95 protein-coding genes and 4 pseudogenes (2 of these 99 running past the window's edge) are annotated in these 112,660 nt (G+C 71.3%); 54 read left to right on the top strand and 45 right to left on the bottom strand.

Annotated elements, in window-relative coordinates; translation table 11 throughout:
* Positions 1–659, bottom strand: partial view of an RNA polymerase sigma-70 factor gene (locus tag DEJ49_RS01805; RefSeq protein ID WP_150182042.1) — the 5' portion only. 232 nt of this gene lie to the left of the window's left edge; only the first 659 of its 891 coding nucleotides appear in the window; its start codon is at positions 657–659; its stop codon lies off the left edge, out of view.
* A 201-nt stretch (positions 660–860) separates the two neighbouring features.
* Here DEJ49_RS01805 and DEJ49_RS01810 point away from each other — a divergent pair, with 201 nt between their 5' ends.
* The 3 genes from DEJ49_RS01810 (at position 861) to DEJ49_RS01820 (ending at position 4,961) form a co-directional block, all read left to right on the top strand.
* The gene (locus tag DEJ49_RS01810; protein ID WP_150182043.1) at positions 861–1,694 is read left to right on the top strand and encodes an alpha/beta fold hydrolase; all 834 of its coding nucleotides are present in this window, start codon (positions 861–863) and stop codon (positions 1,692–1,694) included.
* A 134-nt stretch (positions 1,695–1,828) separates the two neighbouring features.
* Positions 1,829–3,409: an alkaline phosphatase D family protein gene (locus tag DEJ49_RS01815; protein ID WP_150182044.1), complete on the top strand. Its 1,581-nt coding sequence runs from the start codon at positions 1,829–1,831 to the stop codon at positions 3,407–3,409.
* A gap of 103 nt (positions 3,410–3,512) precedes the next feature.
* Complete coding sequence (locus DEJ49_RS01820) at positions 3,513–4,961, top strand: GNAT family N-acetyltransferase (protein ID WP_223832682.1); 1,449 nt, start codon at positions 3,513–3,515, stop codon at positions 4,959–4,961.
* Here the strand turns inward: DEJ49_RS01820 and DEJ49_RS01825 are convergent.
* The gene (locus DEJ49_RS01825; protein WP_150182046.1) at positions 4,894–6,177 is read right to left on the bottom strand and encodes a trans-sulfuration enzyme family protein; all 1,284 of its coding nucleotides are present in this window, start codon (positions 6,175–6,177) and stop codon (positions 4,894–4,896) included. The genes DEJ49_RS01820 and DEJ49_RS01825 overlap by 68 nt on opposite strands.
* A 60-nt stretch (positions 6,178–6,237) precedes the next feature.
* Between DEJ49_RS01825 and DEJ49_RS01830 the strand changes: the two genes are divergently transcribed.
* On the top strand, positions 6,238–6,753 hold the full coding sequence (locus DEJ49_RS01830) for an Lrp/AsnC family transcriptional regulator (protein WP_150182047.1): 516 nt from the start codon (positions 6,238–6,240) through the stop codon (positions 6,751–6,753).
* A 32-nt stretch (positions 6,754–6,785) separates the two neighbouring features.
* Positions 6,786–8,504, top strand: a complete 1,719-nt coding sequence (locus tag DEJ49_RS01835) for a DUF885 domain-containing protein (protein ID WP_150182048.1) — start codon at positions 6,786–6,788, stop codon at positions 8,502–8,504.
* 21 nt (positions 8,505–8,525) lie between these two features.
* On the opposite strand, the gene DEJ49_RS01840 is transcribed toward DEJ49_RS01835, so the two are convergent.
* Positions 8,526–9,041 (bottom strand): rhodanese-like domain-containing protein, encoded by a 516-nt coding sequence (locus DEJ49_RS01840; protein WP_150182049.1) that lies wholly within the window; start codon positions 9,039–9,041, stop codon positions 8,526–8,528.
* Positions 9,042–9,471: 430 nt separating this feature from the next.
* On the opposite strand from DEJ49_RS01840, the gene DEJ49_RS01845 reads away from it, so the two are divergent.
* Positions 9,472–10,209: a S1 family peptidase gene (locus tag DEJ49_RS01845; RefSeq protein ID WP_150182050.1), complete on the top strand. Its 738-nt coding sequence runs from the start codon at positions 9,472–9,474 to the stop codon at positions 10,207–10,209.
* 105 nt (positions 10,210–10,314) lie between these two features.
* A complete protein-coding gene (locus DEJ49_RS01850; protein ID WP_150164229.1) occupies positions 10,315–10,761 on the top strand; it encodes an Lrp/AsnC family transcriptional regulator in 447 nt (148 codons plus the stop codon).
* A gap of 37 nt (positions 10,762–10,798) precedes the next feature.
* On the opposite strand, the gene DEJ49_RS01855 is transcribed toward DEJ49_RS01850, so the two are convergent.
* The 3 genes from DEJ49_RS01855 to DEJ49_RS01865 all read right to left on the bottom strand — a co-directional run bounded on the left by DEJ49_RS01855 (position 10,799) and on the right by DEJ49_RS01865 (position 15,777).
* Positions 10,799–13,876: an AAA family ATPase gene (locus DEJ49_RS01855; protein ID WP_150182051.1), complete on the bottom strand. Its 3,078-nt coding sequence runs from the start codon at positions 13,874–13,876 to the stop codon at positions 10,799–10,801.
* A complete protein-coding gene (locus DEJ49_RS01860) occupies positions 13,873–15,036 on the bottom strand; it encodes an exonuclease SbcCD subunit D (RefSeq protein WP_150182052.1) in 1,164 nt (387 codons plus the stop codon). Before DEJ49_RS01860 ends, DEJ49_RS01855 begins: the two co-directional genes overlap by 4 nt.
* Before the next feature lie 114 nt (positions 15,037–15,150).
* Complete coding sequence (locus tag DEJ49_RS01865; RefSeq protein WP_150182053.1) at positions 15,151–15,777, bottom strand: YigZ family protein; 627 nt, start codon at positions 15,775–15,777, stop codon at positions 15,151–15,153.
* Positions 15,778–15,936: 159 nt separating this feature from the next.
* Between DEJ49_RS01865 and DEJ49_RS01870 the strand changes: the two genes are divergently transcribed.
* Positions 15,937–16,590: a 4'-phosphopantetheinyl transferase gene (locus DEJ49_RS01870; RefSeq protein ID WP_150187986.1), complete on the top strand. Its 654-nt coding sequence runs from the start codon at positions 15,937–15,939 to the stop codon at positions 16,588–16,590.
* Between the two features lie 65 nt (positions 16,591–16,655).
* On the opposite strand, the gene DEJ49_RS01875 is transcribed toward DEJ49_RS01870, so the two are convergent.
* From DEJ49_RS01875 to DEJ49_RS01885, 3 genes are all read right to left on the bottom strand, one after another.
* Positions 16,656–18,305 carry an amidohydrolase gene (locus DEJ49_RS01875; RefSeq protein ID WP_150182054.1) on the bottom strand — a complete coding sequence of 550 codons (1,650 nt, stop codon included), beginning with the start codon at positions 18,303–18,305 and terminating at the stop codon, positions 16,656–16,658.
* Between the two features lie 45 nt (positions 18,306–18,350).
* A complete protein-coding gene (locus DEJ49_RS01880; protein ID WP_150182055.1) occupies positions 18,351–19,823 on the bottom strand; it encodes an APC family permease in 1,473 nt (490 codons plus the stop codon).
* A 106-nt stretch (positions 19,824–19,929) separates the two neighbouring features.
* Positions 19,930–20,616 (bottom strand): transcriptional regulator, encoded by a 687-nt coding sequence (locus tag DEJ49_RS01885; RefSeq protein WP_150182056.1) that lies wholly within the window; start codon positions 20,614–20,616, stop codon positions 19,930–19,932.
* A gap of 150 nt (positions 20,617–20,766) precedes the next feature.
* On the opposite strand from DEJ49_RS01885, the gene DEJ49_RS01890 reads away from it, so the two are divergent.
* Entirely contained in the window at positions 20,767–21,222 is a 456-nt protein-coding gene (locus DEJ49_RS01890) for a tellurite resistance TerB family protein (RefSeq protein ID WP_150182057.1), read from the top strand.
* 48 nt (positions 21,223–21,270) lie between these two features.
* On the opposite strand, the gene DEJ49_RS01895 is transcribed toward DEJ49_RS01890, so the two are convergent.
* Together DEJ49_RS01895 and DEJ49_RS01900 are read right to left on the bottom strand one after the other, a co-directional pair.
* Positions 21,271–22,203, bottom strand: a complete 933-nt coding sequence (locus DEJ49_RS01895) for a M56 family metallopeptidase (protein WP_150182058.1) — start codon at positions 22,201–22,203, stop codon at positions 21,271–21,273.
* Between the two features lie 39 nt (positions 22,204–22,242).
* Positions 22,243–22,677: a BlaI/MecI/CopY family transcriptional regulator gene (locus DEJ49_RS01900; RefSeq protein WP_150182059.1), complete on the bottom strand. Its 435-nt coding sequence runs from the start codon at positions 22,675–22,677 to the stop codon at positions 22,243–22,245.
* Positions 22,678–22,773: 96 nt separating this feature from the next.
* On the opposite strand from DEJ49_RS01900, the gene DEJ49_RS01905 reads away from it, so the two are divergent.
* The gene (locus DEJ49_RS01905; RefSeq protein WP_150182060.1) at positions 22,774–23,349 is read left to right on the top strand and encodes a TerD family protein; all 576 of its coding nucleotides are present in this window, start codon (positions 22,774–22,776) and stop codon (positions 23,347–23,349) included.
* Between the two features lie 49 nt (positions 23,350–23,398).
* Positions 23,399–23,806 (top strand): CoA-binding protein, encoded by a 408-nt coding sequence (locus tag DEJ49_RS01910; RefSeq protein ID WP_150182061.1) that lies wholly within the window; start codon positions 23,399–23,401, stop codon positions 23,804–23,806.
* A gap of 24 nt (positions 23,807–23,830) precedes the next feature.
* Here the strand turns inward: DEJ49_RS01910 and DEJ49_RS01915 are convergent, their stop codons facing one another.
* Positions 23,831–24,892, bottom strand: coding sequence for a PucR family transcriptional regulator (locus DEJ49_RS01915; protein WP_150182062.1), 1,062 nt, complete (start codon positions 24,890–24,892; stop codon positions 23,831–23,833).
* A gap of 105 nt (positions 24,893–24,997) precedes the next feature.
* Between DEJ49_RS01915 and DEJ49_RS01920 the strand changes: the two genes are divergently transcribed.
* The 6 genes from DEJ49_RS01920 (at position 24,998) to DEJ49_RS01945 (ending at position 33,072) form a co-directional block, all read left to right on the top strand.
* On the top strand, positions 24,998–25,438 hold the full coding sequence (locus DEJ49_RS01920; RefSeq protein WP_150182063.1) for a nitroreductase family deazaflavin-dependent oxidoreductase: 441 nt from the start codon (positions 24,998–25,000) through the stop codon (positions 25,436–25,438).
* 146 nt (positions 25,439–25,584) lie between these two features.
* On the top strand, positions 25,585–26,454 hold the full coding sequence (locus tag DEJ49_RS01925; protein WP_150182064.1) for an AAA family ATPase: 870 nt from the start codon (positions 25,585–25,587) through the stop codon (positions 26,452–26,454).
* Positions 26,451–27,869, top strand: a complete 1,419-nt coding sequence (locus tag DEJ49_RS01930) for a VWA domain-containing protein (RefSeq protein ID WP_150182065.1) — start codon at positions 26,451–26,453, stop codon at positions 27,867–27,869. The genes DEJ49_RS01925 and DEJ49_RS01930 overlap by 4 nt, the downstream gene beginning before the upstream one ends.
* 90 nt (positions 27,870–27,959) lie before the next feature.
* On the top strand, positions 27,960–29,285 hold the full coding sequence (locus DEJ49_RS01935; RefSeq protein WP_150182066.1) for an acetyl-CoA carboxylase biotin carboxylase subunit family protein: 1,326 nt from the start codon (positions 27,960–27,962) through the stop codon (positions 29,283–29,285).
* A gap of 76 nt (positions 29,286–29,361) precedes the next feature.
* Positions 29,362–31,386 (top strand): CocE/NonD family hydrolase, encoded by a 2,025-nt coding sequence (locus DEJ49_RS01940; protein ID WP_150182067.1) that lies wholly within the window; start codon positions 29,362–29,364, stop codon positions 31,384–31,386.
* Between the two features lie 141 nt (positions 31,387–31,527).
* On the top strand, positions 31,528–33,072 hold the full coding sequence (locus DEJ49_RS01945; RefSeq protein WP_150187987.1) for an FAD-dependent oxidoreductase: 1,545 nt from the start codon (positions 31,528–31,530) through the stop codon (positions 33,070–33,072).
* Here the strand turns inward: DEJ49_RS01945 and DEJ49_RS01950 are convergent.
* The 6 genes from DEJ49_RS01950 to DEJ49_RS01975 are packed head-to-tail and all read right to left on the bottom strand — an operon-like array spanning position 33,067 to position 39,557.
* Positions 33,067–34,296, bottom strand: a complete 1,230-nt coding sequence (locus DEJ49_RS01950) for a carboxylesterase family protein (RefSeq protein ID WP_223832683.1) — start codon at positions 34,294–34,296, stop codon at positions 33,067–33,069. The genes DEJ49_RS01945 and DEJ49_RS01950 overlap by 6 nt on opposite strands.
* A gap of 35 nt (positions 34,297–34,331) precedes the next feature.
* On the bottom strand, positions 34,332–34,706 hold the full coding sequence (locus DEJ49_RS01955) for a VOC family protein (RefSeq protein WP_150182068.1): 375 nt from the start codon (positions 34,704–34,706) through the stop codon (positions 34,332–34,334).
* A 16-nt stretch (positions 34,707–34,722) separates the two neighbouring features.
* Positions 34,723–35,871 carry an XdhC family protein gene (locus tag DEJ49_RS01960; RefSeq protein WP_150182069.1) on the bottom strand — a complete coding sequence of 383 codons (1,149 nt, stop codon included), beginning with the start codon at positions 35,869–35,871 and terminating at the stop codon, positions 34,723–34,725.
* Positions 35,864–38,011, bottom strand: coding sequence for a xanthine dehydrogenase family protein molybdopterin-binding subunit (locus DEJ49_RS01965; protein ID WP_150182070.1), 2,148 nt, complete (start codon positions 38,009–38,011; stop codon positions 35,864–35,866). The genes DEJ49_RS01960 and DEJ49_RS01965 overlap by 8 nt, the downstream gene beginning before the upstream one ends.
* On the bottom strand, positions 38,008–39,000 hold the full coding sequence (locus tag DEJ49_RS01970) for an FAD binding domain-containing protein (protein WP_150182071.1): 993 nt from the start codon (positions 38,998–39,000) through the stop codon (positions 38,008–38,010). The genes DEJ49_RS01965 and DEJ49_RS01970 overlap by 4 nt, the downstream gene beginning before the upstream one ends.
* The gene (locus tag DEJ49_RS01975) at positions 38,997–39,557 is read right to left on the bottom strand and encodes a 2Fe-2S iron-sulfur cluster-binding protein (protein ID WP_150182072.1); all 561 of its coding nucleotides are present in this window, start codon (positions 39,555–39,557) and stop codon (positions 38,997–38,999) included. The genes DEJ49_RS01970 and DEJ49_RS01975 overlap by 4 nt, the downstream gene beginning before the upstream one ends.
* A gap of 231 nt (positions 39,558–39,788) precedes the next feature.
* Between DEJ49_RS01975 and DEJ49_RS01980 the strand changes: the two genes are divergently transcribed.
* From DEJ49_RS01980 to DEJ49_RS01995, 4 genes are all read left to right on the top strand, one after another.
* Positions 39,789–40,376 (top strand): TetR/AcrR family transcriptional regulator, encoded by a 588-nt coding sequence (locus DEJ49_RS01980; RefSeq protein ID WP_150182073.1) that lies wholly within the window; start codon positions 39,789–39,791, stop codon positions 40,374–40,376.
* Between the two features lie 154 nt (positions 40,377–40,530).
* Positions 40,531–41,226, top strand: a complete 696-nt coding sequence (locus DEJ49_RS01985) for a type 1 glutamine amidotransferase domain-containing protein (protein WP_150182074.1) — start codon at positions 40,531–40,533, stop codon at positions 41,224–41,226.
* A gap of 3 nt (positions 41,227–41,229) precedes the next feature.
* Complete coding sequence (locus tag DEJ49_RS01990) at positions 41,230–41,796, top strand: TetR/AcrR family transcriptional regulator (RefSeq protein WP_150182075.1); 567 nt, start codon at positions 41,230–41,232, stop codon at positions 41,794–41,796.
* 85 nt (positions 41,797–41,881) lie between these two features.
* On the top strand, positions 41,882–43,225 hold the full coding sequence (locus DEJ49_RS01995; protein ID WP_150182076.1) for an aldehyde dehydrogenase family protein: 1,344 nt from the start codon (positions 41,882–41,884) through the stop codon (positions 43,223–43,225).
* Positions 43,226–43,316: 91 nt separating this feature from the next.
* Here DEJ49_RS01995 and DEJ49_RS02000 read toward each other — a convergent pair.
* The 3 genes and pseudogenes from DEJ49_RS02000 to katG all read right to left on the bottom strand — a co-directional run bounded on the left by DEJ49_RS02000 (position 43,317) and on the right by katG (position 47,756).
* Positions 43,317–44,646, bottom strand: a pseudogene (locus tag DEJ49_RS02000) (FAD-dependent oxidoreductase).
* Between the two features lie 152 nt (positions 44,647–44,798).
* A complete protein-coding gene (locus DEJ49_RS02005; protein WP_150182077.1) occupies positions 44,799–45,416 on the bottom strand; it encodes a TOPRIM nucleotidyl transferase/hydrolase domain-containing protein in 618 nt (205 codons plus the stop codon).
* 114 nt (positions 45,417–45,530) lie between these two features.
* Complete coding sequence (gene katG, locus DEJ49_RS02010) at positions 45,531–47,756, bottom strand: catalase/peroxidase HPI (RefSeq protein WP_150182078.1); 2,226 nt, start codon at positions 47,754–47,756, stop codon at positions 45,531–45,533.
* 253 nt (positions 47,757–48,009) lie between these two features.
* Here katG and DEJ49_RS02015 point away from each other — a divergent pair, with 253 nt between their 5' ends.
* Positions 48,010–48,426 carry a Fur family transcriptional regulator gene (locus tag DEJ49_RS02015; RefSeq protein ID WP_150182079.1) on the top strand — a complete coding sequence of 139 codons (417 nt, stop codon included), beginning with the start codon at positions 48,010–48,012 and terminating at the stop codon, positions 48,424–48,426.
* Positions 48,427–48,447: 21 nt separating this feature from the next.
* Here DEJ49_RS02015 and DEJ49_RS02020 read toward each other — a convergent pair whose 3' ends face one another.
* Positions 48,448–48,870, bottom strand: a complete 423-nt coding sequence (locus DEJ49_RS02020) for a secondary thiamine-phosphate synthase enzyme YjbQ (protein WP_150182080.1) — start codon at positions 48,868–48,870, stop codon at positions 48,448–48,450.
* 102 nt (positions 48,871–48,972) lie between these two features.
* On the opposite strand from DEJ49_RS02020, the gene DEJ49_RS36930 reads away from it, so the two are divergent.
* From DEJ49_RS36930 to DEJ49_RS02045, 6 genes and pseudogenes are all read left to right on the top strand, one after another.
* Positions 48,973–49,056 (top strand): putative leader peptide, encoded by an 84-nt coding sequence (locus tag DEJ49_RS36930; RefSeq protein WP_355809829.1) that lies wholly within the window; start codon positions 48,973–48,975, stop codon positions 49,054–49,056.
* A 209-nt stretch (positions 49,057–49,265) separates the two neighbouring features.
* Positions 49,266–50,128, top strand: a pseudogene (locus DEJ49_RS02025) (ABC transporter permease).
* Positions 50,101–50,892 (top strand): ABC transporter ATP-binding protein, encoded by a 792-nt coding sequence (locus DEJ49_RS02030; RefSeq protein ID WP_150182081.1) that lies wholly within the window; start codon positions 50,101–50,103, stop codon positions 50,890–50,892. The pseudogene DEJ49_RS02025 and the gene DEJ49_RS02030 overlap by 28 nt, the downstream one beginning before the upstream one ends.
* 63 nt (positions 50,893–50,955) lie before the next feature.
* Complete coding sequence (locus DEJ49_RS02035; RefSeq protein WP_150182082.1) at positions 50,956–52,005, top strand: ABC transporter substrate-binding protein; 1,050 nt, start codon at positions 50,956–50,958, stop codon at positions 52,003–52,005.
* A gap of 2 nt (positions 52,006–52,007) precedes the next feature.
* Positions 52,008–53,216, top strand: a complete 1,209-nt coding sequence (locus DEJ49_RS02040; protein ID WP_150182083.1) for an LLM class flavin-dependent oxidoreductase — start codon at positions 52,008–52,010, stop codon at positions 53,214–53,216.
* A 52-nt stretch (positions 53,217–53,268) separates the two neighbouring features.
* Positions 53,269–54,384 (top strand): NAD(P)-binding domain-containing protein, encoded by a 1,116-nt coding sequence (locus tag DEJ49_RS02045; protein WP_150182084.1) that lies wholly within the window; start codon positions 53,269–53,271, stop codon positions 54,382–54,384.
* On the opposite strand, the gene DEJ49_RS02050 is transcribed toward DEJ49_RS02045, so the two are convergent.
* From DEJ49_RS02050 to DEJ49_RS02065, 4 genes are all read right to left on the bottom strand, one after another.
* Positions 54,381–55,616: a S8 family peptidase gene (locus tag DEJ49_RS02050; RefSeq protein ID WP_411757224.1), complete on the bottom strand. Its 1,236-nt coding sequence runs from the start codon at positions 55,614–55,616 to the stop codon at positions 54,381–54,383. The two genes, DEJ49_RS02045 and DEJ49_RS02050, sit on opposite strands and share 4 nt — an antisense overlap.
* A gap of 182 nt (positions 55,617–55,798) precedes the next feature.
* Entirely contained in the window at positions 55,799–56,500 is a 702-nt protein-coding gene (locus DEJ49_RS02055) for an antibiotic biosynthesis monooxygenase (RefSeq protein ID WP_150182086.1), read from the bottom strand.
* A gap of 133 nt (positions 56,501–56,633) precedes the next feature.
* Positions 56,634–57,446, bottom strand: coding sequence for an endolytic transglycosylase MltG (mltG, locus tag DEJ49_RS02060; RefSeq protein WP_150182087.1), 813 nt, complete (start codon positions 57,444–57,446; stop codon positions 56,634–56,636).
* A gap of 43 nt (positions 57,447–57,489) precedes the next feature.
* Positions 57,490–59,298: an ABC transporter ATP-binding protein gene (locus tag DEJ49_RS02065; protein ID WP_150182088.1), complete on the bottom strand. Its 1,809-nt coding sequence runs from the start codon at positions 59,296–59,298 to the stop codon at positions 57,490–57,492.
* A gap of 94 nt (positions 59,299–59,392) precedes the next feature.
* On the opposite strand from DEJ49_RS02065, the gene DEJ49_RS02070 reads away from it, so the two are divergent.
* The 3 genes from DEJ49_RS02070 (at position 59,393) to DEJ49_RS02080 (ending at position 64,434) form a co-directional block, all read left to right on the top strand.
* On the top strand, positions 59,393–59,836 hold the full coding sequence (locus DEJ49_RS02070) for a MarR family winged helix-turn-helix transcriptional regulator (protein WP_150182089.1): 444 nt from the start codon (positions 59,393–59,395) through the stop codon (positions 59,834–59,836).
* A gap of 60 nt (positions 59,837–59,896) precedes the next feature.
* Positions 59,897–62,821, top strand: coding sequence for an FAD-binding and (Fe-S)-binding domain-containing protein (locus tag DEJ49_RS02075; RefSeq protein WP_150182090.1), 2,925 nt, complete (start codon positions 59,897–59,899; stop codon positions 62,819–62,821).
* A gap of 161 nt (positions 62,822–62,982) precedes the next feature.
* Positions 62,983–64,434 (top strand): Gfo/Idh/MocA family protein, encoded by a 1,452-nt coding sequence (locus DEJ49_RS02080; protein WP_150182091.1) that lies wholly within the window; start codon positions 62,983–62,985, stop codon positions 64,432–64,434.
* A 67-nt stretch (positions 64,435–64,501) separates the two neighbouring features.
* Here the strand turns inward: DEJ49_RS02080 and DEJ49_RS02085 are convergent, their stop codons facing one another.
* Both DEJ49_RS02085 and DEJ49_RS02090 read right to left on the bottom strand, forming a co-directional pair.
* Entirely contained in the window at positions 64,502–66,103 is a 1,602-nt protein-coding gene (locus DEJ49_RS02085) for a peptide-N4-asparagine amidase (RefSeq protein WP_190329238.1), read from the bottom strand.
* A gap of 87 nt (positions 66,104–66,190) precedes the next feature.
* Positions 66,191–66,931, bottom strand: a complete 741-nt coding sequence (locus DEJ49_RS02090) for a L,D-transpeptidase family protein (RefSeq protein ID WP_150182092.1) — start codon at positions 66,929–66,931, stop codon at positions 66,191–66,193.
* A gap of 203 nt (positions 66,932–67,134) precedes the next feature.
* Between DEJ49_RS02090 and DEJ49_RS02095 the strand changes: the two genes are divergently transcribed.
* From DEJ49_RS02095 to DEJ49_RS02110, 4 genes are read left to right on the top strand one after another with little or no spacing between them, the layout of a single operon-like run.
* Positions 67,135–69,069, top strand: a complete 1,935-nt coding sequence (locus DEJ49_RS02095) for an ABC transporter transmembrane domain-containing protein (protein ID WP_150182093.1) — start codon at positions 67,135–67,137, stop codon at positions 69,067–69,069.
* A complete protein-coding gene (locus DEJ49_RS02100; RefSeq protein ID WP_150182094.1) occupies positions 69,066–70,847 on the top strand; it encodes an ABC transporter ATP-binding protein in 1,782 nt (593 codons plus the stop codon). Before DEJ49_RS02095 ends, DEJ49_RS02100 begins: the two co-directional genes overlap by 4 nt.
* A 57-nt stretch (positions 70,848–70,904) precedes the next feature.
* Positions 70,905–72,716, top strand: a complete 1,812-nt coding sequence (locus DEJ49_RS02105) for an ABC transporter transmembrane domain-containing protein (RefSeq protein ID WP_150182095.1) — start codon at positions 70,905–70,907, stop codon at positions 72,714–72,716.
* Positions 72,713–74,533 (top strand): ABC transporter ATP-binding protein, encoded by a 1,821-nt coding sequence (locus DEJ49_RS02110; protein WP_150182096.1) that lies wholly within the window; start codon positions 72,713–72,715, stop codon positions 74,531–74,533. The genes DEJ49_RS02105 and DEJ49_RS02110 overlap by 4 nt, the downstream gene beginning before the upstream one ends.
* 69 nt (positions 74,534–74,602) lie before the next feature.
* On the opposite strand, the gene DEJ49_RS02115 is transcribed toward DEJ49_RS02110, so the two are convergent.
* A complete protein-coding gene (locus DEJ49_RS02115; protein WP_150182097.1) occupies positions 74,603–75,397 on the bottom strand; it encodes a metal-dependent hydrolase in 795 nt (264 codons plus the stop codon).
* Positions 75,398–75,458: 61 nt separating this feature from the next.
* On the opposite strand from DEJ49_RS02115, the gene DEJ49_RS02120 reads away from it, so the two are divergent.
* From DEJ49_RS02120 to DEJ49_RS02130, 3 genes are all read left to right on the top strand, one after another.
* Entirely contained in the window at positions 75,459–78,032 is a 2,574-nt protein-coding gene (locus tag DEJ49_RS02120; RefSeq protein ID WP_190329239.1) for a DEAD/DEAH box helicase, read from the top strand.
* Between the two features lie 46 nt (positions 78,033–78,078).
* Positions 78,079–78,981 carry an acyl-CoA thioesterase gene (locus DEJ49_RS02125; RefSeq protein WP_150182098.1) on the top strand — a complete coding sequence of 301 codons (903 nt, stop codon included), beginning with the start codon at positions 78,079–78,081 and terminating at the stop codon, positions 78,979–78,981.
* Between the two features lie 143 nt (positions 78,982–79,124).
* The gene (locus tag DEJ49_RS02130; RefSeq protein ID WP_150182099.1) at positions 79,125–79,637 is read left to right on the top strand and encodes a tetratricopeptide repeat protein; all 513 of its coding nucleotides are present in this window, start codon (positions 79,125–79,127) and stop codon (positions 79,635–79,637) included.
* Between the two features lie 50 nt (positions 79,638–79,687).
* Here DEJ49_RS02130 and DEJ49_RS02135 read toward each other — a convergent pair whose 3' ends face one another.
* Together DEJ49_RS02135 and DEJ49_RS02140 are read right to left on the bottom strand one after the other, a co-directional pair.
* On the bottom strand, positions 79,688–80,617 hold the full coding sequence (locus DEJ49_RS02135; RefSeq protein ID WP_150182100.1) for a DUF6397 family protein: 930 nt from the start codon (positions 80,615–80,617) through the stop codon (positions 79,688–79,690).
* A gap of 110 nt (positions 80,618–80,727) precedes the next feature.
* On the bottom strand, positions 80,728–81,141 hold the full coding sequence (locus DEJ49_RS02140) for a roadblock/LC7 domain-containing protein (protein ID WP_150182101.1): 414 nt from the start codon (positions 81,139–81,141) through the stop codon (positions 80,728–80,730).
* A 102-nt stretch (positions 81,142–81,243) separates the two neighbouring features.
* On the opposite strand from DEJ49_RS02140, the gene DEJ49_RS02145 reads away from it, so the two are divergent.
* Positions 81,244–81,672, top strand: a complete 429-nt coding sequence (locus tag DEJ49_RS02145) for a PPOX class F420-dependent oxidoreductase (RefSeq protein WP_150182102.1) — start codon at positions 81,244–81,246, stop codon at positions 81,670–81,672.
* A 91-nt stretch (positions 81,673–81,763) separates the two neighbouring features.
* Here the strand turns inward: DEJ49_RS02145 and DEJ49_RS02150 are convergent, their stop codons facing one another.
* The 5 genes and pseudogenes from DEJ49_RS02150 to DEJ49_RS02170 form a co-directional block, all read right to left on the bottom strand.
* Entirely contained in the window at positions 81,764–82,369 is a 606-nt protein-coding gene (locus tag DEJ49_RS02150) for a GTP-binding protein (protein ID WP_150182103.1), read from the bottom strand.
* Positions 82,350–82,763: a DUF742 domain-containing protein gene (locus DEJ49_RS02155; protein ID WP_150182104.1), complete on the bottom strand. Its 414-nt coding sequence runs from the start codon at positions 82,761–82,763 to the stop codon at positions 82,350–82,352. Before DEJ49_RS02155 ends, DEJ49_RS02150 begins: the two co-directional genes overlap by 20 nt.
* A gap of 18 nt (positions 82,764–82,781) precedes the next feature.
* Entirely contained in the window at positions 82,782–83,216 is a 435-nt protein-coding gene (locus tag DEJ49_RS02160) for a roadblock/LC7 domain-containing protein (protein ID WP_150182105.1), read from the bottom strand.
* Complete coding sequence (locus DEJ49_RS02165) at positions 83,213–85,792, bottom strand: nitrate- and nitrite sensing domain-containing protein (RefSeq protein WP_150182106.1); 2,580 nt, start codon at positions 85,790–85,792, stop codon at positions 83,213–83,215. Before DEJ49_RS02165 ends, DEJ49_RS02160 begins: the two co-directional genes overlap by 4 nt.
* Positions 85,793–85,848: 56 nt before the next feature.
* Positions 85,849–86,626: pseudogene (locus tag DEJ49_RS02170) on the bottom strand (MHYT domain-containing protein).
* A 152-nt stretch (positions 86,627–86,778) separates the two neighbouring features.
* On the opposite strand from DEJ49_RS02170, the gene DEJ49_RS02175 reads away from it, so the two are divergent.
* The gene (locus DEJ49_RS02175) at positions 86,779–87,378 is read left to right on the top strand and encodes a class I SAM-dependent methyltransferase (RefSeq protein ID WP_150182107.1); all 600 of its coding nucleotides are present in this window, start codon (positions 86,779–86,781) and stop codon (positions 87,376–87,378) included.
* 36 nt (positions 87,379–87,414) lie between these two features.
* On the opposite strand, the gene DEJ49_RS02180 is transcribed toward DEJ49_RS02175, so the two are convergent.
* A complete protein-coding gene (locus DEJ49_RS02180) occupies positions 87,415–88,167 on the bottom strand; it encodes an alpha/beta fold hydrolase (RefSeq protein ID WP_150182108.1) in 753 nt (250 codons plus the stop codon).
* A 137-nt stretch (positions 88,168–88,304) separates the two neighbouring features.
* On the opposite strand from DEJ49_RS02180, the gene DEJ49_RS02185 reads away from it, so the two are divergent.
* Positions 88,305–88,838, top strand: coding sequence for a PadR family transcriptional regulator (locus DEJ49_RS02185; protein ID WP_150182109.1), 534 nt, complete (start codon positions 88,305–88,307; stop codon positions 88,836–88,838).
* On the opposite strand, the gene DEJ49_RS02190 is transcribed toward DEJ49_RS02185, so the two are convergent.
* Positions 88,815–89,720 carry an oxygenase MpaB family protein gene (locus DEJ49_RS02190; protein ID WP_150182110.1) on the bottom strand — a complete coding sequence of 302 codons (906 nt, stop codon included), beginning with the start codon at positions 89,718–89,720 and terminating at the stop codon, positions 88,815–88,817. The two genes, DEJ49_RS02185 and DEJ49_RS02190, sit on opposite strands and share 24 nt — an antisense overlap.
* 101 nt (positions 89,721–89,821) lie before the next feature.
* Between DEJ49_RS02190 and DEJ49_RS02195 the strand changes: the two genes are divergently transcribed.
* Together DEJ49_RS02195 and DEJ49_RS02200 are read left to right on the top strand one after the other, a co-directional pair.
* Entirely contained in the window at positions 89,822–90,127 is a 306-nt protein-coding gene (locus DEJ49_RS02195; RefSeq protein WP_150182111.1) for a hypothetical protein, read from the top strand.
* Between the two features lie 126 nt (positions 90,128–90,253).
* Positions 90,254–91,075, top strand: a complete 822-nt coding sequence (locus DEJ49_RS02200; RefSeq protein WP_150182112.1) for a hypothetical protein — start codon at positions 90,254–90,256, stop codon at positions 91,073–91,075.
* A gap of 81 nt (positions 91,076–91,156) precedes the next feature.
* Here the strand turns inward: DEJ49_RS02200 and DEJ49_RS02205 are convergent, their stop codons facing one another.
* Both DEJ49_RS02205 and DEJ49_RS02210 read right to left on the bottom strand, forming a co-directional pair.
* On the bottom strand, positions 91,157–91,339 hold the full coding sequence (locus DEJ49_RS02205) for a hypothetical protein (protein WP_150182113.1): 183 nt from the start codon (positions 91,337–91,339) through the stop codon (positions 91,157–91,159).
* 121 nt (positions 91,340–91,460) lie between these two features.
* Entirely contained in the window at positions 91,461–92,513 is a 1,053-nt protein-coding gene (locus tag DEJ49_RS02210) for a fatty acid desaturase family protein (RefSeq protein WP_150182114.1), read from the bottom strand.
* Between the two features lie 247 nt (positions 92,514–92,760).
* Here DEJ49_RS02210 and DEJ49_RS02215 point away from each other — a divergent pair, with 247 nt between their 5' ends.
* The 3 genes from DEJ49_RS02215 to DEJ49_RS02225 all read left to right on the top strand — a co-directional run bounded on the left by DEJ49_RS02215 (position 92,761) and on the right by DEJ49_RS02225 (position 98,449).
* Entirely contained in the window at positions 92,761–95,637 is a 2,877-nt protein-coding gene (locus tag DEJ49_RS02215; protein ID WP_150182115.1) for a DEAD/DEAH box helicase, read from the top strand.
* Positions 95,634–96,953: an SWF or SNF family helicase gene (locus DEJ49_RS02220; protein ID WP_411757129.1), complete on the top strand. Its 1,320-nt coding sequence runs from the start codon at positions 95,634–95,636 to the stop codon at positions 96,951–96,953. The genes DEJ49_RS02215 and DEJ49_RS02220 overlap by 4 nt, the downstream gene beginning before the upstream one ends.
* Positions 96,954–97,099: 146 nt before the next feature.
* The gene (locus tag DEJ49_RS02225) at positions 97,100–98,449 is read left to right on the top strand and encodes an esterase-like activity of phytase family protein (protein WP_150182116.1); all 1,350 of its coding nucleotides are present in this window, start codon (positions 97,100–97,102) and stop codon (positions 98,447–98,449) included.
* Between the two features lie 5 nt (positions 98,450–98,454).
* On the opposite strand, the gene DEJ49_RS36255 is transcribed toward DEJ49_RS02225, so the two are convergent.
* Both DEJ49_RS36255 and xylA read right to left on the bottom strand, forming a co-directional pair.
* Complete coding sequence (locus DEJ49_RS36255) at positions 98,455–99,249, bottom strand: hypothetical protein (protein WP_223832684.1); 795 nt, start codon at positions 99,247–99,249, stop codon at positions 98,455–98,457.
* Between the two features lie 73 nt (positions 99,250–99,322).
* Positions 99,323–100,489 (bottom strand): xylose isomerase, encoded by a 1,167-nt coding sequence (gene xylA, locus DEJ49_RS02235; RefSeq protein ID WP_150182117.1) that lies wholly within the window; start codon positions 100,487–100,489, stop codon positions 99,323–99,325.
* A 123-nt stretch (positions 100,490–100,612) separates the two neighbouring features.
* Between xylA and xylB the strand changes: the two genes are divergently transcribed.
* The 6 genes and pseudogenes from xylB to DEJ49_RS02265 all read left to right on the top strand — a co-directional run bounded on the left by xylB (position 100,613) and on the right by DEJ49_RS02265 (position 107,758).
* Positions 100,613–102,067 (top strand): xylulokinase, encoded by a 1,455-nt coding sequence (gene xylB, locus DEJ49_RS02240; RefSeq protein ID WP_150182118.1) that lies wholly within the window; start codon positions 100,613–100,615, stop codon positions 102,065–102,067.
* Positions 102,068–102,081: 14 nt separating this feature from the next.
* A complete protein-coding gene (locus tag DEJ49_RS02245) occupies positions 102,082–103,422 on the top strand; it encodes an ROK family transcriptional regulator (protein ID WP_150182119.1) in 1,341 nt (446 codons plus the stop codon).
* Between the two features lie 380 nt (positions 103,423–103,802).
* A pseudogene (locus DEJ49_RS36260) lies at positions 103,803–103,964 on the top strand (acetamidase); the annotation flags it as partial.
* A gap of 178 nt (positions 103,965–104,142) precedes the next feature.
* Positions 104,143–104,742: an N-acetylmuramoyl-L-alanine amidase gene (locus DEJ49_RS02255; RefSeq protein ID WP_150182120.1), complete on the top strand. Its 600-nt coding sequence runs from the start codon at positions 104,143–104,145 to the stop codon at positions 104,740–104,742.
* A 41-nt stretch (positions 104,743–104,783) separates the two neighbouring features.
* On the top strand, positions 104,784–106,067 hold the full coding sequence (locus DEJ49_RS02260) for a GAF domain-containing protein (protein WP_190329240.1): 1,284 nt from the start codon (positions 104,784–104,786) through the stop codon (positions 106,065–106,067).
* A 167-nt stretch (positions 106,068–106,234) separates the two neighbouring features.
* On the top strand, positions 106,235–107,758 hold the full coding sequence (locus DEJ49_RS02265; protein ID WP_150182122.1) for an aldehyde dehydrogenase family protein: 1,524 nt from the start codon (positions 106,235–106,237) through the stop codon (positions 107,756–107,758).
* A gap of 63 nt (positions 107,759–107,821) precedes the next feature.
* Here DEJ49_RS02265 and DEJ49_RS02270 read toward each other — a convergent pair whose 3' ends face one another.
* The gene (locus DEJ49_RS02270; RefSeq protein ID WP_150182123.1) at positions 107,822–109,453 is read right to left on the bottom strand and encodes a M4 family metallopeptidase; all 1,632 of its coding nucleotides are present in this window, start codon (positions 109,451–109,453) and stop codon (positions 107,822–107,824) included.
* A 286-nt stretch (positions 109,454–109,739) separates the two neighbouring features.
* Here DEJ49_RS02270 and thpR point away from each other — a divergent pair, with 286 nt between their 5' ends.
* Complete coding sequence (gene thpR, locus DEJ49_RS02275) at positions 109,740–110,366, top strand: RNA 2',3'-cyclic phosphodiesterase (protein WP_150182124.1); 627 nt, start codon at positions 109,740–109,742, stop codon at positions 110,364–110,366.
* On the opposite strand, the gene DEJ49_RS02280 is transcribed toward thpR, so the two are convergent.
* Together DEJ49_RS02280 and DEJ49_RS02285 are read right to left on the bottom strand one after the other, a co-directional pair.
* A complete protein-coding gene (locus tag DEJ49_RS02280) occupies positions 110,314–111,066 on the bottom strand; it encodes a Crp/Fnr family transcriptional regulator (RefSeq protein WP_150182125.1) in 753 nt (250 codons plus the stop codon). The genes thpR and DEJ49_RS02280 overlap by 53 nt on opposite strands.
* Before the next feature lie 22 nt (positions 111,067–111,088).
* Positions 111,089–111,742 carry a chemotaxis protein CheB gene (locus DEJ49_RS02285; RefSeq protein WP_150182126.1) on the bottom strand — a complete coding sequence of 218 codons (654 nt, stop codon included), beginning with the start codon at positions 111,740–111,742 and terminating at the stop codon, positions 111,089–111,091.
* A 206-nt stretch (positions 111,743–111,948) separates the two neighbouring features.
* Between DEJ49_RS02285 and DEJ49_RS02290 the strand changes: the two genes are divergently transcribed.
* Positions 111,949–112,660: the 5' portion of a catalase gene (locus DEJ49_RS02290; RefSeq protein ID WP_150182127.1), read on the top strand. 1,556 nt of this gene lie beyond the right edge of the window; the window shows 712 of its 2,268 coding nt (coding positions 1–712); the start codon lies at positions 111,949–111,951; the stop codon falls past the right edge of the window.

Genomic DNA, 112,660 nt, shown 5'->3' on the forward strand with positions numbered 1-112,660 from the left:
ACGCGCAGCGGCGCCTTCGACTTGCCGCCCGCGTCGCCGACGAGCCGGACGTCCGGCGCGAGGAGCGACATCAGCCCGTCGAGGTCGCCCTCGGTGGCGGCGGCGAGGAAGCGCTCGGTCAGGTCGCGGCGTTCGGCGGGGTCCACCTTGTAGCGGGGCCGGCCCTCGTCGACGTGCTTGCGGGCCCGGCCCGCGAGCTGGCGCACGGCGGCCTCGCTGCGGTCGAGCGTGACCGCGATCTCGGCGAACGGGAACCCGAACGCCTCGCGGAGCACGAACACCGCCCGCTCCAGGGGCGAGAGGGACTCCAGGACCACGAGGACGGCGAGGGAGACGGACTCGGCGAGCACGGCCCGCTCCGCGGTGTCGGGCACGGACGACCCGAGGTCGGTGACGTAGGGCTCGGGGAGCCACGGCCCGACGTAGGCCTCGCGCCGGGACTGCAGGTGGCGCAGGCGGTCGATGGCGAGCCGTGTGGTGACGCGCACCAGGAACGCGCGGGGTTCGCGCACGTGCTCGTGGTCGGACTCCGACCAGCGCAGCCAGGCCTCCTGGACGACGTCCTCCGCGTCGGCCACGCGGCCGAGCATGCGGTAGGCGACGCCCATCAGGGTGGGTCGGTGCTCTTCGAAGACGTCGGTGATGGTGTCGGTGGCCACGGTCCTATCCCAACCCACGAAGCACCGCCTGTCCAGGCACTTCGACTGCGGTACGCGGCACACTCACCGACGCGGGGGACCGCTCGCCCGAAGCGTCCGCGACCACCCTCTTGAACTGCGGGCTACTGGGCGGTAATTGTTGCTGACAGCGCGTCTAACACATCGGGGAACCGTCGTCCGGCGGCGGGGACAGGAGCAGTCATGGCCGCAGAGGTCTCCTTCAGCGTCGCGTCGCACGGCGGGCCGCACACCGTGACGATCTCCTACGAACGGGCGGGCGCGGGCGAGCCGTTGCTTCTGCTGCACGGCATCGGCCACCACCGGCAGGCCTGGGACCCGGTGTTCGGGATCCTGGCCGCCGAGCACGACGTGATCGCGGTCGACCTGCCGGGCTTTGGCCGCTCCCCCGCACTGCCCGAGGAACTGGAGTACGGTCTGCCCGCGGTCGTCCCCGCGCTGGGCGCGTTCTGCGAGGCGCTGCGGATCGAGCGGCCGCACGTGGCGGGCAACTCCCTGGGCGGACTGCTGGCCCTGGAAATGGGCCGCGAGAAGCTGGTCCGCTCCGTCACCGCGCTCTCCCCCGCCGGTTTCTGGACGCCCGCCGAGCGCCGGTACGCGTTCGGCACGCTCCTCGCGATGCGGCGGGCCGCGCGTCTGCTGCCGCGTCCCGCGATCGAGCGGCTGTCGACGAGCGCGGCCGGGCGCACGGCGCTCACGAGCACGATCTACGCCCGCCCTTGGCGCCGTTCCCCTCAAGCGGTCGTCGCCGAGACGCTCGCGTTGCGCGAGGCCACCGGGTTCGAGGCGACACTCCTGGCCGGCCGTGATGTCCTCTTCCAGGATGACGTGACGGGCCTCCCTGTCACCGTCGCCTGGGGCACGAAGGACCGGCTGCTCCTGCGCCGGCAGGGCGTACGCGCGAAGCACACGATCCCCGGCGCGCGCCTCGTCCGGCTCCCCGGCTGCGGCCACGTGCCGATGAACGACGACCCCGCCCTCGTCGCCCGCGTCCTCCTCGACACCTGCCGCCGCTGACTGGAGGCAGTCTCCGCGCGGCGGTTCCCCCCGGCCTGTGGTGAGTTGTTCACTTGGGCTTCGTGTGGACGCTGTGGCGCGGTACCGGCCGGGCGCACGCACACTGGTCGCACCCGTCAACTGGAGGCGCATTTATGTCGCAACGTCAGCCGAGCCCGTCCCCCCGTCGCCGCAGCGTGCTGCGCGGATCGCTCGCCGTACCGGCGGCGCTCGCCGTGCCCGCGCTGGCCGGGGCCGCTCCGTCGCTCGCCCTGTCGGGCCGCCCGAAGGCCGGGTGGGGCGTCCAGGCCGGAGACGTGACGGCGCATTCGGGGCTCGTCTGGGTCCGCTCCGACCGACCCGCCCGGATGATCGTGGAGACCTCCGCCACCGAGTCGTTCCGCCATCCGCAGCGGTGGCGCGGCCCGCTGCTCGGCCCGGACACGGACTTCACGGGGACGACGCGGCTGCGCGGGCTGCCCGCGGGCGAACAGATCCACTACCGGGTGCTGCTCGCCGACCCCGACGACCCGCGCCGCACGGGCAAGCCGGTGACCGGTACGTTCCGCACGACGCCGAAGGGCCGCAAGCAGGACGTCCGTTTCCTGTGGTCGGGTGACATCGCGGGCCAGGGCTGGGGCATCAACCCGGACCGCGGCGGCTACCGGATCTTCGAGGAGATGCGCAGACGCGACCCGGACTTCTTCCTGTGCAGCGGCGACAACATCTACGCCGACGGCCCCATCCTGCCGAGCGTCACGCTGCCCGACGGCACGGTGTGGCGGAATGTCACGACCGAGGAGAAGTCCAAGGTCGCCGAGGACCTGAAGGAGTTCCGCGGCGCGTTCCGCTACAACCTGCTCGACGACAACCTGCGCCGGTTCAACGCCCAGGTGCCGTCGATCGTCCAGTGGGACGACCACGAGGTGCGCAACAACTGGTACCCGGGGCAGATCCTGGACGACCCCCGGTACACGGAGAAGAACGTGGACGTCCTCGCGGGCCGCTCGCTGCGCGCGTTCAGCGAGTACTTCCCCATCTCGACGCTCCCGCCGGGTGACGAGGACGGCCGGGTCTACCGCGTGCTGCGCCACGGCCCGCTCCTGGACGTGTTCGTCCTCGACATGCGCACCTACCGCAACGCCAACTCCCCCAACCGGCAGCCCGACGACACCACCGGCATCCTCGGCGCCCGGCAGCTGGCCTGGCTCAAGCGCGAGCTGTCCCGTTCGCGGGCCGTGTGGAAGGTCATCGCCTCCGACATGCCGCTGGGCATCGTCGTCCCGGACGGCAGGGAGAACTTCGAGGCCGTGGCGCAGGGCGACCCCGGCGCGCCGCTGGGCCGCGAGCTGCAGATCGCCGAGCTGCTGCGGCACATCAAGCACCAGAAGATCACCGGCACGGTGTGGCTGACCGCCGACGTGCACTACACCTCCGCGCAGCACTACGACCCGTCGCGCGCGGCGTTCAAGGACTTCGCGCCGTTCTGGGAGTTCGTGTCGGGGCCGCTGGCCGCGGGCGGCTTCCCCGCGACGAAGCTGGACGGGACGTTCGGCCCCGAGCAGAAGTTCATCAAGGCGCCGAACCGCGCCAACACGTCTCCGGCCGAGACGCCGCAGTACTTCGGCGAGGTCGACATCGACGGCGGCAGCGGCGAGTTGACGGTGCGGCTGCGCCAGGAGGGCGGCGGTGTGCTGTTCACCAAGGTGCTGCAGCCCGGCCGGGTCGGGCAGTAAGCGAATCGCCGCCAAAGGGGCAGATGACCTCTTTACCCATCAGTCACAGGGCGTTCGTGATCAGGAAACACCGGTCCAGCACAGTGAACGTATGAGAGCTGACATGTCTGATGTGACACGGACCAAGCACGGACGCCCCGTTCATCACTGGCGGCGCGACGTGGTGGAACTGGCGGCCCTGTTCACGGCCGTGGCGGTGGCCGACGCCGTCGCGAACATGGTGGGACACGGGCCCGACGGTCCCGGCCTGCTGGTCGTGTCGGCCGTGGTGCTGCTCGCCACGGCCGGCTTCCACACCTGGTGGGCACGGCGCCACGACCACGCCCCGCCGCCGGCACCCGATACCGTCGCCCGGCCGCCCGCGGACGCGGAGCAGGCCGGGCGCACCACGACCTCCGCGACCACCGCGACCACCGACGACGCGGTCGCCCCGGGGACCGACACCGGGACCACCCTCTGGCGGATGCGCACGACCGTCCGGGACGAGCCGGGCTCCCTGGCCGCGCTGTGCGTCGCGCTCGCCGAGCGCCGCATCGACATCCTCAGCCTGCAGGCGCACCCGCTGGCCGAGGGCACCGTCGACGAGTTCCTGCTGCGCGCGCCCGCGGACCTCGCCGGCGCCGAGATCACCCGGTCGATCGCGCGGGCGGGCGGCACGGGCACCTGGATCGAGCGCGCCGACGCCCACGACCTGGTGGACGCCCCCACCCGCATCCTCGGCCTCGCCACCCGCACCGCCCTCGACGCGGCCGAGCTCCCCCTGGCCCTGCGGCACCTCCTGGGCCGCTGCACCATCCGCTCCCTGCCCGCCGCGCGCACAGGGACCCGCGGAGACGAATCCGCCCGTCCTGAGTCGATCCCGGTCGACGGCGTACTCGACGGCACGGTGCTCAAGCTGAAGGGTCCCGACGGCGAGGTCATCACCGTCGAGCGCCCCTATCTACCGTTCACTCCCACCGAGTTCGCCCGCGCGCGGGCCCTCGTCGAGCTCGACACCCGGCTCGGCCCGCGCATCCCGCGGAGCCAGGACGTCCTGACGCTCCCCGAGGGCAACTCCATCACCGTGCGGCGGGCCGACACCGCCGACATCGAGGCCGCCAAGGCCATGCACGAGCGCTGCTCGCCCGCCACGCTGGACAAGCGCTACCACGGCCCTGTGCACGACGCCGACCGCTACCTCAACCACCTCCTCAGCCCCCGCTTCGGCCGCACCCTCGCGGTGCGCACCGCGTCCGGCCGGATCGTCGGCATCGGCCATCTCCTGTGGGACGGCGACGAGACCGAGGTGGCGCTGCTCGTCGAGGACGAGTGGCAGCGCCGCGGCATCGGCGGCCAGCTGCTCGGCCGGCTGGTGGCGATGGCCGTCGAGGCGGGCTGCGAGAGCGTGTACGCGGTGACGCAGGCGTCCAACACCGGCATGGTGGCCGCGATGCGCGGGCTCGGCCTGCCGCTCGACTACCAGATCGAGGAGGGCACGCTGGTGATCACGGCCCGCCTCGACGCGACACCGGTCGGTTCGCGGCTGCCGTACGACCACGCGCAGCGCCCCTGAGGGCCTGCCTTTGGGCCCCCGCCCGCGCGGGGATGGTGACCGGGACGGGGCCGAGCGCCCTGTCCAGGTCTCGCCAGAGGTCGTCGACGTCCTCCAGGCCGCACGACATGCGCAACAGCCGGTCGCCGACGCCGGCCGAGCGCCGGTCCTCGGCGTCCACCACCCGGTGGCTGATGGATGCCGGGTGCTGGATGAGCGAGTCGACGCTGCCGAGGCTGACCGCAGGGGTGATCAGCCGTACGCCTGCGATCACTCCGTGCGGGTCGCCGCGCACCTCGAAGGCGACCATGGCGCCGCCCATCCGCGGATAGTGCACGCGCTCCACGCGCGGGTCGGCGGCGAGGCGGCGTGCCAGTTCCGCCGCGTTCGCCGAGGCGGCGCGCACCCGGACGGGCAGCGTGGCCAGGCCGCGCAGCAGCAGGTATCCGGCGAGGGGGTGCAGCACCCCGCCCGTGGCGAAGCGGACCTGGCGCAGCCCACGGGCGAGTTCCTCGTCGCACGCGACCACGCCGCCGAGGACGTCGCCGTGCCCACCGAGGTACTTGGTGGCGCTGTGCAGCACCAGACGGGCGCCGCTCTCCGCGGGCCGCTGCAGCACGGGGGTCGCGAAGGTGTTGTCGGCGAGCAGCGGGACGGTGCCGCAGGCGCGGGCGACCGCGGCCAGGTCGAGTTCGGCGAGCGTGGGGTTGGCGGGCGACTCGACCATGACCAGGCCGGTGTCGGGGCGGATGGCGTCGGCGATGCCCTCGGGGTCCACCCAGGTCACCTCGGTTCCGACGAGTCCCGCGGAGAGCAGGTGGTCGCTGCAGCCGTACAGCGGCCGGACGGCCACGACATGGCGCAGGCGCGCGGATCCCCGTACGAGGAGCACCGCGGTCAGCGCCGCCATGCCGCTCGCGAAGGCGACGGCGCTCTCGGTGCCTTCGAGGCGGGCGAGTGCCGTCTCGAAGCGGGCGACGGTCGGATTGCCGAGGCGTGCGTAGACCGGCGGCCCGTCGTCGAGGACGCCTTCGGCGGCGAACGCGTCGATGCGGGCCGCTTCGCCGCGGCTGTCGCGGGAGGGGTAGGTCGTGGAGAGGTCGATCGGCGGGGCGTGCAGGCCCATTTCGGCCAGATCGTCCCGTCCCGCGTGCACGGCTTCGGTGGCCAGGGCGCGTGACGGTGAGGCGCTGTCCGCGGAGGGTGTGTGCGGTGCTGTCCCGGTGTTCGCTTCCATGCCGCACAGGCTGAACATCGCACGGGGTCAGGGGGACACACCCCGTGCTACGTTCGGCCGATGGCCGATTCCGTCGCACTGGACCCGGTGGATCTCCACATACTGCGCGTGCTGCAGAACGATGCCCGGACCACGTACAGGGACCTGGCGGCGCAGGTCGGTGTCGCGCCGTCGACGTGCCTCGACCGCGTGACGCGGCTGCGGCGTTCCGGGGTGATTCTCGGACATCAGCTGCGCCTGGACCCGGCGAAGCTCGGCCGCGGGGTCGAGGCGCTCCTCTCCGTGCAGGTCCGGCCGCACCGGCGGGATCTCGTCGGCCCGTTCGTGGAGCGCGTCAGGGCGCTTCCGGAGTCGCTGTCCCTGTTCCATCTCACGGGCCCGGAGGACTTCCTGGTGCACGTGGCGGTGGCCGGGCCCGCGGATCTGCAGCGGCTCGTCCTCGACAAGTTCACCGCACGGCGTGAAGTGGCGCGCGTCGAGACCCGGTTGATCTTCCAGCAGTGGGCGTGCGGTCCGCTGCTCCCGCCCGACTCCGCGCCCGGCACCCCGCAGGATTCGCCGAGTGAATCATGGTGACGCGCACCGCCTCCCTGTACGACGATGTCCGCATGTCAGCCACTGAGAACCCGCATGCGAACGCCGCTCCCCTGCCCCGCGCCGTCGCCGACGCCTACGTCGACGAGCTCATCGCCCTCGACCCCATCACGGGCACCTACCTCGGTGTCGAGGAGAGCAACAGCAGGCTCCCCGACACCTCACCCGAGGGCCAGGAGGCCCTCGCCCGGCTGGCGCGCACGACCCTGGCGCGGCTCGACGAGGCGGAGCGCACGCCCGGTGCGGACAGCGAGGCCGAGCGCCGCTGCGGGCGGCTCCTGCGGGAGCGGCTGACCGCGCAGCTGGCCGTGCACGAGGCCGACGAAGGGCTGCGCGCGGTCGGCAACCTGGACACGATGCCGCATCAGGTACGGGAGATCTTCACGGTCTCCCCCATGGAGACGGAGGCCGACTGGGCGGCGATCGCCGAGCGGCTGCGCGCCGTACCGGCGGCGTTCGAAGGGTACCGGGCCTCCCTCGAACTCGGTCTGGACCGGAAGCTGTTCGGGCCGCCGCGCCCCACCGCCACCTTCATCGGGCAGCTCACCGAGTGGGCGGGTGAGACCGGCGACCACCCGAGCGGGGGCGGCTGGTTCGACGACTTCGCGGCGGCGGGCCCGGACGCCCTGTGCGCCGACCTGGACGCCGCCGCGCGGGCCGCGACCGCGTCGGTCGTGGCGCTGCGCGACTGGATGCGCGACGTGTACGCCCCCGCGATCGAGGGCGCCCCCGACATCGTGGGCCGCGAGCGCTACGCCCGGCTTTCCCGCGAGTGCAACGGCGCCGATCTGGACCTGGACGAGGCGTACGCGTACGGCTGGTCGGAGTTCCACCGGCTGCTCGCGGAGATGCGGACCGAGGCGGAGAAGATCCTGCCCGGCGCGGCCACGCCGTGGGTCGCGCTCGCCCACCTCGACGAGCACGGGACGCACATCGAGGGCGTGGAGGAGGTCCGGGTCTGGCTGCAGGAGCTGATGGACGAGGCGATCGACGCCCTGGACGGCACCCACTTCGAACTCGCCGAGCGCGTGCGGAAGGTGGAGTCCCACATCGCGCCGCCCGGCGGCGCCGCGGCCCCCTACTACACGGGTCCGTCCGAGGACTTCTCGCGGCCTGGCCGTACCTGGCTGCCGACGATGGGCGAGACCCGCTTCCCCGTCTACGACCTCGTCTCCACCTGGTACCACGAGGGCGTGCCCGGCCATCACCTCCAGCTCGCCCAGTGGGCGCACGTGGCGGAGAACCTCTCCCGCTATCAGGCGACCGTCGGCATCGTCAGCGCCAACGCGGAGGGCTGGGCGCTGTACGCGGAGCGGCTGATGGACGAGCTCGGCTTCCTGACCGACCCCGAGCGCAGGCTCGGCTATCTCGACGCTCAGATGATGCGCGCGCTGCGCGTCATCGTCGACATCGGCATGCACCTGGAACTGGAGATTCCGGCCGACTCCCCCTTCCACCCGGGCGAGCGCTGGACGCCGGACCTGGCCCAGGAGTTCTACGACGCGCACTGCAGCCGTTCCACGGAGTACGTGGCCAGCGAGATGACCCGCTATCTGACCATTCCGGGTCAGGCCATCGGGTACAAGCTCGGTGAGCGTGCCTGGCTGCTCGGCCGTGAGAACGCGCGGAGCCGGCACGGCGCCGCCTTCGACGCGAAGGCGTGGCACATGGCCGCCCTGTCGCAGGGCTCCCTGGGCCTTGACGACCTGGTGGAGGAGTTGTCCGGACTCTGACGACGTGACGGCGCCGGGCGGTCAGCAGCCGCAGTCCCCGGCGTCCAGGGGAGCCGTGAGCGGGTCGGCGTCGCGCCGCTCACGGCCCTCCCACGTCTCGAACTCGAACCCTTCGCGCGCCCAGTACTCGAATCCGCCGAGCATCTCCTTGACCTGGTAGCCCAGTTGGGCGAGGGCGAGGGCGGCACGGGTCGCGCCGTTGCAGCCGGGCCCCCAGCAGTAAGTGACGACCGGCACCGCCTTGTCGAGGAGTGCCTCCGCCTGCTCGGGGATGAGGGCGGTCGGCAGGTGGACGGCTCCGGGGACGTGCCCCTGGTCCCACGAGGCGGTGGACCGGGTGTCGATCACCACGAAGCCCGGGTCGCCGTCCCCGGCGAGCGCGGAGGCCACGTCGGACACGTCGGCGTGGAAGGCGAGGGATGCGCCGAAGTACGCGGCGGCCGCGGCCGGCGCGGCGGGCGGCACCCGCAGGACCGCGTTCCGAGCGGGAGCGGGGGCTGAACCAGGGGCGCTGAGCTGCGTGTTCGTGTTGTTCATGGCGGAAAATCTACGGGCGGCGAACGGAACTCTGAAGCGGTGATTCCCGGCGTCCGCGCGGGTTCACCGGCAAATCCCCGGTAGTTCGACGTTCTACGAACCCAATCCCCTGCGGACCTTCGAACCAGCGCTTGACAGGGTTGTCGTGAAAACGCGTTGCCAGGAACACGTCAGGCTCGTCAACAATGGTCCGGACCAGGAATCGGTTTGATCATGCACTGAGCCGCAAGCTCACCCATGGACGCACTGTCACCACAGAAGGCTTCACCGACCTCTTGCGCCGCCCACAACTCCTCTGCCAGATTCTGTCCCGCCAGAAATGGCATGCACGTGACAGGAGATACCCGCCTCCCCAGCGTGCGCTGCGGCTGCATACCTATGCGGCCTCGTCCTCATCAAGGACGCTCATCCCCACACAATGGAGACGAACGTGCGAATATCCAGACTCGTCCCCGCGCTCGCGGCCACCGCCCTCGCCGTCCTGGGGCTCGCCCCCACCGCTGCGGCCCAGAGCGCGACGCGCGCGGAAACGCCCGCCGTTGCTTCCACCAATGGACCGCAGCCGATCATCGGCGGCGGCTACGCGAGCAACGCGCCCTGGGCGGCCAGGCTCTTCTCCAACGGCCGGCAGACCTGCAGCGCCACGATCATCGCCCCCACCTGGATCCTCACCGCGAAGCACTGCGTCAGCGGCGGCGGCCTGTCCTTCCGCATCGGCAGCCTCGACCAGACGTCCGGCGGCACCACGGCCAACGGCATCAGCGTCACCAGCCACCCGTCGTCCGACCTGTCCCTGGTCCGCCTGGACCGCTCCGTCCCGGGCACCTACGCGCGCCTCGGCTCCCCCGGCTCGGTGTCGGTGGGCCAGACCGTCCAGGTGTACGGCTGGGGCGCGACGTCCCAGTGCGGGCAGGAGATCAACTGTCAGTCCCGGCTCCTGAAGGTCGCCAACGTCGTCGTGACCGGCGGCTGCCGCGACGCCTACCAGGGCCAGGCCATCTGTGCCCGGCGCGGCGACGGCATCACCGCGGGCGGCGACTCGGGCGGCCCGATGATGGCGAACGGCGCGCAGGTCGGCGTCGCCTCCACCAGTGACCGCCAGACCACGACCGCGTACACGAACGTGACGGCGTACCGCTCCTGGATCCAGAGCGTCGCCGGCGTCTGAGTCACGCCGCTCGCCCCGCTCGTCCTCACCCGCCATTGCGGACGAGTGGCACAAATCCCCGGCCGACTCTTGATCGGCCGGGGATTTCCCTGTTACCTCTCGGCCATGACCGGTTATTCCACGGACGCCACCGACTGGCGCATCCTCGATGTCCTCCAGCGGGAGGGCCGCGCCAGCTACGCGGAGCTGGCGCGCGCCGTCTCGATGTCCGCGAGCGCCGTCACGGAGCGGGTGCGGCGCCTTGAAGAGGCCGGCGTCATACAGGGATACGCGGCCGTCGTCGACCCGGAGCGGCTCGGTCTGCCCATCCTCGCGTTCGTGCGCCTGCGCTACCCCAACGGCAACTACAAGCCGTTCCACGACCTGGTCGACGCGACCCCGGAGATCCTGGAGGCGCACCACGTCACGGGCGACGACTGCTTCGTCATCAAGGTCGCCGCGCGCTCGATGCAGCACCTGGAAGAGGTGTCGGGCAGGATCGGCGCGCTGGGTTCGGTGACGACGAGCGTCGTCTACTCCTCTCCGCTGCCGCGCAGGCCACTGGGGCGCTGACTCTCCGGCCTCCTCGGCGTGACGCCCGGCGGGCGGGTCAGGAGCGGGCCCGTTGGCGTACCGCCGAACCGGCTCGGCCCTTCACCACCTCCAGCTGCGCGTGCACCCGTCGCCGCAGGTCCGCGACGTGGCTGACGATGCCGACGCTGCGGTCCCTCTCACGCAGGGAATCGAGGACGTCGAGGACCTCGTCGAGGGTCTGGTCGTCGAGGCTGCCGAAGCCCTCGTCGATGAAGAGCGTGTCGAGCCGGACGCCGCCCGCCTCGTCGGTGACGACGTCCGCGAGGCCGAGCGCGAGGGCGAGGGAGGCGAAGAACGTCTCGCCGCCGGAGAGGGTCGCGGTGTCGCGCTCGCGGCCCGTCCAGGCGTCGACCACATGGAGCCCGAGGCCCGAACGGCCGCGCCCGGTGCGGTCGTCGGAGTGCACGAGGGTGTAACGGCCGGACGACATGCGGTGCAGCCGGACGGTCGCGGCCGCGGCCACTTGTTCGAGACGGGCCGCGAGCACGTACGACTCGAGGCGCATCCGGCGTTCGTTGTCGGCCGACGTGCCCGCGGCGAGGCCGGCCATGCGGGCCACCCGGTCGTACGCGGCGCGCAGCGGCGCGAGCCTGCGCGTGGCCGCTGCCGTGCGGGCGGAGAGCCGGTCGAGTTCGGCGCAGCGCCGGGCGGCGGCGTCGCGTGCGGAGGCCGCGGCGCGGAGGCGTCGGGCGGCGGCCTCAGCGGCCTCCCCGGCGGCCCGGAGGTCGGCGGGCGGCTGCTGGGCGGCGGCGGCCGTGTCCGGTTCGGCGAGGACGGAGCGCACGGCGGCGTCGTCGTTCCGCCAGGCGTCGATGCGGTGCTGGATGTCGCGGTACGCGGCGTCGTCGAGGAGCGCTGCCGCGGCGGCCGTCGGCGTGTCGAACCCAGCGCGGAAGGCCGCGTCGGCGAGTCGCGCGTCGGCGGTCTTGAGGCGTTCGGCGGTGTCGTCGGCGGCGCGGACGGCGTCGGCGGCCTCGGTGAGCAGCGCGGCCTGCCGCTCCAGCTGGGCGGCGCGGTCGGCGACGCTGCCGGCGGCTCCCCGCGCGCGGGTCAACTCGGCCGTGAGGGACTGCTGTTCGCGTTCCAGGGCGTCGCGCAGGGTCGCCCTGGACGCGGCTCGCCGGGCGGCCTCCTGCTGCTGTGCGAGCCTGCGGTCGTACTCGCGCTCGGCCCGCGCCAGGGTCTCGCGGGCGGCGTGCAACCCCGAAGCCTCGTTCCTGGCCTCGGTGTACTCGCGGCGCAACGTGTCCACGGAGGCGGCGAGTTCGGCGGAGGTCGGGTCTTCGCCCGGGTGCTCGCCCTGCGCGGTCTCCCGCGGGTTCGTCGCCGAGCCGCCCCGCGCGGCGGCCTTCGCCGCGGCCAGGGACTCCCTGACGTCCCCGAGGGCGCGTTCCGCGGCCGACCGGGATTCGTCCGCGCGGCGATGGGCGGCGAGCGCCGCCTCCTCGGCCTGCCGGTCCACGTGTCCGGCGACCTTCCGCGCGGGGGCGGGGTGTTCCGTGGCTCCGCACACCGCGCACGGTTCGCCGTCGCTGAGGTGGGCGGCGAGTTCGGCGGCGATGCCGGTGAGGCGCTGCTCCTTGAGGGCGAGCCAGTGTTCGTGGGCCTCGGTGGCGGACTCGCGGGCGGCGAGGGCGCGTTCCTGTGCCTCGGCCGCGTCCCGGGCGAGCCGGTCTCGGCGGCGGGCCGCGTCCAGGCGGGCCTCGGCGGGCGCGAGCAGGCCGCCCAGACGTTCGGCGCGGGTCGCGGCCTCCTGGGCGGACTCGATGCGTTCCTGCAGCGTCGCCCGAGTCGTCTCCCAGCCGTCGAGCCAGCCCGAAGCCTCCCGGAGGAGTTCGTCGTCCGCGCGTTCCTGACGGTCCAGTGCGGTGCGCTCGGCGGTGATCTCGGCCGTACGCCCCTCGGCGCGGCGGGCCGATGCCAGGCCGCCCAGTTCCTCGGCGGCCGTGCGCGCGGCGGCGGCGAGGCCCGTCGCGCCGGACGACGCGAACGTCTCGGGCAGCCGGCCACGCGCGCGTGCCTCGGCTTCCGCGGCGCGGCGGTGTTCGGCGTCGGCGGTGTCGCGCAGGCCGAGCGCGGGTGCGACCTGCTCGGCCTTGCGGGCCCGTTCGAGGCGCTCTTCGAGGCCGCGCTGTTCGTCCACGCGCGCGTGGAGCTGCTCGGCGCGTGTCTGTGCCTCGGCGAACCGGCGCTGCAGCCGGTCGAGTTCGCGTACGTCGGCGAGTCGGCGCTCCGCGCCCGCCTGCGCGGATTCGGCGGCGGCGAGCGCGCTGTGGGCGACGGCGAGGCGTTCCCTGGCGCCCGCTCGGGCGACGGCCGCCCAGGTGAGGACGGCGTCCGCGAGGCCCGGGTCGCCGGGCGCGAGGTCGGGCAGGGGCAGTTCGGCCTCCTGGCCGCTCTCGCTCGCGGCCTGCTGCATGCGGTGCGCGTCGGCGAGGAGGGCGGTGTCGCCCTCCTTGACCTCGGCCTCGGTGGTGCGCCGCTGCTCGGCGAGCCGCTGTTCCACGGCGGCGAACCTGCGCGTGTCGAAGAGACGGCCGAGCAGTTTGCCGCGGGCCTCGGCGTCGGCGCGCAGGAAGCGGGCGAAGTCTCCCTGGGGCAGCAGCACGACCTGGCAGAACTGTTCCTTGCTCATGCCGAGGAGCTGGACGATCTCCTCGCCGATCTCCTGGTGGGACCGGCTGAGGGCCTTCCATCCGCCGTCCGTGCCCTCCCCGGGGTCGTACTCGCGCAGCCAGCTCTGCGCCTTCTCCGTGGTGGTGCCCGTGCCGCGCTTCTTGGGGCGCTCCCACGGGGGCTGCCGGGTGACCTCCAGGCGGCGGTCGGCGACGGTCAGTTCGAGGCACACCTCCGTGCGCGTGCCCTGTTGCGCGTGGTCGCTGCGCAGCGTCATGCCCTGGCCGCCGCTCTGCTGCCGGGCGCCCGGCACCGAGCCGTACAGCGCGTAGCACACCGCGTCCAGGACCGAGGTCTTGCCGGCGCCGGTCGGGCCGTGCAGGAGGAAGAGACCCGCGGCGCTGAGGTCGTCGAAGTCGATGTCCTGCGTCGTCCCGAACGGGCCGAAGGCGGTGATGCGGAGGCGGTGGAGTCTCATGGAGCGACCTCGCGCAGCGTGGCGTCGGTGCGGACCGCGTCGAACGCCGAACGCAGCACTTCCTGTTCCTGCTCGTCGGGCCCGGCGCCGCGCACATGGACCACGAAGTCCTCGGCGATCTGCTGGTCGCTGCGGCCCTGGAGCCTCTGGGCGTAGGAGACGTCCGGGTCGTCCGGGGCCCGGTCGGGGGCGAAGACGAGGCTGAGCGTGTGCGGAAAGCGCTCGCAGAGCCTGGCCATCGGGTCGTCGGGGCGGACCGCGTCGGTGAGGGTGGCCTCGACCCACGCGTCCTCGTGGCGGGCGAGGTCCGGGTCGTCGAGCAGGTCGTCGAGGGTGCCCCGGATGCGGGCGAGCGCGCGCGGCACCGGGCAGTCGACGCGCTCGGCCCCGATGTGCCCGTCGGGCCCGAGGTCGACGAGCCACATGCTCTTGCGGTGGTCGGCCTCGGAGAACGAGTACGGCAGGGGCGACCCCGAGTAGCGCACGCGCTCGCCGAGGGTCTGGCTGCCGTGCAGGTGGCCCAGGGCTGCGTAGTCCACGCCGTCGAAGACTCCCGCGGGTACGGCCGCCACTCCGCCGACGGTGATGTCCCGCTCGCTGTCGCTGGCCTGGCCGCCGCTGACGAAGGCGTGGGCGAGGACGACGGAGCGGGTGCCGGGCGCGCGTGCCGCGAGGTCGGCCCGCACCCGCTCCATGGCGGCGCCGATGACCGCCTCGTGCCCGGCCTTGTCCACCGCGAACTCGTCCTTCACCAGCGCCGGTTCGAGGTAGGGCAGGCCGTAGAACGCCACGTCTCCGTGGGAGTCGGCGAGGATCACCGGCTCGGCGCAGGCGGCCGGGTCGGTGCGCAGATGGATGCCCGCGCGGTCGATGAGGCCCGCGCCGACCCCGAGGCGGCGCGCCGAGTCGTGGTTCCCGGAGATCATGACCGTCGGCACGCCGAGGTCGGCGAGCCGGTGCAGGGCATCGTCGAAGAGCTCGACGGCCGCGAGCGGGGGCACCGCCCTGTCGTACACGTCCCCGGCCACCACGACGGCGTCCACGTCGCGCTCGCGCACGGTCGCCAACAGGTGCCCGATGAACGCGGCCTGGGCGTCGAGCATGTTCACGCGGTGGAACGAGCGGCCCAGATGCCAGTCGGACGTGTGCAGCAGCCTCATGATTCCCGAGACTATCGGGCGGGTCGGACATCACGGGCGGCCACTCCCGCATCACGGGCGACCACGGCCGCATCACGGGCGACCCCTGCGGCAACTCCGCCGTGCATCCGGGGGTCAGGCATCCCCGTACGCCTCTCCCCCGAGCTCCAGCACGGCGCTGCCCGCGGTGGCGTCCGCGAGCCAGCCGCGGAAGGCGTCCACGTCGGCGTCGGGCAGCCCGATCTCGATCGTGACGGCGTCGCCGTAGCGGACGTCGCGCACCTCGCGGCCCGCCGACCGCAGATCGTTCTGGACCTTGCCCGCGCGCTGGTGGTCGACCGTGACCGTGGCGAGCCGGAAGCGGCGGCGGGTGACGGTGCCGAGGGCGTCGAGCGCCTCGCCGACCGATCCTCCGTAGGCGCGGATGAGTCCACCGGCGCCGAGCTTGACCCCTCCGTAGTAGCGGGTCACGACGGCGGCGACGTAGCGCATGTCGCGGCGCATCAGCATCTGCAGCATGGGGACGCCCGCGGTCCCGCCGGGCTCGCCGTCGTCGCTCGCCTTCTGTACGGAGGCGTCGGCCCCGATGACGTACGCGAAGCAGTTGTGGCTGGCGGTCGGGTGCTCCTTGCGGATGCGCGCGACGAATTCCTGGGCCTCCCGCTCGGTGGCCGCGGGTGCCAGGGCGCACAGGAAGCGCGAGCGGTTGATCTCGGTCTCGTGCACGCCCTCGCGGGCCACTGTGCGGTACTCGTCCTGCATCACGCCAGCGTATGCGCTCGCCGGGAGCCCGCCGCACCGGGAGGGCGGCCGGGTGGCGTAGGCCACAGACCGCACTCGCGTGCGGGTCACCCGGTACCGTGATCCCCCGTGACGTCACCTTCGATACCCGCGCGCCAAGTCCCGGATCCGGCGGGTCCCTTGGCCACTCTGCTCGCCGGCGTGCCCGTCGCCGTGGTCGAGACCCATGACGACCCGGCCGACGCCGTCCTCTTCCCGGAGGAGGAGACCGTGGTCGCGAACGCGGTGGACAAGCGGCGCAAGGAGTTCACCACCGTGCGGCACTGCGCCCGCACCGCGCTGGCCCGCATCGGCGTGCCGGCCGCGCCGATCCTGCCGGGACACCGCGGCGCCCCCGGCTGGCCGGAGGGGGTCGTCGGCAGCATGACGCACTGCGCCGGGTACCGCGCGGCGGTCGTGGCGCGCGCGGGCGAGGTGACGTCCGTCGGCATCGACGCCGAGCCGGGCGAGCCGCTGCGCGACCCCGACGTCCTGAACCTGGTCGCCGACGAGACGGAGCGTGCCGTGCTGGCCTCGCTCGGCTCGCGGCACCCGGCCACTCCGTGGGACAGGCTGCTGTTCAGCGCGAAGGAGTCCGTCTACAAGACGTGGTTTCCGCTGACCGGGCGCTGGCTCGGCTTCGAGGACGCGCGGGTGGAGCTCGCCCCGGACGGCACGTTCACCGCACGGCTGCTGGTCGAGGGGCCCGTGGTGGCGGGCGTCGAGCTGAAGGGGTTCACCGGGCGGTGGACCGTGCGGGACGGGATCGCCGCCACGGCCATCGTGCTGCGCTGAGGTCCGGAGAATCGTGTTGCGCCGACGTCCGGCGAATCGTGCTGCGCTGACGTCCGGCGACCGGATCAGATGACCTCCGGCGACCGTCCCTCGTCGCGGTCCCTGTACGTGGGCCGGCCCGCCAGCCACGTGCCGAGCACGCGCGCGTGGCGGATCTCCATCAGGTCGGCCGCGCGCGGGTCGGCGGAGAGCAGGACCAGGTCGGCGGGGGCGCCCGGGGCCAGGGCGAGGCGGTCGTCGGCGCCCGCCTGGTGGGCGACGCCGGACGTGGCGGCCGTCAGCGCCTGGTCGACGGTGAGCCGCTGGTGCGGAAGCCAGCCTCCGGCGGGCTCGCCCGTGAACGTACGCCTGGTGACGGCGACTTGGATGCCCTCCAGCGGTATGTGCGAGCTGACCGGCCAGTCGCTGCCGAAGGAGATCCGTACGCCGCGCCGCGCCAGCTCCCCCATCGGGTACTGCAGCGCGGCCCGCTCCGCGCCGATGCGCGGGATGGACAGCTCGGTCTGGAGCGGGTCCGGCTGCGCCCACAGGGGCTCGAAGTTGGCTATGACGCCGAGCTCGGCGAAGCGCGGCAGGTCGGCGGGGTCGACGATCTGGACGTGGGTGATCACCGGGCGCCGGTCCCAGGCCGGGTTGGCGGCGATCGCGGACTCGACGGCGTCCAGCGCCGCGCGTACCCCGGCGTCCCCGATGGCGTGGATGTGCGTCTGGAAGCCGTCGGCGTCGAAGGCCCGCACGGCCTCGGCGAGGGCGCTCGGCTCCCACACCGGCATGCCGCAGCTGTGCGGGGCGTCCAGGTAGGGGGCGAGCATGGCGGCGGTGCCGCCCTCGACGACGCCGTCGCTGAAGTACTTCACCGTCCGCGCGGTCAGCAGTTCCCCGCCCTCGGCCGCCACGCGCGTGCGGGTCGCCGCGAACGGTGCGCGCTGCGCGCGCCAGCGGTCGGGGTCGGCGCGCTGGGCCAGGTCGACGCGGAGGGCGAGGGCCCCGCGCCGGACGGCGGCGAGGTAGGCGTCGGCCATCTCCGGTTCCACCCAGGCGTCCTGGACCCAGGTGATGCCCGCGCGCGCGTACGCGTGCCCGGCGCGCCGGATCGCCTCCACGAGCTCGTCCTCGTCCCGCGCGGGCACCTGGTCGAGCACGAGGTCGCAGGCGTGCCATTCGCGCAGGGTGCCGAGCGGGGTGCCGTCCGGGCGGCGCACGATCCAGCCGAGCCGCGGCTCCGGAGTCGCCTCCGTGACCCCTGCCCTGCGCAGCGCCTCCGTGTTGCACCACACGGTGTGGTAGTCGTGGGCTCGCAGGACGACGGGCCGGTCGGACACCGCGGCGTCCAGCCAGCGGGCGTCGAACTCGCCGTCGGGCGCGAGCGCCGGGTCGTAGGAGGCGCCGACGATCCACTGCGCCTCCGGGTGCCGCCGCGCCCACCGGCCGACCTCGGCGACGATCGCGTCGACGGAGTCCAGCTCCTTGATCTGCGGCCCGAAACTCTCCAGGCCGCCGAAGAGCGGGTGGGCGTGCCCGTCTCCGAAGGCCGCCATCAGCAGTCCGTCGCCCATGTCGACGACTTCGTCGGCCGTGCGGGCGAGGGCGCGGGCCTCGTCGCCGAGCGCGAGGACGCGGCCGTCGCGGACGGCGAGGGCGGAGGCGGTGGTGGCGGCTGTGGTGTCGCCTCCGGTGCGGACCGCGCCGAGGAAGACGAGAGTCGCTTCCGTCATGATGTGGCTGTCTCCTTGGGCTCGTTCAGTCGCGTTCAGGCGCGTTCAGGCGCGTTCCGCGTCCACCGTCGTCAGCCGCTCGTACGCCGCCGGCGTCCGCCGCCTCAGCCGCAGCGCCACCCCCGCCCCCACCACGAACATCACCGGCAGCGGAGCGATCAGCGCCACGTTGACGCTTCTGGACGCCCCGGTGAGCAGGTCGAGGTCGGCGCAGACGAGGACGATCATGACGGCGAGCCCCGCGCAGGCCAGCAGCGGCGCGGCGACCACGCGCCAGGGCGGCACGCCGCGCCGGTCGCGGCGGAAGAACCCGTACACCGCGAGCGCCGCGAGTGCCTGGAGCAGCATCACGCCGAGGATGCCGGTGCCGCTGCTCCACAAGAAGGTGACCGTGTACGGATCGGCTCCGCCGAGCACCGTCACGACGATGACGGCGAGCGCGACGGCCGACTGCGTGAGCACCGCGACGGCGGGCGCCCGCGTCTTCGGCGACACCGTGCCGAGCCGGGCGGGCAGCAGACCTTCCCTGCCCAGGGCGTAGAAGTAGCGGGCGGCGCCGTTGTGGAAGGCCAGCGTGGCGGCGAAGGCGCTGGTGATGATCAGCACGTGCATGGAGTCCGCGGCCCAGGCACCGGCGAACCGTTCGGTGGCGGAGAACACCATGTCGGCGCCGCCGTCCCCGGAGGCGACGGACCGGGCGCGGTCGGATCCGTACGCGTTGATGATCATCCAGACGGTGAAGGTGTAGAAGAGGGCGAGGAACGCCACCGCCACGTAGGTGGCACGGGGCACCGTCCGCTCGGGCCGCCGCGCCTCCTCCGCGTAGATCGCCGTCGCCTCGAAGCCGATGAACGCGCCTATGGTCAGGACGAACATGCCGCCGACGCCCGGCTCCCCGAGGCCGGCGGGCGAGAGCGTGCCGTAGTCGAGTCCCCGCGGGCCCCCGCCGTGCGCGAGAACGCCCGCTTCGAAGACGAGGAGCACGAGGACTTCCAGGACGAGCGCGACACCGAGGATCTTGGCGCTGAGCGTGACCCGGAGGTAGCCGAGCACGCCGATGGCGACGAGACCCGCCGTCGCCCAGATCCACCAGGCCACGCGGACACCGGTGAGGTCCTCGAAACCGGATTCGGTGAACCAGCCGAAGGCGGCGAGCAGTCCGACCTCGATGGCGTTGTAGGCGACGAGGGCGACGTACGCGGACCCGGCTCCCATCGGCCGCCCGAGCCCCCGTCCGATGTACGCGTAGAACGCGCCGGCGTTGCGCACGAACCGGCTCATGGCCGTGAACCCGGCGGCGAAGACGACGAGGAGCAGTCCGGAGAGGAGGTAGCCGAGCGGCGCCGCGTCGCCCGCCATGCCGATGGCGATGGGGGCCACGCCCGCCATCACGGTGAGCGGGGCGGCGGCCGCCACGACGAAGAACACGAGGTCGCCGGTGCCGATGGCGCCGCCGCTGAGGCGGTCGGCGCCGCCGGGCGCGGAGGAGACGGGTCTGGAGGAGGTGGGTGCGGTCACGCGCGTACTCCCAAAACGAAACCCTTCGGTCCAGGGCTGCCAGGACCGTACTGTGCGGGGGAATCATCTGGGAAGAGGGCACCGGGTGAGGCAGTGGTGGGGCAGGTCAGCGGCCCCCGTCGGCCCCGCTCTCGCGCTCCGCGAGCGTCGTCCAGAACATCTCCTCGTAGTGCGCGATGAGCCGGCCGAACCGCAGATGGGCCGTCGTGACACGGTCCCGGTCGATGCCCGCCCGTACCGCGGCGAGTGCCTGCCGGTCGAGGTCCGGGGCGGGCTCCGCGAACAGGTCGAAGAACCCGCACGCCTCGTCGTCGAAGCCGTAGTGGTCGCGCAGTCCGCGGGCGACCGTGGCGCAGGACTGGCCCCAGGCTGCGAAGTTGGCGGTGAGCGCGAGGACGACGTCGGCGGGTTCGCCGTTCAGGGCGAGCCAGGCGACGTACGCCGGGTACGCCTGACAGCCGGGGTGCGGTTCGTACGTCGCCGCCTCGGACCTGCTCACCCCGCACGCTTCGAACAGCGGGTCGAGCCGCTCCCTCGCGAGGCTCTCCCCGTCGGCGAGGGTCTCGAAGAAGGCGGCCGATTCCAGGTCCTTCGACTCGGCGGCCCGCCGGGCCAGATGCTGGAACGAATGCCGGTCCGAGGGGATCACGTGCCGCTGCTCCAGCGCCAGCAGCGCGATGGTCCGCAGCTCCGCCCGGCCGTCGGCGACGCGCGGCACGACCGGGTTCCTGTCCGGGTCGGGGGCGAGGCGGGCAGCCGTGGTCCGCAGGAGTTCTTGTGCCGTCGGAGTCATCACGCTCACCTTCCGCTGGGCGGGAACTTCTCGGTCCGACTGCTAGTTTCTACTCTGCTGTAGAAACTGGCGGGGACCCGGACCTGCGCGCAGCGTACCGGGGACTTGTCCAACACCCCTGATACATCGATACGTTTATGGAGTTTCCCCATGGCTCTGTGGGACCGCGTCAAGGAATCCGCATCGACGATGCAGACCCAGCTGATGGCGAAGAAGAACGACCTGAAGAGCGGAGCCTTCCGCGACGCGAGCATGGCGATGTGCGCACTGGTGGCGGCGGCCGACGGCACCGTCGACCCGTCCGAGCGCCAGCGTGTCGCGCAGTTGATCGGCACGAACGAAGTGCTGCAGAACTTCCCCGCGGACGACCTGCGCCGCCGCTTCGACGAGTACGTGGACAAGCTGACCGCCGACTTCGCGTTCGGCAAGGTGAGCGTGCTCCAGGAGGTCGCCAAGGCGAAGAAGAAGCCGGCCGAGGCCCGCGCGGTGATCCAGATCGGCATCGTCATCGGCGGCGCCGACGGCGACTTCGACAAGGACGAGCAGGCCGTCGTGCGCGAGGCGTGCTTCGCGCTGGAGCTGCCGCCGCACGAGTTCGACCTCTAGTCGTTCCCGAGGGCCGCCCCCACCGGGGCGGTCCACCGCGACCGGCCGTCAGAGCGGCGTGGCCGCCCGCAGGATCAGGACCATCGTGACCGCTGCGTTCGCCGACGACATCGCGGACACGGCGGTGCCGAACGCGGCGGACCACAGGGCGAGCCCGACCCCCGTGAACACGGACGGCCGGGTGGCGGCGGCCGGAGCCGGGGCGAGGAGCGCGGCGACGCGGCGCGGCACGGGACCCGGCGCCGCGAGCCCCGCCAGGGTCGGCGCGGGCGTGCTCCGCGAGACCAGCGCGGCCTTGCCGATGGCGCGGGCGACGACCCGCCGGTCCCGCACCGCGCGGGCCGCCGCCTCGTCGGCCCAGCGCTCGGCGGCGAAGGCGACGGAGGTGCGCAGCGGCCGCAGGAACGGGTTGGCGCGGGCGGCGAGCTGCGTGACGAGCAGATGCCGGTGATGCCGCGCCGACAGATGCGCCCGCTCGTGGGCGAACAGCGCGCGGCGCTCGGGGGCGGCGAGCCGGGACAGCATCCCGGTGGTGACGACGACACGGCCGCCGCGGCGCGAGGGCAGGGCGTAGGCGTACGACGCCTCGTCGGCGACGACCGCGACGGAGCCGCCGCGCAGCCCCGCCAGGGCGCGGCGCCCGCGACGGCGCACCCTGGCGTGCCGCCAGAGCGTGCGTACGCAGGCCGCGCACACGACGAGCAGTGCGGGGATCGCGGCCTTCCCCGCCACCTCGTCATAGGGGACGGCCGCGCGCACCTCGGGGTCGGACCACCCGTCCGGCAGCGGATTGCCGGGCAGTTGGGCGGTGCCGACGACCATCAGCAGGGCGAGGCAGAGCGTGCTGCACAGCGCCATCACCCCGGCGACGGCGGTGAGCAGCCGTGTCGCGGTGCGCGGGTGGAGGTGCTGCTCGGCGAGGCGGGCGATCGGCCACGCGGTCAGCGGCAGCACGAGCGGCAGAAAGACGAAGACGCCCATCGGCGGATACCCCCCATCAGCGAACGGTCCCCAGGGACGTCAGTCGTCGGCCTCGGCGCCGGCCTGCCCGAGCAGGTCGCGCAGGAGTTGCTCGTCGTCGGGGGTGAGCGTCGTGACGAAGCTGGCGAGCACGGCCTCGCGGTCGCTCTCGCCGTCGAGCACCTTGCGCATGCGGAAGGCAGCGAGCCCGGCCTCGTCCGACGCGGGCGTCCACGCGAAGGAGCGGCCCGCGCGCTCGCGGGTGACGGCGTCCTTCGCGAGGAGACGGGTCAGGATCGTCATGACGGTGGTGTACGCGAGGTCTCCGCCGATCCGCTCCTGCACCCAGGCCGCGCTGACGGGTCCGCGCGCGGTGTGCAGGGCGGCGAGCACCTGCGACTCCAGCTCGCCCTGCGCGCGTCGGCGCAGCCGCGGCTGCCGTGCGCCGTGCGCGTCGCGCCCGCCGTGCGCGTCGTGCTGGTCATCGTGCGTCATGCCCGCGATCCTACGGGACACCACCGCACCACCTATTTCTACATTCCTGTAGATTTCAGGGAGCCAGAATCAGCACCCGGACCGTAGGAGGACATCGTGGGAGTTTCGCTGGCCAAGGGCGGCAACGTCTCGCTCAGCAAGGAGGCCCCCGGCCTCACCGCCGTCGTGGTCGGCCTGGGCTGGGACGTGCGCACCACGACCGGCACGGACTATGACCTCGACGCCAGCGCCCTGCTCTGCGACGAGTCGGGCAAGGTCGTCTCCGACCAGCACTTCGTCTTCTACAACAACCTGACGAGCCCGGACGGCTCGGTCGAGCACACCGGTGACAACCTCACCGGTGAGGGCGAGGGCGACGACGAGGCCGTGAAGGTGAACCTCGCGCAGGTGCCCGCCGACATCTCGAAGATCGTCTTCCCGGTGTCGATCCACGACGCCGAGAACCGCGGCCAGAGCTTCGGCCAGGTCCGCAACGCGTTCATCCGCGTGGTGAACCAGGCGGACAACGTGGAGATCGCGCGCTACGACCTGTCGGAGGACGCCTCCACGGAGACCGCCATGGTCTTCGGCGAGCTCTACCGGCACGGTGCAGAGTGGAAATTCCGCGCGGTCGGCCAGGGTTACGCCAGTGGGCTGCGCGGCATCGCGTCGGACTTCGGCGTGAACGTCTGACACGGGCACCCCACCGGACCCAAGAACGCGACACACGAGGAGGCAGGCCATGTACGGCGACGACGAGACGGTGCGCAGGATCCTGACGGAGCTCGGCGACACCTGGGCCGTCGTGGGACTGTCGAACAACCGCGACCGGGCGGCGTTCCGCGTCGCGTCGGTCCTGCAGCACTTCGGCAAGCGCGTGGTGCCGGTCCACCCCAAGGCCGAGACGGTCCACGGCGAGCAGGGGTACGCGTCCCTGTCCGCCGTGCCGTTCCCGGTCGACGTGGTGGACGTCTTCGTGAACAGCTCACTGGCGGGCCAGGTCGCCGACGACGCGGTCGCCGTCGGTGCGCGGGCGGTCTGGTTCCAGCTGGGCGTGCTCGACGAGGCGGCGTACGACAGGACGCGCGCCGCGGGCCTGGACATGGTCATGGACCGCTGCCCGGCCATCGAGATCCCGCGCCTGGGCTGACCCGGCGGTAGTGGGGCCAACCGGCTAGAACGGCTGGTCGGGCCAGTCGAGCAGGCGGGCGCCGATCACGGCGGTCTGGAGCGTGTAGCGGTGCACGGGGTCGGCCGGGTTGGCCCCGGTGAGCCTGTGGATGCGCTCCAGGCGGTACGTGAGGGCGCGCACGCTCAACGAGAGACGGCGCGCCGCCTCCGCCGCGACACAGCCCGAGTCGAAGAACGCGGTGAGCGTGTCGATGAGGGGCTGCGCGCCGCCGCGGGCCTGCCGCAGCGGGCCGAGCGTATGGACCACCAGATCGGCCATGGCCTGCCGGTCTCGGGTCAGCACCGGGTAGACCAACAGGTCGGCGGCGTGCAGCACGGGCCCGTCGAGCTCCAGGCGCTCCGCCAGGTCCAGGGCGTTGAGCGCTTCCTCGTACGACTGGACGACACCGCCCGGGCCCGGTTGCGGGCGGCCGATGACGACGCGGGCGCCGTCGATGGCGGCGTACGCGTGCTTGGCGAAGAAGGCGAGGACCTCGCCCTGGTCGCCGGGGGCGATGCAGACCAGCCGGCCCTCCTTCGTCGTGAGCAGGATGCTGCGGGCGCCGAACCGGCCGACGAGGGCGCTCTCCACCTCGCGCGGCACGGCGTCCCCCTCCTCGTAGCCGCACGGGCCCTGGGCGACGGCGACCGCGTGTTCGTAGGAGAGGCGCAGCCCGAAGCGTTCGGCACGTTCGGCGAGCCTGCCGAGGTCGCTGCGTCCGTGGAGCAGGTCGTCGATGAACTCCCGCCGGGCGGCCTCCTGCTGGCGGACCGCCAGGCGCTGCGCCCGCTCATACCCTTCGGCGAGGGCGTCCACGGCCTGCTCGACGGCGGCCAGGACACGGTCGGTGGAGGCGTCCCCGGCGGCGGGCCAGTGCGTCCGGGTCGCCGAGAGGTGCGCGCCCACCAGCGCCCGCAGCCCGAGCCCCGCCTCCGCCGCCCGCTCCCCCAGCGCGCGCCGCGACTCCAGCTCATCCCGGGTCAGCCGCCGCCCGGTCGCCGCCGCGGCAGCCAGGATGCGGTCATAGCCGTCGAGATAGGCCTCGGGTATGCCGTGCCCTGCCATGTCCGCCCCCGGCGTCCTGGTGAACTCATGTCACCGTTGAATCATTTGTCGCCTTTCTAACCCATAATGCGTTCCGACCGGAAACCCTCTGCCGATGGGAGAGCCGTGCCTCTGACTGGTGAATACGAGCCCGGGACGTGGGACTGGGCGAGCAAGCAGGCCGAACTGTACGAGAGCTCCGGCGGGACGGAGGGGACGACCATGCAGGACAAGCCGGTCATCCTGCTCACGTCGGTCGGCGCCAGGAGCGGAAAGCTCCGCAAGAACCCCCTGATGCGCGTCGAGCACGCGGGGGAGTACGCCGTCGTCGCCTCGAAGGGCGGCGACCCCGCACACCCCTCCTGGTACCACAACCTGGTCGCGCACCCGCACGTGGAACTGCAGGACGGCCCGGTGAAGAAGGACTACCGCGCCCGGCTCGCGTCGGGCGAGGAACGCCGCCTCTGGTGGGAGCGTGCGGTGGCGGTCTGGCCGCAGTACGACGAGTACCAGACCAAGACGGACCGGGAGATCCCGCTCTTCGTCCTGACACCGTTCGAGCCCTGAGCCCGAGCGCCGTATCCGGCCCTCCGGCGTGACGTTCGACGCAAACGGCGCCCGTCCGTTGTGGAGGGGCGCCCCGAGCTGATCGGGTACGAGGGCCGGGCCCGGCGGAGGCGCCGGTGGAGCCGTCGAGCACAGGAGAACTCCGCATGACGACCGGGTACTTCACGTCCGTCGACGACGTCGCCGCGCGCCTGGCCACCACCGGATATCTGGCCTCGCCCGCCGTCGCCACCACCGTGTTCCTCGCGGACCGGCTCGGGAAGCCCCTGCTGGTGGAGGGTCCCGCGGGGGTCGGCAAGACGGAGCTGGCGAAGGCCGTCGCCGCGGTCGCCGGCGCGCGCCTCGTGCGGCTCCAGTGCTACGAGGGCGTCGATGAGTCCCGCGCCCTGTACGAGTGGAACCACGCCAAGCAGCTGCTGCGCATCACCGCGGGGCGCGACGAGTCGTGGGACGAGACCCGCACCGACATCTTCGGCGAGGAGTTCCTGCTCTCCCGGCCGTTGCTGACCGCGATCCGCGGCGCCGAGCCGAAGGTCCTCCTGATCGACGAGACGGACAAGGCCGACGTCGAGGTCGAGGGGCTCCTCCTCGAGGTCCTCAGCGACTTCCAGGTCACGGTGCCGGAGCTGGGCACGATCAGTGCCGAGCGCCGCCCGTTCGTCGTCCTCACCTCCAACGCGAGCCGCGAGCTGTCCGAGGCGCTGCGCCGCCGCTGCCTCTTCCTCCACATCGGCTTTCCCGAGGAGGAGTTGGAGCGTCGCATCGTCCGGATGAAGGTGCCCGGTCTCGACGAGGCGCTCGCCGCCTCCGTGGTGCGGGTGATCGGCGCGCTGCGCGCGATGGACCTGCGGAAGGTGCCGTCGGTCGCGGAGACCATCGACTGGGCGCGGACACTGCTGGCGCTCGGCGCGGACACTCTGGACGAGACCGTCGTGAGCGACAGCCTCGGTGTCGTGCTGAAGCACCAGGACGACGTGCTGAAGGCCGCGGCCAAGCTGGATCTGGACGCGGTGTGACGGCGCCGTCCGCCTCCCCCGCCGTTCCCCCCGCCGTTCCGCCCGACGGGATCACCGGTCGCGTCACCGGGCTGGTCAAGACCCTCCGGTCGCACGGGCTGCGCATCGGCCCCGGCGAGACCGTCGACGCCGCGGCCGCCCTGGAGGCGCTCGGTCTCGCCGACCGGGAGCGGGTCAGGGAAGGGCTCGCCGCCGCGCTGCTCCATCGCGAGAGCCAGCGTGCGGTGTTCGACCCCGTCTTCGATCTGTACTTCCCGGCGGGCGTCGGCGCGCCGATACGCGGTGACGGCGACCGGGACGCGCTGCGCGAACGGCTCGTCGCCGCGCTCGCCGCGGACGACCAGGCCCTCCTCGCACAGCTGGCGGGTGAGGCGGTGGACGGCTTCGGCCAGTACGGCTCATCCGGCCGAGGAGAGGGCTCCGGCGGAGGCGACGGCTGGTCCTCGTACCAGACGCTGAGCAGGCTGCGGCCGGAGACGCTGCTCGCGCGCGTCCTCGCCGCCCTCCGCACACAATCCACCGCCGACCAGACCGCGTTCACCGACCGCCTGCTCGCCGACGAGGTACGGCGCCGCATCGAGGGTTTCCGTGCGCGCGTACGGACCGAGGCGCGCCGCCGGGTCGCCGAGCGGCGCGGCACGGAGGAGATCGCCCGCCGCGCCGTGGCCACCACCGCCGACCGCGTCGATTTCCTCCTCGCGGGCCGGGGACAGCTGGACGAACTGCGTCGGGCGGTGCGTCCACTCGCCCGTAAGCTCGCCACCCGCCTCGCCGCCCGGCGCCGCAGGGCCGCGCACGGCAGCATCGACCTGCGCCGCACCCTGCGCGGTTCGCTGTCGACAGGCGGTGTGCCGATGCGTCCCGTGCTGCGGCGCCGCCGTCCCGCACGCCCCGAACTGGTCCTGCTCTGCGACGTGTCCGGATCGGTCGCCGGCTTCGCGAACTTCACGATGCTGCTGGTCCAGGCGCTGCATGACCAGTTCAGCGAGGTGCGGGTGTTCGCCTTCGTCAACCGGGTCGACGAGGTGACGGGACTGCTGGCGCGCGGGGGCGCCGACCCGGCGGGCCTCGGGGCCCGCATCCTGGGCGAGGCGACGGTGACGGGGTGGCACGGCAGCAGCGACTACGGCACGTCCCTGGGCGAATTCGCGGAACGGTACGTCGACGCGATCGGCCCGCGCTCCACGGTCTTCGTCCTCGGCGACGCCCGCACGAACATGAGCGACCCCAACCTCCCCGCCCTGCGGCACATCGCCGCGCGGGCCCGCCGGGTGTACTGGCTCAATCCGGAGGGTCGCGGTCAGTGGTCGACCGGGGACTCGGCGGCGCACGCGTACGCCGAACTCGTCGACATGCACGAGTGCCGCAACGCGCGGCAGCTGAGCGCGCTGATCGCGCGCCTGCTCCCGGTCTGAGGGCCCCGCGTCCCGCCGATCACCCCCCTGACGTGTCCCTTTACGGCCCTTGGGTACTCGGCCGCTTCCACCACGACAGGAGGACTTTCCGTGACCGCACACCCACAGGCACAGCCGAAGAACGTCTTCGTCATCGGCCTCGACGACGCGAACCTGCCCACCCTGAGCAGCGTCCCGAACGCCGAGTCCTACCGCTTCCACCCGCTGCTCACCGTCGAGGAGCTGCAGGGCGGCGAGGTGTCCGTACCGGCGCTGCTCGAGAAGGCGCAGGGCATTCTCGACGCGTTCGACGGCAGCATCGACGCGATCGTCGGCTACTGGGACTTCCCCGTCAGCACGCTGGTGGCGATCCTCGGCGACCGTTACGGCACGCACCACACCAGCCTGGAGTCGGTCGTCAAGTGTGAGCACAAGTACTGGAGCCGGCTGGAGCAGCAGAAGGTCATCGACGAGCACCCGCGCTTCGGCCGCGTCGACCTGGACGCGGACGAGCCGCGGCCGCCGGAGGGCGTGCGGTTCCCGATGTGGCTGAAGCCCGCGCTGTCCTATTCCTCAGAGCTGGCGTACAGCGTGAAGGACGAGGACGAGTTCCGCGAGGCCTGCGCCCGGATCAAGGCCGGGATCAGCCGGGTCGGCCGTCCCTTCGAGCACATCATGCAGAGGGTGGACCTGCCGCCCGAGATGGAGGGCGTCGGCGCGGAGGTGTGCCTCGCTGAGGAGGCGCTGTCCGGCGTCCAGGTCGCCGTCGAGGGCTACGTCCACCGGGGCGAGGTGACCATCTACGGAGTCCTCGACTCCATCAACTACCCCGACTCCTCCTGCTTCCTGCGCCACCAGTACCCCTCCGCCCTGCCGGGGCCCGTGATCCAGCGCCTGCACGACGTGTCGGAGCGGGTGATGCGGCAGATCGGCATGGACGCGGCGACCTTCAGCATCGAGTACTTCTACGACCCGAGCACGGACGCCATCAACCTCCTGGAGATCAACCCGAGGCACTCGCAGGCGCACGCGGAGCTCTTCGCGTACGTCGACGGGGTGCCCAACCACCACTGCATGGTCAGCCTCGCCTTCGACGAGGACCCGGCCCTCCCCCACCGCGCTGGCCCCTACAAGGCGGCGGCCAAGTGGTACTACCGCTGGTTCGCCGACGGTGTGTCGCACCAGGTGCCGACGCCCGAGGAGATCGAACGGATCGAGCACGAGATTCCCGGCGTGAGCGTCGACGTACTCGCCGAGGAGGGCAGGAAGCTGTCCGAGGTCACCCACCAGGACAGCTACAGCTTCGAGCTGGCCCACATCAGCACCGGCGGCGACAGCGAGCAGGGCCTGCGCCGCAAGTACGACCGGTGCGTCGCCGCGCTGGGGCTCGTCTTCGACGACACCGAGCCCGGCGGCCGCGACCTCACCAACGACTAGACCGGGCCTCACCGGCAACAAGAACAGGACCCGCCCTCCCCCGGCGGGAAAGCGACCGAGAGGACGGCCCTCCCCCATGCGTTACGTGGGCAATCTCCCGTACGCGACGAAAGAAGAAGAACACGTCGTCATCCCCATGTCCGACGGCGTCCGGCTGTCGGCCCGCATCTGGCGTCCCACCTGCTCGGAGGACGATCCGGTGCCGGCGATCCTGGAGTACATCCCGTACCGCAAACGCGACCTCAGCTCGCAGCGCGACTCGATCCACCACCCGTACATCGCGGGGCACGGGTACGCGTGCGTGCGGGTCGATCTGCGCGGGACCGGCGAGTCCGAGGGCGTGCTCACGGACGAGTACCTGGAACAGGAGCAGACGGACGCCGAGGAGGTGCTCGCCTGGCTGGCCGAGCAGCCCTGGTGCGACGGCTCGACGGGCATGATGGGCATCTCCTGGGGCGCCTTCGCCGCCCTTCAGGTCGCGGCCCGGCGGCCACCGAGCCTGCGCGCCGTCGTGCTCTCCTCGTTCACCGACGACCGCTACGCCGACGACATGCACTACATGGGCGGCGCGATGCTGTCGGACAACCTCGCCGAGGCGGGCACCATGTTCGCCTACGCGACGTGCCCGCCGGACCCCGCCGTGGTCGGCGACCGCTGGCGGGACATGTGGCAGGAGCGGCTCGACCACGCCAAGCCGTGGGTCCTTGAGTGGCTGCGCCACCAGCGGCGCGACGCGTACTGGCGGCACGCCTCGGTCTGCGAGGACTACCGGAGCGTCCAGTGCCCCGTCCTCGCCTCCAGCGGCTGGGCGGACGGCTACTCCAACGCCGTGACCCGGCTCCTCGCCCACCTCGACGTGCCACGCAAGGGCCTCATCGGGCCGTGGTCGCACAAGTATCCGCACCTGGGCGAGCCCGGCCCCGCCATCGGCTACCTGCAAGAAGTGGTGCGGTGGTGGGACCACTGGCTGAAGGGCGAGGACAACGGCGTGATGGAAGGCCCGATGCTGTGGGCCTGGATGCAGGAGAGCGTGCCGCCCTCCACGTCGTACGAGGAGCGCCCCGGGCGCTGGGTCGGCGAGCCGGACTGGCCCTCCCCGCACATCGAGCAGGTCAGCCACCCGCTGGCGCGGCACCGCATCCTGATGGCGGGAGAGGCGGAGACGGGCGAGGCCATGACCGTGCAGTCGCCGCTCTCCGTGGGCCAGTTCGCCGGCAAGTGGGCCTCCTACAACGCACCGCCGGACCTGCCCTACGACCAGCGCGAGGAGGACGGCGGCTCCCTCGTCTTCGACTCGCCGGAGCTGACGGAGACGGTGGAGATCCTCGGTTCGCCGGCCGTCGAACTCGACCTGTCGGTCAGTGAGCCGGTGGCGACGGTCGCCGCGCGGATCTCCGACGTCGCCCCCGACGGCCGTGCCACCCGGGTGACGTACGGCGTCCTCAACCTGACGCACAGGGACGGCACGGGCGAGCCCGAACCGCTCGAACCGGGCCGCCGCTACCGCGCGACGCTCCAGCTCAACGGCGTCGCCCAGTCGTTCCCGCCGGGACACCGGATCCGGCTCTCCCTGTCGACGTCGTACTGGCCGCTGGCCTGGCCGCCGCCGCGTCCCGTGCTGCTCAGCGTGTACGAGGGGTCCAGCGCGCTGCGCCTGCCGGTGCGCCCGACGGCGGAACCGGACAACGCGCCCCAGCGGCCGTTCGGCGAGCCCGAGGGCACCCCGCCGCTCGCCACCACCCAGCTCACCCCTCCGGAGCAGCGCTGGGAGGTCAGGCGCGACCTGGTCGGGTACGACTCCTCCCTGGAGATCGTCAAGGACCGGGGCACCGTGCGCTACGACGAGATCGGGCTCGACGTGGGCTGCCGCGCCTTCGAGCGGTACACGGCCACCGGCGACGACTTCACGTCGGTGGGCGGCGAATCGGACTGGACGATGCGGTTCCGGCGGGACGAGTGGGACGTGAGCGTGCGGACCCGGACGACGCTCAGGTGCGACGAGGACCACTTCTACGTCGACGCGACCCTCGACGGATACGAGGGCGAGCGCCGCGTCTTCTCCCGCACCTGGAACGAGACGCTGCCGCGCGACTGGCTCTGAGCGACCGGCTCCGATCGGCGTGGGGGGTGCCGTGACGGCGGCGCGGCGGCCGGGTTTGGCACCCGGGCCGGAGGAGACTCGGGCCACGGACGCCGACACCCAGGAGGCCGCAGTGCACGCCGTCACGGAGCCCGCATGAACATGAAGCCGCCCGGCCCGCTGCCGGGACGACCCGAGTCGTACTGGATGGAGACCAGCGCGTCGACGTCCCACCCGTCGCTCGCCGAGGACGTCGAGGTGGACGTCGCCGTGGTCGGCGGCGGGGTCGCGGGCCTCAGCACGGCCTGGGAACTGGCGCGTGACGGGCGGTCGGTCGCCGTCCTGGAGGCCGACCGCATCGCCGCCGGAGTCACCGGCAACACCACCGCCAAGCTGACCGCCCTGCACTCGCAGGTCTATGACCGGCTGCGCCGCACCCGCGGCGCGGAGGGCGCCCGCCTCTACGCCGAGTCGCAGCAGCAGGCGGTGGAACACGTGGCGGCGGTCAGCGCCGAGCTCGGCATCGACTGCGATCTGGAGCGCGCGCCCGCCTTCACCTACACCACGCGGGCCGACCGCACCGACGAGCTGCGGGCCGAGGCCGACGCGGCCCGGGAGGCCGGGCTCGCCGCCTCCTACACGGACGAGACCGGGCTGCCCTTCCCCGTGGCGGGCGCGGTGCGCGTCGAGGACCAGGCGCAGTTCCATCCCCGCGCCTATCTGCTGGCGCTCGCCGAGGACCTGCGGGCGCGCGGCGGTCTCCTCTTCGAGCGGACCCGCATCACCAAGCTGCGCGACGGCTCCCCGTGCACCGTGACGAGCGAGGGCGGGCACACCGTCACCGCGCGGTCCGTCGTCATCGCCACGCACTATCCGGTCTTCGACCGCGCCCTGCTGTTCGCCCGGCTCTCCCCCAGGCGCGAACTGGTCGTCGCGGCGCCCCTCGCCGCCGAGCAGGACCCGGGCGGCATGTACATCACACAGGACGAGGGCAAGCGTTCGGTGCGCACCGCGCCGTACGGCGGCGACGGCGGGCGTCTCATCATCGTCACCGGTGACAGCTTCACGCCGGGCACGGGTGACCCCTCCGGCGGGTTCGTCGCCCTGGACACATGGATGCGGGAGCGCTTCGACGTCGGCGCGACGGCGTACCGGTGGGCGGCGCAGGACAACGACGCCACGGACAGCGTGCCGATGGTCGGACCCTTCCACCCCGGCGCCCGGCACACGTACGTGGCGACCGGGTTCGGCGGCTGGGGCATGAGCGGTGGCGTCATGGCCGGTCAGCTGCTCGCCCGGCTCATCGCCGGGGAGAAGTCCTCGTGGGCGGAGCTGTACGACCCGCGGCGGCTGTGGAGCACGGTGCGGGAGATGCCGTCCCTGCTGAGCCAGCAGGCCGAGGTCGCCAAGCACTTCATCGGGGACCGGCTCCGTACGACCCACGTCGACTCCGTCGACGACATCCCGGCGGGCGCCGGTGCCGTGGTCCGCGTCGAGGGGCGCCGTTGCGCGGTGCACCGTGACGATTCCGGCGCCCTGCACGCCGTCTCCGCCCGCTGCACCCACCTCGGGTGCCTGGTCGCGTTCAACGAGGCGGAGACGACGTGGGAGTGCCCCTGCCACGGCTCCCGCTTCGCCACCGACGGCTCGGTGCTGCAGGGCCCGGCGACGCGTCCCCTGGAGCCGCGGGAACTGCCCGGCTCATGAGGGGCGGGGCACCGGTCCGTCGGTGAGAGGCGCCGGCAGGCCGTCGAAGGTGCCGGTGCGGGTGAAGGTGAGCCACGCGGAGCGCAGGGTCCTGCCGAGGCGCTCGGTCTCCTCGCGGGGCGTGGTGCCCAGCATCGGTGCCGTCCGCCAGGCGTCGTGGGTGCCGAAGAGCAGCGGCAGTTCGAGGCAGTGGGTGGCGCCGAACGGGGATCCGGCGGGGCGCCAGTCGAGGCGGTAGGCGTGGACTCGTGCGCCTGCTCGGGCCAGCCGCTCGCCGTAGCGGGTGAGCGGCTCCTCGTACACCTCGCGGGTGCGCGGGCCCGCGTCGTCGCCCTCGCCCTTGAAGACCGTCATGTCGTCGGCGTTCCAGCCGTACAGGACGTCGAGCCCTTGGACGCCGCCGCCGAGCGGGGTGCCGGGGGCGGGGACGGGACCGACGCCCTGCACCGGGATGAACGCGGGTTCCATGCGGCGGCCCGCGGTGCGCAGGTGGAAGCGGGCCGTTTCGCCCTGCGCGGCGAGGATCGCGGGGATGTCGGCCGTGCGCGGGTCGGTGCCGAGCGCGTCGGCGAAGTACCGGCCCAGTGCGAGGGACTCCTCGGCGGGGCGGGCGGTGATCTCCAGCGGCGCGCTCTGGAGGATGGCCCGGCGGAACAGGCCGCGCGCCTCCGGCAGTTCCATCAGGAGGCGTACGGAGATGCCGCCGGCGGACTGCCCCATCACGGTGACGTCCGCGGGGTCGCCGCCGTACTCGGCGATGTGCGCCCGGACCCAGCGCAGCGCCTCCACTTGGTCGTACAGACCGAGGTTGCTCTCGCTCACTCCGTCGAGGAGGAGGTAACCCAGCGCCCCGAGGCGGTAGTTGACTCCGACGACCACGACGTCGCCCTCGGCGGCGAGGACCCCTCCGTCGTACCAGTCCATGAGGCCGGCGCCGCTGCTGAAGCCGCCGCCGTGCAGCCACACGAGGACGGGACGGGCCGCCGCGTCCCGCGCCGGGGTGGCGACCGTCAGGTTGAGGCAGTCCTCGCCCTGCGGGCGGGTGTCCGCGGGCGGGCCCATGACGAAGTCGAGCCTGGAGGGCGGTTGCGGACCGATCTCGCCGGAGGCGGGGCGCGGGTCGTCGTCCGCGACGGGCCGCGGCCGCCCGAAGCGGTCCGCGGTGGCATAGCGGATCGGTCCCGTACGGAGCACTTCCGTACGGGCGGTCATGGTGTCGGTCATGCGTCCGCACCCTAGGGCGTCGTCGGACGCACGTTCTAGCCCTGGTAGTTCGTACGTCCCTCGTCGTCGAGGTCGAAGGGCGCGTCGGGGATGATGCAGAACTCGTTGCCCTCCGGGTCCGCCATGACGAGGAAGCCGCCGTCGTCGTACCCCTCCAGCCTGCGCCCGCCGAGCGCCTCGACGCGCCGCTGCTCGGCGGCGAAGTCGGACGCGGCGAGGTCGAGGTGCACGCGGTTCTTCACCGTCTTGCGCTCGTCGACCCGCTGGATGCCGAGGACCGTGCCGTTCTCGCGCCGCAGCCAGATGTACGGGCCCGTGCGCCCCGCGACGGGCCAGTCGAGCAGCGCGGACCAGAAGGCGGCGACCGGTTCGGGGTCGACCGCGTCGATGATGAAGGCTTTGATCTCCATGGTTGATGCTCCCAAATCAGACCAGGGCGTCGGCTCGCGGAGGGCCGCCGGGCGTGTCGTGGTGGATCGGTGTCCGTGCCCCGGTCAGCGGGTGCCCCGTGCCGCCCTGGCGTACCGCGACGATCTCCGCCGCGATGGACAGCGCCGTCTCCTCGGGTGTGCGGGCGCCGAGGTCGAGCCCGATCGGCGAGCGGAGCCTGCCGAGCTCGGCCTCGGTGACGCCCTCGTCGCGCAGCCTGCGGTTGCGGTCCTCGTGGGTGCGGCGCGAGCCCATGGCGCCCACGAACGCGACGGGCAGCCGCAGGGCCGCCGTGAGCAGCGGCACGTCGAATTTGGCGTCGTGGGTGAGGACGCACAGGACGGTGCGGGCGTCCGTCACGGTGTCGCGGAGGTAGCGGTGCGGCCACTCGATCACGATGTCGTCGGCGTCCGGGAAGCGGGCGCGGGTGGCGAAGACGGGGCGGGCGTCGCAGACCGTCACGTGGTAGCCGAGGAACTTGCCCACGCGGACGAGGGCCGCCGCGAAGTCGACGGCACCGAAGACGATCATGCGGGGCGGCGGCTGGCTGGACTCGACCAGGACCGTCACGGCGGTGCCACAGTGCGCGCCGCTCTCGGAGACGACGAACTCCCCCGTGCGGCCCGCCGCGAGGAGGGCGCGGCTCTCGCCCACGGCGGTGCGGTCGAGGTCGGGGTGGCCGCCGAGTGTTCCTTCGTCGGTCCCGGCGGGGGTCACCACGAGCGGTCGGCCGAGGAGCTCGGCCGGGCCCCTGAAGACCCGGGCCAGGCCGGTGGCCTCGCCGCGGGCGGCGGCCGACAGGGCGGCGGCGAACACCGCCCTGTCGGGTGAGTCCACGGCGACCGGGGCGACCAGGACCTCGATGACGCCGCCGCAGGTGAGGCCGACGGCGAAGGCGTCGTCGTCGCTGTACCCGAACCGTTCGACGACGGCTTCGCCCTCGTCGAGCGCCTGGACGCACAGGTCGTAGACCGCTCCCTCCACGCAGCCGCCGGAGACCGAGCCGATGACGGTCCCCTCACCGTCGACGGCCATCGCGGCGCCGGGACCGCGCGGTGCGCTGCCGCCGACGCTCACGACGGTGGCGACCGCGAAGTCCCGGCCCTCCTCGACCCAGCGGTTCAGGTCGGCGGCGATGTCAAGCACGGCGCTCTTCCCGTTCGTCCCCGAGTGCGGTTCCCGCGCGCAGGACGCGGTCGGGGCGGATCGGCAGGGAACGGTGGCGGACGCCGGTCGCGTGCCGGACCGCGTTGGCGACGGCCGCCGCGGCGCCCACGATGCCGATCTCGCCGACGCCCTTGATGCCGACGGGGTCCTCCGCGTCCGGGTCGTCGACCCAGTCCGCCTCGATGTGCGGCACGTCGGCGTGCGAGGCGATGTGGTACCCCGCGAGGTCCGGGCCGACCAGACCGCCCGTCGCCGGGTCCCTGACGGCTTCTTCGTGCAGCGCCATCGACAGGCCCCAGGTCATGCCGCCGATCAGCTGGCTGCGTGCGGTGAGCGGGTTGACGATGCGTCCCGCGGCGAAGATGCCGAGCATCCGCCGTACGCGCACCTCGCCGGTGGTGACGTCCACGGCGACCTCGGCGAACTGGGCGCCGAACGCGTGCCGTTCCTTCTGGGCGAGGGCGCCGATGACGTCGCTGGTGTTCGACCGCACGGTGAGGCCGTCCGGCGGGATGTCGCCGCCGGGGACCAGCTTCTCCCGCAGTTCGCGCGCGGCGAGCATGACCGCCCAGCCCCAGGACCGGGTGCCCATGGAGCCGCCCGCGATCATCGCGGGTCCGAAGTCGCTGTCGGCGATGTGGACGCGGACCCGCTCCGTCGGCACTTCGAGGGCGTCCGCGGCGATCAGGGTGAGCGCGGTCCGCGCACCGGTGCCGACGTCCGCGGCGGTGATGCGCACGGTGAACGTTCCGTCGGCCTCCGCCGTCACCGCGGCCGTGCTCGGGGCGACCAGCACCGGGAAGGTGGACGCGGCGGTGCCGGTGCCGAGCAGCCAGCGTCCTTCGCGGCGCCGTCCGGGGCGCGGGTCGCGGTCCGCCCAGCCGAACCTGCGGGCGCCCTCCTCGAAGCAGGCGAGCAGGTTGCGGCTGCTGAACGGCAGCCCGGAGACGGGGCCCACGGCCGGCTCGTTGCGGGCCCGCAGCGCGATCGGGTCCACGCCGCACTTCTCGGCGAGTTCGTCGAGCGCGGACTCCACGGCGAAGGAGCCGGGCGCCTCGCCGGGGGCCCGCACCCACGTCGGGGTCGGTACGTCGAGACGGACGAGACGGTTGACGGTGTGGTGCGCGTCGGCCGCGTACATGGCGCGGCCGTAGCCGGCGCTCTCCTCGACGAACTCGTGGACGGTCGACGACAGGCTCTGCCCCTGGTGGTCGAAGGCGAGGAGCCGTCCGTCCGGGTCGGCGCCGAGCCTGACGCGTTGCGTGGTGGGGCTGCGGTAGCCGATGAGCGAGAACATCTGGCGGCGGGTCATGACGACACGGACGGGCCGGTCGAGCACGGTCGCCGCCATGACGGCGAGCACCTGGTGGGCCCTCAGTCCCTTGGATCCGAAGGCACCGCCGACGTGCTCGGAGCGCACCCGAACGGACGGCGGGTCGAGGGAGAAGAGCTTCGCGAGTTCGTCCGCGATCCAGGTGCTGCCCTGGTTGGAGTCGACGATGTCCAGCCGCCCGTCGTCCCAGCGTGCCGTGGCGGCGTGCGGTTCCATCGCGCTGTGGTGCTCTTCGGGCGTCGTGTACTCGGCGTCCACGACGTGCGCGGACGCGGCGAGCCGGGACTCCAGGTCGCCCACCGCCGTGCGCATCCCGTCGCCGTCCGGCGTGTACGTGCCCGCGCGTCCGGCGGCGAAGGCGACGTCGTGCGGCTCCTGGTCGTAGTGGACGACCAGCGCCTCCGCGGCCTCCCTAGCCTGTTCGGACGTCTCGGCGACGACCAGCGCCACGGGCCAGCCCACGAAGGGCACCCGGTCGTGCTGGAGGACCCCGACGACCGGGTCCGGCTTCCCGAGCATGCCGACGTAGTCCGCGTCGACCCGCGGCGCGTTCCCGTGGTGCAGCACGGCGAGAACGCCGGGCATCGCGAGGACGGGCGCGTCGTCGACGGAACGGATTCGGCCGCGGGCGATGGTGGACAGGACGAGCCAGCCGTGTGCGAGGTCGGTGAAGGGGATCTCGCCGGCGTACCGAGCCGCTCCGGTGACCTTGTCGCGGCCTTCGATACGGGTGTGCGCGGTGCCGACGGCGCCCGTCACCGCGGTGGTTGCGGTGGTCGTGGTCATCGGGCGGCCTCCTCGGTGAGTTCGGACAGGACGGCCACGACGAGGTTGCGCGTCAGCGTCACCTTGTAGCCGTTGTCGGGCAGCGGGCGGGCGGCGGCCAGTTCGGCGTCGGCCGCGGCGGCGAACGCCTCGGCGGTCGCCGGGCCGCCGGTCAGCGCCTGTTCGGCCGCCCGGGCCCGCCACGGCCGGGACGCGACCGCGCCGATGCCGATGCGTACGTCTCGTACGACACCGTCCTGTACGTCGAGGGCGGCGGCGACCGACCCGATGGCGAACGCGTAGGAGGCGCGCTCGCGCACCTTGCGGTAGCGGGAGAGCGCGGCGACGGGGGCGGGCGGCAGCGTCACGTGGGTGATGAGCGCGCCCGACGGCAGCGCGGTCTCCAGGTGCGGAGTGTCGCCCACGGGCAGGTAGAACTCGGTGATCGGCAACGCGCCGGGGCCTTCGGCGGTTTCGTAGTGGACGACCGCGTCGAAGGCGGTGAGGGCCACGCCCATGTCGGAGGGGTGGACGGCCACGCAGTGCTCGGTGGCGCCGAGGATCGCGTGGTTGTGGTGCTCGCCGCCGACGGCCGAGCAGCCGCTGCCGGGCTCGCGCTTGTTGCAGGGCTTGGAGAGGTCGGTGAAGTAGCCGCAGCGGGTGCGCTGGAGCAGGTTCCCGCCGACGGTCGCCATGTTGCGCAGCTGCCCGGAAGCGCCGGCGAGGACGGCCTGTGCCAGTGCGGGGTAGCGGCGGCGCACGTCGGGGTGCGCGGCGAGGTCGCTGTTGGTGACGGTCGCGCCGATGCGCAGCCCGCCGTCCTCGGTGGTCTCGACGGTGTCCAGGGGCAGTTCGCGTACGTCGACGAGGAGCGCGGGCCGTTCGACGCCGGTCTTCATCAGGTCGACGAGGTTGGTGCCGCCGCCGAGATAGCGGGCGTCGGGGTCGGCGCCGAGCACGGCGACCGCGCCGGACACGTCGTACACCCGCTGGTAGCCGAAGTCCCTCATGCCGCTCCCTCTTCCACTGCTGCTCCCTCTTCCGCGCGGGCGGCCTCGGCGACGGCCTGCACGATCGACACGTACGCGCCGCAGCGGCACAGGTTGCCGCTCATCCGCTCGCGGATCTCCTCGGCGGTGAGCTCGGGCACGCCCGCTTCGGGGCGGACGTCGGCGGTGGCGGCGCTCGGCCAGCCCGCCGCGTGCTCCTCCAGCGCGCCGAGGGCGGAACAGATCTGTCCCGGCGTGCAGTAGCCGCACTGGAAGCCGTCGCGGTCGAGGAAGGCCTGCTGGACGGGGTGCAGCCGGTCGCCGTCCGCGACGCCCTCGATGGTGGTGATCTCGCGGCCTTCGGAGGCGACCGCGAGGGTGAGGCAGGAGACGGCCCTGCGGCCGTCGATCAGCACCGTGCAGGCCCCGCACTGGCCTTGGTCGCACCCCTTCTTGGTGCCGGTCAGATCGAGCCGCTCGCGCAGTGCGTCGAGCAGGGTGGTGCGGTGGTCGACGGACAGTGTGTGCTTCTCACCGTTGATGTTCAGGGTGACGGCACTGGACGTCGATGGAGCCATGAGCAGCCTTCTTTCGCGAATCGCGTCGAACGAGGCGGAGGGAGACGTACAGGAGGAGGGAGACGTCGCCGCTTCGGCGGCAGGGGTCGCCAGTGGGCTTGGCTGCGGTATGGTGAGCCTAAGTGGACAGCTGTCCGCTCACCGTCGAACTTAGCGGACAGTTGTCCGCTCAGCAAGGCACCCTCAGGCCGTGCCGTATGGAACAGGCCACGACGCGCCGAAGGAGAGCGAATGGGTCAGCACAAGACCCCGCCCCTGCGCTCGGACGCGCAGCGCAATCGCGAGCGGATCCTCGAAGTGGCCCTGGCGGAGCTGACGCTGGCGAGCGACGCGCCGCTCAGCGTGATCGCCAAGAAGGCGGGCGTCGGCCAGGGCACGTTCTACCGCAACTTCCCGAACCGCGAGTCCCTCGTCCTCGAGGTGTACCGCTACGAAGTGCAGCAGGTCTCCGACGCCGCCTGCCAGTTGCTGGCGACGCGGGAGCCCGACCGCGCCCTGCGCGAGTGGATGGACCGCCTCGTCCGGTACGCGATGGCCAAGGCGGGGCTCGCCGAGGCGATCCGCAAGGCCACGAGCACGCTCGGCAGCCTGGCCGGGGTCGGCCCCGGCCCGCTGACCGAGGCCGTCGGCCACCTGCTGCGGGCCAACGAGGAGGCCGGAACCATTCGGCCGGGGGTCACCCCCGACGACTTCCTGCTCGCCATCGCGGGGCTCTGGCACATCGACCCGCACAGCGACTGGGAGTCCCGGGCGGGCCGGCTGATGGACCTCGTCATGGACGGACTGCGGGCCGGGGCGCCCGGGCGCGAGCGCGGCTGACCCAGCGGCTGCCATCGGTTTCCCGATACCTCCTATTGGTTTCCTCATTGGATACCTATGTCCGATGGATTTACGTTGGGGACATGGCCGTACTGACGTTCTGCATCCAGAACGTCAGAGCGCCCGCCCGACCACCCCGCCATCGGAGGCCCCCATGTCGAAGATCCTGTTCGTAGTCACCGGCGTCGACCACTGGACCCTGGCCGACGGAACCCGGCACCCGACCGGCTTCTGGGCCGAGGAGGCCGTCGCCCCGTACGAGGCGTTCAAGGCCGCCGGTCACGAGATCGTCGTCGCCACGCCCGGCGGTGTCGTCCCCACCGTCGACGAAGGCTCCCTCGCCCCCGAGGTCAACGGCGGACAGGAAGGCGCCGAGAAGGTCGCCGCCTCGCTCGCCGCGTTCACGGAGCTCCAGCACCCGGTCAAGCTGGCCGAGGTGAACCTCGACGACTACGTGGCCGTCTTCTACCCCGGCGGCCACGGCCCCATGGAGGACCTCGCCGTCGACGCCGAGTCCGGCAAGCTGCTGACCACCGCCCTGGAGACGGGCAAGCCGCTCGGCATCGTCTGCCACGCGCCCGCCGCGCTTCTGGCCGCCGTCTCCGCCGACGGCCTGCCCTCGTTCGCGGGCTACCGCCTCACCGGCTTCACCAACGCCGAGGAGACCCAGGCCGGCCTCGCCGACCGGGCGAAGTGGCTGCTCCAGGACCGCCTGGTGCAGGGCGGCGCCGACTTCCAGGAGGGCGAGCCCTGGGCCCCGCACGTGGTCGTCGACCGCAACCTCGTCACCGGCCAGAACCCGGCGTCCTCCGCCCCGCTCGCCGTCGAGCTGCTCGGGAAGCTGGCCTGAACCATGGGCACCGACCGGCTCGACGAGGTCCTCGACGCCGCCTACGACTGCCTCACGCGGTACGGCGCGCGGCGCACCACGATGGACGACATCGCCGCCGCCATGGGCGTGTCCCGGTCCGCCGTCTACCAGTACGTGCGCGGCAAGGACGACGCCTTCCGCAGGCTCGCCGGGCGCCTTCACGAACAGGCGCTCCGGCGGGCCCGGACGGCGGCCGCCGCCGACGCCCCGTACGCGGAGAGACTGCACGGCGTCCTGGCCGCCAAGCTCGACCTCGTCCTCCAGCTCGCCGGGGACTCCCCGCACGCCACGGAGCTGCTCGACGGGAAGGCCCGCCTCTTCGGCGACATCTGCACGTCGTTCACGTCGGAGCTGCGCGACGTGCTGACCGGTCTGTTCACCGAGTCGGGCACGGTCGCGGGCGTCACGCCCGCCGAGGCGGCCGACATCTGCGTCGCGCTCGTCGTCGGCCTGGAGGGGGCGCGGGAACCCCGGAGCCTGCTGGCCCCGGCCACCGACGCGCTCGCCACCGGCCTGCTCGGCACGCCGGCCCGCACACGGACCGCGTAGCGCACGACGCATCGACCGCACGCCGCGCATCGCACTCACACACCGCACATCGCACATCGCACAAGTACTGCTGAGGAATCCCCCCATGACCACCGATGTGACCCTCACCGACCGGACCGCCGCCCTGGTCGCCCGGCTGCGCGCCACCTTCGCGACGGGCCGCACCCGGCCCCTCGCCTGGCGACAGGAGCAGCTGACCCGGCTGCGCGCCCTGTTCACCGAGAACCGCGAGGCCATCGCCGACGCCCTCCACAGCGACCTGCACAAGCCCCGCCCCGAGGCATACGGCGCGGAGATCGACCTGCCCGTGCACGAGATCGACCACACGCTGGCGCACCTCGCGGAGTGGCTCGAACCGCAGCGGCTCGACCAGGCCTCCCTCGCCGGACTGCCCGAGGGGTCCACGGCCAGCACGCAGTACGAGCCGCTGGGCACCGTGCTGGTCATCGCCCCGTGGAACTACCCGGTCCAGCTGTCCCTCGTACCGGTCGCGGGAGCGCTCGCCGCGGGCAACACGGTGATCCTGAAGCCGAGCGAACTCGCCCCGGCGACCTCGGCATTGATGGCCCGCCTGGTACCCGAGTACGTGGACCCCGAGGCCGTGGCCGTCGTCGAGGGCGGCATCCCCGAGACCACGGCGCTGCTCGCCGAGCGCTTCGACCACATCTTCTACACCGGCAACGGCACGGTCGGCCGCATCGTGATGCGTGCCGCCGCCGAGCACCTCACGCCCGTGACCCTCGAACTGGGCGGCAAGTCCCCGGTGTTCGTGGACCGGGACGCCGATGTCGCCACCGTCGCGGCCCGGCTGGCCGACGCCAAGTTCCGCAACGCCGGGCAGACCTGCGTCGCGCCGGACTACGTACTGACCGACCCGGACACCGCCCGTGCCCTCGCGGGCGCGCTCGCGGAGGCCGTGGAGCGGCTCTTCGGCGCCGACCCGCAGTCCTCACCGGCGTACGGGCGGATGGTGAACGAGCGGCACTTCGACCGCGTGAGCGCCCTGCTCGGATCGGGTACGACGGCGTTCGGCGGGCGGACCGACCGGGACGACGTGTACATCGCGCCGACCGTCCTGACCGGCGTGACGGCGGACGACCCCGTCATGGCCGAGGAGATCTTCGGCCCGGTCCTGCCCATCGTGGAGGTGGCGGACCTGGACGAGGCCATCGCGTTCATCAACGACCGCGACAAGCCGCTGGCCCTGTACGGCTTCACGGAGAACGAGACGACGCGGCGCCGCCTCGCCGCCGAGACCTCGTCCGGCGGGCTCGGCTTCGGGCTGCCGATGGCTCATCTGCGCGTGTCCGAGCTGCCGTTCGGCGGGGTCGGCGAGAGCGGCATGGGCAGTTACCACGGGCCGCACTCCATCGCCGCGTTCAGCCACCGCCGCGCCCGCCTGGACGTGCCGCTCGGCGCGGGCAAGTAACCGGACAGCAGCATGCGCGGGTGAGTTGGAGAGGACACTCTCCAACTCACCCGCGCACACAGGGGTCAAACCGCGGTCGAACCGCGGGGCGTTACGCGCCGCTCGCCTTCAGCATGTCCTCGCGCTCGACGATCTTCACGCGCTCGCGGCCGTGCGGCTCACCGAGCGCCTTCTCCGCGGCGTCGAGCCGGTACCAGCCGTCCCACGTGGTGAAGCGGACGTTCCGCTCGCCGAGGAAGGCGTCGACGGCCTCGGGCTCGGGCGCGGCGGGGGTGTGCAGCCGGCCGTTCTCGCGGTCGTCGAGGAGGCTGGCGACGGTCTCGTTGGCGTCGCCCTTGGTGTGGCCGATGAGGCCGACGGGGCCGCGGCGGATCCACCCGGTGACGTACGTCGACTGCAGGTGCTCGCCGGACTCCTCGATCACGCGGCCCGCCACGTCCGGAACGGTGCCGGAGGTGACGTCCCAGGGCAGCTTGGGGAGTTCGTCGGAGAGGTAGCCGACGGCGCGGTAGACCGCTCCGAGGTCCCAGTCCTTGAACTCGCCGGTGCCCTTGACGTTGCCGGTGCCGTCGAGGGCGGTGCGCTCGGTGCGCAGGCCGACGACCTTGCCGTCCTCGCCGAGGATCTCGACCGGAGACTCGAAGAAGTGCAGGAACAATTTGTGCGGGCGGTCGCCGACGTCGCGGATCGCCCAGTTCTCCAGGGTCTTGGCGACCATGTCGGCCTGCTTGTTGCCGCGCCGGGTCGCGATCGACCCGTCGTCGTAGTCGATGTCCTCGGGGTCGACGATGACCTCGATGTTCGGCGAGTGGTCCAGCTCGCGCAGCTCCATCGGGCTGAACTTCGCCTGCGCCGGGCCGCGGCGCCCGAAGACGTGGACCTCCAGGGCCTTGTTGGCCTTGAGGCCCTCGTGGACGTTGGCCGGGATCTCGGTGGGCAGCAGCTCCTCGGCGGTCTTGGCGAGGATGCGGGCGACATCGAGCGCTACGTTGCCGACGCCGAGGACGGCGACCTTCTCGGCCTCCAGCGGCCAGGTGCGCGGCACGTCGGGGTGCCCGTCGTACCAGGACACGAAGTCCGCGGCACCGTACGAGCCGTCGAGGTCGATGCCGGGTATGTCGAGCGCGCGGTCGGCGGTGGCGCCCGTGGAGAAGATCACGGCGTCATAGAAGGTCGACGTTGCCGAAGAGGCGGATCTGGGGCTTGTCGAGCACCTGGTGCAGGGCCGTGATGATGCCCTTGATCCGGGGGTGGTCGGGGGCGACGCCGTAGCGGATCAGGCCGAACGGCGCCGGCATCCGCTCGAAGAGGTCGATCGACACACCCGGCTCGACCGCCACTGCGGACTTGAGCAGCGCGTCGGCGGCGTAGATTCCGGCAGGACCGGCTCCGACAATGGCTACCCGCAGAGGGCGAGGCATGTTCAGGTTCCCTTCGAGCGGTGATGGAGTGACTCGAGGGAAAGCCTAAGCTAAGGCAAGCCTAAGTAAGTAGGGGGGTCGGCTTTATGACCTCATAAGGCAGCCTTATGACTCCCATCATATCCGCTTGGGTCCTGCGCGCAGCCGTCGCCTCATACGCCCGCGAGCAGACCGTCGAGCGGAGCGGGCACTTCGCCGGGGGCCAGCGCCTCCGTCAGGAGACTGCCATAGCGGATCTTGCGCCCCTTCTTCGTGCCGAGGAAGCGCCGCAGTTGTCGATGGCGCGGCGTGCCCTGATGGGCGGGCTGCCGCTGCAGAGTCTGCCAGGCGCGCAGGTCGCCCTCGTCCCGGATGACCTCCTCGACCCGCTCGACGCCCAGCGCGCGGATGAGCTCGTCCTCCAGGTCCGCGGCACAGACGTGGACGTCCCGCGGCGACGCCCCGGCCCGCTCGAGACCGCGATCGTAGAAACGCTGCTCCCCCACGTCGCACAACCCCGTCAGGCGCAGCCCGAGACCCGGTGCCCCGAGGAGTCCGGCGTACCGGCCGACGCTCATCGCCCCGCCCATCGGCACGACGCACACCCCCTCGGCGGCGAGATCCCGCCCCCGCCGCGCGGCGAGCGTCTCGACGGCCGCGAGATCGCTGGGCCCTTCCAGGAGCACCGCGGTCCGCAGCCCCAACTGTCCCGCCAGAGCACGCGCGGGCCCGCCGGGACCACCCGCCGCCCAGCTGCTCACCGCGTCCCTGAACGCCCACATGTCCGCCATGGAACGAGTCTGCACGTCAGCCGCGCGGAACGGCACCGAATATCGAAGGGCGGCGCGGCCAGGTCGTACCACCCTGGACGCGCCGCCCGACGGTCACCTCTCAGTCGGCCCGTGTCACGCCACGTCGAACCGGTCGAGGTTCATGACCTTGACCCACGCGGCGACGAAGTCGCGCACGAACTTCTCCTTCGCGTCGTCGCTCGCGTAGACCTCGGCGAGCGCGCGCAGCTCGGAGTTGGAGCCGAAGACCAGGTCGGCCCGCGTGCCGGTCCACTTGACCGCGCCGGAGGCGTCGCGGCCCTCGAACGTGTCCTGCGCCTCGGACGTCGACTTCCACTCCGTGCCCAGGTCGAGCAGGTTGACGAAGAAGTCGTTGGTGAGGGTGCCGGGGCTGGTGGTGAGGACGCCGTGCTTGGAACCCCGGTGGTTCGCGCCGAGGACGCGCAGACCGCCGACGAGGACCGTCATCTCCGGGGCGCTCAGGGTCAGCAGGTTCGCCTTGTCGAGCAGCAGGTACTCGGCGGGCAGGCGGTTGCCCTTGCCGACGTAGTTGCGGAATCCGTCGGCGGCAGGCTCGATCTCGGCGAACGACTCCACGTCGGTCTGTTCCTGCGACGCGTCGACGCGGCCCGGGGTGAAGGGCACCTCCACGGCGAAGCCGCCGTCCTTCGCGGCCTGCTCGACGGCCGCGCTGCCCGCGAGCACGATCAGGTCGGCGAGCGAGACCTGCTTGCCGTCCGTGCGCGAGGAGTTGAAGGACTCCTGGATGCCCTCCAGAGCGCGCAGGACCGTCGCCAGCTCGTCGGGGTTGTTGACCTCCCAGCCGCGCTGCGGCTCAAGACGGATCCGCGCACCGTTGGCACCGCCCCGCTTGTCGCTGCCGCGGAAGGAGGAGGCGGCCGCCCACGCCGTGGACACGAGCTGCGACACCGACAGGTCCGAGGCGAGGATCCGCTCCTTGAGAGCGGTGACGTCCGCGGCGTCGATGCTCTCGTACGTCACCTCGGGCAGCGGGTCCTGCCACACCAGCGTCTCGCTCGGGACCTCCGGGCCGAGGTAGCGCACGATCGGGCCCATGTCGCGGTGGGTCAGCTTGAACCAGGCGCGCGCGAAGGCGTCCGCGAACGCGTCCGGGTCGTCCTTGAAGCGACGCGAGATCTGCTCGTAGACCGGGTCGAACCGGAGCGACAGGTCGGTCGTGAGCATCGTCGGCGCGTGCTTCTTCGTCGCGTCGAAGGCGTCGGGGACGGTGCCCGCGCCCGCACCGTCCTTCGGCCGCCACTGGTGCGCGCCCGCGGGGCTCTTGAACAGCTCCCACTCGTAGCCGAAGAGGATCTCGAAGAAGCTGTTGTCCCACGTGGTGGGGGTGTCGGTCCAGATGCCCTCGAGGCCGCTGGTGATCGCGTCGGCGCCGACGCCCGTGCCGTGCGTGCTGCGCCAGCCCAGACCCATCTGCTCCATGGGGGCGGCCTCGGGGTCGTCACCGACCGCGTCGGCGGGGCCCGCGCCGTGGGTCTTGCCGAAGGTGTGGCCGCCCGCGATGAGGGCGACGGTCTCCTCGTCGTTCATCGCCATCCGGCGGAACGTCTCACGGATGTCGCGGGCCGCGGCGATCGGGTCCGGATTGCCGTTCGGGCCCTCGGGGTTGACGTAGATGAGGCCCATCTGGACCGCGCCGAGCGGGTTCTCCAGCTCGCGGTCGCCGGTGTAGCGCTCGTCGCCGAGCCATTCGGTCTCGGGGCCCCAGTAGACGTCCTCGTCGGGCTCCCACACGTCGGCGCGGCCGCCGCCGAAGCCGAAGGTCTTCAAGCCCATCGTCTCCAGGGCGACGTTGCCGGTGAGGATGAGGAGGTCGGCCCAGGAGAGCGACTGGCCGTACTTCTTCTTGACCGGCCACAGCAGACGCCGGGCCTTGTCGAGGCTGGCGTTGTCCGGCCAGCTGTTGAGCGGCGCGAAACGCTGCTGGCCGGCGCCGGCGCCGCCGCGGCCGTCGCTGATGCGGTACGTGCCGGCGCTGTGCCACGCCATCCGGATCATGAACGGGCCGTAGTTGCCGAAGTCGGCGGGCCACCAGTCCTGGGAGGTCGTGAGCACCTCGGCGATGTCCCGCTTCACGGCGGGCAGGTCGAGGGTCTTGAACGCCTCGGCGTAGTCGAACTCCTCGCCGAGCGGGTTGGCCACGGCGGGGTTCTTCGCCAGGATCTTCAGGTTGAGCCGCTCCGGCCACCACTGCCGGTTTCCGCCGCCCTGCGTCGGATGCGGCGCGCGGTGCGCCACCGGACAGCCGCCCGTCTCCTCCGGTTTGGGGTCGGTGACGATCGCGTCGTGGTTCTCTGTCATGGGGAATCCTTCCGGAGAGGGCGGATCGCGGTGCTCAGGAGCTGAGGGTGGTGGAGCAGGTGCACGCGCGGGTCGGAAGGCGATGCGTTGACGTAAGGCGATCCAGTGAAGTCACGTGTGGTTTCCTGCCGTTGCCCTGACCCTTGGCTGCCAGCCGGATCCGATCCTACGATGGACGAATTCCAAGTCAATACGGAAGACAGGCGCACGCGTATTCATTCGTGAGGGCTCTGCAAAGTAAGGGTTGGTGGTCATGAGTGACCTGCTGCAACGGCTCCGCGGACGCGGTTGGCGCATGACCGCACAGCGCCGCGTGGTCGCCGAGGTACTCTCCGGCGACCACGTCCACCTGACCGCCGACGAGGTGCTCGCCCAGGCCACCGCCAGGCTCCCGGAGATATCCCGCGCCACCGTCTACAACACCCTCGGCGAACTCGTCTCCCTCGGCGAGGTGATCGAGGTGACGACGGACGGCCGCGCCAAACGCTACGACCCCAACGCCCACCGCCCGCACCAGCACTTGATCTGCTCGTCCTGCGGCACGATCCGCGACGTCCACCCCACGGACGACCCCGTGGCAGCCCTGCCCTCCTCCGAACGCTTCGGCTACACGGTCACCGCGGCGGAGGTGACGTACCGGGGACGCTGTCCGGAGTGCGCGGCGGACTGAGCCGCGCACTCCCGTCAGCGGTCAGCCGAGGAACGAAAGCCGCACCTTCCGGTCCGGATTGTCGACGTTCGTGTCGACCAGGCACACCGACTGCCAGGTCCCCAGCTCCAGGCGGCCGTCGACGACCGGCAGGGTCGCGTGGGGCGGGACCAGGGCGGGGAGCACGTGGTCGCGGCCGTGGCCCGGGCTGCCGTGGCGGTGCTGCCAGCGGTCGTCCGCCGGGAGCAGCGTGTGCAGCGTGGCGAGCAGGTCGTCGTCGCTGCCCGCGCCGGTCTCCAGTACGGCGATGCCCGCCGTGGCGTGCGGGACGAAGATGTTGAGGAGGCCGTCACGGCCGTCGGCCGCCTCGCGCAGGAAGGCCTCGCAGTCGGCGGTGAGATCACGGACGACCTCGGTCGATCCGGTGGTGACCTGCAGGACTCGGGTGGTGAACGCATCGGACATGCGTCCATTCTTCCCCACGTCGGCTTCCACTGCCTGATATCGGGAGTCCGCCTTTCGAGACGCCATTGACCGTGCGTTGCCGAAGTGGCTACGTTCTGCGGCATGTTGCGTTCAGCCCTGCTCACCACGCGCGGTCACATCGACCTGCTGCGGGTGGCCTCCTCCGCGTGTCGTCGCGGCTGCTGACGCCCTTTCCCCGCTTTCGCGTTTCCTTCTTTCCCGGCATCCGCCGTCAGGCGCCCCCGTGCCGCTCCCGCATGCCGCATGCACGCATGACTGCGTGACTGCATGCAGGGACTGAGCTCGGGTTCGGGCTCGGCCTCAGGGCCCAGCCGCCCGCCCGCCCCCGGCCACCGGTGCCCCGTCACGCCTGCCCCTCGCCCCGTGGAGCCCCCGTGAGCATCAGCCATGCCCCACCACACCCGCCCGTGCCCGACATATCCCCCAAGTCGTCTTCCGAGCCGTCCCCAGGACTCGAGCTCCAAGCCCTCGTTCCCTCCTCCACCCGCCGCGCCCGCGTCCCCCGCTGGCTGCGCCGCACCTCCGGCCCGCTCGCGCTGCTCGCCCTCTGGCAGATCCTGAGCGCCACCGGCGTACTGGCCGGTGACGTGCTCGCCTCCCCCGGGACCGTCGCCCGCGTCGCCGGCGGTCCTGCAGCCAGGGGGGGGTCTCCCTGCAGCGTGTCGCGCTCGGGCTGCTCTTCGGCACCGTCGTCGGGACGGTGCTCGCGCTCGTCTCCGGGCTCTTCCGGATCGGCGAGGACCTCGTGGACGCCAGCGTGCAGATGCTGCGCACCGTGCCGTTCGTCGGGCTGATCCCGCTGTTCATCATCTGGTTCGGGATCGGCGAGGCGCCGAAGATCGCGATCATCACGCTCGGGGTGTCCTTCCCGCTCTACCTCAACGTGTACGCCGGGATCCGGGGCGTCGACGCCCAGTTGATCGAGGCCGGGGAGTCACTCGGTCTCTCGCGGTGGGGGCTCGTGCGGCACGTCATCCTGCCGGGCGCGCTGCCCGGCGCCATGACGGGGCTGCGCTACTCGCTGGGCATCTCCTGGCTCGCCCTCGTCTTCGCCGAACAGGTCAACGCCGACGCCGGCCTCGGCTTCCTCATGGTCCAGGCCCGCGACTTCCTGCGCACCGACGTGATCGTCGTCTGCCTCGTCGTCTACGCCTTCCTCGGCCTGACGGCCGACTTCGTCGTCCGAACCCTCGAAAGGCTGCTGCTGCAATGGCGACCGACGTTCACCGGCCGGTGACCACGACCGTGCCCCCCGTGTCCTCCGCGCCCTCCGCGCCCTCCGTGACCTCCGCCGTCCGCGTCGACGGGCTGACCCGTACGTTCGACGGGCGTGCCGTCATCCACGACCTGCACCTCGACGTGCGCCCCGGCGAGTTCGTCGCGCTGCTCGGCCGCAGCGGCTGCGGCAAGTCGACGCTGTTGCGCATCCTCGCCGGGCTCGACCGCGACATCGAGGGCACCGTGCTCGTGCCGCGCCGCAAGGCCGTCGCGTTCCAGGCGCCGCGGCTGATGCCGTGGAAGCGGGTGTGGCGCAACGTACTGCTCGGGCTGCCGGGCAAGCCCCACCGGGACGTCGCCGAGCAGGCCCTGGCCGAGGTGGGCCTGAAGCACCGCACCGACGCCTGGCCCAAGACCCTCTCCGGCGGCGAGGCCCAGCGCGCCTCGCTGGCCCGCGCCTTGGTGCGCGAGCCGGATCTGCTCCTGCTCGACGAACCGTTCGGCGCGCTCGACGCGCTCACCCGCATCAAGGCGCAGCGCCTCGTCGACGAGCTGTGGCAGCGGCGCGGCTGCGCGGTTCTCCTCGTCACACACGACGTCGAGGAGGCGGTGCTCCTCGCCGACCGGGTCCTGGTCATGGACGGCGGGGTGATCGCGTACGAGACGGAGATCGACCTGGAACGGCCGCGCGGCATCTCCGACCCCCGCTTCGGCGAGCTCCGCGCGGAGCTGCTCGAACGGCTCGGCGTCGAGGCGACCGCCGCCGAAACCTCCGCCGCCTGAACACCGCTCCCGCTCCCGCTCCCGCAACGTCCTCGTCCCCTTACCGAAGCGAACGGAACCACCATGCGACGACCACGCCCCGTCCCCGCCGCCGCCCTGCTGCTCCCCCTGGCCCTGCTGCTCGCCGCCTGCTCCGGCACCTCGTCCGCCGACAGCTCCATCGGCGGCTCGGGCGGCGGCACCGACGGAAAGGGGTCCTTGACTCTCAACGTCGGTGACCAGAAAGGCGGTTCGGAGGCCGTGCTGCGCGCGGCCGGGGAGCTGGACGACCTCGACTACAAGATCCGCTGGTCGACCTTCACCTCAGGGCCGCCGCTCCTGGAGGCCATCAACGCCAAGGCCGTCGACGTCGGCGGCATCGGCAACACCCCGCCCGTCTTCGCGGCGGGCGCCGGGTCGAAGATCACTGTGGTGGCAGCCAGTCACGGCTCGGCCGCCGGGGACACGATCCTCGTGCCGGACGACTCACCGCTGAAGAAGCCGCAGCAGCTCAAGGGCAAGTCCGTCGCGGTGGCGCAGGGGTCGTCCGCGCACTTCAGTCTGGTCGCGTCCCTGAAGAAGGCCGGGCTCGACTTCAAGGACGTACAGGTCAAGTATCTTCAGCCGGCCGACGCGCTCGCCGCGTTCACCAGCGGCAATGTGGACGCCTGGGCCGTCTGGGACCCGTACACCTCACAGGTCCTGCGGGCGAAGACCGGCCGTGTCCTGACCGACGGCGACGGACTGGTGAACGGCCTCGCCTTCCAGGCGGCGGCACCCGGGGCCCTGCGCGACAAGAAGAAGGCCGCGGCGATCTCCGACTACCTGGACCGGCTCCGCCGGGCCCAGGACTGGGTCTACAAGCACCCCAAGGCCTGGGCGAAGGTCTGGGCGCGGGACACCGGTCTCCCCTACGAGGTCGCGCTCGACGCCGTCAAGCGCACCAACGGCACCCGGGTCCAGGTGGCCGTGGACAAGAACGTCATCGCGTCCGAGCAGGAGATCGCGGACACCTTCACCGATCTGAAGCTGATCCCGCGCCGCATCGACTTCGGCGACTACGTCGACACCCGCTTCAACGGAGATCTGCCGCCCTCCACCACCGAGCCGCGCTCGTACCGCAAGGAGTCCTGACCATGAACGTCCACCTGCACTGGTTCCTGCCCACGGGCGGCGACGGCCGCACCCTCGTCGACCGGCACGCCTACACCGACGGCGGCATCACCCGCTCCCGCGTCACCCCGGTGAGCGGCGTGCGCGCCCCCGACATCGAGTATCTGGCCCAGATCGCCAAGGCCGCCGAGCAGTTGGGGTTCGAGGCCGTGCTCACCCCCACCGGCACGTGGTGCGAGGACGCCTGGCTGACGACGGTGGCGCTCGCCCAGCACACGGAGCGGCTCAAGTTCCTCGTGGCGTTCCGCCCCGGCGTCATCTCCCCCGTGCTTGCCGCGCAGATGGCGGCGACGTATCAGCGCATCACCCGCGGCCGGCTGCTCCTGAACGTGGTGACGGGCGGCGACTCGACCGAGCAGCGGCGGTTCGGCGACCACCTGGACCACGACCGTCGCTACTCGCGCACCGACGAGTTCCTCTCGGTCGTACGAGGGGTGTGGGGCGGCAAGCCGTTCGACTTCCGCGGCGAGCACTTCCAGATCGACGGCGGTCTCACCGCGCTGCCGCCGGATCCGCTGCCGGAGATCTTCTTCGGCGGCTCGTCGGCCGCGGCGGGTCCGGTCGCGGCGCGGCACACGGATGTGTACCTGACCTGGGGTGAGCCCCCCGAGCAGGTCAAGCAGAAGATCGACTGGATCCGCGGGCTCGCCGAGGAGGAGGGCCGCACGGTGCGGTTCGGCATCCGGCTGCACACGATCTCCCGCGACTCGGCCGCCGACGCGTGGGCGACCGCGGACCGGCTGCTCGACGACCTCGACCCGGACACGATCGCCGCCGCCCAGGAGGCACTGGGCCGCAGCGAGTCGGTGGGCCAGCAGCGGATGCTGGCGCTGCACGGCGGCTCGCGCGACAAGCTGGAGATCTCGCCGAACCTGTGGGCCGGTGTCGGTCTGGTGCGCGGCGGGGCGGGCACGGCGCTGGTCGGCAGCCACGCCGATGTCGCCGACCGGATCGAGGAGTACCACGCGCTCGGCGTGGAGCACTTCGTCCTGTCCGGCTATCCGCATCTGGAGGAGGCGTACTGGTTCGGCGAGGGCGTCATTCCCGAGCTGGCGGCGCGCGGGCTGCTGCCGCGGATCCCGGCGTCGCCGCTGTCCGGCGTACCGGCGGCGAACGGACGGCCCGCCTCCGCCCCGGGCGGTGCGCCGCTCCTGGTCGCGGGCGGGCGCTGAGAGGGGACGGCCGCCCGGGAAGATCCCGGACCCCGGCAGAGTTAGTAGAAGCGTGAACGACACCGGGGTACGAGACGCGGCCGCCGCAGCGACGGTCCAGGACGTGGACGTGGTGGTCATCGGCGCCGGGCAGGCCGGCCTGTCCGGCGCCTACCACCTGCGGCGGGTCGGCTACGAGCCGGACCGGGACTTCGTGGTCCTCGACCACGCGCCCCGGCCCGGCGGCGCCTGGCAGTTCCGGTGGCCTTCCCTGACGTACGGGAAGGTGCACGGCATGCATGCGCTCCCCGGGATGGAACTGACGGGCGCGGACCCGGCGCGTCCGTCGTCGGAGGTCATCGGGGAGTACTTCGAGGCGTACGAGCGCCGCTTCGACCTGCGCGTACGACGCCCCGTCGACGTGCACGCAGTCCGCGAGGGCGAGGGCGGCAGGCTGCTCGTCGAGACGTCGGCGGGCACATGGTCGACGCGGGCCCTGATCAGCGCGACGGGCACCTGGGACCGGCCGTTCTGGCCGCGCTACCCGGGCCAGGACACGTTCCGCGGGCGGCAGTTGCACACCGCGATCTACCCGGGCCCGGAGGCTTTCGCGGGACAGCGGGTGATCGTCGTCGGCGGCGGCGCATCGGGCACGCAGCACCTCATGGAGATCGCCCCGTACGCGGCGTCGACCACCTGGGTCACCCGCAGCGAGCCGGTGTTCCGCGAGGGGCCCTTCGACGAGAACTGGGGGCGCGCGGCCGTCGCCATGGTCGAGGAGCGCGTACGTCAGGGGCTGCCGCCGCGCAGTGTCGTATCCGTGACGGGGCTGCCCATGAACGACGCGATCCGGCGGGCGCGGGCCGACGGCGTCCTCGACCGGCTGCCGATGTTCGACCGGATCACGCCGACGGGCGTCGAGTGGGACGACGGCCGCCGCGTGGACGCGGACGTGATCCTCTGGGCGACCGGTTTCCGCCCCGCCGTCGACCACCTGGCCCCGCTCCGGCTGCGCGAGCCGGGCGGCGGCATCCGCCTCGAGGGCACGAGGGTCGCGGCGGACCCCCGCATCCACCTGGTGGGGTACGGACCGTCGGCCAGCACGATCGGCGCCAACCGAGCGGGGCGCGCGGCGGTGCGCGACGTTCGGAGGCTGCTGACCGGGGCCTCGGTCCCGAGCCCCGCCTAGCCGAGGTACAGCGTGTAGAGCAGCTTGTCCGGTGTGACGGGCGGGGTGCCCTGCAGCGCTCCCGTGGTCGCGTTGTCCACGAGGCCCTTCTTGACCTGCGCCGGAGTGTCCGTAGGCCGGAAGCCCAGATGCAGCGCGGCCGCGCCGGCCGCGTGCCCGGTGGCCATCGACGTACCGCTGAGGGTGGCCGTCGCGGTGTCGCTGTCCTTCCAGGCGGAGGGTATCTGCACACCGGGTGCGAACAGGGAGACGCACGAGCCGTAGTTGGAGGAGGACGCCCGGCGGTCGGCGCGGTCGCTCGCGCCGACACCGATGGTCTCCGGCACACGGGAGGGCGAGGTGTTACAGGCGCCGCCGGCCTGGCCGGAGCTGCCCGCGGCGACCGTGTACGTGACACCGGAACGGATGGAGCGCCGCACCGCGCTGTCGAGGACATCGCTGGCCGCCCCGCCGAGGCTCATGTTCGCGACCGCCGGTTTCGCGGCCTTCGCCGTCACCCAGTCGATGCCCGCGACGACCCCCGACGTGGTGCCCGAGCCCTGGCAGTCGAGGACGCGCACCGCGACCGGCCTGGCCTGCTTGGCCACGCCGTACGTCTTCCCCGCCGCGATGCCGCCCACATGGGTGCCGTGCCCGTTGCAGTCGTCACCGTTCCTGCCGTCGCCGACGGTGTCGATCCCTACAGAGGCGCGGCCGCCGAACTCCGCGTGGGTGGTGCGCAGCCCGGTGTCGATGATGTAGATGCTCACGCCGGGGGCGGTGGTGCGGTAGGTGTACGTGGTGGACAGCGGGAGGCGGCGCTGGTCGATGCGGTCGAGGCCCCAGGGCGCGTTGGCCTGCGTCTGGTCCCTCGCGCCGTCGACGCGGACCCGGGTGTCCTGGCGGACGTACGCGACGCGGGGGTCGGCGGCGAGCCGGGCCGCCTGAGCCCGGCTCATCCGGGCCGAGAACCCGTGCAGCGCCGCCCGGTACACGTGCCCGAGCCGTGCTCCTTCGGCCCGCCCGACGAGCTCGCGCGCCACGCCGGACAGGGCGGTGTCGTTCAGCCGCCTCGCGTCCTTCAGCACGACGATCCAGCCGTCTGGCACGGCGACCTCGGAACGGCCCGCCAACCGCAGTTCCCCGGCGGAGGAGCCGGGTGCGGCATGGGAGGGCGGGGTCACGGAGAGCAGACCGGTGGCCGTCAGCGCGGCGGAGAGCAGCACCGCTGTCTGCCGCCGACGGGAGGGCATTCTCATTCCCGGTGCACCTGAACCTTTCATCGACTGACCAGGGACGGGGTCGGACCATGTGCGGTGCGGTGCTGGGTGCGGCGGAGCCGTGTGGTGCGCGTGCGGTCGCGCTCGCTGCCAGCCTCTCGCGCCGCTCGGCGCGGCACAAGAGGCGGGAGGGCCAGGGGCTCAGGGCCAGGGGCTCAGGGCGCCGCGACGTTCACCAGGCTCTTGTACGGGAGATAGCGCGGCACGCTGGGCCGGGTCGGCGCCGGCGTGACGCCGTCCAGGCCCTCGATCATCATGCCCAGTTCGACCGTGCCGCCGCTCTCGGCGAACCGCCGCCACGCGGACATGTCCCGCCACTCGGCGTGGTTGAGGACCCTGCGGCCGTCCTTGCTCGTGTGGAAGTGGGCCGCGAGCAGCCCCGGAGGCCGCGTCCGTTCCAGGATCGCGATGACGCCGTCGATGAACGCGCGCTGGCTGTCCGGTCCTTCGGTCTCGAAGATGGGGGTGACGAGGGCGCCGGGGGTACTCTCCGCGTCCTCTTCGGTCGCGTAGCTGCGGTACAGCGAGTAGCGCACCTCGCCCGGCCGCTCGATGCCGAGCACCATCCGGTCGACCCTGCTGATGTCCTCGGAACAGCGGGCCGCGCGTGCCCACTCCCGGTGCGAGTCGTCGTCCGTCCACTGCGCGTAGTTGAGGACCTCGCGGCCGTTCTCGCTGAGGAAGGTGGTGAACGAGAGCATGGCGTCCGGGCGTTCCTGGTGTTCCCACTCCTCGATCACCAGGTCCGCTGCCTGCTTCTGGACCCCTGCGGCCGGCAGGGTCCAGGAGCTGACGAGGATCGTCCCGGCGTCCGCCCGCCGGACGTCGGGAAAGGCACATGTTATTGGTGCGGCCATGGTCGGCTCCTCCTGCATACTGAGCGGTACGTTCAGAGAAAAGCGTTGTACCTGAACCACGGTTGAGGTCAAGGCGGAGCAGGCGTGTCGGCCGAGCGGACCCCCCTGGCCCCATGCCATTTTCGGCCTCCCGCTACTTCGCCTTGTTGAACTCCCCCACGTTCTTCTGGTGTTCCTGGAAGTCGGATGTGAAACGCGTGTCTCCTGGTTTCACCGTGACGAAATACAGCCAGTCCCCCGGAGTCGGGTTGATCGCCGCCCGCATCGCTTCCTCCCCGGGGTTGCCGATCGGTGTGGGCGGCAGGCCCATGCGTGCATAGGTGTTGTACGGGCTGTTGATCTTCGTGTCGCGTTCGCTGGTGGCGAGTGTCGAACGGTTGAGCGCATAGTTGATGGTGGAGTCCATCTGCAGGGGCATGCCCCGGTCGAGACGGTTGTAGATGACCCTGGCGACCTTGCCCATTTCCTCCTTGGAACCGGCTTCGGCCTCGATCATGCTCGCAATGGTGACGCTCTGGTAGACGTTCAGCGCATTCCGGTCCGCGCCGGCCGTGACTTGGCCGGCACCGAACTTCTTGTTGGCCGTGTTCACCATGTACGACAGAACAGATGCCGGAGTCGACTCCGAGCTGAGCGGATACGTCGCCGGGAAGAGGTATCCCTCCGGGTTGCCGTCCGCGTCTTTGGGGAGTTTGAGGTCGGCTTTCGGCAGCGCCTTTTTCGTGGTGCCGGCGGGTACGTCGAGGGCCTTGTCCACGGCCGCGTACACCTGGCCGGCGCGCCACCCCTCAGGGATGGTCAGCGTCTCGGGCCGTTTGTCGTCGTCGGGAAGCAGCAGCGGCACCGCCACGGCGGCGGCCACGACGACGGCTCCGGTCGCGATCAGGGCGATCCGGCCCCGTCGCGTCAGTCGAATCGTTCCGCGTCTCGGAGTCTTGGTCTGCATGCGGGCACGGTAACCCGCAAATGGTCATATTCCTGGCATATCTTCATGTCGCGGGCTCCAGTTGGGCGTCTCTGCGCACGAGGGCGGCGTAACGGCCGTCGCGCTCGAGGAGTTCCTCGTGGGTGCCGCGCTCGGCGGCCCGTCCCGCGTCCAGGACCACGATCTGGTCGGCGCCGCGGACGGTGGAGAGCCGGTGGGCGATGGTGAGGGTGGTCCGGCCCGCGGACAGCGCGTCGATGGCTTCCTGCACGGCGCGTTCCGTGCGGGTGTCGAGGGCGCTGGTCGCCTCGTCGAGTATGAGGACCGGCGGGTCGCGCAGGATGGTGCGGGCGATGGCCAGGCGCTGCTTCTCGCCGCCGGAGAACCGGTGGCCGCGCTCGCCGACGACCGTGTCGTACCCCTCGGGGAGGGAGGCGATGTGGTCGTGGATCTGGGCGGCCCGGGCGGCGGTGAAGAGCTCTTCGTCGGTGGCGTCGGGCTTGGCGAAGCGGAGGTTGTCGGCGACCGAGGCGTGGAAGAGGTACGTCTCCTGGGAGACCACGCCGACGGCGCGCGCGAGGGTGTCGAAGTCGAGGTCGCGCACGTCGATTCCGTCGAGGGTGACGCGGCCGCCCGTGACGTCGTAGAGCCGGGGGACGAGGTGGCTCAGCGTCGACTTGCCGGAACCGGTGGGTCCGACCACGGCGAGGCTGCCGCCCGCGGGTATGGCGATGTCGATGTCCTGGAGCGTGGGGTCCGCCTTCTCGTCGTAGCGGAACTCGACGCCCTCGAAGCGGACCTCGCCCTTGATCTTGTCGAGGTGTACCGGCTGCTTGGGCTCGGTGATGTCGACGGGCAGGTCAAGGTACTCGAAGATGCGCTGGAAGAGCGCGAGCGAGGTCTGGATCTGCACGCCGGTCGAGAGGAGGCTGACGGTCGGGCGGAAGAGGCCCTGCTGGAGCGAGACGAAGGCGACGAGCGTGCCGATGGAGACGGTCGGGCCGCCCATCTGGAAGGCGATGCCCGCGGTCCAGTAGATGACGGCCGGCATGGCGGCCATCACGATGGTGATGACGGCCATGCGCCAGCGACCCGCCATGTTGGACCGGATCTCCAGGTCGACCAGCTGCTCGGACTCGTCGGAGAAGGACTTGGTGAGCGAGTCGGCGCGCCCCATCGTGCGGCCGAGGAGGATGCCGCTGACGGAGAGCGATTCGGTGACGGTCGCGGCCATGACGGCCATCTGCTTCTGGCGCTGCGTGGCGATCTTCTTGCGCTCGCGGCCCACGCGGCGGCTGATCCACACGAACACCGGGAGCAGCAGGAGCGAGACGACGGTGAGCCGCCAGTCCAGGGCCAGCATGGCGACGACGGTCGCTATGACGCTGGTCAGGTTGGAGACCAGGGACGTGGCGGTGGAGGTGACGGTCGCCTGCATGCCCCCGATGTCGTTGGCGATCCGGGACTGGACCTCGCCCGTGCGGGTGCGGGTGAAGAAGGCCAGGGACATGCTCTGCAACCTGCCGTACACCGCGGTGCGCAGGTCGTGCATGACGCGCTGCCCGACGGACGTGCTGATCAGGGTCTGCAGGACGCCGAAGACGCTGGTGACGACCGCGCTGAGGACCATGCCGAGCGCGAGCAGGCTCAGCAGGCCCGTGCGCCCCTGCGGCAGGGCGGTGTCGAGGATCTCCTTCAGCAGGAACGGGGTCGCGACCGAGACGAGCGAGGCGGCGCAGACCAGCAGGCCCACGATCGCGAGGCGGCCTCGGTAGGGACGGAAGAGGCGAAGGATGCGGCGCATCTGGCGCGGCGGGGGCTCCTCGCCGGGGGCAGGGGGCTGCGGCGTCCAGGTGGGTTCGTCGTGACGCATGGGCTCCTACGGGATTTCGGACGACTATGACTCAGGGAGCATAGCTCACTGTTACCTATACTCACAATGCACAAGGTCCTGATAAAGTTCCCGCATGAACACCCCGGACCCCGACGGCCTGCTCGCCGAACAGTTGCTGCGGCTGACGCGCAGGCTGCAGCGGATCCAGAAGCGCCATCTGGTGCCGACCGGTATCACCCCAGCGCAGTCCCGCCTCCTGCGCACCCTCGCGCATTACGAGACACCGCCGCGCATGGCCGACCTCGCCGAGCGCCTGGAAGTCGTGCCCCGCGCCGTGACCACGCTGGTCGACGGCCTGGAGGCCGCCGATCTCGTGCGCCGCGCGCCCGACCCCACCAACCGCCGGGTGATCCGCATCGAACTCACCGACGCGGGACTCAAGGCCCTGGGCGAGCTGCGGGGCGCGCGCCGCGCCGCCGCCGAGGACATCCTTGCCCCCCTGGACGCCGAGCAGCGGGCACAGTTGGGCGTGCTGCTGAACGCACTGTTCGACGTGCCGGACGTCCGCCGCTGCTGAGATTCCGTCTTCCGCACCTTCGGTCCGCAGGTACGCCGCCGCAACCGCCGAGGAGAGCTCATGCCACTGCTGGAGCCCGAGCCCGACGCCCTGCGCCCCGGTGCGGCGTCGCGCGTGGACGGACCTGCCCACGACCGCGTGCCGGACGGGCGCGGCGGCGGCACCCCGGAGCCGCTCCGTTCGGAGCTGATCGCGCTGCTCGGCGCGGACAAGGTGCTGACGAAGATCTCGGACCTGGTGCGGTACGCCTCGGATGCCAGTCCCTACCGTTTCGTGCCGCAGGTCGTGGTCGTCCCCGAGGACATCGACGACGTGTCGGCCGTCCTGTCGTACGCGCACGGCAAGGGCCGCGAAGTCGTTTTCCGCGCGGCCGGTACGTCGCTGAACGGCCAGGCCCAGGGCGAGGACATCCTCGTCGACGTGCGCAAGCACTGGTCGGGCGTGGAGGTGCTCGGCGGGGGCGCGCGGGCGCGCATCGGTCCCGGCACGACGGTCGTGCGGGCCAACGCGACGCTCTCCCGGTTCGGCCGCGTGCTCGGCCCCGACCCCGCGAGCGCGATTGCCTGCACGGTCGGCGGCGTCGTCGCGAACAACGCCTCGGGCATGACGGCGGGCACCACCCGCAACTCGTACCGCACGGTCGCCTCGCTCACCGTCGTCCTCCCCTCCGGGACGGTCGTGGACACGGCCGAGCCGGACGCGGACGAGCAGTTGGCGCACGCGGAGCCCGACCTGTGCGCGGGCCTGCTGGCGATCAAGCGCGAGATCGAGGCCGACCCGGAGCTGGTGGCCCGTATCCGCGAGAAGTACGAGATCAAGAACACCAACGGCTACCGCCTCGACGCGTACCTCGACGGCACGACGCCCGTGGAGATCCTGCGGGGCCTGATGGTCGGCTCAGAGGGCACCTTCGGCTTCCTCTCCGAGATCGTCTTCGACACACTGCCGCTGGACCGGCACACGAGCACCGCCCTGCTGTTCTTCCCCTCCCTGCCAGCTGCTGCCGCCGCGGTGCCGCTGTTCAACGCGGCGGGCGCCCTCGCCGTCGAGCTGATGGACGGCAACACTCTGCGCGCGTCCGTCAGCGTCCGGGGAGTGCCCGCCGACTGGGCGGAGCTGCCGAAGTCGACGGCCGCCCTCCTGGTCGAGTTCCGCGCCCCGGACGAGGCCGCGCAGGAGGCGTACGAAGCGGCGGCGGCGAAGGCCCTGGAAGGCCTGGAGCTGACCGCGCCCGTGCCGTCGGTGACCAACGCGTTCACGCGCGACGCGAAGACGATCGGTGGCTACTGGAAGGCGCGCAAGGCGTTCGTCACCGCCGTCGGCGGCTCCCGCCCCTCGGGCACGACGCTCATCACCGAGGACTTCGCGGTCCCGCCCGGCCGGCTGGCCGAGGCCTGCGAAGCGCTGCTCGACCTCCAGACGCGGCACGGCTTCGACGCCGCCGTCGCGGGCCACGCGGCCCACGGCAACCTGCACTTCCTGCTCGCCTTCGACGCGGCGGTGCCCGCCGACGTCGAGCGCTATGCCGCCTTCATGGACGAGTTCTGCCGTCTGACGGTGGAGCGTTTCGACGGCTCCCTGAAGGCGGAGCACGCCACCGGCCGCAACATCGCGCCCTTCCTGGAGCTGGAGTGGGGCCCGAAGGCGACCGAGCTGATGTGGCGCACGAAACAGGTCATCGACCCGGACGGGGTGCTCGCGCCGCGCATCGTCCTGGACCGGGACCCGAAGGCGCACCTGCGCGGTCTCAAGACCATCCCGCGCGTGGAGCCGATCGCCGACCCGTGCATCGAGTGCGGCTTCTGCGAACCGACGTGCCCCAGCGAGGACCTGACCACGACACCGCGCCAGCGCATCGTGCTGCGCCGCGAGATGATGCGCCAGCCCGCGGGGTCGCCGGTGGAGGACGGTCTCGTCGAGGCGTACGGATACGACGCCGTGGACACCTGCGCGGGCGACTCGACGTGCAGCATCGCCTGTCCGGTGGGCATCGACACGGGCGCTCTGATGAAGGAGTTCCGGCACGCGCGGCACTCACCGCGCGAGGAGCGGGCGGCCGCTGTCGCCGCGAAGAACTTCAAGGCCGTCGAGGCGTCGGCACGGCTCGCGGTGGCCGCCGCCGACCGGATCAGCGACCGGCTGCTCACCGCGGTCACCCGCCGCGCGCGCAAGGCCGTGCGGCCGGACCTCGTCCCCGAGTGGCTGCCGCGGATCCCCGGGGCCGCGGTGCGCAAGCTGCCGCGCACCGCGCGCGTGGGAGCCACCGCCGTCTACTACCCGGCGTGCGTCAACCGCATCTTCGGCAGCCCCGGCGACCGCTCCCTGGCGGAGGCCGTCGTCGCCGTCTCCGCGCGCGCGGGGAAGCCGGTTTGGATTCCGGACGATGTCGCGGGGACGTGCTGCGCGACGATCTGGCACTCCAAGGGGTACGTCGCGGGCAACCGCGTCATGGCCAACCGCATCGTCGAGGCGGCCTGGGGCTGGACGGCGGGCGGCCGCCTGCCACTGGTCGTCGACGCGTCGTCCTGCACGCTGGGCATCGCCCACGAGGTCGCCCCGTATCTCACCGCGGACAACCGGGAGTTGCACCGGGAGCTCACGGTCGTCGACTCGATCGTCTGGGCCGCCGACGAACTGCTCCCCCGGCTGACGGTGCACCGCACGGTCGGCTCCGCCGTCCTGCACCCCACGTGCTCCATGCAGCACCTCGGCGACGAGGCACAGCTCCGTGCCGTCGCCGAGGCGTGCGCGGACGAAGTGGTCGTCCCGGACGACGCGGGGTGCTGTGCCTTCGCGGGCGACCGGGGCATGCTCCACAAGGAGCTGACGGAGTCGGCCACGCGCAAGGAGGCCGCGGAGGTCACGTCCCGTCCCTACGACGCGCACCTCTCCGCCAACCGCATGTGCGAGGTGGGCATGGACCACGCGACGGGCCGCGGGTACTACTCCGTACTCCTCCAACTGGAGCGCGCGACGCGCCCCTGAGGGGCGGGCCCGCGACCGGGGTGGCCCCCCAGGGCGGCGCAGGCCTTCGATAAATCCAACTCTTCGGCACCTCCTGTCTCTTGCGTCCCGGGCGGACCCCCTACCAGGGTGGCTTCCGCCCCAGTGGTAGAGACCAGCCGCCATTCAGCTACGGAGGTCCGATGCACGACGAGAACGTCACACCGAACCCTGAAGGCACCACCCCGGACGACGGCACCGAGAGCGGCAGGGCGGGTGACGGCCACTCGCGTCGCGCGGTGCTCCGCACGGCGGGCCTCGCCGGCGCGGGGCTCGGAGTCGGCGCCTTCACGGGCGGCACGGCGTACGCCGACACGACGGTGGACACGGCCAAGGCGCCCGCACGCAAGGGCAAGACGATGATCGGCGTGCCGTTCCAGGGCCGCTCGACGGTCCGGGTCGGGATCATCGGACTCGGCAACCGCGGCGGCAGCATGATCGACCTGTTCCTCGCGATCCCCGGCGTGCGCGTCGTCGCGCTCTGCGACCCGGTCAAGGAGAAGACCGCGGCCGCCGCGAAGAAGGTCACGGCCGCGGGCCAGCCCGCCCCGGCGACGTACACCAAGGGCGAGCACGACTACGAGAACCTGTGCAAGCGCGGGGACATCGACTTCGTGTACGTGGCGACGCCCTGGGACTTCCACTTCGCCATGGCCAAGGCGGCGATGCTGAACGGCAAGCACGTGGGCGTGGAGTGTCCCATCGCCCTGCGCCTGGACGAACTGTGGGAGCTCGTCGACCTTTCAGAGCGCACCCGCAGGCACTGCATGCAGCTGGAGAACTGCTGTTACGGCAGGAACGAGATGCGGGTCCTGCGGATGGCGCACGCGGGCAAGTTCGGCGACCTGCTGCACGGCGCGGGCGCGTACAACCACGACCTGCGCGGCCTGATGTTCGACCCCGACTACTACGAGGGGCCGTGGCGACGCCTCTGGCACACCCGGCTGCGCGGCGACCTCTACCCCAACCACGGCTTCGGCCCGGTCGCCAACTACATGGACGTCAACCGCGGTGACCGCGCCACGCACATATCCAGCTTCGGCACGCCCTCCCTCGGCCTCGCCGAGTACCGCAAGGAGCACATGCCTCCGGGCGACCCGAGCTGGAAGGAGACGTACATCGAGAGCGACCGCACCATCAGCCTGGTCCAGACGGCGAAGGGCCGGGTGATCCGCCTGGAGCACGACGTCAGCACGCCGCACCCCTACTCCCGGATCAACAGTCTCGGCGGCACACGCGGCGTCTTCGAGGACTACCCCGAGCGCATCTACATAGAGCCGGACCACACGGACGACAAGTGGGGCGACTTCAAGAAGTACGCCGACTTCGACCACTGGCTGTGGAAGGAGCACTCCAACCCGCCCGGCGGCCACGGCGGCATGGACTACATCATGATCTTCCGTCTGATGCAGACCATGCAGCTCGGTCTCGTCCCCGATTTCGACGTGTACGACGCCGCGACGTGGACGGCCCCCGTGCCGCTGAGCCATCTGTCGATCAAGGCGAAGGGCGCGCCGCAGGCGATCCCTGACTTCACGCGTGGCTTGTGGAAGAAGGAACGCCCGGGAGTCGACTCGGAGAAGCCCAAGGCGTAGGGGCGCCGGACCGACTGGGGGTTGCCGGGCGGCGCACTCGCCGCCCAGCAGCCCCCGCCCTCTCCGATCAGCAGCGCCGACGGTCCTGCGTCAGGAATCCTTGCGCGGTGGCGATCGTCCGGTCGTAGCAGCCCGTGTCGCCGGTCAGGCGGTAGCGCTCGCGGGACGTGCCCACGGCGTGCCGCTGGTCGCGGGGAACGTTCGCGGTGTACGTGGCGTCGCCGTCGTAACGGTCGTCGAGGACGGACCAGCCGGTGCGCCGGCCGCCCGTCCTCGTGACGCTCTCGGCGCGGTCGCCGAGGGAGATCTCGGTGCGCAGCCGGTCTCCGGCGCCGAGGGTCGTGGTGCCGTCCATGGTGTACGTCCGGTCCGTGCGCACGGACCGGCGGCCCGTGGTGACCGTCTCCCGGTCCGTCCACGTGGCCTTGAGGGCGTCCGTCGACTCGCCGTCGGTCCAGCGGTGCAGGGACGTGTTGGCGAGGCTGCGGGTCACGGTCGTCGCGACGCGGCCGTGCGACGTGTTCACGTACCCCGACACGCTGAGGCGGTGGCCGCCCTCCGTGTCCAGCCGGTGCGCTTCGTCGCCCGTCCCTGGCGTGTACTCCGACGTGTTGGCGGGCGCGCTTTCCTTGTGGCCGGTCAGCTTGCCCGTGACCCGGTCGCGCTTCTCGTCCTGCCAGACCAGCACGTTGACGGGTGTGCTCCAGCCGGTCCGCGCCTCGGGGACGCCGACGACGGAGACCTCGACCCGGTGCGGGCGGCCGTCGTTGAGGACGCCCGCGAAGGGCGTCAGGTCGTACTCGATGGGCTTGATGTCGAAGGCGCGAGGCCCCGGAATCACGTACCAGAGGAAGGGGTTCGACCAGCCGCCGGTCCAGACGGTCGGGAAGGGTGCCGCGATGCCCGCCAGCTGTCCGTCGACCTTGACCTGCACTTCCCGGTAGGGGCCCTGGTCGGCCTTGCAGGAGTAGGGCGCGGCGTCGGGTACGGTCAGGTACCAGTACTCCTCGCAGCCTCCGCCGGAGCCGGTGGCGTACACCTCGGCGACGATGCGTTCGCTGTTGGTGGGGGTGGTGAGGGTGGTGCCGTCCCTGCTGTCACCGAGGGGGAGGACACGGTCGGGTGCCTTCGTCGGCTCGGCCGCCGCGTAGAACGTCAGCGTCGCCTTGACGTCGATGACGCCGGTGTAGGTGTCGTTGACGACGTTGCCGATGAGCATCTCGACCCGCTGGGCGTGGCTCAGCGTCTCGCGGTAGCGGGTGACGTCCTTCTCCACGGACCAGGTGATGCCGTCGACCGACGGCTCCGGAGTCGATGTGCGCAGAACTTCGACGCCGCCTATGCGCAGGTACCCGAGACGGTCGTACTGCCGTCCCTTCACCTTCCCGTCCAGACGCAGCACCACCTTGCCCCAACGGCCCTTGCCGCACTTCGCGGGAGGCGCGTAATCGCCTCTGTACGGGGTGAAGTCCTTGAACTGTGCCTCGGCGACCGTCACTTCGCAGGACTTGGTGGGCGGCTTCGGCACGGGCGGCGCGGCGGTGACCGGATCGTGCCAGTCGTCACCGAACTCCACCGGTGGGGCGGCGGCCGCTGCTGGTCCGGCACCGAGGAGGGTGCTCGCCGCGAGGGTCGCTCCGACGAGCATGGACATGACGCGTCTTCTCATGGGGGATTTCTATGGGCAGTTGCCGATCACCGCAATGGTGCGGTCCCGCGCATCACATCGACCACGTGCAGCCCCGCGCCCTACGTCTCACGCCGCCAGGTTTGCCCGGTCCCCCATGACCACGACCGGGTGCTGCTTCGGGTCGAGCGTACGCAGCAGGTACGACATGGCCACCTTCGACAGACTCACACAACCTGACGTGCCACTGCCGTGGTCCATGTGCAGCCAGATGCTGCCGCCCTTGGCCTGCCCCTGCGGGCGCGTCGGATCGTTCGGCGGGGTCCCCTTGGCGCGGTTGTAGTCGATGGCGATGACGTAGTCGAAATCGTGCCAGTGCGTCTTCGGCCAGTAGTGCGGGGCCTGCATGGACGACGATTTCGTGTACGGGAACTTGGCGCCCGGGTCCGCGAGGACGCCGCCCGCGTCGGTGAGCGTGAACACGCCGACCGGGCTGCGCTTGTCGTTCTCCCGGTGGTCGGTCGTCCAGCCCTTCTTCCCGTTGTGCGCGAGCCAGCTACGGGTCTTCTCCCAGGTGGTGTCCTTCGCCCCCGACTTCGTGTAGAGCACGACGGTCGACTTCGCCGAGTCCTCACCGTCGCCGTAGACCGCCACGACCTGGCGGGACTCCTTGGGGATCTTGGACTGCAGCCGGTCGCCCACATCGGGGATGCGCCGTGCGTCAGCGGCCCCTGCCTGGGGACTCTTTCCATGATCAGCTCCGGCGCCGCCCTTCTTCGGGCCGTCGTCGCTTCCGCTCGCGCAGGACGTCAGAAGAACACCGCAGGCCGCTGCCGCGACCACCACTCGCACCGAACCGCCTATTCGCATCCGCCCATGGTCGCACCCCGTCCGCGGATCCCCCGTCAGGCCCCGCTGCCCACGCCGTGACCGGGCTGATTCTTTACCTCAGGGCGGAAAACCGTTTGCCTCGGGCCACCGCGCGAGGCGAACCTTTCACGGTTTGTAACCGCCGTGCGCTCCCGCTACGCATTCGTCCGGGCGACGGCCGCCGCACCGATTCCTGGGACGTCATGCAGATTCGCGACCTTCCGTATCCCGACCCCGGCGTCCCCGATGCCCGGTCGGGGCCACGCTTCCTGCTGTGGCTGGGCCGCAACCAGCTCGGCGGACAACTCAAGTCCCTCGCCTGGGGCCTGCTGCACTTCGGCTCCATCGCGGGCCTGCCGTACATGGTCGGCGTCGCCGTCGAGGCCGTGCTCGACCGGTCCGGCGGACGGCTCGCCCTCGCGGGCGCGCTGATCCTCCTCCTCGGCGTCGCCATCGCGCTGGGCGACACGATGCTGCACCGCACCGCGGTCACCAACTGGATCACCGCCGCGGCCCGCGTACAGCAACTCCTCGCCCGCAAGACCGCCGCGCTCGGCTCCGCGCTCACCCGGCGCGTCGCCGCGGGCGAGGTCGTCGCCGTCTCCACCGGCGACGTCGAGAAGATCGGCTGGTTCGTCGAGGCCCTGTCGCGGTTCGCCGCGGCGGCGCTCACCGTCGTCCTCGTCTGTGTCGGCCTCCTCGTCTACCAGCCCGCTCTCGGCATCATCGTCGCCATCGGCATCCCTGTCCTTGCCCTCGCCGTCCTTCCGCTGCTGCCCCGCGCCACACGCCGCGCGGACCACCAGCGCGAGAAGGCGGGCCGGGCCACCGAGCTGGCGTCGGACACCGTCGCCGGGCTGCGGGTGCTGCGCGGCATCGGCGGCGAGGAACTCTTCCTCGACCGGTACCGCACCGCGTCGCAGGAGGTCCGCACGGCCGCCGTCCGCAGCGCCCGCATGTGGGCGGTCATCTCGGCGATCCAGGTCCTGATGCCCGGCCTGCTGCTGATCGCGGTCGTCTGGCAGGGGGTGCACCTCGCCCGCGAGGGCCGTGTCACGGTCGGTGAACTCGTCACCGTCTACAGCGCCATCATGATCCTCAACTACCCGCTGCGGCACTTCGAGGAGATCGCCATGGCGTACTCCTTCTCGCGCCCCTCCGCGAAGCGGGCGGCCCGCGTGCTCTCACTCCAGCGGACGGCGGAGAGTACGGGGTCGCGCACGCGCTCCCGGGACGGAGCTAAGGGCGGAGCTGAGGGCGGGGCTGAAGGCGGGGCTGAGCTCGGATCCGCGACGACCTCTGCGATGGCACAGCTTCCCGTCGACGAGTCCCTCACGCCCACCGGTGACCTGTACGACCCGGCGACCGGGCTGCTCGCGCCCGCGGGACGGCTCACCGCCGTGGTCTGCGGCGACCCGGACGAGGCAGGTCGCCTCGCCGAACGTCTCGGCGGGCATCCGGCGTTCGACGAGGCCGCGGGTATGCCGTCCGTGCGTCTCGGCGACGTACCGCTGGACGAGCTGCCGCTGGCCACCGCCCGCACCGCCGTCCTGGTCCAGGACAAGGACCCCGTCCTCCTCTCCGGAACGCTCCGCGAGCTCCTCGACGTACCGGCGTCGGGAGCCGTCAGCCCCGAGGAAGCGCTCGACGCGGCCCAGTGCTCCGACGTCTTGGACGCCCTCGCCCAGGCCTCGACCGACGACGACCCGATGGCCGCCCACCTCACGGAACGCGGCCGCTCCCTCTCCGGAGGCCAGCGCCAACGCCTGGCCCTCGCCCGCTCCCTTGTCACCGACCCCGAGGCGCTGGTGCTCGACGAGCCGACGTCCGCCGTCGACTCGCACACCGAGGCCCGGATCGCCGACGGCATCCGGCGCTTGCGCGAAGGACGCACCACCGTGGTGCTCACGTCGTCGCCACTGCTCCTGGACCGCGCCGAGCGCGTCGTCTTCCTCGCCGACGGCGAGGTCACGGCGGTGGGCGCGCACCGCGAACTGGTGCACCTTGAGCCGCGATACCGCGCGGTCGTCACCCGGGAGACCGACGCGGAACGCACCGCCGCAGGTGCCCCCACGGACACGGACACAGAAACCGACACGGACATCCTGACCGAACTCGACATCGAGGAGACGGCATGATCGGCCTGGCGCCCCCGGCATACGATCCGGCGGCCCCCACGACGGCGGAGACCCTGCCCGTCGGCTCGGCCGCGACCGTACGCACCTACGTCACCGAACTGTTCAAACGCCATCGCGGCGCCTTCCTCCTGCTCATCCTGGTGAACACGCTCGCCGTCGTCGCCTCGATGGTCGGCCCCTATCTGCTCGGTGACCTGGTCGAGAAGGTCTCGGACGGCGCGCGCGACCTCCACCTGGAGTTCACGATCGGTCTGTTCGTGGTGGCCCTGCTCGTGCAGGCGATCTTCGTACGGGAGGTGCGGCTGCGCGGCGCGATGCTCGGCGAGCGGATGCTGGCTGATCTGCGCGAGGACTTCCTCGTGCGGTCCGTCGGGCTGCCACCGGGCGTCTTGGAGCGGGCCGGTACCGGAGACCTGCTCTCGCGCATCACCACGGACATCGACCGTCTCGCGAACGCCATGCGCGAAGCAGTGCCGCAGCTCGCCATCGGTGTGGTGTGGGTGGTGCTGCTGCTCGGCGGGCTCGTCGTGACGGCACCGCCTCTGGCGCCCGCCGTGCTCGTCGCCGTGCCGCTTCTCGTGGCGGGTTGTCGCTGGTACTTCAAGCGGGCGCCCGCCGCCTACCGCTCCGAGGCCGCCGGCTACGCCGCCGTGGCCGCCGCCCTCACCGAGACCGTCGACGCGGGCCGCACCGTCGAGGCGCACCGCCTCGGCCGTCGCCGCATCGAGCTGTCGGAGCGCCGCATCGCCGAATGGACGGCTTGGGAGCGCTACACGCTCTACCTGCGGTCGGTCCTCTTCCCGGTCATCAACCTCACGCACACGACCGTGCTGTGCTCGACCCTCATGATCGGCGGTGTCTTCGTCCTGCAGGGCTGGATCGGAGTGGGGCAGCTGACCACCGGTGTCCTCATCGCCCAGATGCTCGTCGACCCGCTCGGGATCATCCTCCGCTGGTACGACGAGCTGCAGGTCGCCCAGGTGTCGCTGGCCCGGCTCGTCGGTGTGCGGGACATCGAGCCCGACGCGGGCGATCCCTCCATCGCTCCGGACGGGCGTGATGTCCGTGCGGACGACGTGCACTTCGGCTACCGCGCGGGCGTCGACGTCCTCCGCGAGGTCTCCCTCGCCGTCGAGCCCGGCTCCCGGGTCGCCCTGGTCGGCCCGTCGGGCGCGGGCAAGTCGACGCTGGGCAGGCTCCTCGCCGGGATCTACGGTCCGCGCACCGGACACGTCACCCTCGGCGGCGCCGCACTGTCCGCGATGCCCGCCGAGCAGGTGCGTGCCCACGTGGCCCTCGTCAACCAGGAACACCACGTCTTCGTGGGCTCCCTGCGCGACAACCTCCTCCTGGCCAGAACGGGGGCCCGGGACGCCGAACTGTGGGCGGCGCTCGGGGCGGTCGACGCGGCCGACTGGGCGCGCGGTCTCGATGAGGGCCTCGACACCGAGGTCGGCTCGGGCGGTTTCGCGCTGACTCCGGCGCAGGCGCAGCAGATCGCACTGGCGCGCCTCGTCCTCGCCGACCCGCACACGCTGGTCCTGGACGAGGCGACGTCGCTCCTCGACCCGCGCGCGGCCCGGCACTTGGAGCGTTCCCTCGCCCGCGTGCTGGACGGCCGCACGGTCGTGGCGATCGCGCACCGGCTGCACACCGCGCACGACGCCGACGTCATCGCGGTGGTCGAGAGCGGGCGGATCGCCGAACTGGGCAGCCACGATCAACTGGTCGCTGCGGACGGCGCGTACGCGGCGCTGTGGCGGTCCTGGCACGGATAGCCGCCCTGGCCCGGGGCGTCCTGTTACCGCTGGTGCGGGGGTAGTTAGGGTACGAGGATGGCTGCACCGTCCACGGATCCCGGCGTCCCCGACCGGCGCGGGCCTGCCCGCTACCTCTGGTGGGTGATCGTCAGCCAGCCGCAACGTGTGCTCCTCGGAGCTCTGTTGGGCAGCGTGTGGATGGTCTGCCTGACCCTTCCCCCGTACGTCCTGTCGCGCGCCATCGACGACGGTCTGCGCCCGGGCGACCGCTCCGCTCTCGTCGGCTGGTGCGTGGCCTTGTTCGGCATCGGGCTCCTCAACGCCTGGCTGGCGATCACGCGGCACCGCACCATGACCCGCATCCGGCTCGACGCCTACTTCCGTACCGTTCGGGTCGTGGTCGACCACGCGACCCGGCTCGGCGCGGCCCTGCCGCGCCAGGTCTCGGCCGGTGAGGTCGTCACGATCGGTCACTCCGACGTCGGTGTGATCAGCCAGACCCTGACCGTGACGGGCCCCGGAGTGGGCGCGGTGATCGCCTACTTCGTGGTGGCCGCGCTGCTCCTGTCCGTCTCTCCACTGCTCGCCGTGGTGGTGCTGGTGGGCGTGCCCCTGCTCGCCGTGCTCATCGGTCCGTTCCTCGGCCGTCTGCAGGGGGCGGAGTCGGCCTACCGGGACCGTCAGGGCGCGCTCTCCGCGATGCTCGGCGACCTCGCCGGCGGCCTCCGTGTCCTGAACGGCCTCGGTGGCAAGGGGGTGTTCGCGGCCCGGTACCGCGAAGGCTCGCGTCGACTCCGTGACGAGGGCTACCGGGTCGGTTCGAGCATGAGCTGGGTCCAGGCCTTCGGCATCGGCCTGCCCACCCTCTTCCTGGCCGCCGTGACCTGGCTCGCCGCCCGCATGGCCGCCCAGGGCAGCATCACCGTGGGTGAGCTGGTGGCCGTCTACGGCTACGTCGCCGTCCTCGTCCTGCCGGTGACGTTCCTCATCGAAGGCAGCTACGACATCGGCCGCGGCCTGGTCGCCGCGCGGCGGGTCGTGGACTTCCTCAACCTGGCGCCCGGGGAATGGGAGTCCTCCGCGCGCGTGGAGCCTGTGCCCGGTCCGAAGGGGCCGGCGGTGCTGCGCGACCCGCTGTCCGGTGTGGAGGTCGTGCCGGGGCTCCTCACCGCCCTGGTCAGTGCTCGTGCCTCCGACGGCACGGACATCGTCGACCGCTTGGGCCGGTTCGCTCCATCCCTCGCCACCTGGGGGTCGGTGCGTCTCGACGCCGTCGCCCTGGACGAGGTCCGCACCCGGATCCTGGTGGCGGACAACGAGGCCGACCTCTTCGCCGGTACGTTGCGCGCGGCCGTCGCAGGCCGGTGCGCTCCGGACGAGGGAGCGATCGCCCGCGCGGTCGACGCGGCCATGGCCCGCGACATCGTCCTCGGCCTGCCGGACGGGCTCGATGCCACGCTCGACTCCCACGGCCGCAACCTGTCCGGCGGGCAGCATCAGCGTGTCCGCCTGGCCCGGGCGCTCCTCGCCGAGCCGGAAGTCCTCCTGGCCGTCGAGCCCACCTCCGCGGTCGACGCCCACACCGAGGCGAACATGGCGGCCCGGCTGCGCGCCGCCCGCACGGGCCGGACGACTCTCGTCACCACCACGTCCCCTCTCGTTCTGGACCGAGCCGACGTCGTCCTCTACCTGGTCGACGGCCGGGTGACCGCGGCCGGCAGCCACGCCGACCTCTTCGCCCGCCATGCGGACTACCGGCGCCTGGTGTCGCGCGGCACCGACGAGGGCGCGGAGCACGAGGGCCACGAGGCGGAGGAGCAGCGCGCAGCAGAACGCCGCACGCGCCCTCGCCCTTCCGACGAACCGACTCATGAGGCCCTCCGATGACGTCGTCCCACCGCGGCCAGGCTGCCGTCACCCACGCTCCCGGCCGGCTGCCCGTGGCCGATCGCCGCCAGGTCCGCCGCGCCGCCGTCCACCTCATCCGCCAGGACACCGGCGCGTTCGTCACGATGATCGCCTTCAACGCGCTCGCGGCGGCAGCGGGCCTCACCGGCCCCTGGCTCCTCGGGCGCATCATCAACACGGTCAGGGACGGCGGTGGCGTCGATGCCGTCGACCGCCTCGCGCTCGGCATCCTGGCCGGTGCCCTCGCCCAGCTCCTTCTGGCGCGGCACGCCCGCTACCTCGCCCACCGCTTCGGCGAGCGGACCCTCGCCCGCATCCGTGAACAGTTCGTCGACCGGGCACTCGCGCTGCCCGCCTCGGTCGTGGAGCGGGCCGGTGCGGGTGACCTGACGGCCCGCGGCACCACTGATGTCTCGACCGCCGGGCAGATGCTGCGCGACACCGGACCCGATGTGTTCGTCGCGGTGGTGCAGGCGCTGTTCATCCTGGTCGCGGTCTTCCTCCTCGACCCGCTGCTCGGTGCCTGTGGAGTGCTCGGTCTCACCGGCATCTGGTTCGCCACCCGCTGGTACCTGCGCCGTGCCCGCTCCGCCTACCTGGAGCAGGGCGCGGCACACTCCGCGCTGGCGGAAGTCCTCGCGGCCACCGCTTCCGGAGCCCGCACCGTCGAGGCCCTTCGGCTGCGCGAGCGCCGTGTCGCGGACAGCGAGGCGGAGATCGAGCGGTGCGTCGCCGCCCATGACCGGACGCTGTTCCTGCGCAGCGTCTTGTTCCCGTCCATCGACGTCTCGTACGCGGTCCCGGTCGTCGCCGTGCTTTTCCTCGGCGGCATGCTGCACCAGCAGGGGTCCGTGAGCCTCGGCACAGTGGTCGCCGCTGCCCTGTACCTTCAGCAGCTCTCCCAGCCCCTCGACACGATCCTTCAGCAGGTCGAACAGGTGCAGGCGAGCGGCGCTTCCTTCGCCCGCGTCGAAGGGCTGGCGGCCGCCCCCGAGGGAATGTCCGAGCCCTCCTCCGGCGGCACCCCCGAGGATGACCGCATCGAGGTGCGGGGAGTGCGCTTCGCGTACGGCAGCGGGGGTGATGTGCTGCGCGGGGTCACCCTTTCCGTGCGCCCCGGTGAGCGGCTCGCGATCGTCGGGCCCTCGGGGGCGGGAAAGAGCACCCTGAGCCGACTCCTGGCAGGCATCGATGCTCCCCTCGACGGAACGGTGACCGTCGGCGGCGTACAGATCGCCGATCTCCCTCCGAACCGGTTGCGCCGGCAAGTCGTCCTCGTCACCCAGGAGCACCACGTGTTCCTCGGGACCGTCCGGGACAACCTCCTCATAGCCGCGGAGTGCGCCACGGACGCCGAACTCGGCGCAGCCCTCACCGCGGTCGGCGCCGACTGGTCGGCCGACCTCCCGCAGGGTCTCGACACCGAGCTGGGCCCCGGCGGCCATCAGCTGCACGGAGCGCAGGCGCAGCAGTTGGCGCTGGCCCGGGTCGTCCTCGCCGACCCGCACACGTTGATCCTCGACGAGGCCACCGCGCTTCTGGACCCGTCGACGGCACGGCACACCGAGCGGGCCCTGGCGGCGGTCCTCCGCGGGCGCACCGTCATCGCCATCGCCCACCGGCTGCAGACGGCCCACGACGCGGACCGGGTGGCGGTGATGCAGGATGGCCGGGTGACCGAGCTGGGCTCCCACGAGGAGCTCGTCGAGGCCGACGGCGCCTACGCCGCGCTGTGGCACTCCTGGCACGGCGAACACCGGCAGGCCGGGGCCGGTGAGCAGCCGGGCAGGGCATGAGGCACGACCGCCACGATCGCCACGGCCGCCCTCCGGGCGAGGGTGCCCCTTACCGCGTGGGGGGGCGCCTCAGATGAAGTTGAGCGCGGCCGCGCCGCCCACTCCCCCGAGCAGCATGAACACCGGCATCAGCACCTTGAGCTCGACCCAGCTGCCGGCCCGGAACCGGAGCGCCTTGGGCGGGCCGATCGGATACCAGCGCTTGCGGCCGATGGGGATGGGCCACAGGATCGGGCAGCCGGAGACGGTCAGCGCGTCCCCGATGTCGTGCACCAGCGCGCCGAGCACGATCGGCAGTCCCAGCCACAGGTACTCCTGGCCGGGCTCGGTGAACAGCCAGTCCGCGCCGTTGCCCGCTTTGTCCAGGATCCCTGCGAGGATCCAGGCGCTCGTCGCCGCGAGCAGCCACACGAGCACATCGCTGCTCGACCCGCGGGCGGCCCGCCACAGCAGGCCCTCGATCGCGAGCACCATGTGGACGAAGAGGATTCCGAGGACCGCCCAGCGCCCGCCGAAGATCGCCAGGGCCGAGGCGCCCGCTCCGATCAGCACCGCCCAGAGCCACGTGTGCGTGAGCGTACGATGCCCGCCCGAGCGGCGCGGGTCCCCCTGTTTGCGGGTCGCCTTGTAGACGGCGTACGAGAGTTTGTCGACGATCTCGCACAAGCCCCGTGAGAGCGGTCCGAAGGCTCGCGAGATGGTCGCCGACTTGTGGTCCAGGTCGGGCGCGAGCGCCGCTCCCGCGCAGATCAGCGCCCCTACGAGGAGGACCGGCCAGGGCATGGTGTGCCCCGCCGCCGCTGCGGCAGCGCCGACCCCGAGCCAGGCCGCCGCTCCCGACAGTGAGTGTGCCGGTCCCATCATCGCTGTTGCCCGCCCCATTTCCCTTGGTCTGACGCCCCGTCGGCGACACAGCGTAGCGTTCGTGATCTTCGTGGGGACCTCCGGTTCCCTGATCGGGTGGGAAGGAAGGCAAGATGGGGGTGTGACCCTTATCGATCAGCTGCCGCCCGACGCCGACCCCGATGCCCTCTTCGAAGCCTTCTCGTCGTGGGCCGAGGACCAGGGCATCACTCTCTACCCGGCCCAGGAGGAGGCGCTGATCGAGGTGGTCTCCGGGGCCAACGTGATCTTGTCCACGCCCACCGGCTCCGGCAAGAGCCTGGTCGCGGCGGGGGCCCACTTCACGGCGCTCGCCCAGGACAAGGTCACCTTCTACACGGCGCCCATCAAGGCTCTGGTGTCGGAGAAGTTCTTCGACCTGTGCAAACTCTTCGGCACCGAGAACGTCGGCATGCTGACGGGCGACGCGTCCGTCAACTCCGACGCTCCCGTCATCTGCTGCACGGCCGAGGTCCTCGCCTCCATCGCGTTGCGGGACGGCAAGCACGCCGACATCGGCCAGGTCGTGATGGACGAGTTCCACTTCTACGCCGAGCCGGACCGCGGCTGGGCCTGGCAGATCCCGCTGCTCGAACTTCCGCAGGCGCAGTTCATCCTCATGTCGGCGACGCTCGGCGACGTCTCCATGTTCGAGAAGGACCTGACGCGCCGCACCGGCCGGCCCACCTCGGTCGTGCGGTCGGCGACGCGCCCGGTGCCGCTCTCGTACGAGTACCGTCTGACGCCGATCACCGAGACGATCACCGAGCTGCTGGAGACCAAGCAGGCGCCCGTCTACATCGTGCACTTCACGCAGGCCCAGGCGGTCGAGCGCGCGCAGTCGCTCATGAGCATCAACATGTGCACGCGCGAGGAGAAGGACAAGATCGCCGACCTGATCGGCAATTTCCGCTTCACCACCAAGTTCGGCCGCAACCTCTCCCGCTACGTGCGCCACGGGATCGGCGTGCACCACGCGGGCATGCTGCCCAAGTACCGCCGTTTGGTGGAGAAGCTCGCGCAGGCGGGCCTTCTCAAGGTCATCTGCGGCACCGACACCCTGGGCGTCGGCGTCAACGTGCCGATCCGCACCGTGCTGTTCACCGCCCTCACCAAGTACGACGGCAACCGTGTCCGCACGCTCCGCGCGCGGGAGTTCCACCAGATCGCCGGGCGGGCCGGGCGTGCGGGCTTCGACACGGCGGGCTTCGTGGTGGCACAGGCTCCCGAGCACGTCATCGAGAACGAGAAGGCGCTGGCGAAGGCCGGCGACGATGCTAAGAAGCGCCGCAAGGTGGTCCGCAAGAAGGCCCCCGAGGGTTTCGTCGCCTGGTCCGAGAGCACCTTCGAGAAGCTCATCGCTTCCGAGCCGGAGCCGCTGACGTCCCGCTTCCGGGTCACGCACACCATGCTGCTGTCCGTGATCGCCCGGCCGGGCAACGCCTTCGAAGCGATGCGTCATCTCCTCGAGGACAACCACGAGCCGCGCAAGCAGCAGCTGAGGCACATCCGTCGGGCCATCGCGATCTACCGCTCCCTGCTCGACGGCGGGGTCGTGGAGAAGCTCGACGAGCCCGACTCCACGGGCCGCATCGTGCGGCTGACCGTCGACCTCCAGCAGGACTTCGCGCTCAACCAGCCGCTGTCGACGTTCGCCCTCGCCGCGTTCGAGGTCCTCGACCCCGAGTCCCCCTCGTACGCCCTCGACATGGTGTCCGTCGTCGAGTCCACCCTCGACGACCCGCGTCAGATCCTCGCGGCCCAGCAGAACAAGGCGCGGGGCGAGGCCGTGGCGCTGATGAAGGCGGACGGCGTCGAGTACGAGGACCGCATGGAGCGGCTCCAGGACATCACGTACCCCAAGCCGCTGGAGGAGCTGCTCTTCCACGCGTACAACACGTACCGCACGAGCCACCCGTGGGTCGGCGACCACCCGCTGTCCCCGAAGTCGGTCATCCGGGACATGTACGAACGGGCGCTGTCCTTCACCGAGTTCACGTCCTTCTACGAGCTCGCCCGCACCGAGGGCATCGTGCTGCGCTACCTCGCGAGCGCGTACAAGGCCTTGGAACACACCATCCCGGACGACCTGAAGTCCGAGGACCTGGAGGACCTGATCGCCTGGCTCGGAGAGATGGTCCGGCAGGTCGACTCCAGCCTCCTCGACGAGTGGGAGCAGCTGGCCAACCCCGAGGTCATGACGGCCGAGGAGGCCCAGGAGAAGGCGGACCAGGTCAAGCCGGTCACGGCCAACGCGCGTGCCTTCCGCGTCCTGGTGCGCAACGCGCTGTTCCGCAGGGTCGAGCTGGCGGCCCTCGATCACGTCGAGGAGCTCGGCGAGCTGGACGCCGAGTCCGGATGGGACGCGGACGCCTGGGGTGAGGCCATGGACAAGTACTGGGACGAGTACGAAGATCTCGGCACCGGTCCCGACGCCCGCGGCCCCAAGCTGTTGCGCATCGAGGAGGATCCCGAGCACGGTCTGTGGCGCGTCCGCCAGACGTTCGCCGACCCGAACGGCGACCATGACTGGGGCATCAGCGCGGAGGTCGATCTCGCCGCTTCGGACGAGGAGGGCCTCGCCGTCATCCGGGTCACGGACGTCGGCCAGCTCTGAGAGCCCCGAGGATCCGCGTGCCCCGGACAGGAGTCGAGGAACTGCCATGAACAATCCCGCCGACAAGTTGGTCGACCTGCTGGACCTGGAGCAGATCGAGGTCAACATCTTCCGGGGCCGCAGCCCTAACGAGTCCTTGCAGCGCGTGTTCGGCGGGCAGGTCGCCGGCCAGGCGCTGGTGGCCGCGGGCCGCACCACCGAGGGCGACCGTCCGGTGCACTCGCTGCACGCGTACTTCCTGCGCCCGGGCCGTCCGGGCGTGCCGATCGTGTACCAGGTCGAGCGGGTCAGGGACGGGCGCTCCTTCACCACGCGCCGCGTCACCGCCGTCCAGCAGGGCCGCACCATCTTCAACCTCACCGCCTCCTTCCATCAGCCCGAACAGGGCGCCTTCGAACACCAGCTGCCGCCGCGTCTGGCGGCCCCCTCTCCGGAGTCGCTGCCGACGGTCGCCGAAGAGATCAAGGAGCACCTCGGCGCGCTCCCCGAGCAGTTGGAACGCATGGCCCGACGCCAGCCCTTCGACATCCGGTACGTCGACCGGCTGCGCTGGACCGCCGAGGAGATCAAGGACGCCGAGCCGCGCAGCGCGGTGTGGATGCGCGCCGTGGGGCCGCTGGGCGACGATCCGCTCGTGCACACCTGCGCGCTCACCTACGCGAGCGACATGACGCTGCTCGACGCGGTCCGCATCCCGGTCGAACCGCTCTGGGGGCCGCGCGGCTTCGACATGGCGTCGCTCGACCACGCCATGTGGTTCCACCGCCCCTTCCGCGCCGACGAGTGGTTCCTGTACGACCAGGAGTCCCCCATCGTCACGGGGGGCCGCGGCCTCGCCAGGGGTCGTATCTACGACACTGAGGGCCGCCTTCTGGTGTCGGTGGTGCAGGAGGGGCTGTTCCGTCCATACGGAGAGCGCCACATGGACGGTCCGACGTCCGGCGCCTGAGCGGCGAGTGACCCGCTGCTCGCGCGCGGGCAAGGGGGCGGGGCATATTGCCGGGCATCTGTGTCTCCGTTCGGGATAGGTTCCGGGCACGATCACATGCCCGGGTGTGACAGGGCTGCGGAGGCTGTGAAGGGGACGGGGAATTGAGCGGGCATTCGGGTGCGGACAGGGATCGGCTGCTGGCGGAGGCCGTGCGGCTTCGCGAGACGGGTCGGCGCGAGGAGGCCAGGGAGCGACTCGTCACTCTCTCCTCCGCGCTGCCGCTGGATGCGGAGGTCGCGTACCAGGCGGCATGGGTCCACGACACGCTGGGTCTGGAGGCCGAGGCGGTGCCGTACTACGAGCGCGCGCTCAGCGGATCGGCGCTGACGGATGACGACCGCCGCGGAGCACTTCTGGGTCTGGGGAGTACCTACCGAATCCTCGGGCGTCATGAGGAAGCCGTCGCCACTCTCAGCGAAGGCGTGGCCGAGTTCCCCGACGACAACGGGCTCAAGACGTTCCTGGCCATGGCCCTGTACAACACGGGTCGAACGCACGACGCGATGCAGCTGCTACTGACGCTGCTCGTCACCACGACCGGAGACCCCGAGCTCGCGGGCTACCGCCCCGCCATCGAGGAGTACGCCAAGGACCTGGACGCCACGATGGAATGACATCGTCGCGGACAGAACGGCCGCGGCCAGGGACGGAACAGCTGCGCTGCCTAGGGCGTGCGGCGGCGACGCAGCCACTTCATCAGACCTCGGGACTCCTCCGCCGTCGCGGTATCGCGTGGCGCCGACCATTCCGTGGCGTGGGCGCTCGGTTCGTGATCAGCTCGCGGTGCTGATCGTGCGGGTCGTGGTGCCGGGCGCTGCGCACGGGCCTGGACGAGGCCGATCAGGAGGCTGGAGCGCAGCCACCGGATCTCGTCGGGATCGTCTGCCGTCGTGAGCCTTTCCACGATGAGCGCGCCGGGTGATTCCGGTGCTCCATGGCTGCTGCGGGGCGCGGGCTTGAGCCGGTTGATGTAGGCGCGTTCATAGGGGTCCCTGACGATCTCCGCGATCTGCCCCGGATCGAGCAGTGAAGCCATGACCGCGACCCGCTCCCACGCGTCCTCCGACTGCCGGAGCAGGAACCCGGCGTGCCGTCCCCGCCAATTGCGTGCCCGCAGGTCCTGGCCTTCTTCCAGTCGTCCCCGCATCGTTTCGGGCAAGCGGCCTTTGAGGAGTGCGGCGTTGAGCTCGGAAGCGGCGAAATGCTGCAGCTCTTCGGCGAGATAGAGCCAGACGACGGCGCGGTACCGATTGAGGTAGAACTTTACGGGAGTCAGGAAGCCGGCACGGGCAAGGCGGGTGAAGCGCGCCGTGGTGATGTGCATGAGCTCGGCGCCCTCCGTGGTGCCGACAACTCTGACTCCCTTGCGCAACGATTCGAGACAGCCCTTGTCTCCGCGCACGCGGTCGATCTCCTCGCGGGTGACGCGGCGCTGCTCGCCCGGCGCTTCTCCTACCGTGCGGATGCGCCCCAGCATGACGGCGAGGTCGAACTCTCCGCGTTTCAGCCCCAGTTCCCTGGCTGCCCAGGTCGGTGTGACGGTCGGCCGAGCGGTCGTTTCCCCGGCCTGTTGCGTGATGGTGTCACCGGTCATCGTGTCTTCCCCCGTGCGTTGTGAAGTGCTCTCGGGAAAAACCGTAGACCGATCCTCGCGATTCTCGCTCGACCTGTGGATAACTCTTGACGTGACAGCGTCAGCGCAGGTCAGAGGTCCACGACCGGGGTGCGTTCAGGCTGCCGTGCGTCCACGCCGAGGTGCTCGCCGACGCGGTTCACGAGCAACGTCATCTCATAGGCGACCTGGCCTATGTCCGCCTCTGCCGTGCTCAGGACGCACAGGCAGCTGCCGTCGCCGGCAGCGGTGACGAAGAGGACCGCGTCGTCGAACTCGATCATCGTCTGCCGGACGTTCCCGGCGTGGAAGTGGCGTCCCGACCCCTTGGCGAGGCTGTGCAGTCCCGACGAGACCGCCGCCAGGTGTTCCGCGTCCTCGCGCTTCAGGTCCGAACTGGCGGCGGTCACCAAGCCGTCGTTCGACAGCACCAACGCGTGTCGTACGTGCTCCATCCGCTGGGTCAGGTCGTCCAGCAGCCAGCCGAGCCCCATGCTCTGCCCCATGTTCCTGTCTCCCCGTGTGCGTTCCGCGTCGAATCCCCCTGGCTGGAGGACTGACCTGCCAGCCTTCCCCACGACCGGCGGCGCGGCAAGCATGATGAGGACATGGCACAGAAGATGACCGATGACCAATGGCGCGCCTTCGTCTCACACGGCACGCGCACCGGCAAGCTCTCGACCGTCCGGGCCGACGGCAGCCCGCACGTGGCGCCGATCTGGTTCCTCCTCGACGGTGACGATCTCGTCTTCAACACCGGCAAGGAAACCGTAAAGGGCCGCAACCTCGCGAGGGACGGACGGATGGCCCTGTGCGTCGACGACGATCAGCCGCCGTTCGCCTTCGTCGTCCTGCAAGGACGCGCGGAGCTGAGCGAGGATCTCGACCAGGTCCAGCACTGGGCGGGACGGCTCGGCGCCCGCTACATGGGCGAGGCCCGTGCCGAGGAGTTCGCCAAGCGCAACGGCGTTCCGGGAGAGCTCCTGGTCCGCGTGCGCATCGACAAGGTGCTCGCGTATGCCGGGGTCTCCGACTGACTCCTCCAACCCGCGGTCTCCCACTGACGCATCCGGCTCGCGCAGCTCGCCGCGGTCCGGCTCACGTGCTTACTGCTGGTGCACCGGCTGCTCATCCGACGGAGTCGAGGAGCCGGGCGGTATGGACCCGCCCGGCGTACTCGACGAGACGTATCAACACCTCCTTTCCGGAATCGCGGTCCCGGGCGTCGCACAGCACCACCGGCGTTCCGGGGTCGAGGTCCAAGGCCCGTGACACTTCGCGCGCACCGTACGTACGCGTATGAGCGAAGCAGTTGACCGCCACGACGAACGGGATGCGACGGTGCTCGAAGTAGTCCACGGCGGGGAAGCAGTCCTCGAGCCGCCGGGTGTCCGCGAGGACCACGGCACCGAGGGCGCCCTGTGACAACTCGTCCCACAGAAACCAGAACCGGTCCTGGCCCGGGGTGCCGAAGAGGTACAGCGACAGGCCGGAGCGGATGGTGATGCGACCGAAGTCCATGGCGACGGTCGTCGTGGTCTTGCGGTCGACCCCTTCGGTGTCGTCCACCGACTGGCCGACTTCGCTCAGCAGTTCCTCGGTGCGCAGCGGGCGGATCTCACTGACCGCGCCCACCAAGGTGGTCTTGCCCACCCCGAAGCCGCCCGCGACCAGAATCTTCAGCGCCATGGCAGTCGTGTCGCTGCCCATGGCGTCAGAGCGCTCGGAGCCCATCGATCACCTCTCGGAGGATCTTTTCGTCGGGAAGCAGTGCGGGTGGCACAGGTCGGCTGACGCCGACGCAGCCCATCTCCAGCAGGTCGCCCAGGAGCACCCTGACCACGCCGACGGGCAGATCCGCGCCCGCGGCGAGCTCGGCGACCGACTGTGTCTCCGCACGGCACAGTTCGATGAGTGCCCGGTGTTCGGGGCCGAGTGCCGTGCTGTCGTCGGGCCCCGGCGCACTGTCGTCCAGCGTCACGAGGGCGATCAGATCGAAGCGGACTCCACGTGGCCCCGGTCTGGTCCGTCCGCCCGTCATCGCGTAGGGCCGGACGAGCGGACCGGCTTCGTTGTCGTACCACTGGCTACCCGGCTGCGCGGGGGTGCCGTTCGTGTCCTCGACCATGGGTGCCACCGCCCCCGGTCATCCGGCGGCCGGTGGCTGCTCGGCGAAGCGCGCCGGGGTGCGGAGATGCTCTCCGACCCGTTTGACCATGCGTGCCATCTCGTACGCCACCAGGCCGATGTCCGCCGTCACCGCAGTGAGTACGGCGAGACAGGAGCCGTCGCCGGCGGCTGCCACGAACAGGAACGCGTCGTCCATCTCGACCATGGTCTGACGCACGCCGCCCGCACCGAAGTGTCGGCCCGCCCCCTTGGCGAGGCTGTGGAAGCCCGAGGCGACAGCGGCCAAGTGCTCGGCGTCCTCGCGGGTGAGGGCGGTCGACGCCCCGACGGGGAGTCCGTCGTTGGACAGCACCACCGCGTGCCGCACCTCGCTGACGCGGAGCACCAAGTCGTCCAGCAGCCAGTCGAGTTCGCCGGTCCGTCCGGTGGGGATGCTCTGGTCCTGGATCATGCGGAATCTCCTTTGGGGCTGTCACTGCCCGGTACGGCCCGGGGAGGCGTGGGAGTCGAGCCGCCGATGCCCGGCGGTCGGCCGCCACCGCGTGCCCAGCCGTTGCGGTAGGCGGTCATGCGGTCGCGCACCTCTTCGGGACTGCGTTCGTCTCTCCCGACCTCCTGTGCCCCGCCGCCGGCGTGGGCGGGGTGGGGTTCGCGCAGTTGCGGGGCGAGGCTTGCCTGGCGTACGCGGCGCGGTAGTTCACCTGACGCGTCCTGTGCGGCGTCCTCCGCGTCGGCGCCTGCGACATCGAGCACATCCGCATGGGTGTGCGGCTCGTCCGACGTTTCGCGCGCGTCCCGGGCGTGGTGCAGCCGCAGTGTGGTGACCCGGGGTGGCGACGCGGCCGCTTCGACCGCGGCAGCCAGAGCGGCTCGAGGGGCAGGGGTCGGGACGGAGTCGGCGTTCATGTCGTGGCCCGTTGGTTCGTGCACGCGCGCGTGCTCCTTCGGTGTGCCGCTGTGCAGGAGGGCGGTCGGCAGCAGGACGACCGCTGTCGTGCCTCCGAAGGGGGAAGTGCGCAGGTGCACTTTGATGTCGTGGTGCGCCGCGAGTCTGCTGACCACGAAGAGGCCGAGTTGGTCGCTGTCGAACAGGTCGAGCGCCTCGGAGTGCTGGATGCGGCGGTTGGCTTCCGCGAGCGTCTCCTTGCCCATGCCCAGCCCGCGGTCCTCGATCTCCAGGGCATAGCCGTTGCCCACCGGTTCGCCACTGACGCGGACCTTGGTGTGCGGGGGCGAGAACTGCGCGGCGTTCTCCACGAGTTCGGCCAGGAGGTGGGTGAGGTCGGCCACAGCGGTGCCCTGGACTGAGCTCGGGGGAAGTTGTCGCACCTCCACGCGCGCGTAGTCCTCGACTTCGGAGACGGCGGCACGCACGACGTTCGTCAGGGAGACGGGCATTCGCCAGGCGCGGCCGGGTGCGGCTCCGGAGAGGATGATCAGGCTTTCCGCGTGGCGCCTCATCCTGGTGGTCAGGTGGTCCAGCCGGAAGAGGTCGCTGAGCTCGTTGGGGTCCTCGGCCCTGCGCTCCATGGTGTCGAGGAGGGTGAGCTGACGGTGGACGAGCACCTGCGTCCTGCGGGCCAGATTGACGAATACTCCGGAGATGCCGCTTGCGAGTTCCGCGCGCTCGATCGCGGCGTGCAGGGCCGCCCGGTGGACGGTGCCGAGCGCTTCGGCGACCTGACCGATCTCGTCCTCCGCGGGTGGTCCCGGAGGCGCCTCCGTGCGGGTCTCGATCTCTTCGCCCGCGCGCAGCCGGCTCATGGCCTGCGGAAGTTTGCGTCGTGCGATCTCGAGGGCTCCGTTGCGGAGGCTCACCAGCTCGACCACGAGTCCTCGGCCGATGCGTACGGAGATGACGAGTGAGGCGGCGACGGCGGCCAGTCCGAGCAGGACAGCGGCGCCCGCCGGTGTGAGCACTCCGTGGGTCAGAGGATCGGAGCGGTCGGCGGCGCTTCGGTCCGCTTTCTGTTCGATAGCGTGCAGCGCGTCCCGCACTGTCGCGTATGCCTGGTTCCACGTCTTCGCCGGGGCCGCGGCGAGGGCCTTCCGGCCGGGTCCGGCCACGAGGACCTTGTCCTCGGCCGCCCGAACGTCCCCGTACGCGCTGGCGCTCTCGAGCGTCTTCCACGCCGCCCGCTCGGGACCGCGCAGGTCCGCGACCGCTGTTTCGGTCAGAGTCCGGCGGGTGTCGACAGCGCCGGTGAACAGCCGCAGCCGCTCGCCCTCCAGGGCGCCGGCCTTTCGCGCCGCGGCGAGCACGGCGTCCTCACGGGCCAGCATCTCCCCCGCCCTGGAGAATTCGAGCAGCACGCGCGCGTGGGATCCCTGCGTGCTGTCCTGCATGCCGGTGAGGGCACCGCCCACCGCGAAGGCCTCGGAGATCGCTTTCGTGTACTGGCCGTACGTCGCATCCCAGCCCGTACGTCGGCCCAACACGTCGGCCCGCAACGGTCGGAGACCTTCAGCACCGGTGACGAAGGCTTCCAGGCGGTCGACCACCCCTTTCGGGAAGCCTGCTCCGTCGGCGACGGTCCGTTTGTCGCCGAGACGCAGCTCGGCCACGGCACGGTCGGTGTGCACGGCCCGGCGCTCCAGCACGTCCCTGCGGTCGGCTCCGGGCTCGACCGCGTAGCGTACGGCGGCGACTCGTTCGGCCTGGAGCGCGGCGACGGCCGTCTCGACCGGGCCGCGTACGTCGGTGTCGGCACGCTGCACCTGCCGCAGGCGGGCCACGTCCTGCGCGGTGGTGACGGTCGCGTACCCCCACAGAGCGAGCAGCGAGACGACGGGCACCATCAGGAGACACACGATCTTGGCCCGTACGGTGCGCGGGCGCGGCCACCACCACCCCGCGCGCGTGGAGGTCCCGTACGTGGCGGCCTCTACGAACTGGTCGTCTTGGTTCGAGTGTTCGTCGGCCGGGGGACCCGCGTGGGCGCGGCGGCCGCGGGGCGGGTGTTCAGGAGGCCGGGGGCGCGGTGCCGCGCCCTGTGCTGGATCGGAAATGTTTCGCGTGATGTCCATGGCCTCCTCGCTCGGTTGGGTGGGGTGCGGTGTCCCGGCCGTCACCGGATGCCTCGTCAGGAGGCGACACCGTCAACCGGTCGCTGGGCCGACACGGAGGCCTCGCGCTCGCCCTTGGTCGGGGACAGCGCGACGAAGGCTGAGGTGAGGAACAGGTAGGACCCGAGGCCGACGGCGACGGGAAAGATGAACTGCATCGTGGTGGCTCCGGGCGGGCAGGGCCGCCTCGGAAGGGGTCACCCGCACGCTGACCGCGAGCATTCCGGTGTAGTGCATGCTCGTCACCGCTCCTCCCATGACCAGAGAAGCGGCGGCGACCGCGAGCGGGGACTTGATGTTGAGGCCGGCCCACAGCGCTGCGGTCGCCGCGACGACGGCGATGACCACGGAGAGCCCTACCAGGACCGGGTCGTACCGCACGTCGCCGTGCAGGCGCAGGGCAGCCATGCCGAGGTAGTGCATGCTGGCGACGCCGAGCCCTGTGGTGAGTCCGCCCAGCGCGAGGGCGCGTCCTCGGTCGCGGCCGTATCCCACGGCGAAGACTCCGGCGCCCACGACGGCCATCGCGACCAGGAGGCTCACGAAGGTCAGGAGCACGTTGTAGTGGATCTCCGTGCCGGTGACGCCGAAGCCCAGCATGGCGACGAAATGCATCGTCCAGATGCCGGTCCCGAGGGCGGAGGCGGCCGTCATGAGCCAGTTCCGTCGCGACCTGCCCGTGGCGTCCAGGGCACGGACGGTGCAGCACAGCCCGAGAGCGGCGCCGATACTGGCCATCGCGTACGACAGCACGGGGGTCAGCCAGCCGAAGGTGGCGTGGTCCAGGTGTCCCATGGCCCCGGGACGGTAGTCCGAGGGAGGGCGCACGACGGGGGCGCATTTCGAAAGCTGCTGGAATGTGACAGAGAGGCGGCCCTGAACGATCGCGTCACGCTCGAACGAGTGCGCCCAACGCGCGTGCGGCACTTTGCGGGATCATGGGTCACATGAGCGACGACCACACGCAGGTCCAGGAGTTCTTCACGGCCCGCGCGGCCGACTGGGACACGCGCTTCCCCGACGACGGGCCCGCCTATCGAGCCGCCATTGCCGAACTCGCCCTGAGCCCCGGCTCCGCCGTGCTCGACGCCGGATGCGGTACGGGACGGGCCCTGCTGGCGCTCAGGGACGCCGTAGGGCCAACGGGGGCGGTGCTCGGCGCCGACCTGACCCCGGCCATGCTGGAGGCCGCTACGCGGGCGGGCAGGGACCCCGCCGGGCAACTGCTGCTCGCCGACGTGACGCGGCTGCCGGTCCGTACGCAGTCACTCGACGCCGTGTTCGGCGCCGGACTGATCTCCCATCTTCCCGACCCCGCCGAGAACCTCCGGGAGTTGCGGCGGGTCGTCCGCCCCGGAGGGCTGCTGGCGCTCTTCCACCCCATCGGCAGGGCGGCGCTCGCGGCACGTCAGGGGCGGCAGATCACTCCGGACGATCTTCGGGCGGAGGCCAACCTGGGACCGCTGCTCGCAGCTTCCGGCTGGCTCATGACCTCGTACGTCGACGAGGATGCCCGTTTTCTTGCTCTGGCCGTACGCCAGGACTGAGCCCACCAGGTCAGCGAGTGCCCAGGACCGGTCGGGTCATCGTCCGGCGATCGCGGCGACAAAGGCGTCGGCGTTGTCGAACATGACGTTGTGACCCGCTCCCGGCACGGTCACCACGCGTACCCCTGCTGCCGTCAGTTCGTCGCGCCCGGCAAGCTCCCCGCTCGCGTCCCCCTGCAAGTAGACGCGGTCGATCGGCAGTTCCATGAGCATGTGCCGCATCGTCGGGCGGGTGCCCGCGACGAGTCCGGTCGCGCTCCGGTGGAGTGCCAGGGGGTCCGCGAGGCGCATGGTGGCCGCCCAGGTGCGGCCGACCTCATTCAGCACGCGCGCGTAGCCACCGGCCACGAAATCCTCCTCCGTGTACGTGGCGATGCCGCTGCTGCCTGCCGTGGCGGGCGGGTGAGGGTCGAGGTTGGCCTCGGTGAGGACCAGCCTGTTCACCAGCTCCGGGCGCCGCTCGGCGAGCACGATGGCCACGGAGCCGCCCATGCTGTGCGCGACGATCTCCGCCCCGGCCACCTGGGCCTCGTCGAGGGCGGCGGCCAGCGCGTCCGCGTGGGCCTCCAGGCTGTAGGAGAAGTCGGCGGGCCGGTCGCTGAGGCCGTGCCCGGGGAGATCGACGAACAGCGTGCGTCTGCCCGCCAGTTCAGGCCTCGCGGCTATGTGTGCGTGGTAGACCGTGGACGCCGCGCCGAGCCCATGGACGTAGACACGTGCCGGGCCGGTCCCGTCCGCCTCGGTCCACCGCACTCGGCTGCCCCGCGCATCGAACTGGGCCTCCTTCATCACCGCACCCCGTTTCCTTCGTCGTGTCGTTCACCCCGCCCACCGCCGGGGCACTACGGAGACAATACATCGGCACCGATGTATTGCGTATCAGGGGTACAGCGGTTGTGTAGGCATGGTGAGGCAGAATGCAGTGCATGCTCGAACTGGCCATCCTCGGGTTCCTCCACGACGCCGCCCTGCACGGCTACGAACTGCGCAAGCGCATCACCGCGCTGACAGGACACGTGCGGCCCGTGGCGGAGAGCACGCTGTATCCCGCCATCAAGCGGCTGGAGAAGGCGGGACTGCTGGCCAGGGAGACGCAGCCCGGCGCCGTGGCCGCGCCCCGCCACGTCCTGAGTCTCACGTCGGCCGGCAGGCAGGAACTGCGCAAGCGGCTCGCCGACCCGGCACGGGGGGACATCACCGACGAGAACCGCTGGTTCACACTTCTCGCCTTCCTGCGCCACCTCGACGACGCGCAGGCGCAGGCAGGGGTGCTCCGGCGGCGACTCGCCTTCCTGGAGGAGCCGGCCAGCTTCTTCTACGACGGTGAACGGCCCCTGCGGGCCGAGGAGCTCGACGACCCCTTCCGGCGCGGGATCCTCACGATCGCCCGCGCGACGAGCCGGGCCGAACTCACCTGGCTGCGCGACACCTTGGCGTCACTCGACGGGAGCGCTCGCTGAGGTGCCCTCGTGCGGCACAGGGCAGCCGCGGACACCCGGAACGGGGAACGAACCTAGCTCTGCGACCACGTACCCGTCGGGGTACCCCTTGATCTCGCGGTTCTGGCGCGCATAATGCGGCGCCCTGCGTGGCGGCATGAGACGCACCGCGCGCCCTCGCAACCGCACCGCGCCCCGGACCAGCGAGCGCGTGAGCGCATCCGGCTCTTCGTAGCGGAACGCCCGCAGCAAGGGCTCGTCCAGCAACGCGATGGTCGCCTTGCGCAGCATGGGCGCCAGAGGGCTCGGATACCACGAGGCCATCAGGTCCAGAGTCGCGTCGGAGACGCTGCGGGCTCCTTCGTCCCAGCCGAAGTTCGCCTCTTCGTATGCGTCGAGGACGTTCTCGAACTCTTCGTAGGAGCGTGGGATGTCCTTGATGCCCATGTGCTGCCCGAGGGTGCGGTAGTACGTGGCAGCGGCGGCCGTCTCGTGCCGCGAGAGCCTGCGCCAGCCGTAGGTGTCGATCCACCGCTTCGGCACCACGACGAACGTGCACAGCACGTAGCGCATGTCGTCGTTGCTGATGTCGTAACTGCGGTGCATCTGGTTGATACGCCGGATGGCCGTGCGGCCCTCGTCGCCGGTGAAGCCGTGCTCCACGACGGTGTCGAGCAGCAGGGCCGTGTCGTCGTACCTCTTCTGCGTACGGTCCGTCAGCTCTGCCGTCTGCGCGAGCAGCCGACCGATGCTGGGCACCGCATACGTGCGATAGAGGGCGAGTTCGAGTGCGCGCGTATAGTCCCACGGGAATTCGAACGTCGTGGTCAGACGGTAGATCTCGAGGTAGTCCCGCTCCGGATCGAGGCGCCTGATCTGCTTGAGTCGCTCGAAACGCTTCACCGCGCGGTCCCCCTTCTGTCGCCGGAGCACTAACTCTACGTTGATGCAGGGCAGATGCAGGGAACAACGGTGGTGGCACATACCGGGGGAAGGCAGACCACATGTTTGACGCACTCCGCAAATTCTGGCGGGCCGACAAGCGGCCGCAGCCCGGGGACGGGACTGCGCGCGGCCGCGACAAGCACGAGCGCCCGCACAACCTCTTCGAAGCGGCCGCCGTCTACGTCGCGGCATGCGCCGAGGACGATCAGACCAGCATGGACGAGGCCACCGGATGGGTCTCTCCGGAGGCACTGTCCTTCGGCGTCAACGAGCTCGCGTGCCGCGCCGTCATAGCCCTGGCGCGCGAGCGCGACGAGTCACCACGAGACGTGGCCCGACTGCTCCTCGGACTGCCCGCCGCTTGAGACAGCTCCCCGCCATGCTCGCCCCGAAAGGCATAGGTTCGTGATTTTCCTGGTCATCCACCTCTCGACGATCTCCGGGGCCAGTGGTTAGGGTGCGCCGACGGATGAAGCGATGGGGAGGCTGGCATGGCCGGGACGGACGACGCTGTCGCCGCCGATGACGACGCGCTGTACGTACTGACGGCGGTGCTCCTCACGCCTGCGAAGTTCCCCAGTGTCCTTGGCGACGACTATCCGGAGGCCTGCGCCGCGCTGGATCTGCCGCCGCTGGCCGACGGCTACGGACTCGTGCTCGGCCAGGACGGCGCGGGCGCGCGCTGGACGGTCGTCGTCGACGACGTGTCGCTCGTCGCCGTGGCGATCGCTTCGTGGGACTGCGGCATGGAGTACGACCTCTCCCCCGAGCAACGGACCGTGGTCGCCGCACTCCCCGGATGGCCGCTCGCCGTAGCCGTGGCCGCCCCGGGAGTACCTGCTCCGCACGATCCCGAACCTGATCCCGACGCAGGCCTCCCCCTGCTGACCCCACCGGAGGCCGGCGACTGGGGCCCGGCACAGCGGCGGCTGGGTGCGGACGAGATAGCGCTGCAGTGGGCGGAGTGGCGTGCGCAGATCGACGACAGTGACTTCGAGGCCCCGGGGACCGAGAAGGACGTGCCGGCCGATGCCGACGCGGCACCTCTGACCGGTGTCAGGCGCGTCCTGGCGGAAGCCCGTGCCTATGTGGATACACCGCCGCCCCTCGGACGGGTGCGGTCGGCCTTCGCCTCGGGCGACGCGCGCACGCTGCGGGCCGATGGTCCTGGCTGGTCACTGGTCGCCAGGACCGACGACATCGCTTTCGTGCTCCTGGACGAAGAGCCGGGGGAAGTACGTCCGGTGGGCCGCGGTCCCGAGCTCCCCGCGCTCCTGGAGGCCCTCGACAAGATGGCGGTACGTCCGTCCTGAGCCGCTTGGCGGCTCAGCCGTCGCCTCACCGCCTCGCCTGCCCACCCGCTCGCCTGTCGGACCAGCCGGACGGCACGGCTCTCAGTGGCCTATCTCCTTGCGGGTCACCCGGCGCAGCCGACGCCGCTGACCCGAGTCGAGCGTGAGATATGCCGCTGCGGGGACTCCGAGCACGATCAGGAATGCGGCCCACCACGGCAGCCAGATCAGCAGAATGAGCCCGGCCGCCACACCACCTGCGGCGATCTTCGCCTTCTTCGACATGTGCGTCGCCTCCTTCGCGGCGTGTGCCGCTCTCTGTCCTGAAAAACGGCAACCGCTCCCCCACGGTTCCGGACCACGACCCTGAGAGACCCCTGAATCGCGCCCCCTACTGGTTCGGTGCCTACTCGACCCGAAGCGGCTCGCCGACTTCGTACATGTGCCGCAGGACCTGCCGGTAGGAGTCGATGAACCCGGCCTCCGTGTAGGACATGCCCACAGCAGCACAGTGGGCGCGCACGACGGGCTGGGCGAGCCGCAAATGGGGCCGGGGCATGCTCGGGAACAGGTGATGCTCGATCTGGTAGTTGAGTCCGCCGAGGAACCAGTCGGTCACCGGGCCACCGCGGATGTTGCGCGAGGTGAGCACCTGGCGGCGCAGATGTCCCCAGCGCTCGCCGTTCGGGTCCGGCATCTCCATGCCCTTGTGGTTGGGCGCGAAGGCCAGTCCGAGGTGCAGGCCGAACAGCGCCTGGTGTATCGCGGCGAAGGCGATCGCGTGGCCGAGGGGCATGGCGGCGAGGAGCAACGTCACGTAGCCGACGAGGTGCGCGACCAGCAGCAGGCCTTCGACGACCCGCTCGCGGGGAGCCTGCCGCCGCAGGTCCTGGAAGCCGTAGATCTTCATGGCGACGCCCTGGAGGAGCGTCAGCGGAAAGAAGAGCCAGGACTGGTTACGGGTGAGCCAACGCCGGAATCCGACGCGCAGCTTGGCCTGCCTGCTGGTCCACACGAGGACGTTCGCGGCGACATCGGGATCCTTGTCGATGTGGTTCGGGTTGGCGTGGTGCCTGTTGTGCTTGTCGTTCCACCAGGCCGAGCTCATTCCGAGCAGGAGGTTGCCGTGCACGAGACCGATGGCACGGCTCACCGAACGGTCCGTCGTTATCTGCGAATGACCCGCGTCATGGCCGATGAACGCTGTCCGGGCGCACAGGACGGACAGCACCGGCGCCAGCAGAAGCACCCACCATGAGGTGCCGAGCAGAAACATGCCGGCGCCCACGGCGAGCAGAGCTCCGGCATTGACCGCGATGGTCCGCGCGTACCAACCGGTGCGCCGACCGAGGAGGCCCTGTTCCTTGACCGTGCGCAGGAGCGGGGCGAAATCACTTCCGGCACTTTGCCCGCGAGTGCTGGACGGGGAGCGTTCCGCTACTGCGGCGGCTTGGGACATGGTGGGTCTCCGGTCTTCATGACAACGGGCTGACCTGATAGAACGTACGGATCAGTGACCTGGGGCAACCATGGCGGCACCACCCGTGTCCACCGGGGGGCCAGCACCGTCCGACAGGGGGGTTGACTACACCCCCTCGCGAAAAGTGACCCGGATCACCGCACCATGACACCCAAGAAGGCCTTTGCGTGCTGTACTCTCGGCCGCTCCGGTCTCAGTAGTCAAATTTGAGGAATGCGCCATCGCTGTGCACAGGCTCCCTGTCGTGTCCCCCTCCGAGATCTCCGAACTGTCGCGCTGTTCCGTTCTCTTCGTGCCCGCCGACCCGCCCCGTGACGGACGTGTCGCCTTCTGGCACGCCGACGGCACCGAGCCGCCGCACACCTCCGCCGGTGTCCACGAAGAACTCACCCTTGTCGTACCGGGGGACGAGGGCGTGGAACTGGCGACGGTGTCCGCAGTTCTGGTTCCCGTCCGTGCCGCGCTGCCGGTCCTCACGCGCGCGCGTGCCGCTACGGAGACGCACCCGACCGGTGCCTTCTGGGGCACGGCGGGGGTGTTGGCCCTGCAACTGGCGGCACGCGGCCTGCTGCTGCCGGGGCTGACCGTCGGCGACCACGACGCGTGGCGCGCCGGCCCGCTGAGTGCCGAGGATCTGCAACGGCTGCGCGAGCTGGCCGCCGCGATGCCGCCGGCCGCCCATGCCCTGCCGCTGGGCGGCAGCGAGCCGCCGCGGCTGCCCGAACCCGAGCACGTCCTGCGCCAGTTCCTCGACGCCGTGGCCGACACGCTTCCCCGCTCCCCCGCCGCGCAACTGGCCGTGGGCGGACCCGTGTTCGCCGCTCCGGAGCCACAGCACGTACCGGAGCAACGCGCCTGGGCGCTGGACGTCGCCGCCGGGCACGACGCCGGGGTACGGATCTCTCTGCGCCTGGAGATTCCCGGCCTCGCCACGGTGGCCGACGACGGTACCCGGCTGCCCTTCCGGGCCGTGCTGCAGTTGCACAGTGTCAGTGATCCCTCGCTCGTCGCGGACGCCGCGGAGGTGTGGGCGGGGTCCGGCGCCTCGGGTCAGGCCTTCGGCGCGCGTGCACGTATGGACGCTCTGCTCGCGCTGCGTCGCGCCACGCGCGCGTGGCCGCCGCTCGCCCCTCTGCTGTCGGCCACCGTCCCCGACGCGATCGAGCTTGCCGACGAGGACGTCACCGCGCTCCTGAGCGACGGCGCCCGCCTGCTTGCGGCCGCGGGCGTCGACGTGCACTGGCCCAGGGAACTGGCGCGCAATCTCACCGCACACGCCGTCATCGGGCCGACGGACGACGACGAGAGTGACCAGAAGGGCCCGCACAAGCTCTCCTCGGACACGCCGTCCTTCCTCTCGGCCGACGCACTTCTCGCCTTCAACTGGCGCTTCGCGCTGGGTGATCAGCAGCTCACGCGGGCGGAGCTTGACCGCCTCGCGGAGTCGAACCGTCCAGTCGTCCGCCTGCGGGATCAGTGGGTCGTGGTCGACCCGGCGGAGGTCCGCCGCGCGCGCGACCAGCAGGATCACAAGGTCACCCCTATGGACGCGCTCGGCGCCGCGCTGACGGGCACGGCCGAGGTCGGGGGGCAGCGAGTCGACGTGGAGCCGACGGGCTGGCTCGCCACTCTGCGGGAGCGGCTCGCCGACCCGGAAGGAATGGAACCCGTCGGCCAACCCGCCGCCCTTGCCGCCGAGTTGCGCGACTACCAGCTGCGCGGACTGAACTGGCTGGCACGCATGACATCGCTCGGGCTGGGCGCCTGTCTCGCCGATGACATGGGTCTCGGCAAGACGATCACGCTGATCTCCTTGCACCTGCACCGTCAGACGCAGGAGGAGTCCGCCGGGCCCACCCTGGTGGTCTGTCCGACGTCCCTCATGGGCAACTGGCAGCGCGAGGTCGAGAAGTTCGCGCCGGGCACGCGTGTACGCCGGTTCCACGGCTCTCAGCGCGACCTCGACGATCTGGCGGACGGCGAGTTCGTCCTGACCACCTACGGAACGATGCGACTCGACGCGGAGAGACTGGGCCGGACCACCTGGGGCATGGTCGTCGCCGACGAGGCACAGCATGTCAAGAACCCCTACTCGGCCACGGCGAAGCAGCTGCGCACCATCAGTACACGCGCGCGCGTGGCGCTCACCGGTACACCTGTGGAGAACAACCTCTCCGAACTGTGGGCCATCCTCGACTGGACGACCCCCGGCCTGCTCGGGCGGCTCGGCACCTTTCGTACGCGCTACGCCCAGGCCGTCGAGGGCGGCTCGGATCCTGGTGCCGCCGAGCGGCTCGGACAGCTCGTGCGACCGTTCCTGCTGCGCCGCCGCAAGTCGGATCCGGGAATCGCTCCCGAGCTGCCGCCCAAGACGGAGACCGACCGTGCCGTCTCGCTCACCGCGGAGCAAGCGGGCCTCTACGAAGCGGTGGTTCGGGAGACGCTCGCAGACATCTCCGGCGCCGACGGGTTCGCGCGCAGGGGTCTGATCGTCAAGCTCCTGACGGGTCTCAAGCAGATCTGCAACCACCCCGCGCAGTACCTCAAGGAAGACGAGCCCCGCATCCCGGGCCGCTCCGGAAAGCTGGAGCTGCTCGACGAGTTGCTCGACACGATCCTCGCGGAAGAGGCGAGCGTGCTCGTCTTCACTCAGTACGTCCAGATGGCGCGGCTCATCGAACAGCATCTCGCGGCACGTGGTGTGCCCTCGCAGTTCCTGCACGGGGGTACTCCTGTAGCGCAGCGGGAAGCCATGGTGCAGCGCTTCCAGGAGGGTGAAGTGCCGGTCTTCCTGCTGTCGTTGAAGGCGGCCGGGACGGGCTTGAACCTGACTCGTGCCGAGCACGTCGTGCACTACGACCGCTGGTGGAATCCCGCCGTTGAGGCGCAGGCCACCGACCGCGCGTACCGCATCGGGCAGACGCAGCCGGTGCAGGTGCACCGGCTGATCGCGGAGGGGACGATCGAGGACCGCATCGCCGACATGCTGCTGCGCAAGCGGGAGCTGGCGGACGCCGTCCTCGGCTCCGGCGAGGCCGCTCTCACCGAGCTGACCGATGCCGAACTGTCGGATCTTGTGGAGCTGCGAGGGGGCACGCGATGAGTGACATGCATGGTGAGGCGTACGACGATGCGGACGGCACGCGCGTGGGCGCGCAGTCGGAGGAGCGCACGTTCGCGGCGTTGCCGCCCGCACATGGGCGAGGTTTCGCGCAGAGCTGGTGGGGCCAGGCCTGGTTGAAGGCCCTTGAGGACACCGCCCTGGATCTGCAGCAGTTGAAGGCCGGCCGTCGTCTCGCGCGCGCGGGCGCGGTGGGTGCGGTTTCCGTGCGCCCCGGTCGCATCACGGCTGTGGTCAAGGACCGGGACGGTGCGCCGCACCGTTCCGATGTGCTGCTGCAGGAGCTGAGCCCGGAGGCGTGGAACCGCTTTCTGGACATGGCGATCGAGAGGGCGGGGCACATCGCCGCGCTCCTGGACCGCGACATGCCTCCGCACCTGGTGGAGGATTCCGCGGCGGCAGGCGTCGAACTCCTGCCTGGGATCGGCGATCTCGAGCCCGAGTGCGACTGCGACGCGTGGGACCACTGTGGGCATACGGCCGCCCTCTGCTACCAGGTGGCGCGTCTCCTCGACGAGGACCCGTTCGTGCTGCTGCTGATGCGGGGGCGCGGGGAGCGGGTGCTTCTCGACGAGCTGCAGGCGCGCAGTGCTTCGACGGCCGAAGCCCAGGAGGCTCACGGGGACGCCCAGGAGGCCGACCCAGAGGGCGTGGACGCCGCTGAGGCGTACGCGGACGGCGCCATCCTCCCGCCGCTGCCCGCCCTGCCTCCGCTGCCCGCGGAGCCCGGTGTGCCGCCGTCCCTCGACACGGAGGCGGAGCCCGCTCCGGGCCTCGACGTGGCCGCGGTCGAGTTCCTGGCCGCACAGGCCGCCGTCGAAGCACACCGACTCCTGGCCGACGCGCTCGCACCGGGGCATGAACGTCACCCCATAGAGAACGACTTGACGACCGGCGAGGACGCTGTCCGGATGGCGGCGGCGCGACCCGGCATCGCGGTCGAAACGCGGCTCGCTGCGGCGTCCGACCGCGGCCGGGACGGTCTCGACCTTGCCGTCCGGGCCTGGAGATACGGGGGTCGGGCCGCCCTCCACGTCCTGGAAGAGACGTGGACGCCGCAGGACGAAGCGCTGGCACGCGCGCGTGCCGCACTGGACGCCGCATGGGACGAGGAGGAGCGTCCCCCGCTTCGTGCCGACCACAACCGCTGGACCGTGGTCGGCACGGATGTGCAGCTGCGCCATGGGCGCGACGGCCGCTGGTGGCCCTACCGCAAGGAAGGGGGCCGTTGGGCTCCCGCGGGGCCCGCGGCCCAGGACCCGGCGACGGCACTGGCCGTCGCCGACGGAAACGAGTGACGACGCGACCCATGCGGGGTGACCTGGCCCCTCCTGGAGGAGGCGCCGTCGGCACGTCCCTCTGAGTTCACCCGCAGGCCTCCTCTGGTTCGTGATGGCGGCGAAGTCTGACCGCTGTCACGAACCTTGTGCCTCAGGAGGCCCCGATGTCCCCGCACGCCGCCCGTACGGGCCGTGTCCGTCGTTCCATAGCCATCGGCCTGCCGCTCGCAGTGGTCGCCGCCCTGACGGTGGCAGGCACCGCGACGGGCCGGCCGGGTGGCGGGCACGGTGCGGCGCGCGTGACCGCCACCGCGACGCTCGACGACATACCGCTGGGCACCTTCAGCAACAAGCTGATGCCGGGCACGGTGAAGGACGACCGGGGTGTCGACCTCGGCGGTATCGGCAGCGACCTGTACCCGACAGGCCGCAAGGGTGAGTTCTGGGCGGTGACCGACCGAGGACCCAACGGCCAGATCAAGATCGACGGCAAGAAGCGCCGCACCTTCCCGGTCCCTGGTTTCGACCCGGCGATCGTGAAGATCCGGGTCCGTGGGGACAAGGTCGATGTCGTTTCCGCCCTGCCGCTGACGACCTCCTCGGGGAAGCCCGTCACCGGATTGCCCAACCAGGAAGGCCGCGACGAGGCCCCGTACTCGTACGACGCGAAGACCCCCGTGTCGTACGACCCGAACGGTTTGGACACGGAGGGGCTAGTCCGTGCCCCGGACGGCACCTTCTGGCTGGTCGACGAGTACGGGCCGTCCCTGGTCCACGTCTCCGCGCGCGGGAAGGTCATCAAACGGTACGTTCCGCGCGGGCTGAAGCTGCGCGGCGCCGACTATCCGGTGGTCGAGGCCCTGCCCGGGGTCCTTCTGCACCGCAAGACGAACCGCGGCTTCGAAGGCCTCACCCAACTCCCCGGCGGAGACCTGGTGATGGCCGTGCAGAGTCCGCTCTCCCTGCCGGACGAGGACGCGGGTGAGGGCTCGCGCACCACACGGCTGTTGCGCTTCTCGCCGCGGAAGCAGGCCGTCACCGCCGAGTACGCCTACCGGTTCGATCCCGTGGGTCGCGTCGATCCCGGTGAGGACGACACGTCCGAACTGAAGATCTCTTCCGTCGTCGCCACAGGCCGCGACAGACTCCTCGTCCAGGAGCGCACCGACAAAGCCGCACGCCTCCACGCCGTCACACTGCACCGTGGCGCGAACATCCTGGGCGGCAAGTGGGACAGGAGCACGACGCGGCCCTCCTTGGAGCAGCTCGACGATCCCGCCGCCTCCGGAGTGCCCGTCCTCGACAAGCGACTGGTGGTCGACCTGAACACGGTCGACGGCGTGCCCGGCAAGATCGAAGGCGTCGCCCTGGTCGACAGTCGCACGCTGGCCCTCATCAACGACAACGACTTCGGGATGAGCGACGGCCCGGAGGCCTTCGACAAGGACGGCCGACTGGTGGACAGCGGTACGGAGACCACGGTGACGTACGTACGGCTCCCCCGACGGTACTGACTTGGTCAGGACAGTGGCTCGGTGAGCTTGTGCCTGCCCGGGCCGCTGTCCCCCGCCAGACTGCACGCGACGTTGTCGATGCCCACCTTGTAGCCCGTGGTGTCCGGGTACTGCACCAATGTCCCGCGCACCGTTCCGGAGGGCTGGTTGCGCGCCTTGCGTTCCAGGGGCCGTTCGCAGAGGGCCGCCGCCGCCTTCTTCAGGGCTGCGTCCGTCGTGTAGGCGCCCTTCAGCTCGGCGAACTCGACGACTTCGGCGTCGTGCGGTTCGTGGCACGACCTCTTCGCGGCCTGTCCGGGCCGGCTGCTGTCGATGTTGAAGCAGTCGCCTGTCTTCAAGTGGTAGTACGGAACCTGGTCATCCGCGGGCGAGGGTCTGACCGAGTCGAGGTCGCTCGGGAAATCGGTCGGCAGCGTGGGGAAGTCGGTCGGCAGCGAAGGGACGTCACTCGGCAGACCCGTGGGCAACTGGCTGGGGATCCGGGACGGGATGCTCAAGGAGGGGGTGGGTTCACGCGCTGTACTGCTGTCCGACTCGGCGGGTTCCTTCCTGCCGTCGCCGTCGTCACGGGTGACCAGCAGAACCACCGCGGCGACGGCTCCGAGAGCCACGATGATCGCGAGCAGGACGAAGAGGCCGTTGCGCCGTCCCGGCGGCCCACCTTCAGGGGGCGGCGCCCAGCCCCCGGGCCCCGGCGGCGGGCCGTACCCGCCGCCCGGCGGAGGACCGAACCCTCCCCCGCCGGGCGGCGGACCACTGGGCGGAGGAGGCGGCTGCGGCGGTACGGGCGGCATGGCCATACCCACCAGAGTCGCCTCGTACCGGTCATATGGCGAGCCCCCTGCGCGGGTTGCTCGAAGGTGGTACCGAGGATCAGCTCCTGGCCGCCAGCAGGTGGTCCATGGCCAGCTGGTCGAGTCGCTCGAACGCCATCCCGCGTGCTGCGGCCTCCGCCACGTCGAACGCCTCGTACGCGCTCCTGTCGGCGAGCAGGCCGGAGAGGCCGTCCTCGGCCGTGGGAAGGGCCAGCTCGTCCAAGCGCGCGGCACTGAGCGCCGCACGCACCTCGGGGTCGGCCCGGAACGCGGCCGCACGCTCGCGCAGGATCAGATAGTTGCGCATGCAGCCCGCAGCCGAGGCCCACACCCCCTCGAAGTCCTCCGTGCGCGGCGGCTTGAAGTCGAAGTGCCGGGGGCCGTCGTACCCGCCCCGCTCCAGGAGGTCCACCAGCCAGAAGGCGCTGCGCAGATCACCGGCCCCGAACCGCAGATCCTGGTCGTACTTGATGCCGGTCTGGCCGTTGAGGTCGATGTGGAAGAGCTTGCCCGACCACAGCGCCTGAGCGATGGAGTGCGGGAAGTTGAGGCCGGCCATCTGTTCGTGCCCCACCTCCGGGTTGACGCCGTAGAGTTCCGGACGCTCCAGGCGCTCGATGAACGCGAGGGCGTGGCCGACGGTGGGCAGCAAGATGTCGCCACGCGGCTCGTTGGGCTTCGGCTCGATGGCGAAACGCAGGTCGTAGCCCTGTGTGGTCACGTACTCGCCGAGCAGGTCGAAGGCCTCCTTCATCCGGTCGAGCGCGACGGTCACGTCCTTCGCGGCACCGGATTCCGCGCCCTCCCTGCCGCCCCACGCCACATAAGTGTGGGCGCCCAGCTCCGCCGCGAGGTCGATGTTGCGCATCGTCTTCCTCAGCGCGTAACGCCGCACATCGCGGTCGTTGGCGGTGAACCCCCCGTCCTTGAAGACGGGGTGGGTGAAGAGGTTCGTGGTGGCCATCGGCACGACGAGGCCTGTGGCGTCCAGCGCCTGCCGGAACCGCTTGATGTGCCCCTCCCGTTCCGCGTCGGACGACCCGAAGGGGATCAGGTCGTCGTCGTGGAAGGTCACTCCGTAGGCGCCCAGTTCGGCGAGGTGCCGCACCGAGTCGGCAGGGTCGAGCGCGGCCCGGGTGGCGTCTCCGAACGGGTCCCGGCCCTGCCAGCCGACCGTCCACAGGCCGAAGCTGAACTTGTCCTCAGGGGTGGGCTGATAGTTCATGTGCGGCTCCCTCGCCTATTTCGTCATGGCGCTTTACAAATTAGTATCCGAGGGCGCTGCTGGGAAGGTCGAGGAGTGAACTCCGGAGCGCACCCGGGGACAGCCGCAGAAACGGAGACCGTGATGTCGTCAGCGCCCACCGCTCAGGGCCCCCTTGTCGTCGGGGTGGACAGCTCCACGCAGTCCACCAAGGTCCTGGTCGTCGACGCCCCCACCGGCCGGGTGATCGCGCGTGGGCAGGCGCGGCACCGCGTCAGCTCCGGCGAGCACCGTGAAAGCGACCCTCAGGAGTGGTGGGACGCCCTGTGCGCGGCCCTGGAACAGTGCGGACAGGCGGCCCGCGAGGCCTCCGCCGTGTCCATCGGCGGGCAGCAGCACGGTCTCGTCACCCTCGGCAAGGACGGCAGCCCGGTGCGCCCGGCGCTGCTCTGGAACGACGTGCGATCGGCCCCGCAGGCCCGGAGCCTCGTGGAACGTCTCGGCGGGCCCGAGGTGTGGGCCGATCGGGTCGGCAGCGTTCCGGGCCCTTCCTTCACCGTGACGAAGTGGGCCTGGCTCACCGAGCACGAACCCGCATCGGCCCGCGCCACCACCGCCGTGCGCCTGCCCCACGACTACCTGACGGAACGGCTGAGCGGCCTCGGCACGACCGATCGCGGCGACGTCTCCGGAACGGGCTGGTGGGCGTCGGGGCCGGAGCAGTACGACGAGGACATTCTCGGCATGGTGGGGCTCGACCCTGCGCTGCTCCCCCGCGTCGCACGGCCCGGGGAAGTCGTCGGGACGGTCCGGGACGGCGGTGAACTGCCGTTCTCCAAGGGCACACTGGTCGCCCCCGGCACCGGCGACAACGCGGCTGCGGCACTGGGGCTAGGGCTGCGACCCGGAACACCGGTGCTGAGCCTCGGCACGTCGGGCACGGTGTACGCCGTCTCGGAGCGCCGTCCCGCCGACCCGACCGGTACCGTCGCGGGCTTCGCCGACGCGCGTGGCGCCTGGCTGCCGCTTGCCTGCACCCTGAATTGCACCCAGGCCGTGGACCGAGTGGCCGAACTGCTCCACCTGGAGCGTGACGCGGTGGAACCGGGGGGCTCGGCCACGCTCCTCCCCTACCTGGACGGTGAGCGCACCCCGAACCTGCCGCACTCCTCAGGAGTCCTGCACGGCCTCCGGCACGACACGACGCCCGGGCAGCTGCTGCAGGCCGCGTACGACGGAGCCGTGCACTCGCTGCTCGGTGCCCTCGACCGGGTCCTGGACGCCGACGCGGACCGGTCGACCCCGCTGTTGCTCATCGGAGGCGGCGCGCGGGGCAAGGCCTGGCAGCACACCGTGCAACGCCTCTCCGGGCGCCCCGTGCAGGTCCCTGAAGCACAGGACCTGGTGGCGCTCGGAGCCGCGGCGCAGGCGGCCGGTCTGCTGACCGAGGAGGACCCGAGCGCCATCGCGAGGCGTTGGGACACCGCTCGGGGACCCGTGCTCGACCCCGTGGAGCGCGACGAGGCGGCACTGGCCAGGATCTCCGGGGTACTCTCCGACGCGGCGCCGCTCCTGGACAGGGCGCCCCAAGGGGAGTGAGGACTGACCGAGGCATGACCGCACCGCTGCACGACCAGCGCCGGGGATCATCCGGCGTGCGGCTGCCCGACACCCAGCAGGGAATGCGCCGCCGCAATCTGTCCCGGGTGATGCACGCGGTGGCCACGCACGGACCACTGTCCCGTGCCGCGGTGGCCTCCCGCATCGGGCTGACACGGGCTGCCGTGTCCACGCTCGTGGACGAACTGATCCGGTCGGGGCTCCTGGACGAGCTGGGCCCCGAGCGGCCCGGACGGGTGGGGCGCCCGGGATCGGCTCTCGCGGTCAGTGCGACGGGCCCCGTCGGGATCGGTGCCGAGGTGGGGGTCGACCATCTGGCGGTGTGCGCGGTCGATCTGCGGGGTGAGATCCGCGCACGCGCCGAGCGACGGTCCGCCAACCGTGGCCGCGCCCCCGCCCCCGTGCTGACGGAGCTCTCCGCCCTGGTGAGGCAGGTGTGCGCCGAGGCGTACCAGCAAGGGCTGGCTCCCGCAGGCCTTGCGGTGGCCGTGCCCGGACTGGTCGCCCGCGACACCCGGACCGTCGTCCGCGCTCCCAACCTCGGCTGGCGCGACATCGACCTGGGCCGCCTCCTGCCCGGCGACCTGCCGCTGACGGTGGACAACGAGGCCAACTTCGGCGCGCTCGCCGAACTGTGGCTCGGCGAGGAATCACCCGAGGACTTCCTCCACGTGTCGGCGGAGATCGGCATCGGCGCGGCACTCGTCGTCGATGGACGACTCCTGCGGGGGACGCGCGGATTCGCCGGCGAGCTGGGACACGTGCCCGTCCATCCCGACGGGCCCGCCTGCCCCTGCGGAGGACGCGGCTGTCTTGAGCAGTACGCGGGTGAGGGCGCGGTGCTGCGTGCCGCGGGACTGGGCCCGGGTGGCGTGGGCGACTCGGGTGATCCAGGTGACCCAGATAGCACAAGTGACCCGGGTGGCATAGATGACCCGGATGGCACAGGTGACCCGGGTGAGGAACGTGGCGAAGTGCTTGCCGAGCGCGCCGCCGCAGGTGACGAAAGCGTGCGGCGCGCACTCAGCGACGCCGGAACGGCTCTCGGCATCGCTCTCACCGGCGCGGTGAATCTGGTGGATCCGCAGGCCGTCGTGCTGGGCGGTGCGCTGTCTCGGCTCGCACCGTGGCTGCTGCCCGCGCTGGAGCGGGAGTTGTCGGAGCGCACGGCGCGCCGGGCCTGTGGGGTGACGGTGTCCCGGCTCGGCTCTGACGGGCCGCTGTTGGGGGCGGCGCACTCGGTGGCGCGAGCGGTGTTGGACGACCCGGCGGGTCTCGGTGTGGGCGGGTCGACTTCCGGTGAGGCCCAAGCGGAAGCAGCTCAGCGGACGTAGGAAGCGGACGTGGGAAGCGGACGTGGGCAGCGGCCGGGACCGCCGCCCGTTCAGCGGACTGAGAAGGCGACAGGGTGCGTTTGGTGGAACGCCGCTCCCCCGAACGAGTGGCCGAGATATCCACAACCACGATGCTGTGCACAGATCCGACGCGGGCCCTTCCACCTCAACCGGCGGCCGCCGTAACGTAAATCACGCGAGGTCCCGCAGCGGTGACGACACGTCAGCGTCGGGGGCGGCCTCGCGGATCGGGACCCGTGCCAGTCGCGCGGCCCACCCGGTCGGACCGACGGCCCATCCGGCCAGAGTGGAGCGGCGCAGCGATGAATGATGCTCAGATCCTTACCGTACGGCCCGAGCCGGGCGAGTACGCCTCGGCGTCCGCCTCCACCACCATCCCCCTGTTCGGAGCCCTCACGTCCACGCACTCCACCGCTTCGCTCCAGGCGCCCCTGCCCGAAACCGTGTGGATATGGGAGCTCGACCGGGCCCGCCGCGCCGCACGGTTCAGTGAGCGGGGCAGTGGCTTCACGGTCGAACTGTGCGCCATGAACAGAACGCGTTCCGCGCCCCGCATAGAGCACGGCCCCACGCCCCGCATAGAGCTCAGTGTCAGTCCAGCCACCGTTCCCCCCTCCTCCCCCCCGCCCCGACTCAGAGCTCAGCGCCAGTCCAGCCACCGTTCTCTCCCCCACCCCCCCACCGAGAGGCAGGCCAGTCATGGATCGAGTGAGACCCTTCCCCAGTCGGCGCCGACTGCTGCAGGGCGCGGTCGCAGCCGCCGTGCCCGCCGCGCTCCTGCCCCCCACCCACGCCGCCGCACAGGCTCGCGCGGTCGACTACCCCCTGGCCGAATGGGTACCGGCCAGCACCTCCAACTACACGGCGGCCAACCGCCCCACCACCTATCCCATCGACTACGTGATCATCCACGTCACTCAGGAGACGTACGCCGACACGCTCGCCATCTTCCAGAACCCGGCGAAGAAGGTCTCGGCCCACTACGTCGTGCGCTCCAAGGACGGTCACATCGCCCAGTGCGTCCGTGAGCGCAACGTCGGGTGGCACGCCGGGAACTGGACCTATAACACACGAAGCATCGGAATCGAGCACGAAGGGTGGGTCGACAAACCTGAATACTTCACCAACGCGATGTACGAGCAGTCCGCCGCGCTGACCGCCGCCATCTGCGCCAAGTACGACATCCCGAAGGATCGCGAACACATCATCGGCCACCATGAGGTCCCCGGTTCGGACCACACGGATCCCGGCCCGTACTGGGACTGGTCGCGCTACCTGCGCCTGGTCAACTTCGCCTGAGTCGTCGCGCATCCTTGTCGGCTTCCGTCTCCGGGGCGACGATGGCAGCACCGCGTCCGCCGTCCTGGGAGGCAGAGTTGTCCGATCCGTGGGTGGCCCTGGAGCCCGGTGTGGACCCCGCGGAGCGGGTGCGGGTGGTGCGCAGGGCCCACGAGCGGTTCACCGACGCGGGGACGATCGCCCGCCCGGTGCGTTCGGTGGTGGCCGACTCGTGGCGGAGATCGGCCAGGGCGCGGGTGAGTCCGGAGTGCGCCGGCGCGGTGGTGGAGCTGGCCGACGGCGACCTCGGGGCGTACCGGTCGGAGCATCCTCTGGCGCGGGTGATGCCGCTGTTCCGCGAATTGATGGGCACCTTCGCCGCGGACGGGGAGCATCTGCTCGCCGTGTGTGACGCGCAGGGCAGGTTGCTGTGGGTCGAGGGTCACGCGGTGGCGCGGCGGCGGGCGGGGCGGATGAACTTCGTGCCGGGTGCGCGGTGGGCGGAGTCCGCCATGGGGACGAACGCGCCGGGGACGGCGGTCGCCGTGGGCCGGCCGGTGCAGGTCTTCGCCACCGAGCACTACATGCGCCGGGTGCAGCCGTGGACCTGCGCGGCGGCTCCGGTGCACGATCCCCGGACCGGTCGGCTGATCGGCGCGGTCGACATCACCGGCGGCGACGGGCTCGCGCACCCGCACAGTCTCGCCTTCGTGCAGGCGGTCGCGCGGGCGGGAGAGTCGCAACTGGCTCTGCTCGCACCGCCGGTGAGGTCGGACGAGAAGGTCGAGCTGGCGGTGCTCGGGCGGGATGAGGCGTCGTTGACGGTGGGAGGACGCACGGTGCGGCTCAGCCGGCGGCACAGCGAGATCGTCGTGCTGCTGGCCCGTCACCCGGAGGGGTTGTCGGGGGACGAGTTGCTGTGTGCGTTGTACGAGGACGAGTCGGTGTCGCAGGTGACGTTGCGGGCCGAGATGGCGCGGCTGCGGCGGGTGCTGGGTGCGGAGTTGCTGCGGTCGCGGCCGTATCGGTTGGCGGTGTCCGTCGAGTGCGATGTCGACGTGGTGGAACGGCGTCTGGGTGCGGGGGCGGTGGCGGCGGCCGCGGCGGCGTATGCGGGGCCGTTGCTGCCACAGTCCCAGGCTCCCGCCCTCGTCCGGCTCCGTCGCAGGCTCGCGGAACAGATGCGGGCGGCGCTCATCGAGCGCGAAGACCCGGACCTGCTCGCTGACTGGGCGCACGCTCCGTGGGGTGAGGAGGACTTGGCGGTGTGGCGGGCGCTGGCCGGGCTGCGTCCGTCGGCTCCCGTGCTGGCCCGCCTGGGCGAGCTGGACGCGGAACTGACGTAGCCGCACGTGAAACGAACGTAGGGAGGCGCGCACGAGACCGGCGTAACCCGCCAAGCCCTCCGTCGTACGCGGCGCGGAACGCAACGTCGATGCAACGTCGGGGCTCCTAGCCTCCGGACGAGAGCTGCCCGACGGCGGGCAGTCTTCCCCCCGGAGGCCAGCCAAAGATGACCCGTTACGCAGCGCCCGGCACCGAGGGCGCGATCGTCTCCTACCAGTCGCGCTACGACCACTTCATCGGCGGCGAGTATGTGGCGCCTGCCCGTGGCCAGTACTTCGAGAACCCGAGCCCGGTCAACGGCCGGCCTTTCACAGAGGTGGCGCGGGGTACGGCGGAGGACGTCGAGCGCGCCCTCGACGCGGCGCACGCGGCGGCGCCCGCGTGGGGACGTACATCGGTCACCGGGCGCGCCGACGTGCTGCTGAAGATCGCCGACCGGATGGAGGCGAACCTCGAACAGCTGGCTGTGGCCGAGAGCTGGGAGAACGGCAAGCCGATCCGCGAGACGCTGGCCGCCGACATCCCGCTCGCCATCGACCACTTCCGGTACTTCGCGGGTGTCATCCGTGCGCAGGAGGGGTCGCTGAGCGAGGTCGACGAGGACACCATCGCGTACCACTTCCACGAGCCGCTCGGGGTGGTCGCGCAGATCATTCCGTGGAACTTCCCGATTCTGATGGCCACGTGGAAGCTGGCGCCGGCGCTCGCCGCGGGCAACGCCGTCGTCCTCAAGCCGGCCGAGCAGACCCCGGCGTCCATCCACTACTGGATGAGTCTGGTCGCCGATCTGCTGCCCCCCGGGGTCGTCAACATCGTCAACGGGTTCGGCGTCGAGGCGGGCAAGCCGCTGGCGTCCAGTCCGCGTGTCGCCAAGGTCGCCTTCACCGGGGAGACCACGACGGGCCGGTTGATCATGCAGTACGCCTCGGAGAACATCAAGCCGGTGACGTTGGAGCTGGGCGGCAAGTCGCCGAACATCTTCTTCGACGACGTGTGGTCCGCGAACGACGACTTCCGGGACAAGGCGCTTGAAGGCTTCACGATGTTCGCGCTCAACCAGGGCGAGGTGTGCACCTGTCCGTCGAGGGCGCTGGTGCAGCGCGGGCAGTACAGCGAGTTCCTCGAGGCGGCCGTCGCCCGCACCGAGCAGATCAAGGCCGGACACCCGCTCGACACCGACACGATGATCGGCGCGCAGGCGTCCAACGACCAGTTGGAGAAGATCCTCTCCTATCTGGACATCGGGCAGCAGGAGGGCGCCAAGGTGCTGACGGGGGGCCGGCGCGTGGAGTACGACGGTGAGCTGGCCGGCGGGTACTACGTGCAGCCGACGATCTTCGAGGGCGACAACCGTATGCGGATCTTCCAGGAGGAGATCTTCGGCCCGGTGGTCTCGGTCGCGTCGTTCAACGACTTCGACGACGCCATCAAGATCGCCAACGACACGCTGTACGGCCTGGGGGCCGGGGTGTGGACGCGTGACATCAACACGGCGTACCGGGCGGGCCGGGCGATCCAGGCGGGCCGCGTCTGGACGAACTGCTACCACGCGTATCCGGCGCATGCGGCGTTCGGCGGGTACAAGCAGTCCGGCATCGGCCGGGAGACCCACAAGATGATGCTGGAGCACTACCAGCAGACGAAGAACCTTCTGGTGTCGTACTCGGCGAAGAAGCTCGGCTTCTTCTAGACGTGCACGCGACGGGGGCGGCGCCCGTTTGGGACGCCGCCCCTTTACGTACCTGACCGGGGGTTACTTGACGTTGACGCCGGTCCAGGCGGCGGCCACGCGCTTGTACTCGGTGGAGTTCGCGCCGTAGAGGTCCTTCGCGGCGCTCAGCGTGCCCTTACGGGCCGCCTTGTAGTTGGTGGTCGACGTGAAGTACGTCGTCAGGGCCTTGTACCAGATCTTCTCGGCCTTGCCGCGTCCGATGCCGAGGACCTTGGAGCCGTCGGCGGTCGGCGAGTTGTAGTTGACGCCGTTGATCCGCTTCTTGCCGCTGCCCTCGGACAGCAGGTAGAAGAAGTGGTTGGCGATGCCCGAGGAGTAGTGGACGTCGACGTTCCCGGCGTTGCGGCTCCACTTGTCCAGGGAGCCGCCGTCCTTGCTCGGCTTGTCCATGTAGCGCAGCGGGGAGCCGTCGCCGTTGATGTCGATCTTCTCGCCGATGAGGTAGTCACCGACGTCCTTGGGGTTCTTGGCCTTGAACTCCACGGCGGTGGCGAAGATGTCGGAGGTGGCCTCGTTCAGGCCGCCGGACTCGCCGCTGTACTCCATGTTGCCGGTCGCCGAGGTGACGCCGTGCGTCATCTCGTGGGCGGCGACGTCGATCGAGGTGAGGGGCTTCTTGTTGCCCTCGCCGTCGCCGTACGTCATGCAGAAGCAGCTGTCGTCCCAGAACGCGTTGACGTAGCCGTTGCCGTAGTGGACGCGGGACGTCGCGCCCTTGCCGTCGCCGTTGATGCCCTTACGACCGTGGACGGACTTGTAGTAGTCCCAGGTGAGCTGGGCGCCGTAGGCGGCGTCGACGGCGGCGGTCTGCGCGTTCGACGGCTTGCCGTTGCCCCAGACGTCGTTGGCGTCCTTGAAGAGCTTGCCGGTGCCGCTCTCCGCGTGCTTCAGGTCGAAGGTGCGGTGGCCGCCGCGGGCCGTGTCGGTCAGCTCGTAGCCGCTCGCCACCTTCTTGGAGCCGACCTTGACCTTGCCGCTGTACTGGCTGTTGCCGGTGCCGTTCTCGATGGCCTGGTACTCGTACAGCTTCTTGCCCGTCGCGGCGTCCGTGATGACGTGGAGCCTGCTGGGGGTGCCGTCCTTCTGCACGCCGGTGACGACGGTTTCGTACGCCAGGACGGGCTTGCCGGAGGCGGCCCAGATCACCTTGCGCGGCGACTGCGCGTCGGCCTCGGCGGTCTTCGCCTTCGCGGCGGTCGACTCGGCCGACTTGGCCACGGAGGACTTGGTGAGCTTCGCGTCGGTGGAGGCGACCTTCACGGTGGCCTCGGTCGCCTTGGTGACGCTCTTCACCTTGCCGCTCTTGGCGGTGTGCACGACGAGGTCGCCGCCGAGGACCGGCAGGCCCTCGTAGGTGCGCTCGTAGCGGGTGTGGACGGTGCCGTCGGCGTCCTTGACGACGTCGCGGACGACCAGCTTCTCCTTGGCACCGAGGCCGATGTCGTCGGCGGTCGCCGATCTCTCGGCGTTCGCGTCCTGGAGGAGATCCGCGCGGGCCGACGCCGAGAGGGCCACGGGCGAGCCGGACGGCTCGGTGTCGTCGCCCGGCTGGGCGGAGGCACCGGTGGTCAGTCCGGTGGTGAGCAGCGCTCCGGCCGCGACGGCGGTGGCGATCGCGAGCGTCGAACGCTTACGGAATATGTGAGAGGTCACGCAGGCTCCATCTGTGGGGGCCCGGGAGGCATGGAGGGCCGCCCGGAGCAGAAGAAAGACGCGATGCGGGCGTGCAGCTCGTTGCTGTACGTGCAGCGTGTTGCGGGGGAGCGTGTCATTTCAACCAGGTACATGTCAGCATTTTGACTGGATGTTGGCCGGAAATGGTCCGTTGAGCGATGGTCGGCATACGCAATGCGGACAGAACACGCACGTGGTCGCATCCGGCACCGGCCACCACAGTCGGACTTCGGCCACGTGGGAGGCATGAGGTAAGAAGGCACCCGTGACCGAACCGCCGCCCCAGACCGCCACCCAGCACGCGTTCATCGCGCTCGCGCCGCCCGACGACGCGAAGAACGAGCTGGCGCGCGCGTTGGGGCCGGCCTATGCCGAACATCCCGAGCTGCGTTGGAACCGGATCGAGGACTGGCACATCACGCTGGCGTTCCTGGGTGAGCTGCCGGTGCAGACCGTCGAGGGGCTTCGTGCGCCCCTCGCCGATCTGGCGGCCGCCCGCCCCTCTCTCGAACTGTCGCTGGCCGGTGGCCGGCACTTCGACGAGCGAGTGCTGTGGAGCGGCGTCGAGGGTGATCTCGAAGGACTGCACGAGCTGGCCGAAGCGGTACGGGCGCTGGTCAGGGAGTGCGGTGTCGTCTTCCCGGAACGTCTGCTGCGTCCCCATCTCACGCTGGCCCGCGCCCGCCGCTACGACAACGCGTCCGTCTCGGCGGTGGCCGACCGTCTACGCGGTTTCGCCGGACGACCCTGGCGGACCGAACGCCTCCACCTGGTCGGCAGCACGGTGAACGGTCACCCGGGTCCCAGGCGCTATCAGGACATCGACGCGTGGACCCTGGTCACGGGGAGCCCTTGTACGGAGGCAGCGCCGCGTCGAGGGTCTCGCGGATGACCTCGTAACAGCTGCAGGCGTGCGCCTGCAGGCGGGGGCGGTCCAGAATGGTGATCGTGCCGCGGCTGTACTGGATGCAGCCGTCCGCGGCCAGCGCGCCGGCGACCTCGCTGACCGAGGACCTGCGCACGGCGAGCATCTGGGCGAGGAACTTCTGTGTGAGTTCGAAGCGCTCGCTGTGCATGCGGTCCGCGGTCATCAACAGCCAGCGCGCGCAGCGCTGATGGGTGCGGTGGCCGCGGATGCAGGCGGCGTTGCGTGCCAGTTGGGTGAACATCGACTGGGTGAAGCGCTGCAGTGCGTGTTGCAGCTGTCCGTCCAGCAGGGCGATCTCATGACGGAACCGGTCGGCGCCCATGCGCAGGGCGCGGCCGGGGACCTGGCACAGCGTGCGTTCCGTGGCGGTCGCCAGGCCGAGGAAGACGGGGAGGCCGACCATGCCCTCGTCGCCGACGGTGGCGACCTCCACGGTGGGGCCCTCCAGGTCGGTGACGATCGAGCACACCCCGATCAGCGGGAAGTACACGGCGTCGATGCGCTCACCGGGGCGGTACAGCACATGACCGGCGGTCAGTTCGACCGGTTCCAGATGGGGACGCAGATGCTCGCGGGCAGGCTCGGGCAGGGCGGCGAGGATGCGGTTGCTCACCGGGTCGTACGAGCCGTCCGGGTTGTACGGGCCATCCGGGTCGCTCGACATGAGGTGCGCCTCTCGTCCTGGGTCAGGTGGCCATAGCCGGAGGAATCACGGCCGCCCAGGGCGGCAACGACACCCGCAGCATGTCCGCGGCGCCCGGCACCATCACCAGGCTGACCAGCGCGTGCGCCAGCACCGGCAGGGGCAGCACGAAGTCTATGCAGCCCGTGGCCATCGCGGCGCTCGGCATGCCGGACGCCTCGGACGTGGCGAGGTCCTGGGCCAGCGCCCGGCCGCCCGCGCCCCGGACATGGCGTACCCCGAGGGCCCCGTCCTGCTGTCGGCCGGTCAGCACCGCGACCAGCAGGCGCGGGCCGAACGCTGCCGCCGCGGAGGCGAACATCGGGTCCGCCTGACAGTGGTCGTGCACGGGGTGCAGCGTCACCGTGCCCTCCGGCGAGAACGCGGCCCAGCGGCCTGCCGGCACCACGTGCACCACACCGGGTGTCAGCCGGTCGGCGTCGCGCAGCAGGCGCACCGGCAGCGCGGAGCGGTACTGCAGCACCTTCACCAGTGAGTCGACCTGGCGCACCGGGCGGTGCTGCACCAGCACCAGCGCGGCGGGAAACGAATCGGGCAGCGACGACAGAATCTCGCGGTAGGCGCTCACGCCGCCGAGCGACGCGGTCATGCAGACCACGTCGAAGGCGGCGGACGGACTCTGTTCGGCAGCGGACATAAGGGCAGTCTAATGCCCGCCACCGAACACAGCGTGCGTGCCCCGTCGAACCGGACATCGGCTCGGCATGGAAGCGTCACCGCCACTTCCGCGCATTTGGCAGCACCGATCGGTGCGGAACGGTCAAATGCGGGTACTCCGCTTCGACAGTGGCGTTCGGGTTCTCAGGCGTCCCGTGCGCAACACATCGCAGCAGAGGAGATGACATGGAAGGCGACCACCCCGTGAAGGCCGCGGTGGAGAAGCTGAAGGACACGGTCACGGGGGGCCAGGGGCCGGAGGAGGGCGTGCCGGGCAAGCCCAATTCCGAGTCGCCGACGGTGGTCGAGCCGACCGAACCGCGGGAGCCGCTGCCGCCGAAGGCCGACCAGACCGGTCCGAAACCCGTGAGCCCCACGGGTACACCTTCGCGTGACGGTCGGGCGGCTTCCGCGCAGCAGGGCGAGTGGCTGACGACCGCGCAGGGCGACCGACTGTACGACACCGATCACTCGCTCAAGGCCGGTCCGCGCGGGCCCGTCCTCCTCCAGGACCATCACCTGCGGGAGAAGATCACCCACTTCGACCACGAGCGGATCCCGGAGCGGGTCGTCCACGCCCGCGGCGCCGCCGCCCACGGCGTGTTCCGCGGGTACGGCAACGCGGCCAATGTCACCAAGGCCGCCTTCCTCGGCGAGGGCATGGAGACCGAGGTCTTCGTCCGGTTCTCCACCGTCCTCGGCTCGCGCGGCTCGGCGGACACCGTCCGTGACACCCGCGGGTTCGCGACGAAGTTCTACACGACCGAGGGCACCTTCGACCTGGTCGGCAACAACATCCCGGTGTTCTTCATCCAGGACGCCATCAAGTTCCCGGACGTCATCCACGCCGGCAAGCCCCACCCCGACCGTGAGATCCCGCAGGCCCAGAGCGCGCACG

Origin of the sequence: Streptomyces venezuelae (assembly GCF_008642335.1) — a bacterium.
Taxonomy (GTDB): Bacteria; Actinomycetota; Actinomycetes; order Streptomycetales; family Streptomycetaceae; genus Streptomyces; species Streptomyces venezuelae_F.

What these genes read in the sequence shown, in the direction of transcription:
- DEJ49_RS01810 (WP_150182043.1), top strand. Translation starts at nt 861, where the DNA reads ATGGCCGCAGAGGTCTCCTTCAGCGTCGCGTCGCACGGCGGGCCGCAC.
- DEJ49_RS01815 (WP_150182044.1), top strand. Translation starts at nt 1,829, where the DNA reads ATGTCGCAACGTCAGCCGAGCCCGTCCCCCCGTCGCCGCAGCGTGCTG.
- DEJ49_RS01820 (WP_223832682.1), top strand. Translation starts at nt 3,513, where the DNA reads ATGTCTGATGTGACACGGACCAAGCACGGACGCCCCGTTCATCACTGG.
- DEJ49_RS01825 (WP_150182046.1), bottom strand. Translation starts at nt 6,177, where the DNA reads ATGGAAGCGAACACCGGGACAGCACCGCACACACCCTCCGCGGACAGC.
- DEJ49_RS01830 (WP_150182047.1), top strand. Translation starts at nt 6,238, where the DNA reads ATGGCCGATTCCGTCGCACTGGACCCGGTGGATCTCCACATACTGCGC.
- DEJ49_RS01835 (WP_150182048.1), top strand. Translation starts at nt 6,786, where the DNA reads ATGTCAGCCACTGAGAACCCGCATGCGAACGCCGCTCCCCTGCCCCGC.
- DEJ49_RS01840 (WP_150182049.1), bottom strand. Translation starts at nt 9,041, where the DNA reads ATGAACAACACGAACACGCAGCTCAGCGCCCCTGGTTCAGCCCCCGCT.
- DEJ49_RS01850 (WP_150164229.1), top strand. Translation starts at nt 10,315, where the DNA reads ATGACCGGTTATTCCACGGACGCCACCGACTGGCGCATCCTCGATGTC.
- DEJ49_RS01855 (WP_150182051.1), bottom strand. Translation starts at nt 13,876, where the DNA reads ATGAGACTCCACCGCCTCCGCATCACCGCCTTCGGCCCGTTCGGGACG.
- DEJ49_RS01860 (WP_150182052.1), bottom strand. Translation starts at nt 15,036, where the DNA reads ATGAGGCTGCTGCACACGTCCGACTGGCATCTGGGCCGCTCGTTCCAC.
- DEJ49_RS01865 (WP_150182053.1), bottom strand. Translation starts at nt 15,777, where the DNA reads ATGCAGGACGAGTACCGCACAGTGGCCCGCGAGGGCGTGCACGAGACC.
- DEJ49_RS01875 (WP_150182054.1), bottom strand. Translation starts at nt 18,305, where the DNA reads ATGACGGAAGCGACTCTCGTCTTCCTCGGCGCGGTCCGCACCGGAGGC.
- DEJ49_RS01885 (WP_150182056.1), bottom strand. Translation starts at nt 20,616, where the DNA reads ATGACTCCGACGGCACAAGAACTCCTGCGGACCACGGCTGCCCGCCTC.
- DEJ49_RS01890 (WP_150182057.1), top strand. Translation starts at nt 20,767, where the DNA reads ATGGCTCTGTGGGACCGCGTCAAGGAATCCGCATCGACGATGCAGACC.
- DEJ49_RS01895 (WP_150182058.1), bottom strand. Translation starts at nt 22,203, where the DNA reads ATGGGCGTCTTCGTCTTTCTGCCGCTCGTGCTGCCGCTGACCGCGTGG.
- DEJ49_RS01900 (WP_150182059.1), bottom strand. Translation starts at nt 22,677, where the DNA reads ATGACGCACGATGACCAGCACGACGCGCACGGCGGGCGCGACGCGCAC.
- DEJ49_RS01910 (WP_150182061.1), top strand. Translation starts at nt 23,399, where the DNA reads ATGTACGGCGACGACGAGACGGTGCGCAGGATCCTGACGGAGCTCGGC.
- DEJ49_RS01915 (WP_150182062.1), bottom strand. Translation starts at nt 24,892, where the DNA reads ATGGCAGGGCACGGCATACCCGAGGCCTATCTCGACGGCTATGACCGC.
- DEJ49_RS01925 (WP_150182064.1), top strand. Translation starts at nt 25,585, where the DNA reads ATGACGACCGGGTACTTCACGTCCGTCGACGACGTCGCCGCGCGCCTG.
- DEJ49_RS01940 (WP_150182067.1), top strand. Translation starts at nt 29,362, where the DNA reads ATGCGTTACGTGGGCAATCTCCCGTACGCGACGAAAGAAGAAGAACAC.
- DEJ49_RS01945 (WP_150187987.1), top strand. Translation starts at nt 31,528, where the DNA reads ATGAAGCCGCCCGGCCCGCTGCCGGGACGACCCGAGTCGTACTGGATG.
- DEJ49_RS01950 (WP_223832683.1), bottom strand. Translation starts at nt 34,296, where the DNA reads ATGACCGACACCATGACCGCCCGTACGGAAGTGCTCCGTACGGGACCG.
- DEJ49_RS01955 (WP_150182068.1), bottom strand. Translation starts at nt 34,706, where the DNA reads ATGGAGATCAAAGCCTTCATCATCGACGCGGTCGACCCCGAACCGGTC.
- DEJ49_RS01965 (WP_150182070.1), bottom strand. Translation starts at nt 38,011, where the DNA reads ATGACCACGACCACCGCAACCACCGCGGTGACGGGCGCCGTCGGCACC.
- DEJ49_RS01970 (WP_150182071.1), bottom strand. Translation starts at nt 39,000, where the DNA reads ATGAGGGACTTCGGCTACCAGCGGGTGTACGACGTGTCCGGCGCGGTC.
- DEJ49_RS01975 (WP_150182072.1), bottom strand. Translation starts at nt 39,557, where the DNA reads ATGGCTCCATCGACGTCCAGTGCCGTCACCCTGAACATCAACGGTGAG.
- DEJ49_RS01980 (WP_150182073.1), top strand. Translation starts at nt 39,789, where the DNA reads ATGGGTCAGCACAAGACCCCGCCCCTGCGCTCGGACGCGCAGCGCAAT.
- DEJ49_RS01985 (WP_150182074.1), top strand. Translation starts at nt 40,531, where the DNA reads ATGTCGAAGATCCTGTTCGTAGTCACCGGCGTCGACCACTGGACCCTG.
- DEJ49_RS01990 (WP_150182075.1), top strand. Translation starts at nt 41,230, where the DNA reads ATGGGCACCGACCGGCTCGACGAGGTCCTCGACGCCGCCTACGACTGC.
- DEJ49_RS01995 (WP_150182076.1), top strand. Translation starts at nt 41,882, where the DNA reads ATGACCACCGATGTGACCCTCACCGACCGGACCGCCGCCCTGGTCGCC.
- DEJ49_RS02005 (WP_150182077.1), bottom strand. Translation starts at nt 45,416, where the DNA reads ATGGCGGACATGTGGGCGTTCAGGGACGCGGTGAGCAGCTGGGCGGCG.
- katG (WP_150182078.1), bottom strand. Translation starts at nt 47,756, where the DNA reads ATGACAGAGAACCACGACGCGATCGTCACCGACCCCAAACCGGAGGAG.
- DEJ49_RS02015 (WP_150182079.1), top strand. Translation starts at nt 48,010, where the DNA reads ATGAGTGACCTGCTGCAACGGCTCCGCGGACGCGGTTGGCGCATGACC.
- DEJ49_RS02020 (WP_150182080.1), bottom strand. Translation starts at nt 48,870, where the DNA reads ATGTCCGATGCGTTCACCACCCGAGTCCTGCAGGTCACCACCGGATCG.
- DEJ49_RS36930 (WP_355809829.1), top strand. Translation starts at nt 48,973, where the DNA reads ATGTTGCGTTCAGCCCTGCTCACCACGCGCGGTCACATCGACCTGCTG.
- DEJ49_RS02030 (WP_150182081.1), top strand. Translation starts at nt 50,101, where the DNA reads ATGGCGACCGACGTTCACCGGCCGGTGACCACGACCGTGCCCCCCGTG.
- DEJ49_RS02035 (WP_150182082.1), top strand. Translation starts at nt 50,956, where the DNA reads ATGCGACGACCACGCCCCGTCCCCGCCGCCGCCCTGCTGCTCCCCCTG.
- DEJ49_RS02040 (WP_150182083.1), top strand. Translation starts at nt 52,008, where the DNA reads ATGAACGTCCACCTGCACTGGTTCCTGCCCACGGGCGGCGACGGCCGC.
- DEJ49_RS02050 (WP_411757224.1), bottom strand. Translation starts at nt 55,616, where the DNA reads ATGCCCTCCCGTCGGCGGCAGACAGCGGTGCTGCTCTCCGCCGCGCTG.
- DEJ49_RS02055 (WP_150182086.1), bottom strand. Translation starts at nt 56,500, where the DNA reads ATGGCCGCACCAATAACATGTGCCTTTCCCGACGTCCGGCGGGCGGAC.
- mltG (WP_150182087.1), bottom strand. Translation starts at nt 57,446, where the DNA reads ATGCAGACCAAGACTCCGAGACGCGGAACGATTCGACTGACGCGACGG.
- DEJ49_RS02065 (WP_150182088.1), bottom strand. Translation starts at nt 59,298, where the DNA reads ATGCGTCACGACGAACCCACCTGGACGCCGCAGCCCCCTGCCCCCGGC.
- DEJ49_RS02070 (WP_150182089.1), top strand. Translation starts at nt 59,393, where the DNA reads ATGAACACCCCGGACCCCGACGGCCTGCTCGCCGAACAGTTGCTGCGG.
- DEJ49_RS02075 (WP_150182090.1), top strand. Translation starts at nt 59,897, where the DNA reads ATGCCACTGCTGGAGCCCGAGCCCGACGCCCTGCGCCCCGGTGCGGCG.
- DEJ49_RS02080 (WP_150182091.1), top strand. Translation starts at nt 62,983, where the DNA reads ATGCACGACGAGAACGTCACACCGAACCCTGAAGGCACCACCCCGGAC.
- DEJ49_RS02085 (WP_190329238.1), bottom strand. Translation starts at nt 66,103, where the DNA reads ATGAGAAGACGCGTCATGTCCATGCTCGTCGGAGCGACCCTCGCGGCG.
- DEJ49_RS02090 (WP_150182092.1), bottom strand. Translation starts at nt 66,931, where the DNA reads ATGCGAATAGGCGGTTCGGTGCGAGTGGTGGTCGCGGCAGCGGCCTGC.
- DEJ49_RS02095 (WP_150182093.1), top strand. Translation starts at nt 67,135, where the DNA reads ATGCAGATTCGCGACCTTCCGTATCCCGACCCCGGCGTCCCCGATGCC.
- DEJ49_RS02100 (WP_150182094.1), top strand. Translation starts at nt 69,066, where the DNA reads ATGATCGGCCTGGCGCCCCCGGCATACGATCCGGCGGCCCCCACGACG.
- DEJ49_RS02105 (WP_150182095.1), top strand. Translation starts at nt 70,905, where the DNA reads ATGGCTGCACCGTCCACGGATCCCGGCGTCCCCGACCGGCGCGGGCCT.
- DEJ49_RS02110 (WP_150182096.1), top strand. Translation starts at nt 72,713, where the DNA reads ATGACGTCGTCCCACCGCGGCCAGGCTGCCGTCACCCACGCTCCCGGC.
- DEJ49_RS02115 (WP_150182097.1), bottom strand. Translation starts at nt 75,397, where the DNA reads ATGATGGGACCGGCACACTCACTGTCGGGAGCGGCGGCCTGGCTCGGG.
- DEJ49_RS02125 (WP_150182098.1), top strand. Translation starts at nt 78,079, where the DNA reads ATGAACAATCCCGCCGACAAGTTGGTCGACCTGCTGGACCTGGAGCAG.
- DEJ49_RS02135 (WP_150182100.1), bottom strand. Translation starts at nt 80,617, where the DNA reads ATGACCGGTGACACCATCACGCAACAGGCCGGGGAAACGACCGCTCGG.
- DEJ49_RS02140 (WP_150182101.1), bottom strand. Translation starts at nt 81,141, where the DNA reads ATGGGGCAGAGCATGGGGCTCGGCTGGCTGCTGGACGACCTGACCCAG.
- DEJ49_RS02145 (WP_150182102.1), top strand. Translation starts at nt 81,244, where the DNA reads ATGGCACAGAAGATGACCGATGACCAATGGCGCGCCTTCGTCTCACAC.
- DEJ49_RS02150 (WP_150182103.1), bottom strand. Translation starts at nt 82,369, where the DNA reads ATGGGCTCCGAGCGCTCTGACGCCATGGGCAGCGACACGACTGCCATG.
- DEJ49_RS02155 (WP_150182104.1), bottom strand. Translation starts at nt 82,763, where the DNA reads ATGGTCGAGGACACGAACGGCACCCCCGCGCAGCCGGGTAGCCAGTGG.
- DEJ49_RS02160 (WP_150182105.1), bottom strand. Translation starts at nt 83,216, where the DNA reads ATGATCCAGGACCAGAGCATCCCCACCGGACGGACCGGCGAACTCGAC.
- DEJ49_RS02165 (WP_150182106.1), bottom strand. Translation starts at nt 85,792, where the DNA reads ATGGACATCACGCGAAACATTTCCGATCCAGCACAGGGCGCGGCACCG.
- DEJ49_RS02175 (WP_150182107.1), top strand. Translation starts at nt 86,779, where the DNA reads ATGAGCGACGACCACACGCAGGTCCAGGAGTTCTTCACGGCCCGCGCG.
- DEJ49_RS02180 (WP_150182108.1), bottom strand. Translation starts at nt 88,167, where the DNA reads ATGAAGGAGGCCCAGTTCGATGCGCGGGGCAGCCGAGTGCGGTGGACC.
- DEJ49_RS02185 (WP_150182109.1), top strand. Translation starts at nt 88,305, where the DNA reads ATGCTCGAACTGGCCATCCTCGGGTTCCTCCACGACGCCGCCCTGCAC.
- DEJ49_RS02195 (WP_150182111.1), top strand. Translation starts at nt 89,822, where the DNA reads ATGTTTGACGCACTCCGCAAATTCTGGCGGGCCGACAAGCGGCCGCAG.
- DEJ49_RS02200 (WP_150182112.1), top strand. Translation starts at nt 90,254, where the DNA reads ATGGCCGGGACGGACGACGCTGTCGCCGCCGATGACGACGCGCTGTAC.
- DEJ49_RS02205 (WP_150182113.1), bottom strand. Translation starts at nt 91,339, where the DNA reads ATGTCGAAGAAGGCGAAGATCGCCGCAGGTGGTGTGGCGGCCGGGCTC.
- DEJ49_RS02210 (WP_150182114.1), bottom strand. Translation starts at nt 92,513, where the DNA reads ATGTCCCAAGCCGCCGCAGTAGCGGAACGCTCCCCGTCCAGCACTCGC.
- DEJ49_RS02220 (WP_411757129.1), top strand. Translation starts at nt 95,634, where the DNA reads ATGAGTGACATGCATGGTGAGGCGTACGACGATGCGGACGGCACGCGC.
- DEJ49_RS02225 (WP_150182116.1), top strand. Translation starts at nt 97,100, where the DNA reads ATGTCCCCGCACGCCGCCCGTACGGGCCGTGTCCGTCGTTCCATAGCC.
- DEJ49_RS36255 (WP_223832684.1), bottom strand. Translation starts at nt 99,249, where the DNA reads ATGGCCATGCCGCCCGTACCGCCGCAGCCGCCTCCTCCGCCCAGTGGT.
- xylA (WP_150182117.1), bottom strand. Translation starts at nt 100,489, where the DNA reads ATGAACTATCAGCCCACCCCTGAGGACAAGTTCAGCTTCGGCCTGTGG.
- xylB (WP_150182118.1), top strand. Translation starts at nt 100,613, where the DNA reads ATGTCGTCAGCGCCCACCGCTCAGGGCCCCCTTGTCGTCGGGGTGGAC.
- DEJ49_RS02245 (WP_150182119.1), top strand. Translation starts at nt 102,082, where the DNA reads ATGACCGCACCGCTGCACGACCAGCGCCGGGGATCATCCGGCGTGCGG.
- DEJ49_RS02255 (WP_150182120.1), top strand. Translation starts at nt 104,143, where the DNA reads ATGGATCGAGTGAGACCCTTCCCCAGTCGGCGCCGACTGCTGCAGGGC.
- DEJ49_RS02260 (WP_190329240.1), top strand. Translation starts at nt 104,784, where the DNA reads ATGGCAGCACCGCGTCCGCCGTCCTGGGAGGCAGAGTTGTCCGATCCG.
- DEJ49_RS02265 (WP_150182122.1), top strand. Translation starts at nt 106,235, where the DNA reads ATGACCCGTTACGCAGCGCCCGGCACCGAGGGCGCGATCGTCTCCTAC.
- DEJ49_RS02280 (WP_150182125.1), bottom strand. Translation starts at nt 111,066, where the DNA reads ATGTCGAGCGACCCGGATGGCCCGTACAACCCGGACGGCTCGTACGAC.
- DEJ49_RS02285 (WP_150182126.1), bottom strand. Translation starts at nt 111,742, where the DNA reads ATGTCCGCTGCCGAACAGAGTCCGTCCGCCGCCTTCGACGTGGTCTGC.